The 115,343-nt window shown below is 47.9% G+C and carries 90 protein-coding genes and 1 pseudogene (2 of these 91 only partly in view); 56 read left to right on the top strand and 35 right to left on the bottom strand.

The genetic code is table 11. The annotated features are described in order from the left end of the window. Both ACMXI2_RS05820 and folK read right to left on the bottom strand, forming a co-directional pair. Positions 1-393, bottom strand: partial view of a deoxynucleoside kinase gene (locus tag ACMXI2_RS05820; protein ID WP_483780756.1) — the 5' portion only. The gene continues 237 nt to the left of window position 1, outside the view; only the first 393 of its 630 coding nucleotides appear in the window; it begins with the start codon at positions 391-393; the stop codon falls past the left edge of the window. Positions 394-409: 16 nt separating this feature from the next. Next, positions 410-895: a 2-amino-4-hydroxy-6-hydroxymethyldihydropteridine diphosphokinase gene (folK, locus tag ACMXI2_RS05825; RefSeq protein WP_483780757.1), complete on the bottom strand. Its 486-nt coding sequence runs from the start codon at positions 893-895 to the stop codon at positions 410-412. Positions 896-981: 86 nt separating this feature from the next. Between folK and sppA the strand changes: the two genes are divergently transcribed. The 5 genes from sppA (at position 982) to ACMXI2_RS05850 (ending at position 5,822) form a co-directional block, all read left to right on the top strand. Next, positions 982-2,733, top strand: coding sequence for a signal peptide peptidase SppA (gene sppA / locus ACMXI2_RS05830; RefSeq protein WP_483780758.1), 1,752 nt, complete (start codon positions 982-984; stop codon positions 2,731-2,733). A gap of 270 nt (positions 2,734-3,003) precedes the next feature. Then, positions 3,004-4,110 (top strand): ABC transporter permease, encoded by a 1,107-nt coding sequence (locus ACMXI2_RS05835; protein WP_111580041.1) that lies wholly within the window; start codon positions 3,004-3,006, stop codon positions 4,108-4,110. A gap of 39 nt (positions 4,111-4,149) precedes the next feature. Continuing rightward, on the top strand, positions 4,150-4,680 hold the full coding sequence (locus tag ACMXI2_RS05840) for an SRPBCC family protein (protein ID WP_483780759.1): 531 nt from the start codon (positions 4,150-4,152) through the stop codon (positions 4,678-4,680). Between the two features lie 12 nt (positions 4,681-4,692). Beyond that, positions 4,693-5,223, top strand: a complete 531-nt coding sequence (locus tag ACMXI2_RS05845) for an SRPBCC family protein (RefSeq protein WP_483780760.1) — start codon at positions 4,693-4,695, stop codon at positions 5,221-5,223. Positions 5,224-5,327: 104 nt separating this feature from the next. Beyond that, positions 5,328-5,822, top strand: coding sequence for a DUF2911 domain-containing protein (locus tag ACMXI2_RS05850; RefSeq protein WP_483780761.1), 495 nt, complete (start codon positions 5,328-5,330; stop codon positions 5,820-5,822). 54 nt (positions 5,823-5,876) lie between these two features. Here the strand turns inward: ACMXI2_RS05850 and bioA are convergent, their stop codons facing one another. From bioA to ACMXI2_RS05880, 6 genes are all read right to left on the bottom strand, one after another. Then, on the bottom strand, positions 5,877-7,157 hold the full coding sequence (gene bioA / locus ACMXI2_RS05855) for an adenosylmethionine--8-amino-7-oxononanoate transaminase (protein WP_483780762.1): 1,281 nt from the start codon (positions 7,155-7,157) through the stop codon (positions 5,877-5,879). A 45-nt stretch (positions 7,158-7,202) separates the two neighbouring features. After that, entirely contained in the window at positions 7,203-9,602 is a 2,400-nt protein-coding gene (locus ACMXI2_RS05860) for an ATP-binding protein (RefSeq protein WP_483780763.1), read from the bottom strand. Positions 9,603-9,781: 179 nt separating this feature from the next. Next, entirely contained in the window at positions 9,782-11,731 is a 1,950-nt protein-coding gene (locus ACMXI2_RS05865) for an LTA synthase family protein (RefSeq protein WP_483780764.1), read from the bottom strand. A 57-nt stretch (positions 11,732-11,788) separates the two neighbouring features. Next, positions 11,789-13,783 (bottom strand): TonB-dependent receptor plug domain-containing protein, encoded by a 1,995-nt coding sequence (locus tag ACMXI2_RS05870; RefSeq protein WP_483780765.1) that lies wholly within the window; start codon positions 13,781-13,783, stop codon positions 11,789-11,791. Between the two features lie 57 nt (positions 13,784-13,840). After that, positions 13,841-15,103 carry a sensor histidine kinase gene (locus ACMXI2_RS05875; protein WP_483780766.1) on the bottom strand — a complete coding sequence of 421 codons (1,263 nt, stop codon included), beginning with the start codon at positions 15,101-15,103 and terminating at the stop codon, positions 13,841-13,843. Positions 15,104-15,126: 23 nt separating this feature from the next. Continuing rightward, complete coding sequence (locus ACMXI2_RS05880; protein WP_483780767.1) at positions 15,127-15,798, bottom strand: response regulator transcription factor; 672 nt, start codon at positions 15,796-15,798, stop codon at positions 15,127-15,129. Positions 15,799-16,055: 257 nt separating this feature from the next. On the opposite strand from ACMXI2_RS05880, the gene ACMXI2_RS05885 reads away from it, so the two are divergent. Further along, positions 16,056-16,445 (top strand): hypothetical protein, encoded by a 390-nt coding sequence (locus ACMXI2_RS05885; RefSeq protein ID WP_483780768.1) that lies wholly within the window; start codon positions 16,056-16,058, stop codon positions 16,443-16,445. Between the two features lie 80 nt (positions 16,446-16,525). On the opposite strand, the gene ACMXI2_RS05890 is transcribed toward ACMXI2_RS05885, so the two are convergent. Next, positions 16,526-17,791 (bottom strand): glycoside hydrolase family 99 protein, encoded by a 1,266-nt coding sequence (locus ACMXI2_RS05890; RefSeq protein ID WP_483780769.1) that lies wholly within the window; start codon positions 17,789-17,791, stop codon positions 16,526-16,528. 293 nt (positions 17,792-18,084) lie between these two features. Between ACMXI2_RS05890 and ACMXI2_RS05895 the strand changes: the two genes are divergently transcribed. Both ACMXI2_RS05895 and ACMXI2_RS05900 read left to right on the top strand, forming a co-directional pair. Beyond that, positions 18,085-19,932 carry a glycosyl hydrolase family 18 protein gene (locus ACMXI2_RS05895; RefSeq protein ID WP_483780770.1) on the top strand — a complete coding sequence of 616 codons (1,848 nt, stop codon included), beginning with the start codon at positions 18,085-18,087 and terminating at the stop codon, positions 19,930-19,932. A 7-nt stretch (positions 19,933-19,939) separates the two neighbouring features. Continuing rightward, a complete protein-coding gene (locus tag ACMXI2_RS05900; protein WP_483780771.1) occupies positions 19,940-21,208 on the top strand; it encodes a redoxin domain-containing protein in 1,269 nt (422 codons plus the stop codon). Here the strand turns inward: ACMXI2_RS05900 and ACMXI2_RS05905 are convergent. From ACMXI2_RS05905 to ACMXI2_RS05935, 7 genes are all read right to left on the bottom strand, one after another. Further along, positions 21,167-22,303: a serine hydrolase domain-containing protein gene (locus ACMXI2_RS05905; protein ID WP_483780772.1), complete on the bottom strand. Its 1,137-nt coding sequence runs from the start codon at positions 22,301-22,303 to the stop codon at positions 21,167-21,169. The two genes, ACMXI2_RS05900 and ACMXI2_RS05905, sit on opposite strands and share 42 nt — an antisense overlap. Positions 22,304-22,307: 4 nt before the next feature. Continuing rightward, the gene (locus tag ACMXI2_RS05910; protein WP_483780773.1) at positions 22,308-23,105 is read right to left on the bottom strand and encodes a PhzF family phenazine biosynthesis protein; all 798 of its coding nucleotides are present in this window, start codon (positions 23,103-23,105) and stop codon (positions 22,308-22,310) included. Positions 23,106-23,110: 5 nt separating this feature from the next. Continuing rightward, complete coding sequence (locus ACMXI2_RS05915) at positions 23,111-23,500, bottom strand: MFS transporter (protein ID WP_483780774.1); 390 nt, start codon at positions 23,498-23,500, stop codon at positions 23,111-23,113. Positions 23,501-23,734: 234 nt separating this feature from the next. Beyond that, on the bottom strand, positions 23,735-24,319 hold the full coding sequence (locus tag ACMXI2_RS05920) for a TetR/AcrR family transcriptional regulator (RefSeq protein ID WP_483780775.1): 585 nt from the start codon (positions 24,317-24,319) through the stop codon (positions 23,735-23,737). A 113-nt stretch (positions 24,320-24,432) separates the two neighbouring features. Next, positions 24,433-24,645, bottom strand: a complete 213-nt coding sequence (locus ACMXI2_RS05925; protein WP_079468513.1) for a hypothetical protein — start codon at positions 24,643-24,645, stop codon at positions 24,433-24,435. A gap of 45 nt (positions 24,646-24,690) precedes the next feature. Beyond that, positions 24,691-26,454, bottom strand: a complete 1,764-nt coding sequence (locus ACMXI2_RS05930) for an ABC transporter ATP-binding protein (RefSeq protein WP_483780776.1) — start codon at positions 26,452-26,454, stop codon at positions 24,691-24,693. After that, positions 26,438-28,180, bottom strand: coding sequence for an ABC transporter ATP-binding protein (locus ACMXI2_RS05935; protein ID WP_483780777.1), 1,743 nt, complete (start codon positions 28,178-28,180; stop codon positions 26,438-26,440). Before ACMXI2_RS05935 ends, ACMXI2_RS05930 begins: the two co-directional genes overlap by 17 nt. A 265-nt stretch (positions 28,181-28,445) precedes the next feature. On the opposite strand from ACMXI2_RS05935, the gene ACMXI2_RS05940 reads away from it, so the two are divergent. The 9 genes from ACMXI2_RS05940 to ACMXI2_RS05980 all read left to right on the top strand — a co-directional run bounded on the left by ACMXI2_RS05940 (position 28,446) and on the right by ACMXI2_RS05980 (position 41,827). Continuing rightward, a complete protein-coding gene (locus ACMXI2_RS05940; protein ID WP_483780778.1) occupies positions 28,446-29,075 on the top strand; it encodes a helix-turn-helix transcriptional regulator in 630 nt (209 codons plus the stop codon). Between the two features lie 16 nt (positions 29,076-29,091). Continuing rightward, complete coding sequence (locus ACMXI2_RS05945) at positions 29,092-29,538, top strand: AAA family ATPase (protein WP_483780779.1); 447 nt, start codon at positions 29,092-29,094, stop codon at positions 29,536-29,538. Beyond that, a complete protein-coding gene (locus tag ACMXI2_RS05950; RefSeq protein WP_483780780.1) occupies positions 29,528-30,289 on the top strand; it encodes a tRNA(His) guanylyltransferase Thg1 family protein in 762 nt (253 codons plus the stop codon). The genes ACMXI2_RS05945 and ACMXI2_RS05950 overlap by 11 nt, the downstream gene beginning before the upstream one ends. A gap of 94 nt (positions 30,290-30,383) precedes the next feature. Then, positions 30,384-31,019, top strand: coding sequence for an RNA polymerase sigma factor (locus ACMXI2_RS05955; protein ID WP_483780781.1), 636 nt, complete (start codon positions 30,384-30,386; stop codon positions 31,017-31,019). Between the two features lie 80 nt (positions 31,020-31,099). Beyond that, entirely contained in the window at positions 31,100-32,287 is a 1,188-nt protein-coding gene (locus ACMXI2_RS05960; RefSeq protein WP_483780782.1) for a FecR family protein, read from the top strand. Between the two features lie 258 nt (positions 32,288-32,545). Further along, entirely contained in the window at positions 32,546-35,758 is a 3,213-nt protein-coding gene (locus tag ACMXI2_RS05965) for a TonB-dependent receptor (RefSeq protein WP_483780783.1), read from the top strand. 39 nt (positions 35,759-35,797) lie between these two features. Then, positions 35,798-37,201, top strand: a complete 1,404-nt coding sequence (locus ACMXI2_RS05970) for a RagB/SusD family nutrient uptake outer membrane protein (protein ID WP_483780784.1) — start codon at positions 35,798-35,800, stop codon at positions 37,199-37,201. 11 nt (positions 37,202-37,212) lie between these two features. Beyond that, positions 37,213-39,009, top strand: a complete 1,797-nt coding sequence (locus ACMXI2_RS05975; protein WP_483780785.1) for a TlpA family protein disulfide reductase — start codon at positions 37,213-37,215, stop codon at positions 39,007-39,009. 403 nt (positions 39,010-39,412) lie between these two features. Further along, positions 39,413-41,827 carry an ABC transporter permease gene (locus ACMXI2_RS05980; protein ID WP_483780786.1) on the top strand — a complete coding sequence of 805 codons (2,415 nt, stop codon included), beginning with the start codon at positions 39,413-39,415 and terminating at the stop codon, positions 41,825-41,827. Here the strand turns inward: ACMXI2_RS05980 and ACMXI2_RS05985 are convergent, their stop codons facing one another. After that, positions 41,828-43,138, bottom strand: coding sequence for a sensor histidine kinase (locus ACMXI2_RS05985; RefSeq protein ID WP_483780787.1), 1,311 nt, complete (start codon positions 43,136-43,138; stop codon positions 41,828-41,830). It abuts the gene before it with no gap. Between the two features lie 457 nt (positions 43,139-43,595). Here ACMXI2_RS05985 and ACMXI2_RS05990 point away from each other — a divergent pair, with 457 nt between their 5' ends. From ACMXI2_RS05990 to ACMXI2_RS06020, 7 genes are all read left to right on the top strand, one after another. Further along, positions 43,596-44,186, top strand: a complete 591-nt coding sequence (locus tag ACMXI2_RS05990) for an RNA polymerase sigma factor (protein ID WP_483780788.1) — start codon at positions 43,596-43,598, stop codon at positions 44,184-44,186. A 317-nt stretch (positions 44,187-44,503) separates the two neighbouring features. Beyond that, positions 44,504-45,439, top strand: coding sequence for a FecR family protein (locus ACMXI2_RS05995; protein ID WP_483780789.1), 936 nt, complete (start codon positions 44,504-44,506; stop codon positions 45,437-45,439). A 134-nt stretch (positions 45,440-45,573) separates the two neighbouring features. Continuing rightward, a complete protein-coding gene (locus tag ACMXI2_RS06000; protein WP_483780790.1) occupies positions 45,574-48,906 on the top strand; it encodes a SusC/RagA family TonB-linked outer membrane protein in 3,333 nt (1,110 codons plus the stop codon). A gap of 18 nt (positions 48,907-48,924) precedes the next feature. Continuing rightward, on the top strand, positions 48,925-50,721 hold the full coding sequence (locus ACMXI2_RS06005) for a RagB/SusD family nutrient uptake outer membrane protein (protein ID WP_483780791.1): 1,797 nt from the start codon (positions 48,925-48,927) through the stop codon (positions 50,719-50,721). A gap of 66 nt (positions 50,722-50,787) precedes the next feature. Further along, on the top strand, positions 50,788-51,903 hold the full coding sequence (locus ACMXI2_RS06010) for a glycoside hydrolase family 76 protein (RefSeq protein ID WP_483780792.1): 1,116 nt from the start codon (positions 50,788-50,790) through the stop codon (positions 51,901-51,903). Positions 51,904-51,963: 60 nt separating this feature from the next. Further along, complete coding sequence (locus ACMXI2_RS06015; protein WP_483780793.1) at positions 51,964-52,239, top strand: hypothetical protein; 276 nt, start codon at positions 51,964-51,966, stop codon at positions 52,237-52,239. A gap of 59 nt (positions 52,240-52,298) precedes the next feature. Next, positions 52,299-52,472, top strand: a complete 174-nt coding sequence (locus ACMXI2_RS06020; protein ID WP_483780794.1) for a hypothetical protein — start codon at positions 52,299-52,301, stop codon at positions 52,470-52,472. Positions 52,473-52,491: 19 nt separating this feature from the next. Here the strand turns inward: ACMXI2_RS06020 and ACMXI2_RS06025 are convergent, their stop codons facing one another. Further along, complete coding sequence (locus tag ACMXI2_RS06025; RefSeq protein ID WP_483780795.1) at positions 52,492-53,238, bottom strand: DeoR/GlpR family DNA-binding transcription regulator; 747 nt, start codon at positions 53,236-53,238, stop codon at positions 52,492-52,494. 57 nt (positions 53,239-53,295) lie between these two features. Here ACMXI2_RS06025 and nudK point away from each other — a divergent pair, with 57 nt between their 5' ends. Next, positions 53,296-53,874 carry a GDP-mannose pyrophosphatase NudK gene (gene nudK / locus ACMXI2_RS06030; protein WP_483780796.1) on the top strand — a complete coding sequence of 193 codons (579 nt, stop codon included), beginning with the start codon at positions 53,296-53,298 and terminating at the stop codon, positions 53,872-53,874. 176 nt (positions 53,875-54,050) lie between these two features. Next, positions 54,051-54,824 carry a helix-turn-helix domain-containing protein gene (locus ACMXI2_RS06035; protein WP_483780797.1) on the top strand — a complete coding sequence of 258 codons (774 nt, stop codon included), beginning with the start codon at positions 54,051-54,053 and terminating at the stop codon, positions 54,822-54,824. A gap of 2 nt (positions 54,825-54,826) precedes the next feature. Here the strand turns inward: ACMXI2_RS06035 and ACMXI2_RS06040 are convergent. Further along, positions 54,827-55,081, bottom strand: a pseudogene (locus ACMXI2_RS06040) (winged helix-turn-helix transcriptional regulator); the annotation flags it as partial. Positions 55,082-55,214: 133 nt separating this feature from the next. Here ACMXI2_RS06040 and ACMXI2_RS06045 point away from each other — a divergent pair. From ACMXI2_RS06045 to ACMXI2_RS06060, 4 genes are all read left to right on the top strand, one after another. Then, entirely contained in the window at positions 55,215-55,805 is a 591-nt protein-coding gene (locus ACMXI2_RS06045) for a TetR/AcrR family transcriptional regulator (RefSeq protein WP_483780798.1), read from the top strand. A gap of 54 nt (positions 55,806-55,859) precedes the next feature. Then, a complete protein-coding gene (locus tag ACMXI2_RS06050) occupies positions 55,860-56,078 on the top strand; it encodes a hypothetical protein (RefSeq protein WP_483780799.1) in 219 nt (72 codons plus the stop codon). A 28-nt stretch (positions 56,079-56,106) separates the two neighbouring features. Beyond that, positions 56,107-57,375: an MFS transporter gene (locus tag ACMXI2_RS06055; RefSeq protein WP_483780800.1), complete on the top strand. Its 1,269-nt coding sequence runs from the start codon at positions 56,107-56,109 to the stop codon at positions 57,373-57,375. 77 nt (positions 57,376-57,452) lie between these two features. Then, entirely contained in the window at positions 57,453-58,439 is a 987-nt protein-coding gene (locus ACMXI2_RS06060) for a GlxA family transcriptional regulator (protein ID WP_483780801.1), read from the top strand. Positions 58,440-58,444: 5 nt separating this feature from the next. Here the strand turns inward: ACMXI2_RS06060 and ACMXI2_RS06065 are convergent, their stop codons facing one another. Then, the gene (locus ACMXI2_RS06065) at positions 58,445-58,876 is read right to left on the bottom strand and encodes a response regulator (protein WP_483780802.1); all 432 of its coding nucleotides are present in this window, start codon (positions 58,874-58,876) and stop codon (positions 58,445-58,447) included. A gap of 281 nt (positions 58,877-59,157) precedes the next feature. On the opposite strand from ACMXI2_RS06065, the gene ACMXI2_RS06070 reads away from it, so the two are divergent. Then, complete coding sequence (locus ACMXI2_RS06070) at positions 59,158-59,580, top strand: secondary thiamine-phosphate synthase enzyme YjbQ (RefSeq protein WP_483780803.1); 423 nt, start codon at positions 59,158-59,160, stop codon at positions 59,578-59,580. Positions 59,581-59,583: 3 nt separating this feature from the next. Here the strand turns inward: ACMXI2_RS06070 and ACMXI2_RS06075 are convergent, their stop codons facing one another. Then, positions 59,584-60,297: a 2OG-Fe(II) oxygenase gene (locus ACMXI2_RS06075; protein ID WP_483780804.1), complete on the bottom strand. Its 714-nt coding sequence runs from the start codon at positions 60,295-60,297 to the stop codon at positions 59,584-59,586. Positions 60,298-60,549: 252 nt separating this feature from the next. Further along, positions 60,550-62,304 carry an ATP-binding response regulator gene (locus ACMXI2_RS06080; RefSeq protein ID WP_483780805.1) on the bottom strand — a complete coding sequence of 585 codons (1,755 nt, stop codon included), beginning with the start codon at positions 62,302-62,304 and terminating at the stop codon, positions 60,550-60,552. 209 nt (positions 62,305-62,513) lie between these two features. On the opposite strand from ACMXI2_RS06080, the gene ACMXI2_RS06085 reads away from it, so the two are divergent. From ACMXI2_RS06085 to ACMXI2_RS06115, 7 genes are all read left to right on the top strand, one after another. Beyond that, positions 62,514-63,881, top strand: coding sequence for a TlpA family protein disulfide reductase (locus ACMXI2_RS06085; RefSeq protein ID WP_483780806.1), 1,368 nt, complete (start codon positions 62,514-62,516; stop codon positions 63,879-63,881). A gap of 236 nt (positions 63,882-64,117) precedes the next feature. Continuing rightward, the gene (locus ACMXI2_RS06090; protein ID WP_483780807.1) at positions 64,118-65,347 is read left to right on the top strand and encodes a PepSY-associated TM helix domain-containing protein; all 1,230 of its coding nucleotides are present in this window, start codon (positions 64,118-64,120) and stop codon (positions 65,345-65,347) included. A gap of 122 nt (positions 65,348-65,469) precedes the next feature. Then, the gene (locus ACMXI2_RS06095; protein WP_483780808.1) at positions 65,470-66,495 is read left to right on the top strand and encodes a sensor histidine kinase; all 1,026 of its coding nucleotides are present in this window, start codon (positions 65,470-65,472) and stop codon (positions 66,493-66,495) included. Next, positions 66,492-67,184 carry a LytR/AlgR family response regulator transcription factor gene (locus tag ACMXI2_RS06100; protein ID WP_483780809.1) on the top strand — a complete coding sequence of 231 codons (693 nt, stop codon included), beginning with the start codon at positions 66,492-66,494 and terminating at the stop codon, positions 67,182-67,184. Before ACMXI2_RS06095 ends, ACMXI2_RS06100 begins: the two co-directional genes overlap by 4 nt. A 144-nt stretch (positions 67,185-67,328) precedes the next feature. Further along, positions 67,329-69,632 carry a TonB-dependent receptor gene (locus tag ACMXI2_RS06105; protein WP_483780810.1) on the top strand — a complete coding sequence of 768 codons (2,304 nt, stop codon included), beginning with the start codon at positions 67,329-67,331 and terminating at the stop codon, positions 69,630-69,632. An 11-nt stretch (positions 69,633-69,643) separates the two neighbouring features. Then, positions 69,644-70,435, top strand: a complete 792-nt coding sequence (locus ACMXI2_RS06110) for a DUF4249 domain-containing protein (protein WP_483780811.1) — start codon at positions 69,644-69,646, stop codon at positions 70,433-70,435. Positions 70,436-70,834: 399 nt separating this feature from the next. Next, positions 70,835-71,707, top strand: coding sequence for an EamA family transporter (locus ACMXI2_RS06115; RefSeq protein ID WP_483780812.1), 873 nt, complete (start codon positions 70,835-70,837; stop codon positions 71,705-71,707). A 157-nt stretch (positions 71,708-71,864) separates the two neighbouring features. Here the strand turns inward: ACMXI2_RS06115 and ppsA are convergent, their stop codons facing one another. Further along, positions 71,865-74,279, bottom strand: a complete 2,415-nt coding sequence (gene ppsA, locus ACMXI2_RS06120; RefSeq protein ID WP_483780813.1) for a phosphoenolpyruvate synthase — start codon at positions 74,277-74,279, stop codon at positions 71,865-71,867. A 211-nt stretch (positions 74,280-74,490) separates the two neighbouring features. Here ppsA and ACMXI2_RS06125 point away from each other — a divergent pair, with 211 nt between their 5' ends. Both ACMXI2_RS06125 and ACMXI2_RS06130 read left to right on the top strand, forming a co-directional pair. After that, positions 74,491-74,994 carry an Lrp/AsnC family transcriptional regulator gene (locus ACMXI2_RS06125; RefSeq protein ID WP_483780814.1) on the top strand — a complete coding sequence of 168 codons (504 nt, stop codon included), beginning with the start codon at positions 74,491-74,493 and terminating at the stop codon, positions 74,992-74,994. A 64-nt stretch (positions 74,995-75,058) separates the two neighbouring features. Beyond that, a complete protein-coding gene (locus ACMXI2_RS06130) occupies positions 75,059-75,865 on the top strand; it encodes a hypothetical protein (RefSeq protein ID WP_483780815.1) in 807 nt (268 codons plus the stop codon). Here the strand turns inward: ACMXI2_RS06130 and ACMXI2_RS06135 are convergent. From ACMXI2_RS06135 to ACMXI2_RS06160, 6 genes are all read right to left on the bottom strand, one after another. Then, positions 75,822-77,846 (bottom strand): beta-L-arabinofuranosidase domain-containing protein, encoded by a 2,025-nt coding sequence (locus tag ACMXI2_RS06135; protein WP_483780816.1) that lies wholly within the window; start codon positions 77,844-77,846, stop codon positions 75,822-75,824. The two genes, ACMXI2_RS06130 and ACMXI2_RS06135, sit on opposite strands and share 44 nt — an antisense overlap. 155 nt (positions 77,847-78,001) lie before the next feature. Then, positions 78,002-79,294 carry a purple acid phosphatase family protein gene (locus ACMXI2_RS06140; RefSeq protein ID WP_483780817.1) on the bottom strand — a complete coding sequence of 431 codons (1,293 nt, stop codon included), beginning with the start codon at positions 79,292-79,294 and terminating at the stop codon, positions 78,002-78,004. Between the two features lie 28 nt (positions 79,295-79,322). Beyond that, positions 79,323-80,801 (bottom strand): SusD/RagB family nutrient-binding outer membrane lipoprotein, encoded by a 1,479-nt coding sequence (locus ACMXI2_RS06145; RefSeq protein WP_483780818.1) that lies wholly within the window; start codon positions 80,799-80,801, stop codon positions 79,323-79,325. A gap of 11 nt (positions 80,802-80,812) precedes the next feature. Beyond that, positions 80,813-84,262, bottom strand: a complete 3,450-nt coding sequence (locus ACMXI2_RS06150) for a SusC/RagA family TonB-linked outer membrane protein (RefSeq protein ID WP_483780819.1) — start codon at positions 84,260-84,262, stop codon at positions 80,813-80,815. 113 nt (positions 84,263-84,375) lie between these two features. Further along, positions 84,376-85,329, bottom strand: a complete 954-nt coding sequence (locus ACMXI2_RS06155; protein WP_483780820.1) for a FecR family protein — start codon at positions 85,327-85,329, stop codon at positions 84,376-84,378. A gap of 65 nt (positions 85,330-85,394) precedes the next feature. Beyond that, on the bottom strand, positions 85,395-85,985 hold the full coding sequence (locus ACMXI2_RS06160) for a sigma-70 family RNA polymerase sigma factor (RefSeq protein WP_483780821.1): 591 nt from the start codon (positions 85,983-85,985) through the stop codon (positions 85,395-85,397). A 148-nt stretch (positions 85,986-86,133) separates the two neighbouring features. On the opposite strand from ACMXI2_RS06160, the gene ACMXI2_RS06165 reads away from it, so the two are divergent. Next, positions 86,134-86,979 (top strand): protease complex subunit PrcB family protein, encoded by an 846-nt coding sequence (locus ACMXI2_RS06165; RefSeq protein ID WP_483780822.1) that lies wholly within the window; start codon positions 86,134-86,136, stop codon positions 86,977-86,979. 69 nt (positions 86,980-87,048) lie between these two features. Here ACMXI2_RS06165 and ACMXI2_RS06170 read toward each other — a convergent pair whose 3' ends face one another. Next, on the bottom strand, positions 87,049-87,897 hold the full coding sequence (locus ACMXI2_RS06170; RefSeq protein ID WP_483780823.1) for an NAD(P)-dependent oxidoreductase: 849 nt from the start codon (positions 87,895-87,897) through the stop codon (positions 87,049-87,051). Positions 87,898-87,926: 29 nt separating this feature from the next. Further along, positions 87,927-88,280, bottom strand: coding sequence for a winged helix-turn-helix transcriptional regulator (locus ACMXI2_RS06175; RefSeq protein WP_483780824.1), 354 nt, complete (start codon positions 88,278-88,280; stop codon positions 87,927-87,929). Positions 88,281-88,405: 125 nt separating this feature from the next. Here ACMXI2_RS06175 and ACMXI2_RS06180 point away from each other — a divergent pair, with 125 nt between their 5' ends. Next, positions 88,406-89,200: an SDR family oxidoreductase gene (locus ACMXI2_RS06180; RefSeq protein WP_483780825.1), complete on the top strand. Its 795-nt coding sequence runs from the start codon at positions 88,406-88,408 to the stop codon at positions 89,198-89,200. 148 nt (positions 89,201-89,348) lie between these two features. Here the strand turns inward: ACMXI2_RS06180 and ACMXI2_RS06185 are convergent, their stop codons facing one another. Then, the gene (locus ACMXI2_RS06185; RefSeq protein WP_483780826.1) at positions 89,349-90,674 is read right to left on the bottom strand and encodes a GntP family permease; all 1,326 of its coding nucleotides are present in this window, start codon (positions 90,672-90,674) and stop codon (positions 89,349-89,351) included. Positions 90,675-90,835: 161 nt separating this feature from the next. Here ACMXI2_RS06185 and ACMXI2_RS06190 point away from each other — a divergent pair, with 161 nt between their 5' ends. The 3 genes from ACMXI2_RS06190 (at position 90,836) to ACMXI2_RS06200 (ending at position 93,311) form a co-directional block, all read left to right on the top strand. Next, entirely contained in the window at positions 90,836-91,366 is a 531-nt protein-coding gene (locus tag ACMXI2_RS06190) for an OmpA family protein (RefSeq protein ID WP_483780827.1), read from the top strand. A gap of 115 nt (positions 91,367-91,481) precedes the next feature. Next, entirely contained in the window at positions 91,482-92,591 is a 1,110-nt protein-coding gene (locus tag ACMXI2_RS06195; RefSeq protein WP_483780828.1) for a Gfo/Idh/MocA family protein, read from the top strand. A 126-nt stretch (positions 92,592-92,717) separates the two neighbouring features. Further along, a complete protein-coding gene (locus tag ACMXI2_RS06200) occupies positions 92,718-93,311 on the top strand; it encodes a porin family protein (protein ID WP_483780829.1) in 594 nt (197 codons plus the stop codon). Between the two features lie 6 nt (positions 93,312-93,317). Here ACMXI2_RS06200 and ACMXI2_RS06205 read toward each other — a convergent pair whose 3' ends face one another. Both ACMXI2_RS06205 and folD read right to left on the bottom strand, forming a co-directional pair. Continuing rightward, positions 93,318-93,821, bottom strand: a complete 504-nt coding sequence (locus tag ACMXI2_RS06205; RefSeq protein WP_483780830.1) for a DinB family protein — start codon at positions 93,819-93,821, stop codon at positions 93,318-93,320. A gap of 147 nt (positions 93,822-93,968) precedes the next feature. After that, positions 93,969-94,832 (bottom strand): bifunctional methylenetetrahydrofolate dehydrogenase/methenyltetrahydrofolate cyclohydrolase FolD, encoded by an 864-nt coding sequence (gene folD / locus ACMXI2_RS06210; RefSeq protein WP_483780831.1) that lies wholly within the window; start codon positions 94,830-94,832, stop codon positions 93,969-93,971. A 164-nt stretch (positions 94,833-94,996) separates the two neighbouring features. Between folD and ACMXI2_RS06215 the strand changes: the two genes are divergently transcribed. The 11 genes from ACMXI2_RS06215 to ACMXI2_RS06265 all read left to right on the top strand — a co-directional run bounded on the left by ACMXI2_RS06215 (position 94,997) and on the right by ACMXI2_RS06265 (position 114,934). Next, complete coding sequence (locus tag ACMXI2_RS06215; protein WP_483780832.1) at positions 94,997-96,985, top strand: FAD-dependent oxidoreductase; 1,989 nt, start codon at positions 94,997-94,999, stop codon at positions 96,983-96,985. 111 nt (positions 96,986-97,096) lie between these two features. Beyond that, positions 97,097-97,663, top strand: coding sequence for an RNA polymerase sigma factor (locus ACMXI2_RS06220; RefSeq protein ID WP_483780833.1), 567 nt, complete (start codon positions 97,097-97,099; stop codon positions 97,661-97,663). 134 nt (positions 97,664-97,797) lie between these two features. Then, positions 97,798-99,060 carry a FecR family protein gene (locus ACMXI2_RS06225; RefSeq protein WP_483780834.1) on the top strand — a complete coding sequence of 421 codons (1,263 nt, stop codon included), beginning with the start codon at positions 97,798-97,800 and terminating at the stop codon, positions 99,058-99,060. Positions 99,061-99,111: 51 nt separating this feature from the next. Continuing rightward, positions 99,112-102,438: a TonB-dependent receptor gene (locus ACMXI2_RS06230; RefSeq protein WP_483780835.1), complete on the top strand. Its 3,327-nt coding sequence runs from the start codon at positions 99,112-99,114 to the stop codon at positions 102,436-102,438. Positions 102,439-102,449: 11 nt separating this feature from the next. Continuing rightward, positions 102,450-104,150 (top strand): RagB/SusD family nutrient uptake outer membrane protein, encoded by a 1,701-nt coding sequence (locus ACMXI2_RS06235; protein ID WP_483780836.1) that lies wholly within the window; start codon positions 102,450-102,452, stop codon positions 104,148-104,150. 274 nt (positions 104,151-104,424) lie between these two features. Next, positions 104,425-104,979 carry an RNA polymerase sigma-70 factor gene (locus tag ACMXI2_RS06240; RefSeq protein WP_483780837.1) on the top strand — a complete coding sequence of 185 codons (555 nt, stop codon included), beginning with the start codon at positions 104,425-104,427 and terminating at the stop codon, positions 104,977-104,979. Positions 104,980-105,075: 96 nt separating this feature from the next. Beyond that, positions 105,076-106,017 carry a FecR family protein gene (locus ACMXI2_RS06245; RefSeq protein WP_483780838.1) on the top strand — a complete coding sequence of 314 codons (942 nt, stop codon included), beginning with the start codon at positions 105,076-105,078 and terminating at the stop codon, positions 106,015-106,017. Between the two features lie 33 nt (positions 106,018-106,050). After that, a complete protein-coding gene (locus ACMXI2_RS06250; protein ID WP_483780839.1) occupies positions 106,051-109,359 on the top strand; it encodes a TonB-dependent receptor in 3,309 nt (1,102 codons plus the stop codon). A gap of 18 nt (positions 109,360-109,377) precedes the next feature. Continuing rightward, positions 109,378-111,003 carry a RagB/SusD family nutrient uptake outer membrane protein gene (locus ACMXI2_RS06255; RefSeq protein WP_483780840.1) on the top strand — a complete coding sequence of 542 codons (1,626 nt, stop codon included), beginning with the start codon at positions 109,378-109,380 and terminating at the stop codon, positions 111,001-111,003. Positions 111,004-111,274: 271 nt separating this feature from the next. Next, positions 111,275-113,845, top strand: coding sequence for a GH116 family glycosyl hydrolase (locus tag ACMXI2_RS06260; RefSeq protein WP_483780841.1), 2,571 nt, complete (start codon positions 111,275-111,277; stop codon positions 113,843-113,845). 9 nt (positions 113,846-113,854) lie between these two features. Continuing rightward, the gene (locus tag ACMXI2_RS06265) at positions 113,855-114,934 is read left to right on the top strand and encodes a hypothetical protein (RefSeq protein WP_483780842.1); all 1,080 of its coding nucleotides are present in this window, start codon (positions 113,855-113,857) and stop codon (positions 114,932-114,934) included. Positions 114,935-115,059: 125 nt separating this feature from the next. On the opposite strand, the gene ACMXI2_RS06270 is transcribed toward ACMXI2_RS06265, so the two are convergent. Next, a protein-coding gene (locus ACMXI2_RS06270; protein WP_483780843.1) for a fumarylacetoacetate hydrolase family protein crosses the window boundary here: on the bottom strand, positions 115,060-115,343 show its 3' portion. It continues 577 nt past the right edge of the window; the window shows 284 of its 861 coding nt (coding positions 578-861); the start codon falls outside the window, past its right edge; it ends in the stop codon at positions 115,060-115,062.

Below are 115,343 nucleotides of genomic sequence, written 5' to 3' on the forward strand. Positions count from 1 at the left end.
AACCGGCGCATTCAGGAAGATCAGCAGCTCTGGCTGCACCAGCTGGGGATTGATGATGTCGAAAAGTTTCTGGTAAAGGGAATATTCTTCTTCCGGTAAATTGATCTTTGCAAACAGCAGGCTTTTAATGAAGAGGTAATCGGAAATGATCACATCGCTGAAAAGGTCCTGCGACTGCAGCATTTCCTTGAGTTGTTTATACCGTTCCGCCATAAAGAACAGTTCCAGCGGGAAAGCGTATTGCTGCGGGCGTTCATAAAAAAGAGGGAGAAATGGATTATCTGCAAATTCTTCCAATATCAGTTTTGCAGAGAAATGGGTAGCGAGCATGTTGGCCAGCGTAGTTTTGCCGGCGCCAATATTTCCTTCTACCGTAATAAATTTATAGTGCATGAAAATGGGTTTAAAATTAATCCTGGTAACGGTTTGCAGGTAATGTATCCGGGCAGCTGGCTGCCAGCTCCCTCACGGTTTTATGCAACACGGGGTGCATATAATCCGGGATAATTTCCATTAAAGGCACCAGTACAAACTGCCGCAGATGCATCCGCGGATGCGGTACTTTCAGATCCGGCAGGGAATGAATGTTGTCGTTGAAAAAGATCAGGTCGATATCAATTACCCTCGATCCCCATTTCTCCTGGCGGATACGGCCGATCTTTCTTTCTATCTCCAAAAGTGTATGCAATAACGTTAGTGCATCCAATGGTGTGCGGATCTCCACTCCCTGGTTCAGGTAGTCCGGTTGATCCACGGCTCCCCAGGGAGCGGTCTGGTATAAGGCCGAGGTTTGTACCACCTCTCCGGCTGTTTCAGCAATCAATTGTACCGCCTTTTGCAGGTTCCCGGTACGATCACCTAAATTGCCACCTATAAGTAATATTGCTGTATTCATGTATATTTCAGGACTCAAAAGTAGCCATATTCCTTATTTTTGAAAAAATGTATCTTTCCATCTCAGTTTCATCTTAACAAAAAAGTATGCGTTTCTTTAAAGTTTTCCTGGCCGCATTCCTTGCATTCGTAGCATTTACGGCAATATGCTTCTTTATATTGCTGATAATGATAGGAAGGGCCATTACCCCTGAAAAGGTAACAATTTCCCCAAATAGTGTACTGGTGCTCGAAACAGGGCAGTCGTACAACGAACAGAATGTAGTTAACCCACTTGGCAAACTGATGGGCGACGAATCGGCAGAGACTCCCGGTTTGTACCAGATGGTAAGACTGATAGAGAACGCTGCCGGTGACGACAACATCAAAGGTATTTATCTGAAAGTAAACGGTAACCCTAAGGGCTTTGCCAGCACAGAGGAATTGCGCAATGCGCTCCTCCGTTTCCGGAAGTCCAGAAAATTTGTGTACGCATACGGGGAAGTGATGGACCAGAACGCCTATTACCTGGCCAGCGCGGCAGACAAAGTTTACCTGAACCCCAAAGGCGGGGTCGAGTTTACCGGTTTCGCCAGCCAGATAGCGTTCCTGAAAGGAACCCTGGATAAACTGGAAATCAAACCGGAAATTTTTTACTGCGGAAAATTCAAAAGCGCTACAGAGCCGCTGCGCGAAACCCAGATGACAGCCGCCAACCGCATACAAACCACTCAGTTCCTGGGAGAACTGTATGGCACCTTCCTGAAAGGAATAGGCACTGCACGTAACATTGATACAGCTACCTTGCATGGCTATGCCAATGAAAACCTCATCCAGGAACCGGCCGATGCACTGAAATATAAACTGGTAGACGGTTTAAAGTATGATGATGAGTTGATAGCAGAACTGAAAAGCAAAACGGGCATTAAACAGGATGAGAAGGTAAACCTGGTAACCCTCGGAAAATATAACAGTGGTACTGACCTTTCTTCCGGCAGCGGCGAAGGACGGATAGCACTGATCTATGCCCAGGGCGATATCATAGGCGGAGAATCAGACCGGGATAAAACCATTGCGAGCGAGGACTACATCCGTGAGATCCGCAAAGCCCGTGAAGATAAAAATATAAAGGCAATTGTGTTCCGGGTGAACTCCGGCGGCGGCAGCGCACTGGCATCTGAAGTAATCTGGCGTGAATTGTCGCTGGCTAAGAAAGTGAAACCGATAGTGGTGTCTATGGGCGACTATGCAGCATCCGGCGGTTATTATATCTCCTGTATGGCCGACAGCATTTTTGCGGAACCCAATACCTTAACGGGTTCTATCGGCGTATTCGGTGTGATGTTCAATATGCAGGATTTCTTCAAAAATAAAGTGGGTGTTACCTTCGACGGCGTTAAAACCGCTCCTTATGCAGATCTTGGTTCTGTGGGCCGTCCGCTTACCGAAGCAGAGAAACGCTTTATCCAGAATGGTGTTGACAGCACCTATGCTTCTTTCAAATCACGGGTGGTAGCCGGCAGGAAACTGCCCCCCGCTATCGTGGACAGCATTGCCCAGGGGCACGTATGGAGTGGTTTGCGGGCAAAGGAACTCGGATTGGTAGATCGTATCGGTGGTATTAAGGAAGCGCTGGCCTGTGCCGCAAAGCTGGCTAAACTATCGGAATACCGCTTACGCGAATATCCCGAAGTGAAGGATCCTCTCAGCAAACTGATAAAAACCTTTGGCGGCGATGTACGCGCGCAGATGGTGAAGCAGGAACTGGGCGCCAACTACGAAATTTACCAGCAGGTAAAGGACGTACAGGCGTTACACGGCGATATCCAGGCGAGGATGCCATTTAAATACAGCTTCTAAGCGTATTTTGTCTTTCTCAGGATTAAGCTGATTATACTGATTTCATTGATTTTACTTTTGAGATTTTATAAATGATTTAAAATGATTTTGGGAGATATAAGCGGATATTTTCGCTTATATCTCCCAAAATCATTTTAAATCCAAAGTGATCAAATCCCTAAATCAGTATAATCAGCTTAATCCTGAAAAAGACAACCTCCGTTGCATTTTTTACTAAAAGCTGGAAAAACGTTGTAGTTTTACTGCCGGTTTTTAAAATAGCAGAATCAGATGAATGGAGCTAAGTACAGTCAGTTGAGGGCCATGCTGGCCATTACGAAAGGAAGTTTAAGAGGTATTTTCCGTAGTCCTTCCGCAGTGGTGTTTAGTTTGGGTTTTCCGCTGGTATTTATCCTGGTGTTTGGGTTTATTGGTAAAAGTACTGTTTCCGTTAAAGTGGGGGTGGACCGGCGGACTGATATCACCAGCAGGTATTACCAGGAGCTGTCGCATGCCGGAACGCTGAAGCTGGTCACCGATCAGCCCGAAGCGGAAATGGAAGATGATCTGAAGAAAGGCCGTTTGGTGGCCATTCTGAACATTGTGCCAAAAGAGGGGGCTGATCATGTAACTGCTTATGATATTAATATCCGGACCTCTACGGCCTCCGATGCGGCAAAAAAAGTAACCCTGTTATCGGTGCTGAAAAGCATCGCCGGCAAACTGGATGATGAAACCTATAAACGCCCTACGGTAGCCACTTTTACACAAACAGAGGTACCGGGGCGCGAATTTAAGACCATCGACTTTATTTTACCGGGTCAGCTGGGCTTTGCCCTGATGAGCGCTGCTGTTTTTGGTACGGCTTTCCTGTTTTATAATATGCGCCAAACGCTGGTACTCAAGCGTTTTTTCGCCACGCCCATCAAACGCACCTATATTGTACTGGCCGAGGCACTGAGCCGGATGATCTTCCAGCTCATCAGCTCCGTGGTGATCATTGCGCTGGGGCATTTTGCCTTTGGCTTTACGTTGGTACATGGCTTTGCCACCTTCCTGGAAATGCTGGTATTGTCGGTATTCGGGCTGCTGGTATTCATGGGTTTTGGCTTTGTGGTGAGCAGCCTGGCCAAAAATGAGAGCACTATTCCGCCGCTGGCCAATATCGTTACCCTGCCGCAGTTCCTGCTGGCGGGCACCTTTTTCCCGATAGATTCCTTCCCGGGCTGGCTGCAGCCGATCTGTAAGATCATGCCGCTCACCTACCTGATAGACGCCCTGAGAAAAGTGGCCTTTGAAGGGCTGCATCTCTGGCACGTAGGCTGGGATATTGCCATCCTTACTTTATGGGGTGTTGTCGTATATGCGGTAGCCGTGAAAGTATTCAAGTGGGAATAAGGCGATTTCGTTAGCTTTGTGATACCTAAATCCAGTCACATGCAAGCCTTTTTCATTATCCTGGGTGCGTTCATTGTCCTTGTGCTGGGGCTTTTCATTTTCAGTTTATTCCTGTCTTCTGCCATCAAGGTAGAGCGTTCGCTGGTAATAACGGCTGCGCCGGGAGATATTTTCCCGCTGGTGAACGTAGCCCGTAACTGGGAGCTATGGTCGCCCTGGAAAGAACAGGACCCCAATGTTAAAATTACTTACGGGGAGAAGGAAAGTGGCGTGGGCGCCGGTTACAGCTGGGAAAGCCGCAACCGGAACGTGGGAAAGGGGCATATGACCATCACGGAATCCAAACCCGATCAGCAGGTGGCCACCCACATCGATTTTATGGGCATGGGCCTTACCAAAGGCTATTTCCGGCTGGATCCTGTAAATGGAGGCACCCTGGTTACCTGGGGAATGGTGTGCGATATGGGGCAACACCCCATCCGGAAAGTGATGGGGCTGATGATGGACAAATGGGTAGGAAAGGATTTTGAGAAAGGACTGGCAAACATAAAACGGCTCCTTAAAGGATAATATATTTTTTCTATGCGGTTTATTAAGTTGTTACTGATCAGTGTGATCATTTTAGGCGTGGTGATTTTCGGGTTGTCGCTGGCATTTCCTTCTACCGCAGTGGTAGAGCGTACAGGTGTTATCCGGGCGCCTATTGACACGGTATACGCACATATCAGTAACCTCAAAGCCTGGGATGCCTGGAACCCCTGGACCCGCCCCGATACCACCGCCACCCTGGTATATTCCGATCCGCCCTCCGGAGCCGGCGCCTGGTACAGCTGGGATGGACAACTCAACAGCGGTAAGGTAACGGTACTGGACAGTGATCCTGCCAAAGGGATTCATTACCTGCTCGACATTAAAAGCGTGCGTCCTGTAAAAGGGGGCATAGAACTGAAGCCAACGCCGGATGGCAAAGCCACTGCCATTTTCTGGCATATGGAAATTAAACTGGGCATGTTGCCGTGGTGGAAATTAAGGGGATTTGTAGCCGACAGGGTATACGGCCCCGCCATGAACGACGGATTGACAAAGCTGAGCCGGATCTGCGAAGGGAAATAATATGGAGTTATTTTACCATTGATCCAATAGTTTTGTTTACGATGGTTTTTATGATTTAAATTGTTGTCGTATCTCAACAACTTCTTACAGAAAAAACTAAAAAAATGAAACATTTCTTTTTGGCAACCTTATTTCTGGCCTTTACCAGCCTCGTTTTTGCTCAGGAGAAGGCACGTAAAAGCCCCCACGTTACAGTAGAAGCCAACGGTATCAAAGTAGTGTACGGCCAGCCTTCCAAGAAAGGCCGCGAAATCTTTGGCAAACTGGAACCATTTGGAAAAGTATGGCGTACCGGCGCTGATGAGGCCACCCAGATCACCTTCAGCAAAGACGTGGTATTTGGTGGCAAACCTGTAAAAGCAGGTACTTACACTTTCTTCTCCATTCCTGATCCTAAAACCTGGACCGTTATCCTGAATGGTAAACTGGGTCAATGGGGCGCTTATGATTACGACAAGAACAAAGGCGAAGACGTAGTATCCGTGAAAGTACCACGCGAAGCACTGTCTACACCGGTAGAAAAACTCACCTTCACTTTACCTGGTAACGCCGTGGTATTTGAGTGGGATGACACTAAAGTATCTGTACCGGTTAAATAACCACAACCGGGAAAAATATCAGGGGCACAGACACGGCGTCTGCGCCCTTTTTTATTATGACAAGGTAGCCACCAGTTCCCGGATACTGTTGTACACTTCCTCCAGCTGCCCGTTGGTGATGCAGTAGGGCGGCAATATATAAAGGGTATTCCCCAGCGGGCGCAGCATTACTCTTTTAGCCCGGAAGAAGCGATGCAGTTCATCTGCCAATGCATTCGTGTAACCGTCGGCGTTAGCCGTTACTATTTCAAACGCCAGGATGGTACCCAGCAGTCTTGGGTTTTTTATAATAGTGTAAGTAAACAATTCTTTTAAAAAGGCCGCATGCTTTTCGTGTATGCGTTCCCGGTTGGCCACGCAGGCGGGATCCGTAAACAGATCCAGGCTGGCCAGTGCGGCTGTGCAGGCCAGCGGGTTGGCGGTGAAAGAATGCCCGTGAAATAATGTTTTCAGCTTATCATTGGAAAGAAAGGCTTCATACACAGCCGCGGTACTGGTAGTTACGCCCAGCGCCATTGTGCCGCCGGTGAGTCCTTTGGAAAGACAAACAATATCCGGCGGCGTTTGCAGGTATTCCATCGCAAAATTTTTCCCGGTTCTGCCAAAGCCGGTCATCACTTCATCTGCAATCAGCAGTATATTTTTAGTGGCGCAAAACTGCAGCAGCTGTTCAAAGGCGGCTGCATCATACATCACCATACCACCGGAGCCCTGGAGCAGCGGTTCAAAAACAAAAGCGGCAATATCTTCCGGTTGCAGTGCAATGATGTTGTTTATTATTTGGGAGATGTTTTCCGCAGTGGGTACTTCAATGAACTGAACATCAAACAGGCGGTCATCAAAAACGCGGGTGAACACACTTCTGCCACTCACGCTCATGGCGCCGAAAGTATCGCCGTGATAGGCATTGTGAAAAGCCAGGATCTTATGTTTGGGTACGCCCTTGTTATCCCAGTACTGGATAGCCATTTTCAGGGCCACTTCTATAGCTGTAGAGCCATTGTCTGAATAAAAAACGCGGCGTTGGTTGGCAGGAAGAAGCGGTAGTAATCTCTCTGCAAGATGAACAGCCGGGGGATGAGTGTACCCGGCAAAAATGCAGTGTTCCAGTTGGAGCGCCTGTGCGGCCAGCTGCTGCGCAATATGCGGATGCGCGTGACCGTGAATATTCACCCACCAGCTGGAGGTGGCATCTATATAGCTGTTATTGTTTTCATCGAAAAGTAAAGCCCCCTCCCCGCGTACAATGCCTATGGGTGCAGGTGCGGTTTGCATTTGAGTGTAGGGGTGCCAGATCACGTCCAGATCACGGGCCGACAAAGAAGATGTTTGCATAATTGCTGGCTGTTGGTGCAGGCGCGAAGGTACTATAAATGCGGGTTATGTTTTCCGGTGCCGCTCCAGCATCTCCAGAAGATCCTCTGCTGCGTATGGTTTGGGCAGCATATCTTTTACATGCAAACGGGCCAGCCGTTCAGTTACCTCCGGCATAATGTCTGCCGTTAATACAATGATAAAAGCATCCGGCTGCAGGTGTTGAATGTGTGGAATCGTTTCATAACCATTCATCTCCGGCATATGCAGATCAAGGATAATGCCGTCAAAAGATTGCTGCTGTATTTTTTGTAGTGCCAGTTTGCCATTGCTGGCCGTTTCAATCTGCGCACCTGAATTTTTCAGCTGCAATTCAAGGATGCGGATATTGATGGAATTATCTTCTACTACCAGTAGCTTCATATTTTTCAGATAGCCTTCCCGGTGTTTATTTTTCTGGTGCATAGGACTGCGCGCTGTTTCAGGTATTGTAAAGCTGATATCAAAACGGAAGGTAGTGCCTTCATTTTTTTTACTTTCCAGGATGATGTTGCTGTTGTGGAGCGCCACCAGTTTTTTGGTGATAGCGAGTCCAAGCCCTGTGCCGCCATGATGGCGTGTAGTAGCAGAATCTTCCTGTACAAACGTATCAAATATTTTAGCCTGCATTTCGGGAACAATGCCCACGCCGGTATCCTTTACGGTAAAGGAAAGGGTACAGGCGCCGGCGGCAGTATTTTTCCGGCGTACATCCAGTGTGACGGATCCCGTGCTGGTAAATTTGACGGCATTGTTCAACAGGTTATTGAGCACCTGCGATAATCTTACCGGGTCGCCCTTTAGTGTGGCGGGCAAATGATCAAGCCGGGAAATCAGTTCAATGCCCTTGCCGGCCGCCATTGGTTGGTAGTTACGCATAATGCCTGTGAGCAGGGCTTCCGGATCAAACGGGATATTTTCCAGTTCAATTTTCCCCGCTTCCATTTTGCTAAAGTCGAGGATATCATTGATCAGGCCAAGCAGGTGATGGGCAGAGAATTCCAGGTTGCGCACCACTTCCGCCTGTTCTGCCGCCGGGTTTTCCCCCAGGATACCGGCGATGCCGATAATCGCATTGAGGGGCGTACGGATTTCGTGGCTCATTACGGATAAGAAATCACTTCTCGATTGCGCGGCTTTCTGTGCGGTGTCGCGGGCAGTAGTGAGCGCCAGTTCAGTATCTTTCTTATCAGTAATATCCATGATAATGCCCCTGAAGTGCGTGAGTTGACCATGATTATCAAATACAGCCCTTCCAATGGTACGCATCCAGGTGAGTTTGCCTTTGGCGGAAAGGTGCCGTAGTTCCAGGTCGAACGGTGTTTTATGATGGATCAGCGCTTCCCTGGCGGCAATGAAAACGGGACGGTCGTCCGGATGATAAAACTCAACGGACGAATGAAAGGTGAGGGGGTGGTCGTGCGGCACTTCTCCCAGTTCATACACTTCGCGGGTCCAGTAAGTTTCGCCGGTGGCTACATTGAATTCCCATCCGCCCATTTTACCCATCTGCTGGCAGATACCCAGAAGCTGGTTACTCCGGTGGAGTTCAGATTGTGCCTGCAGGTAGCTGTTGTTCTTTTTTTCTATTTCCGAGATATTCCGGATCATCAGCAGGATGCGCCGTGGGGCAGGCGGCTTATCCTTGATCAGCCGTAATTTCAGCTGGTACCAGTTTTGTTGCCCCTGCCTGATATCCGGATACACAAATTCCTGGTTTTCTCCTGTTTCCAGTAGTTTATCTGTCAGCCGGTCAAAAGTGCCGGCATGCTCGCCCAGTGCTTCCTTAATGGTTTTGCCGATCACTTCTTCCCGGGGCCGGAACAACAGGTTGTCGTTGCTGCACCATATCCCGGTAAAGATCTTCTGGTCATTCATCTCAAATAAAATATCATCCAGGGTAAGCATCAGCAAATCCCATTCTGATTTTAGCCGGGTAAAAGCGGTTTGCAGCTGCCTGGTTTCCCTTTCCCGGAGGGCGTGAAAATGAAGATGTCCTAATATTTGCAGCAGCGGTTGCAGGAAAGTAACCGTATCTGCCGGGTAGCCGCCGGTGCTGCCTGCCAGTCCTATTATGGCCAGCACCTGCTGCTGGCAGGCAACCGGTAACCCGATGAATGGGGGCGTGCTATCTCCTGCCGGCACTATCAGCGGTTGCCCGGAGGAAGCTACCTCCTGCAGGGCAGGCGTGAAGTTCCAGCTGTGTTCTGGTGCATGATTAATGATGGTAATGGTATGCAGTTGTGAAGGCGTATCGCTTTTCTTCAATTCTCCCACAAAACCGTAGGTGCTGCCTGTTAGTTCCATCAGTTGTTCTAACAGTTGCTGAACGGCATTAACGGGATGTTCCTGCATGGTATAATCTGCAGGAATGCTACCAATGATGTCCAGTAACTTTTGTTGACGCAGCGCTGCAGTAGCCAGCATGAGCGATGTTGGTTTAATATTCGGTGTTAAAAAAGAGGCCAGGTTATGAATACCGGTGTAGTTACATAGTTAAGATAGTACCGGGAAAATAAATTTAGGGAATTAACCGGAGAAACGAAAGGAATTATTGTCATTAGCGGAGGGAACGGGAAAAAGACGTTCCCTCCGCCGGGGTATCATTATTTTGCCATGCCACCGTTCTTAAACAGCGCATAGGCAGTTTGATAGGTGGCAATACTATTTTTCAGGAGGGAGCTGTCCATCGCTGTGGCGTGTTGTTCATTGCGTTCTTTGTTCCAGCTGAAGCATTGCGCCTTTTGCTGCGGACTCAGGATGAGCAGTTTACCGGGCTCCAGGTAGCCCAGCTTTTGATAGGTACTTACCATTGCGCGGGGCTGGTATCCGGGCTCCAGCACGTTTTCGCCATAAAACTTACTGTTGTAAGTCCAGTGCAGCATACCGAGCAGGGTAGGATAAATATCTATCTGGGAGCACATGGTGCTGATTTCCTGCGGCGCTGTACCCGGAACATTGTACAGGATACAGGGGATGTGGTATTTGCTGATTTCTATTTCATTTTTACCGGCGCTGCTGGCGCAGTGGTCGGCTACAAAAATGATCACGGTGTTTTTAAACCAGGGTTTGGTGCGGATCTTTTTCAGGAACTGCCCGATGGCGTAGTCGGTATACTTTACAGCGCCTTCGCGGCTGCTGCCGGAGGGGATGTCTATTTTGCCGGAAGGATAGGTGAAAGGCCGGTGGTTGGAGGTGGTCATCACAAAATCGTAGAACGGTTTCCCGGCGGCATATTTCTGATCGGCGCTTTTAATAGCTGCGGCATAAATATCCTCATCGCATACGCCCCACGCATTTTCGAATTGTACTGCACTGTCCGGGATGTTGGTGCGGGTGGTGGTGATATGATCATCCACCAGTTTATGACGGAGCCGGTCGGTGATATCATAGCCGTTATTCCCAAAATATTTATTCATGTTATCGAAGTAGCCATCACCGCCATAAAAGAAAGTGCTTTCGTAGCCTTGCCGTTCAAATAACTGGCCTACGGAAAAAAGATTTTCATTCATTTTCCGGCGAACAATGCTTTGTCCGGGTGTGGGTGGTACCGCCAGTGTCAGCGCTTCCATACCTCTTACAGTACGGGTGCCGGTGGCGTACATATTGGTAAACAGGATACTTTCCCTGGCAATACTGTCCAGCACCGGGGTGATATGCCCGGTGTTGCCAAAGCGATCCATGAAATCGGCGCTGAAACTTTCTATAGTGACCATGATCACGTTGGGTGTAACACGTGTAGCCGTATCCGTTATACTTCTGTAAATAGTGTTACCGGCAGCCAGGTAATGGCTGTCGGGCGATTGCAACAAGGTGCGCAGGCGGCTGAAGACGCTGTTATCATCTTCCAGTAAATAATATTTATCATAAGCCAGCTCATTATTCAGGTAGGCAGATATAAACGAATACACACCAGCTTTGGATAACTCCTGCGCATACCGGTTTTTGCTTTTTTCTGCCCAGGTATTATTGATGAAGAAAATATGGAGGAACATCAGGCCGGTCAGGCCGGCAAAGATGAGCAGCCGTTTCAGGAACGGCGTGTTCGACTGGAAACTGTTGCGGAAAACACCCCTGCGTGCCGAAGCCCAGGTAATAAGCGCGGTGAATAATAGTACGCCGCCAATTAATAATGGCAATGGGTACGACTGGTTAATATTACTGATTACTTCATACGTGTAAATGAGATAGTCTACCGCAATAAAATCAAAGCGCCCGGAATATTCTCCCCAGAAGGTAAACTCTGCAAAAAAGGAAAACACGAGGATTATCATTGCCAGGAAAAAACCGGTGTAGGTGAATATCCGGTTAAACAGTGTGTTGTTGAGCCGTTGTGGCAGCAGCAACAAGTAAAGCGCGTAACCGATGGTAAAGAATAAAGCTACCCCGGTATCGTAAATAAGACCTTTGCCATAAATAGCAGGTAAGTGTGACAGGCGCAGACCGGATTGAGGGAAAGCCCATACCAGTAAGGCAGTTCTAACAAGGAACGACAGGATCAGAAGTACGGCGCCAAAGCCCAGGAGCACCGCATACCTGTTTTTTACAAATTTCATGGTGTATAGAATAGAAAATTAAAGACCGCGAAGGTACATTGTTCCTGATAAATTTAACTATAAATTAACTTTCAATGACATGTTGATGATTCTTCCATCAACCGGCCCCCATAGTTGTGCAAATTCCGGGTGTGTAATGGTACCGGTATAAAGTGGTGCATGCTTGCCCTGTCTTGCATCAAAAAGGTTCTCCCCGTTGAGTACCAGGGTAACATGCTCTCCAAACTGCCGGGAAATCATGGCTGCCCAGAACCAGTAGTTGGGCGTTTGCTGATTGTTATCGTCGTACTGATGGCCTATCCGGCTGTTTTCAATGCCGAAACGCCACTTGCCTTCAATATTGTATGCCAGCGTACCGGCAAACTTGTCCTGTGGCGCAAATGCTATGTTGGTATGAACGGGATTGTTGTAACGGGACATAGTATGGTTATATCCCAGGTACAGTTCCAGGTGATCCAGTTCAAAGCGGAGATAGGTATCTGTACCCAGGCTGTTTACTGCATAGGGCATATTCTGTAGCAGGTACATCCCCAGGCTACCGGGTTGCCGCACTGGCAGGATGGGATCTTTGATATGGGTGTAGTAGAACGCCTGGTTAAGGGTCATGTCTACCTTACCTAAAATGGTATGGTAGTTTCCGTCAAAGTTAATCCCCTGGCTTCTTTCTGATCTGAGGCCTGCGCTGAGCGGCAGCAGGTACCGGTAGCCGATGGTTTGGGTTTGGGTGGTGAAAACAGCGGGCGATTTATAACCGGTACCCGCGCTCAGGCGGATGGACAGGGCCTCCGCTGGTTTATATACAAACGCTACGCGTGGTAAAATGTACCAGCCGAATTCATTGTGATGATCTGTGCGCAGCCCGGCTTCTGCCATCAACTGATCCGTGATCCGAAAGCCATCCTGTATAAAAGCGCCTATCGTGTTGTACTGATAGTTGCCCAGCAACGTGCTGTCGCCTTTGGAACGATGATAAATTTCTCCGGTATGGTTGATGCCGGCTACCCAGTCGTGGCGGCCGGCAGTTTTATGATAGGAAGCCTCCGCATAGGTACTGGTTTGATTTCCCAGCAGCGCAAAAGCTTCCACGTTGTTTTGCAGGTGAAAGAAGCTACCGGCTCCTTTTACAGACAATGTTCCGCCTGCCAGGCTTTTCCGGGTGAACTGCAGCTCTGCGCTGTGTCTTTCGCTGTTATTGATTTCTGTATACTGATGGCCGCCGGCGGCGGCATGATCCAATACCTGCATATCGCCGCCTTCGCGCTTTTCGATGGTGCCGGTATAACCTGCCACGAAAGTGGTTTGCGGGTTGATATACCAGAAGAAGCGGGGATGGAGCAGGTATTGACGCAGGCGTGGCACATCGCTGAAGCCATCTTTATTTACGTCGGTGGCGTTTTGGGTGGTAACGCCGGCAAAAAGAGTCATGCCGTTTTTGCCGTATTTTTCTGCGTAGTAAGCGTTCACATTGGTTTCTTTCAGCGTACTACGATTAACCAGCACCGTTAGTTCGGGTTTGCTGCCGGGCGTTTTGGCGATGAAGTTGATGATACCGGCAATAGCGCCGCCACCATAGAGGGTGGAAACGGATCCTTTTATAATTTCCACCTGTTTAAGATCCAGCGGTGGAATGGACAGTACGCCGAAATTGCCGCTCAATCCTTCGTATACGGGTACGCCGTCACGAAGCAGCTGGGTGTATTTACCATCCAGCCCCTGCATGCGGATGGCGTTGTTACCGCTCACCGCGGAGGTGTTTTGAATATGGATCACCGACAGGTCGCCGAGGATACTGGCCACGTTACCGGGTTTTATGCCGCTTTCTTCCATCATATCTTCTTTCCCCAGCACTTCTACTTTCATGGGCAGGTCTTCAATACGGCGGTTATTCCGGGTGGAGGAAATCACCACTTCTTCCAGGTCGGATACTTTGCTGATGGTGGTATCTTTGGGAGGTTGTTGTGTGGTGTCTTTAACGGGAACAGGCACACGATTTTGTGCGGTTATTATTCCCGTCGTGCTCAATAAAATGGCAGCCAGTATCAGGTGTTTCATATGCTCATTTATATCGCAAAGAAAAGCGTTGAATCTGGAGCAAATCTGAACGGTGGGCTATAGGGTTACACGGAAGGTGTGCTGGTTGTTTGTATAATAATAGGTAAGATGGAAATGATAGGAGTCTGCCATTTTTTTAACGATGGCCAGTCCCAGCCCATTGGAATTGGTGTAGCTGTTGTTGTGTTTTTTAAAGCGCTGAAACAGTATATTGGCGGGTATTTCAGGCAGGTGGCTGGTGTTGGAAATGGTAAAAGTGTCGGGTGTTAACCGGATGGAGATATTACCCTGTGGATAATTGTATTTAATAGCATTCCCGAGCAGGTTGCTGACCAGTATATCGGCGAGTGCCGGATGCAGCGGCCACGGCGCGGTGGCGGTCATTTCTTTATGGATATGCAGTTCTTTTTCTTTGATAAGTTCTTCAAAAAGCAGCAGGTATTTTTCAACAGCGGTGCAAAGATCCGGCTGTTCCGTTATGGGGTACTGCTGATTCTCTATTTTGGCCAGCAGCAACAGGTTGTGATTGAGGCGCGACAGGCGTTGCAGCTCATCATAACTGGCGAGGATGCTGTTCAGTTGTACTTCAGAGAGCGTGTCGTCCTGCAGCAATAATTCCAGTTTGCTCTGGGCAATGGCGAGGGGTGTTTGCATTTCATGGGCTGCATCTTCCGTTAATTCTTTCATACTGGTATAATCCCCGTGAATGCGGGTGGTCATGGCGCTGAGGGTGGTATTCAGCCGGTTAAATTCATGGGTAGCCGTACGTTCAAAAACGATGGTCTCCAGTTTGTTCAGTTGCAGCTTTTGTATTTTGTCGAGCGACCGGTAAAATGGTTTCCATACATTTTTGCTGATCAGCCAGTTGGAAAGCAATACAAACAGGAGCAGACCGCCAAAGGCCGCCAGCATTACATGGATGATGTTATTTACCAGGTCATCTTTTTCTATCAGTGATTTACGGAGTACCAGTTCATAATTTTTATTATTCACACGGATCACCTGCGTTAGTTGCCGGAAGGGGGCATAGGTATTTTCCGGTTCCTGGTAAATGCTTACGCCTTTCAGGTTATGCTTTGGTTGCGCCGCATCCGTAGTGGAATGCAGGTTAAATTCCGGCGTTTTGATACTAAAAACGGGATTGTTCACACTGGCTGTGTCGAGATACCGCATCCACTGGAGCTTGTCATTCACCAGTTCCTCATCGGTTTCATATTTTATTTCCGTATTGAATTTTGTATACAGGTAAAAAGCGCCTGCTGTAAAAACAGGTAGCATGATCAATAAAAAGTATAGGGTTGTTTTTGTCAGCAGTTTCATGTGCGCGCTGTTTTTAGTAGGTGTTATCCGAAGCGGTAACCGGTTCCGTATACTGTTTTGATATAATCTTCGCCACCGGCTTCGAGCATTTTTTTACGGAGATTTTTAATGTGGGTATAAATAAAATCATAGGAGCCGGCCTGGTCGTATTCATCGCCCCAGAGGTGTCCTGCCAGTGCGGATTTGGTGACTACCCGGTGTTGGTTGGCAATGAAATACAGCAGCAACTGGTATTCTTTCCCGGTGAGGGTGATCGGTTTATTATGTACCAGCACCGTTTTGGAGGCAGGTTTTATTGTGATTTCGTGAAAGTTGACGGTGGTATTGCCATCAAAGTTTTTCCGGCGTAAAATGGCATTTACCCGTGCATTGAGTTCTGAAAGATGAAATGGTTTGGTAAGATAGTCATCTGCACCGAGTTCAAGGCCGCTGAGTTTGTCTTCCAGGGAGTCTTTGGCAGAAATGATAATGATACCGGCCCTGGATTCCAGCAATTTCAGCTCTTTTACAACATCAAGGCCGTTGCCTTTTGGCAGGCCGATGTCTGCCACTATGCAGTCGTAGTCAAATTCGTTGACCTTGTCAATGGCCTGTGGAAAATCTGCGGCCAGTTCACAGATGTAGCCCTGGTGTTCCAGGTATTCCCGTATGCTTTCCCTGAGAGCTGGTTCATCTTCTATAATCAGCACTTTCATGGGCTAAAAGTAGGGATAATTCCTAAAGGAATTCTGTAGTAGCGGTTTGAGGTGGTATGCTTAGCAGAAACGTTGCAGTGGAGGGTTTTACTTGCTTTTATGGTTAGGTGTCCATATTATGAAAACCGGGAATATCATGGGCCGGGGAGAAAAATCCCCGCCCTTGTTTTTCATCATTTTGGGCCGGAATGAAAACTATGTACTCTTGTATCTCGTAGATACAATACCGATATCAAACCATTCATTCAGGCATTCTTATGAGTACTTATTTTAAAATGATGGCAGATAGGCTATTACTGAAAAAGTTACCTGAAGCAGCCATCACACAGCGAAAGGCATCAGATGATGATATGAGGGAATTGTGCGCATTGATGGACAATATTCCTAATGCCAAATCAGTTGCGGCCATGTATCAACAGCTGATAAGAACGGGCCGGCTCACAGAACGTTATACCGGTGGTGATCCTGGCAGAAGGTGGCTCGAAGTGGAGCAGATAGTACTGGACCGGAATGATAGAAAGAGAGGAAACAAGCGCAGAGTAATATGGATGGTGGTGGTTTTCATCACCGTGGGAATTGCTTCCTATTTCGGAGGCGTTTATCTGATAACCAAAGGAAAACACCTGGCCATGCAGGTAATAAAATAAGTGTACTTTGTACGTCTTTAAAATAATACGTCCAGGCAACAATTCATTGCCTGGACGTATTATTTTAACCATTTCTGATGTTATTTTCTTTCAGGCATCTTTACTGTCAATGGTTTTTCATTACGCAGCATTCTGGCGGCTTCCCCGGTTAGCCAGAGATAATGATCTGAAGGCTTCCCATCTAAATTAATAAAGGGTGTAGTGGCGCTCACAGGTGGCTGGTCGCTTCCTTTGAAAATGGCGGTAGCTTCATTTACTTCATCAAACATTGCTACATACAGCATACTGGCGCCGGCGGTGAGCGCGGTGGAAATCTGCTGCCAGTAAAACCGTCCGCCCTGGCGGGGAATGGAGCCGACCGGTTTTATATCGTCCGGGAATTCATAACGACTAAGGTTATGCCAGCTGAAGCCGGGATATATGCAGGGTACATATTCCAGGTGGTTGGCACGGCACCAGGCCAGGTCGTCGATGAGATTATCGCGGTAGCGGTCCATATCGTTGTGCAGCAGCGGGGAATACCGTTGTACGGTCCAGGGCAGCACGAGGTCCGCCTGCCTGATGATGGTGTGCAGGTAAGGATCCGGCAGGCAGTCGGCGTTCAACGTGCGCCAGGCGGTGGGTACGCCCAGCATCACGGCGCAGCCGCCATAAACGGGATCATTTTTGAGAAAATCGATGAGCCTTTCGAGGCCAATATTCCGGAGGTTATAGGGGCGATCAGGAAAACCGATCCCCCAGATGGCTACCACGGGTTTGCCATTTTGCTGCAGGTAAGTTTTGGCGCCGGGCTGGTTGGTTACTTTCAGCTGATCTACCAGGTATTTCCAGTCTTCAATAATAGCGGAGCAATCTTCCCCCGATGCGCTTAACCCGGAAAGGTCGTACATCACGGCGATGGCCCTTTTATATTTTGATGCCGCCGCAAACGCATTTTTCAGCACAACAGAAGAGGCGCTGTCGTGGCGTTTGGCATTATTAAAAAAACGTTGCATAAAAACGCCGTCCACCCCATACTGCTGCATCCATTTGAAGTGAATGTCTACAGTGCTTTTGTCGTACGAGCTGAAGAAACGTGCGGGCTGTCCGTTGGCGAGCTTAAAAGGAGTGGCGTATGTTTTTTCATATTCGCTCACGTCGGGCCACATGTCTACTCCACTGCGGGTTTCATCGCCATAGGAAAAACGCCGGGCGCCGGAGCCATCTCCTTCGGCCCGGAACCATCCCTGGTAGCCGGCCATTACCAATCCATGATAAGTAGGGTACTGCGATTCCCTGCTGTGTTTCAATTGTGCCTGGGCGGATACGCCCAGCAGGAGAAGAAAAGCTGTTAAAATACGCTTCATATGTATACTGTTTGTTATTAACGTGGAACTTGCTTTTAAAAAGAGGAGAACCCGGCTTGCCCGGATTCTCCAAAAGGTTTTGCATTCACCTTAGTTGTGTATCCCGGTTGTAGCCCGGAATAAGATGCAAGTAAAGCCGGGAGACCTAACAAAAGCGTTAACAAAGCATTAATTGACCGAATTAATGGCATAATAACGCAAATAATTTCCAGGAATGGGATATGCTGTTACACTTAATGCAGTAACAGCACGGCAGAATAATATTATCTTCCCGTACACAACCAAGATGTTTTATGCCCGAAAAAAGGAACAGGTTACTATCCATTTTAATGCTGCTACTCCCGGTTTTCCTGAACGCCACGCCGCAGATATCCCGGCAACATACCGCCGCACAGGCAAAGCCGGTGATCATTGGCTATGTGGGGGGATTCAGGGGATTGGTGAATACAGACAGGATTGCACCGCGGAAGCTCACGCACATCAACTACGCTTTTGTAAATGTGCAGCATAACCGCGCAGTGCTGACCAATGAAAAAACAGATACGGTAAACCTGCGCCGCATCAATGAACTGAAAGTCATCAACCCGGAGCTGAAGATCCTGATCTCTATTGGCGGCTGGGCATGGAGCGAAAATTTCTCTGACGCCGTGTTAACGGATACTTCGCGCAAAGCCTTTGCGGTAAGCGCTGTGGATATTATCCGTAAATACAAACTGGATGGCGTGGATATCGACTGGGAATATCCCGGCCGTTCGGGGGAAGAAGGCAATGTATACCGCCCGGAAGACAAACAAAATTTCACCCTTATGTTTGCAGCACTGCGGAAAGAGCTGGATAAGTTGCAGAAAGAAACACATCAGAAAAAGCTGCTCACTACAGCAGTAGGTGGCTTTGCCGCTTTCCTGGAAACATCGGAAATGGGTAAGGCCGCCAGATACCTGGATTATGTAAACCTGATGACCTATGATTTTTATTCAGATAAAAATGCCGGGCATCATACCAACCTCTTCACACCGGCAGATAACCCCGGCGCCCTGTCGGCCGACAAAGCGGTGAAAGCCTATGTGGCTGCCGGCGTACCGGTGAAGAAGCTGGTAATGGGCATTGCTTTTTATGGCCGTCGCTTCCAACTGGCAGACAGCACCGGCGCCGGGCTGGGAGGGAAGATCGTATCACAGTCTTTCGGTAAAGGCTATACGTTTACAAAAGATAGCCTTGTTAATAAAAACGGCTTCCATGCCTACCGCGACGAAAGTGCCAAAGCGCCCTACCTGTTCAACCCCGCCATGCATGAATTCATTACCTACGACGATGAATGGTCCGTACAGAATAAATGCAGCTATGTGACCGCGAATAAAATGGGCGGCGTCATGTTCTGGGAATATTCTTCCGACGAAAAAGAATACCTGCTGGATGAGATCAATGCCACCTTATATCCCAACCGCAGCAAACCCTCCTTTACCGCGCTGGTGCTGTATGAGGGCGGCGGCCACCATGTAGCTTTTTCAAAAGCGGCTAAAGCATGGCTGGATAGCCTCGCTGCGAAGAAACACTTTGCGGTTACCTATATCAACAATACGGATCTGGTTAACGATGACTATTTAAAGCGATACCAGCTTTTTATCCAGCTCGACTATCCGCCTTATGGCTGGAAACCTGCAGCAGCGGCGGCGATTGAGCGATACATCAGTGAAGGTCGCGGTGGCTGGATCGGGTTTCATCATGCCACCCTGCTTGGTGAATTCGACGGCTTTCCCATGTGGAACTGGTTTTCCACCTTTATGGGCGGCATTCGTTTTACCAACTATATCCCTGATTTTGCCGATGGAAAGGTAACGGTGGAAGATAAAAACCACCCGGTGATGAAGGGCATTACATCTCCCTTTACTATTAATAAAGAAGAATGGTATACCTACGATAAAAGCCCACGCCCGCAAGTGCATGTGCTGGCCAGTGTAGATGAAAGCTCCTATGTGCCCGCTTCCGACAGGAAGATGGGGGATCACCCCGTGGTATGGACCAACGAACATTATAAAGCGAGGAACATCTATATTTTCATGGGACATGGCCCGGCACTGCTGGATAACCCGGCATACACGCAACTGTTTCAGAACGCTGTTTTCTGGGCAGCGGGTAAATGAATTGCTTATGCAAGGATGTGGAAGTTTTAGTAACTTTAAATACCGCCAAACACCCGCCCGGAAAAAGAACCTGTTGACCTACGGCAATATCCCGGTAGCATGGACCAATAAAAGATACTATATACTGTACGGAAGCAAGAAAAATAAACCATATAAAATGGAAAAGAAATTTCTTATCAGCAGTACGCTGTATTGTTTCCTCCTGCTGCCGCTGCTTTCAAAGGCACAGCAATTGCCCATTGGTGCGGCTGCACCGGACTTTACCCTGCCGGCTACCGACGGGAAAAATTATTCCTTATCCTCTTTTTCCGAGGCGAAGGTACTGGCGGTGGTTTTTACCTGTAATCATTGTCCCACTGCACAGGCGTACGAAGACAGGATAAAGCAGCTTACTTCCGATTATGCCGGTAAAGGGGTAAAGCTGGTGGCGATTATGCCCAACAACGCGGAGGGGTTGCGTTATGATGAGCTGGGATATACCGACCTGGGCGATTCTTTTGACGACATGAAACAGCGCGCGAAAGATAAACAGTTCAACTTTCCTTATCTGTACGACGGCGATAGTGAATTAGTTTCGCGGGCATATGGTCCTGTTGCCACACCGCACATTTTTATTTTTGATAAAGACAGGAAGCTGCGTTACCAGGGAAGGATTGATGACATGGAGAATCCTGCAAAGAAGCCCGGATCAAAGGATGCGCAGAATGCCATTGAAGCATTGCTGCAGCAGCAGGAAGTGCCCGTAGCCACTACGAAAGTATTTGGTTGTTCGGTGAAGTGGAAAGATAAAAGCGGCAGCGTGGAAAAAGCAACGCAGGCATGGGCAAAGGAGCCGGTAACCCTGGACACCGTGTCGGTGGGCGGCATTAAGGAGTTGTTGAAAAATACTTCCGCCAATCTGCGGCTTATAAACATCTGGGCTACGTGGTGTGGCCCTTGTGTGGCGGAATTTTCGGAGTTTATTATCCTGGCTAAAACATTCAGTGAGCGTGATTTTGAGTTTGTAAGTGTTAGTGCAGATGAACCGGAGAAGAAAGATAAAGTATTACAGTTTTTACAAAAGAAGCATTCGTCCGGGAAGAATTATCTCTTCAGGGGAAAAGACAAATACGAGCTGATTGAAGCCGTAGATCCTAAATGGCAGGGCGCATTGCCATATACTATTTTAGTGGAACCGGGTGGAAAGATCGTATACGCACAACAAGGAGAAATAGACCCGGTGGCGCTCCGGAAATTAATTTTTCATAACCGTATGATCGGTCCTATGTATAAATAAATCGGCGTCCGGCCACTTTGTGGTAGGATCGTTTACAGCTTTCCACAGCAACCCATCCAGGTCGTTGAAGAAGCTGCTGTCGGTGCGGGTGTTACACAGCATTACCCAGTTGAATCCTTTGTGGGCGCGTATTATTTCGCTGGCCGTACCGGGCAGGGAACCGGAGTGCCACCAGTTGTGGTAGGGATTCACCGCCCATCCCAGGGCATAGCCGGGATTAGCTTCCGAGCCGGTAGTCATAGCCGTGATGGATTTTGCGTTCAGTATATCCGGTGGTAACGGAAACCCATCTACGTAAACCAGCAGGCGGGCGAGGTCGGTGGCGCTGGCTATCCATCCTCCATGTGCATCCATGCGGGTAATATTATAGATGTAAGGTTGTTCGCCATGCTGGCCGTAGTACACTACTTCTCCTGGTTTTCTTTGGGCCGGGGTATTGCCGCCTATCTGCATATTTGTGATGCCACAGGGGAGCAGCACTGCTTTTTTTACATAATTTTCATATGACATGCCGGATACTTTTTCAATCACGCGTCCGAGGATACAGTATCCAAAATTAGAATAGGCGTATACTGTTCCGGGAATATTATCCAATGGCTGATGATCGATTGTCCATGAAATCAGTTGATCTGCGCTCATCTGCGGATGGCTGAACATAGGATCGGCGCCGTTGTTGGTCCAGCCGCCGGAGGTATGTTCAAGCAGCTGCCGGATGGTGATCTTTTTAAGATCTTCCCGGTAGGGTGGCGTGCCATAAAGGGTACCCAATATAGCGTTGGGGCCAAATACCTGGTCGTTCAGCGATAACTTTTTTGCCTCCACCAGTTTTAATATAGCCGTTGCCGTTATACACTTGGATACGCTGGCAATGCGGAACAGGTGTCGGGCGTTTACGGGAATATGTTGGGTGGTATCTGCGTAACCATAGCTGCCGGCATATACAAGTTTTCCTTTGTACGTTACTGCGATGGCCATTCCAGGTACGTGGTAGCGATCCATGAAAGCATGTACGGTGCTGTCTATCTGTGGCAGGGATTGTGCGGTAATGGCGTTAACTGTCAGCAGGTATAAGAGCAGTAAACTGGTATATCTCATAAAATTAAGGTACAAAAATATTTCCTTCCAGGTAGGTCTTACAGGTACCGCCTATCAGTACGCGGTCGCCGGCATCCACGCAGTAGAGCTTCCCGGTTCTGGGAGATACCTGCAGGGCGATCATTTCTTTCTTATCCAGTTGCTGGCTCCAGAAAGGGATGAGTGAGCAATGTGCAGAGCCGGTAACGGGATCTTCGAAGATGCTGGCCTGCGGAGTGAAGAAGCGTGATACAAAGTCCACCTGTTTTCCTTTTGCCGTAACAATAATGCCGCCGGGGTCCAGGTTGATCTGGTCAAGGATGGCTTTATCCGGTTGCAGGTTGCGTACAATTTCTTCATCGTGATACACGAGGATATAATCCCTTGCTTTCAGTACTTCCATTGGGTATACGCCTACTCCTTTGAGTATTTCTGTTGGAAGGGAGGCGGGTACCGCTGGTCGTGATGGAAAATTAAGCGTGAGCAGGTCATTATTTTTGGAAACGGTAAGTGGTCCACTCTGTGTGTGAAAAGTGATCTGGTGCATATCCCATCCGAGATGATTGAACAGCACGTGTGCGCTGGCCAGCGTGGCGTGTCCGCAGAGATCCATTTCTATTTCGGGCGTAAACCACCGGAGTTCGTAGTGTCCCTGCTGACCGGAGGGAATAAAGAAGGCAGTTTCGGGCAGAAAATTTTCCGCGGCAATTTTCTGAAGGATCTCTGTTGGCATCCATGCTTCCAGGAGGCATACTGCTGCGGGGTTTCCACCGAACAGTTCATGTGTGAAAGCATCTACGTGGTAAATGGGTATATGTGGCATGAGGATTAGTTTTGGTGCTGTACCGTAAAGATATTGCTTTTTTGAGCGTGTACCTTCCGGGGAAGGGTGCATGCCCAGAAAAGCAACCCTGCGGCGCTGATGGCGGCGCCGAGCATGCTTACGGCGGTCCATCCGGCGAGGGCATATATAGTAGTGGCGGCAATGCTTCCCAGTCCGCTTCCGGTGGAATAGAAAAGCATGTACCCGGCCACCATGCGGTTGCGTGATTCGGGTCTGATGGTATACAGCATGCTCTGGTTGGTAACATGCACCGCCTGGATGGCAAGGTCCAGCAGGATGATACCGGCAATAAGCGCTACCAGTGAATGTGTGGCAAAGCTTGCGGCGGTTGAACAGATCGCCCAGCGGCAGCAATAACAGGAGTCCGAGTGCATATCCTGTTTGCGTAATGGTAACAATAATCCCCAATGAGCGGGATGGAATATGAAGGTCGCTTCCCATTGTATTCAGCAATGGCTGCGCGTAATAAACATTGGCTACTGCAAGGCCGCACGCAACTGCAAAGAGCAATGCGGTGGACCGGGTGAATTTTTCCATGAGTGAAGCACTTGTTTTGTACTATACGGTACAAAATAGGTGGTAAAAAAAAGGAACTACGATGTTCCTGGTTAACCGAGAATTTTTAATTGTATTTCTATCAGTTCGGAGAGCGCTTCATTATCCGGGTAAATCCGCCTGGTAATACCAAGTCCGTTCCAGTTATTGAGCAGCAGGCGTGCCAGCAGTGCAGGTTCCAGTTTGGAATGCAGCGTGCCTTTTTGTTTGCCCCGCAATAACGCATCCAGGAATAAACCTTCCAGCCCCTGCAGGTGAGTGGCGGCCCTTTTCATCATAGGGTTTTCAATATTTGAAAGCTCTGCTACTGCGTTGCCAAAGATGCAGCCTTTCTGGTGCCTGGTTTTGGTGCTATGCGCTATTCTGCGGAAAAATTCCCGGATGTATTCCACGGGATCTTCTGCAGCATCCAGTTCTTTTCTGAACTGTGCAATCGCCTGATCGCTGTGTTGCCCCAGCGCTTTTTCATACAACTCTTTTTTACCGCCTTTAAAAGCCAGGTAAAAGCTGCCTTTACCTATACCCATCGCAGCGAGGAGGTCTTCCGTGGAAGTGGCCTCATATCCCTGTCGCCAGAAAACTTCAGCCGCTTTGCTGAGCACTTCCCCGTCGTCAAATATTTTCGGTCTGCCTGACATAGCTCTCTTTTACCACGCAAAGATAGATTCTTTACCAAATAGTACAAAATTTTTCCGGCACAAAAAAACCTGCGGTATACGCAGGTTAATCTTTTGTGTGGAAAATATGCTGACTAGTGATGCGGGGTTTGCGGGTGAAGCAGTTGAAACAATTCTCTTTGCAGATCATCATTATGAAGATTGTTTAACTGCTCCGTTGAAATTTCGTAAAAGGCAGTTTTTTTACCTAATACGCCTATCACAAACGTGTGTCCGGCCTGCACCGGTTCAGCGGTTTGGGGGTGTTTTTTTGATAGTGTTACCACTACATCTTTGAATTTTGACATGTAGTGAATATAACAAAAATTCCCGATTTTGGGTAAAATCACGGATCAGCTCATTCTCACCCCATGCAGTAATTTCTCCATCGCATTTTGTAAAGACCCTGCCCGTGTGACTTCCCCCGAATTCACAAAAAATATCTCATCGGCATTTGCAATCGTATTCAACCGGTGCGCGATGATCACCCGGGTAGTATCTTCCGGCAACTTTTCCAGGATTTCCCCCAGCAATTGTTCAGTAACCGTGTCAATATTAGCAGTAGCCTCATCCAGGATCAGCAGGTCGGGTTTGCGCAGTACTGCCCGCATAAAAGCGATCAGTTGTTTTTGCCCGAGGCTCACCCCATCTCCGCCGGAAAGCACTTTTGTTTCCAGCCCGTTTTCAAAAATAGCCAGCAACTTTTCCAGGTTAGCTTCTTTGATCACAGCTGTCAGCTGTTCGTTGGAAAAATCTTTATATGCCGGATTACCGTACAGGATATTTTCTTTTACGGTTCCGGTAAACAGGAAAGGTTCCTGCAGAATGAAACCTATCTTCCGGGAACGTTCATCCGCATCGTAACTACGGATATCCCTTCCATTCAGTAATACAATGCCCTGCGTGGGATCATACAAACGTGCCATCAGCGAAGCCGTGGTGGTTTTACCGCCACCGGTAGGGCCCACCAGTGCATAGGTTTTTCCTTTTTCCAGCGACAGGTTGATGTTATGCAGTATTTCCCTTCCTTCCGGATAACCAAAATGCACATTCCGGAATTCCAGCAACGCCGGGGAATGACCGTAAGCTGTGGTGGCATTCAGTGTAATGAGATCTGTTTCCAATCCGAGTATTTCAGAGATCCGGTCCCAGCCGGCCATTGCCACCTGGAAGTTGGCCCACAAAGTAGCAAGTTGTCTTAATGGATTATAGAAATAAGTAGCATACGCGAGATAACTAACGAGCAAGCCTATACTAAATTCGCCTTGTGTGATCAGGTAGATGCCACCGGTTAGTACCAGCAACTGTGCGATACTGGCGCACATAGCATAAAAAGGCAGGAACACGTTGTTGGCAAGCCCCGAACCAATGGCGCTTTCGTAGTTTTTTTCATTGGCATCCTGGAAGCGCTGCCGGAAATAATCGCGGCGGTTGAAGGCCACAATCACTTTGAAGTTGCTCAGGCTTTCCTGTATTTCCGCGCTCATGTTACCCACCGTTTTCAGGTTGGCTGCATTTTTTCTTTTTACCCAGGGAGATAAAATCCTTGTAAAGATGAGTATCAGCAAAGCGGGCGCCAGTGCGGCAATCCCGATTTTGTAATTAATGATCAACAGGAAAACACCGGCGCCGATCATGGTGGAAATGTTACCGACAAACTGCATCAGCGATTGTGAAAAAAACTGGTTGAGTTTATCCGTATCATTATTTACGCGGGAAATAAGGTCTCCTGCTTTATTCTGATTAAAGAAGGCCACCGGCAGCTGTTGTATCTTACTGAAAATAGCATTCCGGAGGGTAAATAACGTACGCTGACCAACACCACCCATCAGTTTTGTCTGGAAGTAACTGGTGAACAATGCTGTGAGGTAAATCCCCAGCAGGATACCGGAAAATATCAGTACGCCGTGGTATTCCTTATGCTGCACATAATGATCGATGGTATAACCTATTAAAAAGGGGCCCAGCAGGTTGAGTATAGAATTCAGCAGGATGGCCGTTAAAGCCACTGCCAGGTTTCTTCTTTCGTGGGAAATCAGCTTCAGCAAATTCCTGAATGCGGAGTAGTTGGATATTTTCTGTTCCTTCTCCGTAAACTTATTAAGATTGTAATTCATAGTTGCTGGTGCTTTGTTGGGAATTAAAGATCTGAACGTACTCGGGACAGGTATGCAGGAGTTCTTCGTGTCCGCCGGAGGCAATAATCTCGCCCTGCATGAGCAGGATGATCTGATCGTAATGCGCCACCGAAGCAATTTTCTGCGTTACAGACAGGAGCGTGATCCCCGGGTATTCCACCTGTACATTTGCCAGGATTTTCTTTTCCGTATTGGCATCTACACGGGCTGTGAAATCGTCCAGCAGCAGGATCTTCGGGTTAATGGCCAGCGCACGCGCCAGCATGATCCGTTGTTTTTGTCCGCCGGAAAGACTGGCTCCTCTTTCAGAAACAATGGTATCCAGTTTTTCGGGAAGCGCGTCGGTAAATTCCTTCAGCTCCGCGGTGTGCAACGCTTTTTCCATCGCCGCTTCGGTAACAGTTTCGTTGAACGCAATATTTTCGCGGACACTCATATTAAAAATGATGCTGTCCTGGAATACAAAGCCCACCTGGCTGTGAAAGGATTCACTGTTATAATCCGCTACCGGGCGCCCGTCTACCAGCACTACGCCCGAAGTGGGTTTGATTAAACCGGTGAGCAGGTAAAGCAACTGCGTTTTACCGGCAGCAGTGGGTCCGATAATAGCTACTTTTGATCCGGCTTTTATGGAGAAGGAAATATCTTTCAACACTGGTTTCTGACCGTAGTTTACGTTCACCTGCTGAAATTCAATATCTCCCTTAACAGGAGTCGTAAGGGAACCTGCAGGCATAATGTCGGGCATATTGATCACGGCGCTGATCCTTTGATAGGAAGCAGTGGCCTGCGCAATAATATTGCTCATAAAACCGATCACCAGTATGGGGAAGATCAGTAACGCCAGGTAACTGCTGAACGCGGCAAAATCGCCCAGGCTCATACTGCCGGTGATCACGAAATGACCGCCCAGCGCCAGGATGATGAGATTGGCAATGCCGGCAGTAAACGTAATAACAGGGATCAGTCCCGCAAAAAGTTTCACAATGGATAACCCGAAATCCATCGCTTTGCCATTGGCGTCCAGAAATTTCTGATACTCCAGTTGCTGCGAATTGACCACGCGGATCAGCGCCGCACCCAGTATACTTTCGTTAATTACTTTATTCAGCCAGTCCATTACTTCCCGGCTTTTGATGAACAGCGATCTTACTTTGCGTAATACCAGGAAAAAGGTGATCCCGATCACGGGCAACGTAGCAATCACTGCCAGTGCGAGTTTCCAGTTAATGGTCAGCAACAGGATGCTGGCGCCTATAATAATAAACAGGGAAGATACCAGCGAAACGATGGCCTGGGAAACAAACAGTTTGATGGAATCCACGTCGGCAATCAGGTTGGTGAGCAACCGGGAGGGATTGGCCTGTTCCACCCAGGCATAGCTCTGACCGGATATTTTATCCGATATTTTGGTGCGCAGGTTGCGTGCTACTTTTTCAGACACATATGTTTGTATGATGTTCTGCAGATAGGTAAACACCAGGATGATAATCACTGCCACCGTGAATTTTATCACCAGCGCATTCAGCTGGAAGGCGCCGTGCTCATAGCTGTCGATACCGTTTCCGATAATTTTGGGCAACCACAGGTTGAGGCCATTGCTCAGCAGTGTGAACAGGATCAGCAGGCTAACCATACCCGTATATGGTTGCAGGAGACTGAATATGCCGGCTTCTTTCTTTTTACTACCCTCTTCTTGTTTCATTTTTAACTGGTATGTTTAGCAGGACGTAGCTTTTAAAGGTTTCCACATGAAGACGGATCCACGCTGCAAATATTGTATAATACAAGATATTGATTTTTTAGCGGTTCAGGGAATGGATTCGAGTGAAATACCGGCAGTGGAAGGAAGGCACCCGATGAAAGGCCGGTGGAAAGAAGACCCGGCGCAGGTCCCTGCCCGAGTCGTTTTCTTTATTAAGCAAAGATAATATCTTTGCTTAATAAACCAAATAAACACTTTGTTTATAATGAATAATAACTTTGCCAATAACGAACGGGCTGTATGGATACTGAAAACACAGGGGCCGCAACCCTTGTGTAAGTTGGCAGAGGAGCTGAAAGTAACGATGGAAGGTGCGCGGTTTCAGTTGCTCAAACTGGCAAATGAAGGATTGGTACAGGCCACCACGGAAGCCAAAGGCAGGGGCAGACCCAAACAGATCTGGGCGCTCACGGAAGCGGGCAACGCACATTTCCCCGACCGGCACCAGGACCTGGCATTGCGTCTCCTGTGCAACATGAATAAAACACTTCCCACAAACATGATGCACGAAGTGCTGGACGCCACCGCCCAAAGCACGCTCGAAAAATACCAGGAAGAGCTGAAAGGCATCACCAGGCTGGAAAGCCGCGTGAGCATATTAGCGGATATCCGTAACCGTGAAGGATACATGGCGGAGTATATCAACGAAGGAAAGAGTTATCTTCTTATAGAAAATCATTGCCCCATACAGGCGGCTGCCAGCTGCTGCAGCCGCTTCTGCCGGTCGGAGCAGGAGATGTTTTCCACCATACTGGGAAAGCACGCGAAAGTGGAACGGGTGGAACATATACTGGACGGACAACGGAGATGCGTATACAGGATCACGGGGAAATGATAATTATTTTATATCTATGGAAGCAGTTATTTTTTGTGGCATTCAGGCCACCGGAAAAACATCTTTTTATAAAGAGAAATTTTTTGAGACACATATGCGGATCTCTATGGATCAGCTGCATACCCGTAATAAGGAGAGTCTTTTTTTAGAAACTTGTTTCTCTATACAACAGCCTTTTGTGGTCGATAATACTAATGCCTCAAAAGCCGAAAGGGGAAAATACATCCATCTTGCTAAACAATATAAGTATAAGGTGACCGGTTACTACTTTCAATCGGTGTTAGCGGCTGCTGTCCAACGCAACAGTGGCCGCATAGGTAAAGCTAATATCCCGGAAGCCGGGATCAGGGGGACCTATAAAAGATTGGAATTGCCATCTGTAGAAGAAGGATTTGATGAGCTATATTTTGTCGGGATACATGAAGGAAAATTTATAATTAAAGCCTGGAATAATGAAGTTTGATGATCTGGATTTAAAAATGCGGGCATTTGAGACGGCCCAGGACAGGCAGATATTGCCTGAAATGTATATGATAGCCAGGATTGATGGTCGTGGGTTTACCCGGTTAACCAAAGAAACGCATCCATTTGAAGCCCCTTTTGATGAACGTTTCAGGGATTATATGATTGCCACTACGGAACATCTGATGAGTTGCGGATTTAAAGTAACCTACGGCTATACTCAAAGTGATGAAATTTCGCTGCTTTTCGATTTTAATGAAAACGCCTTTTCACGGAAATACCGGAAGTATATTTCTATTCTCGCAGGCGAAGCCAGTGCCAGATTTTCAACCTTACTAGGCGATGTTGCAGCATTTGATTGTCGTATCTGCGAACTACCAAATGAGGGATTGGTGGTTGATTATTTCCGCTGGCGGAATGAAGACGCACATAGAAATGCCCTGAATGCACACTGTTACTGGCGTTTACGACGGGAAGGATTAACTAAACAGGAGGCGACCAAGCGCATTGAAAAACTAAGTACAGCTGAAAAAAATGAACTGCTTTTTTCATTTGGTATAAACTTCAATGATTTACCACTTTGGCAGAAGAGAGGTACTGGCATTTACTGGTCAGAAACAGAGAAAGAAGGATTTGATGTAAAACATCAAACAACTGTAACTGTAAGAAGGAAACAACTGCAAAGAAATATGGAATTACCAATGAAAGACGACTATAGCCAGTTCATCAGAAGTATTATAGGGGACTTTTAACCATGTTTAGCCATGTATTTCCCCCCACCTATAAATAAATCAGCTTTTATCGGTATTTTTATACCGATAAATCATCGTTTATATTGTCAGGAGGGTGTTTCCAGGGATGATAGAAGAGTATTCAAACAAGGAGCTTATTTTACTGCAAAAGTTCGCTGGTGGGGAACAATCCGCTTTCCAATTCATATTTAACCAGCATTACAAAGCATTATGTTATTTTGCCTTTACCATTGTCGATGACGCACAGGAGGCGGAAGACCTCGTGCAGGAAACCTTTTCAAAGCTCTGGGATAAACGGGGCGACTTTAAATCTGCCGCCAACATAAAAGCCTTTCTTTTTATTGCTACCAAAAATGCCTGCCTCAATTTTTTGAAAAGCAGGGAACGGCTCTATATCAAAGAAAAAGAATTCTCTTATTTACAGGAAGAACAGGGAACTACAGAAATAGCAGGCTTCGATCCGGTGCTTACGGAAACAGAAATTATTCAGCAGCTGTACCAGGAAATAGAGCATCTGCCCACCCAATGCCGGCGGATCTTTAAAATGAGCTATCTCGAAGGAAGAAAAAATGAAGAGATAGCCACCTCCCTGCAGATCTCCTACAACACCGTCAGGGCGCAGAAACTACGGGCGCTTAAACTTATCAGGAGCAGCCTCATTAAAAAGAATATCCTGCCATTACTGGGTATCTATATTACCCTTCTCAAATATTATCATAATTATTACTGATCCCGTTAGCGGGTAAATTTTTTTTCAGATTTATTTAATCGAAAGCAGTTTTTTATTGTTTCTATAGTAAAAGAGGTGAATTGGAAGCAGATCAAAACAGTGAAACAAATCCGTTATTGCAGCGAATTGCCTGGCTGGTAAGCCGTTATCAGCGGGATGTATTAACAGTAGCAGAAGAGGAAGAGCTGCGGGCCTGGCGTGACGCCTCCCCGGAGAACCGTCTTTTTTTTGAACAGATGACGGATCCGGATATACTCCGCGATAAACTGTCGCAATACGAAAAATTTGATGTTACTGCCGGCTGGAATACTTTCAGTTCAAAGCATTTTCCGGCAAAAGATAACGCGCCGGTACGCCCGATGTACCGCTGGTGGAGTGCTGCTGCGGCTGTATTGCTGTTATTGGGTGCAGGCATATATTTTCTTCGCCCTTCCGCCCCGCCTGCCCCGGTAGCGGCCCTCTCCACCACGCCTATACTGCCCGGAACCAGCAAAGCCACTTTAACGCTGGCAGATGGTTCGGTAATACCGCTGGATAGCAACGGTAACCGCGTGATCATGCAGCAGGGCGCCCTTATTCATTTGAATAACGGCCAGCTGCAATACAACACGCAGGATTATACGGCACAAACTACCCTGAACACACTGGCTACTCCGAGAGGCGGGCAGTTCCGCCTCACCCTGCCGGATGGTACCAGGGTATGGCTGAATGCAGCTTCCGCTATTACTTTCCCCACCGCATTCCGGCAAGGGAAAAGAGAAGTGGAGATAAAAGGAGAAGTTTATTTTGAAGTGGCGGCAATGGCAAAAATGCCTTTCCAGGTAAAGGTCAGCCACCAAACCAACATAGAAGTATTAGGCACCGGTTTTAATATCAACGCCTATACAGATGAACCAGGCATCAAAACGACCCTTATACAAGGCGCCGTGAAAGTAAATGCAGGCAACAGCTCCAGGGTATTATTACCCGGTCAGCAGGCATTGGTAAAAAGTCCTGGAAATATCGATATCGTAACGCACGCAGATACTGCGGCAATACTGGCCTGGAAGAAGGAGGAATTTAATTTCCGCGACGCAGACATCCCCACCGTGATGCGTCAGCTGGCCAGATGGTATGATGTAACAATTGTTTATGCAGGTAACATCCCTGCCCGGCGGTTCCAGGGAGAGATTCAACGTAACCTGCCACTGTCGGATGTTCTGGAAGGACTGAAAAGTACCGGTATCCATTTCCGCCTGCAGGGACGCAGCATTATCGTGGAACCATAACGGGTTTATTTTTTAGCTATTGTCAACTGAACATTTATGCACGACCAACTTCAGAGATTGTAATGCCGCTATACGGATAAAAAAACCGGAGGTGATTGGACCCACCCCCGGCGAATATGTCCGGATGATAGTAGCACTAAGCTTGTACATACTTGAATACTGATTATCCATCCTAACAAATGCAAATCTATGCAATTGAATTATTATGGTAAAGTCCTTTCTATGCCCGGACTTTCCCCAACCAAAATTGCACTTACTATGAGATTAACGATTGTTCTCATGATTGTGGCGACATTGAAAGTATCTGCGGGTGCCTTCGGTCAAACAGTGTCTGTATCGGTGAAAAATGCACCGATGGAAGAGGTGTTTACCTCCGTAAAACAGCAAACCGGCTACCTGTTCTTTTACGACCGGGATTTGCTGCGCACCGTTAAACCGGTAACCATTAAAGCGGAAAACACCAGGCTCGCGGATTTTCTCGCGGAAATCTTTAAAGGACAGCCACTGGACTACACGATCAAAGACAAAACCATTTTCATTAAAAAGAAAGCGCTGCCCGCAGGCAGTAACAACATCAGCACCGCACCGGAAGCCCCCCAGCAACCGGTGACCGGTGTGGTGAAAGACGCCGCAGGCGCCCTGCTCATCGGGGTAACCGTTAAAGTGAAAGGCACTAATATTGGTACCATCACAGATGAAAACGGACATTTCTCCCTCGCAGCGGGCCCCGGCGATGAACTGGTGGTAACCTACGTGGGCTACGAACCCTATACCGTCCGCATCGGGAACTACGGACCGTTGCAGCTGTTTCTCCGCCAACGCGCCAGCAGCCTCGATGAAACCGTGGTGATCGGCTACGGCACCACCAGCAAACGTAATAACACCGGCTCGGTATCCAGCATCAAGGCGGAAGACATTGCCTCACAACCGGTAATGGACCCGCTGTCTGCCATGCAGGGCAGAATGGCCGGCCTGTTTATTACTTCTTCCAACGGCCTGCCCGGTTCCAGCTTTAAAGTAGTGATAAGAGGACAAAGTTCTATCGATCATACAAACGATCCCCTGTACATCATTGATGGCGTACCTTTTTATTCCGATCCGCTCAACCAGTTTACTTCTGCCAACGGCAAACAAAGTCCGCTGGCAACCATCAATCCTTCTGATATTGAACGTATTGATGTATTGAAAGATGCCGACGCTACGGCCATCTACGGTTCCAGGGGCGGCAATGGCGTGGTGCTCATCACTACCAAAAGAGGTAAATCAGGTAAAACACAGGCTAACTTCAACGTATACACGGGCGCAAGTAAAGTAGTCAATACGGTGAAAATGCTCAATACGCCTGAATATATTGCCATGCGTAAAGAAGCCTACAAAAATGATAATAAACCATACGACGAAGAGAGTGCGCCGGACCTCACCCTCTGGGATCAGCAACAAACCACCGACTGGCAAAAGTTCATGATCGGTGGTACCGGTCATACTACGGAAGCACAGGGTTCTGTATCCGGCGGCAATGAACAAACGCAGTTTATATTAAGCGGTACTTATCACAAGGAATCGACGGTAATGCCCGGAAGCCTCGGCTACCAGCGCGGTGCAGGCCATTTTAATTTAAACCATAACAGCGCCGATGGTAAGTTTAATATCAGCACTTCCGTGAATTATACAGCCAATAAAGATAATTCGCTGGCGAGTGATCTTACTACTTTCTTCAACATGCCGCCGAATTACCCATTGTATGACTCTACCGGTAAATACTACTGGTTTTCAACTGCACAAAATCCACAGGCTTACCTGCTGCGCCGGTCTGAAATAAATACCAATACCCTCGTGGCTAACAGTACTATCAGGTATACTATCCTGCCTGGATTGAACCTGAAAACCAGCCTGGGATATAATAAGTCCAATATGAAGCAGCTACAGGTATACCCGAATGCCACCTTTAACCCGCTTACATCTACCGGAAGTATGTCTTATTTCGGTACTGCCGATGTTGGATCTTACATCATTGAGCCGCAGATAGATTATAATAAAACCATTGCAAAAGGGGATCTGCAGGTAATGGTAGGCGGTACCTGGCAGCAAACCATCAGTCAGGGCCAATCGGTAAAAGCAACGGGCTTCTCCAGCGATGCGCTGCTGGAAGATCAGCAGGCGGCTGGCCTCATCACCCCCAATCCATCGCAGTACGCCTTTTACCGTTACACCTCGGTATTCGGCAGGGTTAACTATAACTGGGATGGAAAATATCTGGTGAATGCCACTTATCGCCGCGACGGCTCCACCCGCTTCGGCCCCGGTAACCGCTTCGGTAACTTTGGCGCCATAGGAGCTGCCTGGATATTTACTAAAGAAGGTTTTATGAAAGAGGTGAGCTTCCTCAGCTTTGGTAAACTCCGTGCAAGCATCGGCCTTACAGGTAACGATAACATAGGCGATTACAAGTACCTCGACAGCTGGACCTCGAATCCTTATCCTTATGATGGCGTACCCGGACTAACACCTTCCCGCTTAGCCAATCCATTGTATAAATGGGAGGAAAACCGTAAAAAGGAAATCGGACTGGAACTGGGATTCCTGAAAGACAGGATACTGTTTAATACCAACTATTATCATAACATTTCCAGCAATCAACTGGTGCAGTATCAACTATCACCACAGGTAGGCTTCCCGTCTATCACCGCCAACTTACCGGCAGAAGTGCTTAACAGCGGATGGGAGTTTGAAGTGAATACCATCAATATCCAGCAAGCTAACTTTAGCTGGAAATCATCCTTAAACCTGACGGTGAGTAAAAATGAACTGAAATCGTATCCGGGGATTGAAGGCTCTGCTTACAAAGACATGTATGTGGTTGGACAGTCATTGACCATTGTAAGAGGATACAAGTTTATGGGCATCGATCCTGAAACCGGGCTGGCGCAGTTCTACAGCAACAGCGGTACCACCACCGATCCGGCGGAATACGACGACTATGTAACGCTCGGCAAAACCATGCCGGCGTATTATGGCGGGTTACAAAACAGCTTTACTTATAAAGGTTTCAGCCTTGATTTCCTGTTGCAGTTTGTAAAACAGGAAGGCCCGCAAATCGGCTACGGATACAGCAGCCCGGCTATCGGCACATTCGCCAACCAGGATCTGCGCGCGCTGGACCGCTGGAAAAACAAGGGCGACAACACCACTGTGCCCGGCGCTACTACCTCCGCAGGAACGGCTAACTACAGGAGCTACAGCCTGTCTACCGCCAACTGGGGTGACGCTTCTTACATCCGCCTGAAAAATGTATCTGTGAGATATGATTTGTCGAAATACACCAAGCGCTGGAAAGTCAATAATATCAGCGTTTATGCGTTAGCGCAAAACCTGCTCACCTTTACCAACTATAAAGGTCTTGATCCTGAAACCCAGGGTATGGTAATGCCGCCGTTAAAAGCATATACCATCGGTTTACAGTTTGCTTTATAAAGAAATATTCCTGTTTTGCAGATAATAAAAAGATTTACCATGAAACGAATTCATATATTTTTAATCGGCGTTCTCCTCTTCAGCAGCAGCTCCTGCAGCAAGTATGTGGATACGCCGTTACCAAAGAATGAGCTGGTATCCGGACTGGTGTTTACCGATGATAAAACGGCTACTGCCGCAGTCACCGGTTTGTATGGCAGTATGTACTCATTCAACTACCAGTTTGCGAATGTGCTTATCAACTACCTCACCGCAATGCAGGCGGATGATATGGCCTATTACTCTTCTTTCGCCAACTATGATGTTTTTAAAGAGAACCGGTTATTGCCCAGCAGCCAGTATGTACAAAGTATGTTTGCGGATCTTTACAGTTATATCTACCAGACAAATGCCTGCGTAGAAGGGCTTTCCACAGCCACCGCATTAACGCCTGCTGTAAAGAACCAGTTAATGGGAGAGTCCCTGTTTATGCGTGCTTTCTGTTATTTTTACCTGGTAAATATGTATGGAGATGTGCCCCTGATTACCGGCACCGACTATAAAGTAAACGGTGTAAAACCACGCGCGCCACGTGCGGAAGTATATAACGCCATCATCACAGATCTTAAAGCAGCCGTAGAGTTAATGGGAGATGATTATCCTACGGGGCAGCATATACGCCCCGATAAATCCGTGGCTAACGCTTTACTGGCAAGGGTTTATCTCTATAATCAAAACTGGGCACTGGCAGAAACCACTGCATCGCTGGTGATCGATAATGGCCGGTATTCACTGGTAACGGATCTTAATAAAGTGTTCCTGGCTAACAGCAGTGAAGCTATCTGGCAGCTGCAGCCACTCAATGTAGTGGGTGGCCGCAACACCTGGGAAGGATTTACTTCTACCCCGGCTATTAACCCCACCACCGGCTCCTTTGGTACGGCAGTATTCCGGTTGGATACCATCAACCTGATCAGGAAATACGAACCGAATGATCAGCGGTTTACCAAATGGATAGCTTTCTACAAAACCACTGCCGGCGTTAGTGTTTACTTCCCTTATAAATACAAAATAAGAACGACTACCAGCGGCGTTACGGAGTACTCAATGGTAATGCGTCTCGCAGAACAATATCTTATCCGCGCGGAAGCCCGTATTCAGCAGGGAAAGCTCAACGATGGGCGCGCCGACCTCGACGCGATCCGCCAGCGTGCGGGCTTACCAGGGTTGTCCGCTTTACTTACACAACCGGCCTTACTGCTGGCGGTGGAACAGGAACGAAAAGTGGAGCTGTTCGCAGAGTGGGGCCACCGCTGGTTTGACCTGAAACGCACCAAAAGATCAGACGCCGTATTGGGCCCCATTAAAGGCGCCAACTGGCAGTCTACGGACACCCTGTACCCGATTCCTTCTGATGCCATCAGAACCAATGCTAACCTTACCCAGAACGAAGGGTACAAATAACTATCGCTGATATGAAGAAGTTAACCATCATATTTTTACTGGCTGCCCTGGCAGCCGGTAAAATATATGCACAACAACGGGTAGTGATCAGCCCGCAATACCCGGAACGTGGTCAAACAGTTACCGTTACCTACGACCCCACCGCACCGGGAGCAGGGATTCCGGCTACCGCAGCCCCGGTAACACTCGTGTTTTCCTATTCCAATTTTTATAACCTCGCGTGGCGTATGAACATGCAGCGCACCGGGAACAAATGGACCACCTCCTTTGTGCTGGCCGATTACACCACCTTCGCCACCTTTTACCTGGAGAGCGGTGATGCCATAGATAAACCGGCAAAAGACCGGCACTACGAAGTCGCCGTGTATAAAAATAAAATACCGGTAAAAGATATGGCCTTATACAAAGCCTACAGCCTCAGCGCGCAAATGGGCAAATCTCCCCTGTTGGCAGATAAACAGGCCGCCCTTTATAAAGAAGAACTGAAACGCTACCCGGATAACTACGAAGCAAAACTGCGCCTGCTGACCTACGAAATGAACAAGGCAACCATCACTAAAGAAAAAGAAAAGTTCAGAGCGGAAGCACACCAGGTGATTGCAGATAAATTTAACAGCGCGCCCACCACTCCGGGCAACATGAACAAGGTAACAATGGGCTACCTGATCATTGGCGAAAATACCCGGCTGGATTCCATCCGGCGCGTAGTCATGGAGCGCTACCCGGAATCCGCACTGGGCCGGGATATCATGACAGGCATAGTAGCCAAAGGGAAAGACACGGCCCGGCAAATCACCTTTTTTGAGAACGAACTGAAAAAGGAAACCGCGGGAAACAGGGAATCGTTCATGGAAATGCACGAGGTACTGTTCCGGTATTATGCCGTAAAAAAAGATAGCAGCAAGGCATTGTATCATGCCCGTTTTATGACCACTGAAAAGGAAAATCCTTACAAGGTGGTTACCTGGCAACAGATTGCGCAAACATTGCTGGATAATACCCTCGCACTGGATACTGCACGCCGTTATGCACAACGCGCTTTAGACAGCGTACGCAGTTACCCCGTAGGCGTGATCCGTCATTTCCCGGAAACAGGATATATCTATCCATATGCAGACGACAGCACACGCAACGCCGTGTATAATAAGGCCAGCCGGCGCCTGGCATCTGTACTTGGCCTCATAGATCTGAAACAGGGACTCCTGGCCGCGGCAGATAAACACATGGAGCAAGCCGTGGATTACTATGCCGACAAAGAAACACTCGACAATGCGGAAGCATATTACCAGCAAACCAATAATACCGCGAAGCTGGGCCAGCTACAGGAGTTCCGGAAAAAAATACTGATTGAAAAAGTAAAGAAACAACGGATCAACCGCCCCGCGCCGTTACTGAATACCTTTGTGGATATGAAAGGTCGGCCGGTGTCCGCAGCTTCATTGAAAGGTAAAATTATACTGATCGATTTCTGGGCCACCTGGTGCGTACCCTGCATGCAGGAGATGCCGTACCTGCAAAAACTATACGACCAGTATAAACAACACCCCGATGTTGTTTTTATGATTGCCAACAGCGGCGCCAGGAACACCCTGGCCGATGCGCAGGGCTGGAGCGGTAATAAGAAATATACCTTCCCGGTGTATTATAATACAGACCCTGCTATAGGAGATAAATTCAAATTCAATATCATTCCGGCCTCCTATCTCATCAACAAAGAAGGAAACATCATTTTCAGTAACATTGGCTTTGAAGGGCCGGAGGTGGAAGAAAAACTGAAACAACAGCTGGAACTCCTGTTGCACGACTGAATACTTAAATAGTCACCATTAAATCCATCACCAGCCGGAAACATTCCTGGAAATTTGTCTTATCAAAAAAAAACAAAATGGCAACAAAATAGCCCTGGTTACCGGTGGCAGTCGCGGATTAGGTAAGAACATGTCTTTACAACCCGCTAAAAGCAGACACGATATCATCCTTACTTGTAATGGACGCAAGCGAATTATGCAGCACGGCAAACCTCCTGCCGTGCTTTTTTATGACAGGTGTTTAAAATAGCCCTATTTTTGTCTGTTAGCCCTTAAATAAACCATGACCGTAATCGGACACTCCCTGTATTAAAACCGGGCATCCGGTAATCGTTTATGGATACTAAAGCGCTGATTATCATGCCTCCTGATTTCCGGCATCGAATTAGAACGCCCACATATTATGTTTAAGAATTACTTCAGCATCGCACTCAGGAACCTTTGGAGAAATAAAGGTTTTTCAGCTATCACTATATTCGGGCTTGCCATTGGCATGACCACCTGTTTACTCATCACCTTGTTCGTAACAGATGAACTGAGCTACGACCGGTTCAATAAAAAAGCAGACAGGATCTATCGCATCAACGCCGACTTTTTTGTAAACGGCAACGCCTTTAAGGAAAGATATACCCCCAGCCAGCTTGGTCCCGTATTACAACAGGAATACCCCAACGTGGAAAACTATGTACGGTTTATCCGCCAGGGAAATATCCTGGTGAAAAAGGGAACCACTACCCTGGTAGAAAAAAATGCCTGCTTTGCAGATTCCACCCTGTTCGATGTATTCAGCTTACAGATGATCAGCGGCGACCCTAAAACCGCGCTCACCCAGCCTCATACAATGGTCATCTCCGAACGGATGGCCCTCAAATATTTCAACAGCACCGATGTAGTAGGTAAAACACTGCAAACAGATAATGTAGCCACTTACCAGGTCAGCGGTGTGATCAAAGATGTACCGGATCAGTCGCACCTGCACTTTGATTTTGTGCGCGCCCTCTCCGAATTGCCCGAAAGCCGGGAGAACGGTGGCTGGATGTCAGACAACTATGCTACCTACGTATTAATGAGGGAAGGCGCCTCCGGCGCACAACTGCAAAGCTATGTGAACGCTGTTACCAAAAAATATATGGAAGCCCCGCTGCAGAAGATGACAGGCAGTAACTTTGCAGACCTTGAAAAATCAGGCGGGCATTTCGGGTATCATATCCTGCCGCTGACAAAGATCCATTTGTATTCCCCACTGGCCGACGAAGCAGAACCTTCGGGCAACATCCAGTATGTGTACATCTTTATTGCGGTGGCTATCATCATCCTGCTGATCGCCTGCGTGAACTTCATGAACCTCTCTACTGCCCGCTCTGCTGGTCGCGCCAAAGAAGTAGGGGTACGGAAGGTACTGGGCTCCCAGCGTTCTTCCCTGATCTTCCAGTTCCTCACGGAATCTACGCTGACCAGCTTCTTTGCCCTGTTACTGGCAGTGGCCCTGGCCGTTTTACTGCTACCATATCTCAACCAGTTATCAGGTAAACACATTACACTGGAGGCCGGGTATTTCCTGTGGCTCTTGCCTTTCCTGCTGGTAACGGCCGGTGTGATAGGGTTGCTGGCAGGCAGCTATCCCGCCTTTTTCCTGTCGGGTTTTGAGCCCATCAAAGTGTTGAAAGGAAGGCTGAACAGCGGTTTCAAAAATGGCTGGCTGCGCAACAGCCTCGTGGTTTTCCAGTTTGCTTCTGCTATCCTGTTGATTGTCGGTACCCTGGTGATCAACAGCCAGCTGAATTATATCCGGAATAAAAAGCTGGGGTATAACCGGGAACAGGTGCTCATCCTGGGTAATACGCAATCGTTATGGATCCATGCGCGTAACTTTAAAAACGAGGTGTTGAATATACCAGGGGTGGAGTCGGGCACCATGACCGCCTCTTTGCCTACAGATATGAACCTGAACACCAACATCTATTCAAAAGATGCGGCCCGCAGCGCCGGGCAGGTAACCGGGGTGCCGGAATGGTATGTGGATGCCGATTATATTCACACAATGGGCATGCAAATGGTCAGTGGCCGGAACTTTTCGCCCACCATGCCTTCGGATACTTTCTCCGTACTGCTCAATGAAACCGCTGCCCGGCTATTTGGCTTTAACGACCTGAATGAAAAATATCTTTATGGGGATGGAACCAGGCAGCTGAAAGTAATAGGGGTGGTAAAGGATTTTAACGCAGGCAGTTTAAGGAATAAAATACCGCCATTGGTATTCCGGCTAACGGAGAATCCCCGTGTAATGGCATTCCGTATTCAGACCAGTAACATCCAGGGGCTGATTGCAAAGATCAAAAGCGCCTATGAAGCGCAGCCTGGTATGAGCGGGCAACCATTCGTGTATTCTTTTCTTGATGACGATTTTAACCGCCTGTATATTGCGGAACAGCGCACGGGTAAGATCTTTATTTCCTTTGCCATACTGGCTGTATTGATTGCGTCGCTGGGCGTATTCGGGTTAATCACGTATGCAGCGGAACAACGTACCCGGGAAATAGGTATCCGCAAGGTGCTGGGCGCTTCGGTAACCGGTATTGTGGCCATGCTGTCGAAAGACTTTCTGAAACTGGTGCTGGTAGCTATTGTTATTGCCAGCCCTCTCGCCTGGTATATAATGAGCCGGTGGCTGCAGAATTTTGCCTACCAGGTAAAAATGAGCTGGACGATCTTCGTATTGGCGGCGTTTATTGCAATCGCCATCACCATTTTAACCGTTAGCTACCGGGCTATCAGGGCGGCCACGGCCAACCCGGTGAACAGCCTCAAAGCGGAGTAATCAGTTGGCCAGCGGGAGTTCCAGGTAGAAGGAGCTTCCGCCTTCGCGGTTGTTCTCAAACCAGATCTGTCCCTGCTGCGCAGTAGTATATTCCTTACAGAGGAATAGCCCGAGGCCAATGCCCTTTTCATTATCCGTTCCAAAAGTGGAACGTACTTTCAGGGAGAAAATATCGGGTTGCCTGGACAGGTCAATACCTACCCCGCTGTCTCTTACTTCAATTAAACATTTATTGCCAGCCCTGCTGGTTTTGATGAAGATAGTTCCCCCGGAAGGTGTGAACTTGGCGGCATTGCCCAGCAGGTTGCGCACAATCAGCTGCAGCATATTGATGTCGGCCATCACTTTTATAGAAGCATCTATATTGGTATCCAGGCTGATCCTTTTTTTGGATACCGTCATTTTGTTGATCTTCAGAATGGGATGTATAGCGGATGCAACATCCACGGGGATGAGATTTACGTTTAGCCCGTCCATTTGTGTTTTAGACCATACCAATATATTATACAGCATCTCCTGGGTGCTGTTTACCACATACAGCAGTTCTGTTTCTATCTGGGTTTTGTTTTCCGGGTCCAGTTCTATTTCCCGCATCAGCTGCAGGTACGACTGTATTGCTGCCAAAGGATTACGCAGGTCATGGGAGATGAGTGAAAAGAGTTTACTCTTTTCTGTATTCATGATTTCGAGGGAGCGCGTCTTTTCTTCCCCTCTCTGCTTCTCCTTGTTATATGCATTTTTCAGGTAAGCGGTTCCCACGAAAATTACGCCCACACTGATAATATAGGTAGGAGTCATGTCCGCGAAAATGTCTTTCCTCGTTTTATAAACAGTATCCACCGACGCCGGGTAATAATACTCCCATATGATCAATCCAAGTACAGTGAACAGGTTCAGCGCCAGCCACCAGTAATACTGCTTCCGCGGGGAAATCAGCATACCCAGGAAAAACGCCAGGGTAAAAGACAACAGGGAGGCGCCCTGTATCCCCCCGCTGTAGAAATAGTTAATAGCGAAACTCACGTTAATCATGATCACGGCAATGGCTATACTGACATTTACCTTCTTCCGGTATCTTGAAAGAAAATAAATAAGGGAAAATGCAGGCACCAGTAAGGCAAAGATGAGAGAGGTAACAGTAAGGCCGGTAAAATAATTATATGGGACATTAATGGCAATAATAAAGAGGGAGATAGCGCATATGGCATTGAATATACGGTTTTCCAGAGAGAACTGTTGGGGATCTCCGATCAGGAAGTGAGAGAACTGTTTCAGTCGTTGGGATATCGTTATGGTTCCGGTTGTTGACATGTTACTAATTTAAGCAAAAACAACTGCTGTCAGCAGTGAAAATGTCGGGCTCAGGGTAATCATATAATTGTAATGTTATAATTTTTTTTCGCTTTTCTACCTACAATCTCATTAATTTTTAAAAAAGAAAGCAGCTCAGCCAAAAGAAACGCGGACCGCCACGAGAAGCAATATCCGCGCCATTATCTGTAAGAGGGATAATATTTCCCAACGCGAAGGGGTATACGTAAAAGGTTATGAAGGGGAAATAGCCTCCCGCAGGGGAGGCAGCCGGGAGGTGGAGTGAATAATTTGTTAACCTGTTACAGGAACGCAGCAGCAACGATCGTTTGCTATCCCTTTCGGCGGCATTTTGCCAAATGCATTTTACAAAAGCGGGAAAGCTAAAGTAATTATTATTAATTTTCGGCCGCGGAAAAGGTTACGAGGTATTCAACCACTTTAATATGCGCGAAAAATGATGAGTGATGGAGACTTATTACAGCTTATAAAAAGAGATGATACAGCTGCTTTTGAATCTATCTATGATAAATATTGGCAGGCCCTTTATTTAAAGGCTTGTCAGCGTGTGGATAAAGATGAAGCGAAAGATATGGTGCAGGAAGTGATGATTACGTTATGGAGAAGAAGAAACGATATACGCGTAGCGCAGGAGGGAGACCTGGGCCGGTACCTGTTCACGGCCATCAGGTACCGCGTGATCAGCCACTATGCCTTTAGCGCCGCAGAAATTAAAAAGGCGGATTTTTTTGACACTTTCGACGATTATATTACGACAGATACATTAGAAACCAAAGAACTAAAAGCCAGCATCGAAACCGAAATCGGCAGGTTGCCTGCCCGTATGCAGCAGATCTTCCGCCTGAGCAGGGAGGATGACTATACCATAGCCGATATTGCAAAAACACTTAATATCTCAGAGCAAACCGTGAAGAATCAGCTGACAGATGCCTTGAAACGCCTCCGTACTTCATTGAAAGCCTCTTCCACCGGCGACTGGACACTGGTAGTAATATACCTCTTCTCCCAGTTGCATCAACATCAGTAGTCCGCCGGACATGGCGCTTCTCCCCGGGGTATTAGTAACATGGTGCTCCCGGAGAACCAATCCTTTTCCCTTTTGTTACCGGTAAGCTCCCGGCAGGAGGAGGTGCGGCGTTATGTTATCCATTACCGTATACGCCCGGTGCAAGGCTATTTCCCGGCAGGAAGTAACCATCTCCGGGAAGCCATATCATCCGCGGAAAACGTTCATCCCCCGGAGACCATGCTCCGGCAGGCGCCTTTCTCCCGGAGGGAAAATATTTTTTTACCCGGACTAGTACCGGATATTATTTTTTGAGATAAGTAATAAAATCGCGCGCTTTGGAAGTCAGTAAAATCAGACAGCTTTTTAAAAAGTATATGCTGGGGCATAGCTCCGGACCCGAAAACCAGTTCATAGAACAATGGTACCAGTCGTTCGATGCAGAAGCTTTACCCGACATGGATGAAGCAGAGCGGCAGCATATAAAACGCGAAATGTGGCTAAATATCCAGCCGCAAATTGAAGTCGCTAAAACGTTTTATCTTACCCGTGGCTGGAAAAGGGCCGCAGCAGCGGTATTGCTGCTGGCGGGCGCCGGAGCGGCCTGGTACCTGCTCCATCCCCACCCGCCCGCTACCTGGACTACCTACGCCACCCGTACCGGTGAAAGAAAAACCATTCACCTCAACGATGGATCTGTAGTGATGTTAAATGCCGGCTCCACTATCCGGATACCCGACAACCTCTCTAAAGAAAGAAAACTCGACCTGGTAGACGGGGAAGCCTTCTTCGACGTGAAAACCAATCCCGATGTACCATTCATCGTAGAAAGCGGGCCGCTTCAAACCACCGTACTGGGAACCTCCTTCAACATCGCCGCCTATAAAGACGTGCACACCCTCAGCATAGGAGTGGTATCCGGCAAGGTGAGCATCTCCGGAAAAGCAGCACCCGCACACATCCTGGAACAAAACCAGGAGCTGGTGTACAACAGGAACAACGGGCAAATAAAAGTAGCGCCGGTAGATGAACAACTGCCCGGATGGAAGGAAGGCAAACTGGTATTTAATGATGTCACCTTCCACGACATGGTAGTGCTCATGGAAAAAAACTTCGGTATTACCATCACCACCACACAGGAACATGTAAGAACAACCAGGTATACCACGGAATTGCCAACAGATATGGAGCCCGAAAAAGCAGCGCAGGTGCTGGCGGCCATCCATCATCTGAAAGTACGCACGATCAATCAGCACACCGTTATTTACGAATAATAAACAATGTATCACCAAAGCTAATCGCTTAAAACAACTACGTACTAATGCCACGTAAATGGAACCTTTTGTTAATGCTAATAATTAATGCCTAACCACGTATGAAGAAAATTGTAAAAAATTTCAGAAAACGAATGCTTGCAGTCGTTTTGGTCCTGACGTGTGTCCCAGCCATACTGCCGGTATACGCCGGCCAGGGACAAATCCTGCAGGAAACCAGCGTCACCATTGCATTGAAAGGAGGAAGCCTGGAATCTGCTATCAGGGACCTGCACCGCCACACAAAAATTAATTTCGCCTACGACAGGCAACTGCTCAGCGGCTACAAAGTAGAGAGCTATACGTTTTCCAACGAACGACTGGATTACGTCCTGGAAAAACTACTGCAACACAAATCCCTCGGGTATGCAGAGGTGAATAATATTGTAGTGATCAGTAAACTCACCTCCCCAAAAGCGGCGATGACCCGACAGGAAGTAGTGGTGTCCGGTGTGATCAAAGATGAAAACGGCAAACCCCTTCCCGGCGTAAGCGTTGCCGTGAGAGGTGTAAGCACCATGACCACCACCGATGCCAACGGCCGGTACAAAATCATCGTAAACGCCGCTACCGATGTACTGGCATTCAGCTTTATCGGTTATGAAACCGCGGAAATAGTAGCCGGCAGTCAAACTACCATCAACGTACAACTGAAAGTAGCCAGCAAATCACTCGGCGAAGTAGCTGTAGTAGGTTTCGGTACCCAGCGTAAAGTGAGCCTGGTAGGCGCCCAGTCTACCATCCGCCCCGCAGAATTCAAGCAACCGGCATCAGATATATCTTCTATGCTGGCGGGCCGCATCGCCGGCGTAATAGGCGTACAGCGTACCGGCGAACCCGGTAAAGGCAGCGCCGATATCTGGATCCGCGGGATCTCCACCTTTGGCGGCGGTAATAAAGCCACCCCGCTTATCCTCGTGGATGGCGTGGAAAGATCTATCAACAACATCTCTCCGGAAGATATTGAATCCTTCACCATCCTGAAAGATGCCGCCGGTACTGCGGTATACGGCGTACGTGGCGCCAACGGCGTAATTCTCCTGAAAACAAAAACAGGGAAAGTAGGTAAACCACAGATCTACTTCGATTATAACGAAGGTGTGAACTCCTTTACAAAAAGGCCGGAAATGCTGGATGGCGTTACCTATATGAACCTCGCCAACGAAGCCTCTACCACCCGCAACCACAACCCGGTGTTTTCGGATGAAACCATCGAAAAAACAAAAAATAATGCCGACCCGCTGTTATACCCGAACGTAAACTGGATGGATGCCGTGTTCAATAAATACGGTCATACCCGCAGCGCTAACCTCAACGCCAGCGGCGGTGTGGAAAATGCTCAGTACTACGTTTCACTGGGCTATTACAACGAAAGCGGCTTCCTGAAAACAGACGACCTGGAGAAGTACAATTCTTCCTTAAAATATAACCGCTATAACTTTACGTCCAACCTGAACCTGAAAGTAACAAAGTCCACTAAGCTGGATGTTGGTCTGCAGGGATACTTCTCCAACGGTAACTACCCCGGCATTAATACCCACGATATTTTCCAGAGCGCTATGGACGCCTCCCCGGTAGTATATCCTGTGATGTATCCCGGTGGCTTTGTGCCGGGCCGCTCTGCCAACGGCGGCTTCAGAAATCCTTATGCCGACCTTACCCGCAGAGGCTACCGCAATGAATTCAGAAACCAGCTGTATTCCAATATCCGGGCTACGCAGGATCTGAAATCCATTACGGAAGGTTTGTCTGCTACTGCCATGTTTGCATTCGACGTATTTAACCAGAACTATATTACCCGCTCCAAACGCGAGGATACCTGGTTCCCGGATATGAATAATCCATACAAACCAGATGGTACCCTCAATCTCTTAAAAACATTTACCGGTAATCAATACCTCGGCTTCGATAAAAATGACGGCGACCGCCAAACTACCCGGCAGTTTTATACAGAAGCCGCCATCAACTACGACCGCGGCTTCGGCAAACACCGCGTAACAGGTTTGGGGCTGTTTTATACCAGCGATAAAACCAATACCCTCGCGGGCGACTTTATTAACTCCATTCCCGAAAGATACCTCGGCCTGGCAGGTAAAGCAGCCTACTCCTACGACGACCGCTACTTTATGGAATTCAATTTCGGGTACAACGGCTCCGAATTATTTGCACCGGAAAACCGCTACGGATTTTTCCCCGCCATCGGTCTTGCCTGGGTACCTTCCAATGAACGCTTTTTTGAACCGTTTAAAAATGCTGTTTCATTCCTGAAGTTCCGCTACTCAAATGGTAACACCGGCCTCGGTAGCGCAGAAGAACGCTTCCTGTATATCACGAAACTGAATGATAACGATCATGGCTATACGTTCGGGAAAGGGTTTAATGGCGGCAGCGGCATCAGCATCACCCGTTACGCATCAGATGTACGCTGGTCTGTTTCCAACAAACAGGACCTGGGTATAGAGCTGCGCACGCTGAACGACCGCCTCCTCGTAAATGTGGATGTATTTAAGGAACACCGTACCGGTATCTTCCTGCAACGCGCCTCCAACGTGGATTTCATGGGACTGGATAATCAACAGTATGGTAACCTCGGCGCCGTGGAAAACAAAGGACTGGACGCTAACCTGGAATACAATGCCCGCATCGGAAATGTAGAAGTATCTGTACGTGGTAATATTACCTGGAACCAGGATAAAGTATTGGAAGATGACCGCCCGCCGCAGCTGTACCCGTGGATGGAACACCGCGGCAATAACATCCTGGCGCGGTATGGCTATATCGCAGAAGGACTTTTTGTAGATCAGGCAGAGATAGACAAAAGCGCCGTTCCGGGCTCCCGCTCACAGGTAAAACCAGGCGATATTAAGTACAAAGACCTCAACGGCGACGGCAAGATCAATTCTTCCGATGAAACAAAGATCGGTCGCGGCGATGTACCCGCAATGGTATACGGCTTTGGCTTAAACCTCGCCTACAAAGGATTTAATATCGGCTTCCTGTTCCAGGGCATCTCCGATGTCGACCGTATGCTGCAGGGCAGCGCCATCATTCCGTTCAATGGCGGCGGTGGTGAAAGTAATGCCTACAGCATTGCCACCGACAGATGGACCCCTGAAAACCCACGCCAGGATGCCTTTTATCCACGCCTCGCCTATGGGGAAGCAGAAAACGTAAACAACACACAGCCAAGCAGCTGGTGGGTAAAAGATGTGAGCTTCATCCGCCTGAAATCTGCACAGATCGCCTACAACCTGCCCGCCAGTTTGCTGCAGCGTATAGGCGTCCGGAATTCATCTGTTTACTTACAGGGTATCAACCTCCTTACTTTCAGCAAATTCAAATTGTGGGATCCTGAATTGAATACCGACAACGGTTCAACTTATCCAAATGTGAGAACCATTTCGCTGGGAGTAAACCTGAAATTTTAATCACGTAAGCAACTGATCATGAAAAAGCTATTATATATTTTACTGGGCATTGTGTTATTGACGTCCTGCAAGAAATACCTGGACCAGGTGCCGGACGACCGGTTAACCATTGAAGAAACCTTTCGTACCTGGGCTACCGCGCAGAAATTTCTGAACAACGTATACGTCCGCATACCCGATGAATTCGGGCAACGGAACGCCGGTGATTATAACAACCGCGGCTTATGGACCGGTGGCTGCGATGAAGCAGATTATGTGTGGGGATTTGTACAATCCAACAACGTGAACATCGGCAGCTGGGACGCCAAATCCGGTTTTGTGGGCGACTACTGGACCAATTTTTATCGCGGTATCCGTGCAGCCAGCGTATTTATCGATAACGCTGATAAAATAACAGATCTCTCCCCGGATCTTATTACACAATACAAAGCAGAAGCCCGCGCACTGCGCGCCATGTATTATTTTTACCTGATGCGTATATACGGTCCCGTTGTACTCATGGGCGAAAAGCCGGTGGAAGTGGATGCCAGTCTCCAGATGCCCCGCAACTCCTTTGATGAATGCGTGGCCTATGTTATTTCCGAACTGGAAACCGCTGCCGCCAACTTGCCGGTGATACCCAACAACGACCAGGACTACGGCCGTATCAGTAAAGGAATCGCACTGGCCTTCCGCGCCAATGCCCTGATGTATAGCGCCAGCCCGTTGTTCAATGGCAACACCGATATGGCTGCCCTGAAAAATGCAGACGGCAAACAGCTCATCAGCCAGTCGTACGACGCCAATAAATGGAAACTGGCCGCAGACGCCTATAAATCTTTCCTCGACCAGTTTGTACCTTCTACCTATAGTTTATTTAAGAAGAATAATGCAAAGGGAGAATTTGATCCTTATCTTTCCTGCAGGGACGTATTCCTGACCGACTGGAACCCGGAAGTGATCTTTGCCCGTCCTGAAAATTCGCTGAATTCCCGTCAGTATGAAATGACGCCGTTCCACAGCGGCGCGTCTTCCAGCGATGTGCGGGGAAGCGGCGGCTTAGGCGCTACCCAGGATATGGTAGACGCATTTTTTATGAAGAATGGCAGAAGCATCGATGATCCTTTGTCGCAGTATGTAAAAACAGGCTACTCAGATTTCACCGGTCCTAACGAAACGGCGCCCAGCAATATCTATAACCAATGGGTAAACCGCGAGCCCCGTTTTTATGTAAACATCACCTATGATGGAAGTACCTGGCTGAATAAATCTTTCGGAAATATCGTTACCCGGATCTATAATCATGGTAACTCCGGTAAGGCCACAGGTAACAACGATTACAGTCCTACCGGTTATATTGTGCGCAAAGCGCAGGGCCTCGGCAAATGGGATATAGGCGGCCGTACGCTGATGCTCATCCGCCTCGCAGAGATCTATCTCAGCTATGCAGAATGCGTGAATGAAGCCAATCCGGCCAGCCCCGAGGCACTGAAATATGTGAACCTCATCAGGGAAAGAGCTGGTATCCCGCAATACGGATCCGCAGAACTGCCTGCTCCCGCAGGACAGGCGGCTATCCGCGAGGCTATCCGCAAAGAACGCCGTGTGGAACTGGCTTTTGAAAATAATCGTTTCTTTGATGTACGCCGCTGGAAAATAGCAGAACAAACAGAAAACGGTCCTATCTATGGTTTGAACATCGGATCAGATATGCCCGACTTCCTGCAGGTAGTACCTTTTGAAACCCGTGTATTTGAAAGAAAACATTACCTGTTCCCGCTGCCCGCAGATGATGTGGACAACGATAAACAGCTGGTGCAAAACCCGGGCTGGTAAAGATATTCAACATAAACTACCGGAAGCCGGACTATAGTAGCCTGCTTCCGGTTTTAACCCGATCATATGTACAAGATAATCTGTTTACTTTTTGCGGCATTATTGCTGCACAGCAACTGTTCCAAAAGCAATGCGAAAGAAGATCCGGTAATACCCGGGCCAACACCCACAGTATCTTTCACCACCAAAGATGCAGCTACTGCTTACGCCAGCTTTAACCAGTATTTCTACAGCACAGCCGATAAGCTCTATTACAGCAATACCGAAAAGAACGGCATCGGCGCCATCTGGGTCCAGGCCATTTACTGGGACATGGCCATGAACGTATATAAAAGCACAAAGGATCCGGCCGATCTCCAACGTATCACCGACATCTTCCAGGGCGGGTATAACCGCTACGATAAATACAACTGGAACAATACCAAAGAATGGTTTATTTATGATGATATCATGTGGTGGGTTATCTCCCTGGCCCGCGCCAGCCAGGTTACCGGCAACAAAGCATACCTGGATCTCTCCGTCTCAGGGTTCAAAAGGGTATGGGACGGGTCTTACGACCCGGTTAAAGGAGGCATGTTCTGGGACTTTAACCATAGTGGTAAAAACGCCTGCATTAACTTCCCCACAGTGATCGCCGCCATGACCTTATATAAGATCACGGGCGACGCTGCTTATCTGCAAAAAGCAAAAGACGTGTATAACTGGGGAGTAAATAATCTCTACGATCCGGCCATCGGCAGGGTAGCAGATAATGATGTAAACGGCAACAAAGGCTGGTCTGATTATACCTACAACCAGGGCACCTTTATTGGCGCTGCGGTAATGTTGTACAAAGAAACAGGTACCGCTGCTTATCTTGATCAGGCAAAGCTGGCGGCTGCCTACACGCAGAAAACCATGAGCGATGTAAATGGTATTATGCCCGCAGAAGGCGACTGGAATGAGCAAGGCATCTTAAAGGCCATCTTCGGACAATACGTAATGACGCTGATCAACGACGCCGGCCAAACGCAATTCCTGCCCTGGATCCAGAAAAATATCAACGCCGCCTGGGGCAACCGCGACGTTACCCGCGGGTTAACCTACCGTAACTATAAAGTGCCTTGTGTAACCGGCGTGCTGCAATCCTATGAGGCCAGCAGCGCGGTATACATGATGCAGATATGCCCTCCGGCAAATTGATAACATGGCATCGTTTTCATGAGGTAAAACGCTATTTTTGCGCTTCAATTAATATACCTCATGAAAACGATGTTGTTATTTGCATACGACCGCCGCGTGGATACGCTGATCGACAATGAAAAACACCCGCAGTATATTGTGAAACTGAAAGCCGTACAAGCCCGTAAAATCCTTGCTGCCACCTCATTCCGGATAATGGATGATGAATCCGCCGGCTTTTCCTATGCGAAGGTAATGGCCGGTCCCGGTCTTACCAACGTGCAAAATATTGTATCGGTTGGCTTGGGTGGAGCAGCCTGTGGGGTTTCCAGGGTATGCCCGATACCATTATCCTGAAAATGCATGAGGAGGAAGAAACAGAAAGGAAGTGCCTTCTTTTATTTTATCCCCCGGCAGTGATATCCGAAGCAACTCATTCTGCAGGCCCCATATTCAGTATGAAAGATATGGGCAGGTATTATTATCCCATCCTGCCTTCCTTTCTATTGAAGTATACCTTTCCTGCTTATAACAACATACAACGTACTACCGTCCCCGTTACCATCTTTCAGAATACCAGGAGCGGTTGAAGGAGGTATTGGAATAGGCTCATACACCCATCACCGTCACTCCCTTTTTCTTACAATACTTCAGTTCCGCCGGATCTCCATCCGTAATAATCGCATCCACCAATTCCAGTCCTGCAAAATTCAAATAGGAAGTTTTCCCGATTTTCCCCGCATCGCATAAGAGGTAGGTATAACCGCTTTGCGTAGCCAGCGCGGTGGCAATAGCGGCTTCCTTTTCACTGTGTGCAAATAATCCCTGCGCCGAGAGGCCATCTACACCAATAAATGCTTTACCTGCTTTATATCGTTGAATATGCTCTGTGGCCATAGTGCCGTGTATGGCCTGCCGGGCGGCGTCGTATTCACCGCCGATAATATTGAGTGATACCGCGGAGTGTTGCAGTTCAAATATCACCGGGAGAGAGTTGGTGATCACTTTAATCTTTTTGTTTTTTATAAACTGGCATAGGCGGAAAACAGTGCTGCCACAGTCCATGAAAATAATATCGCCGTCGTTGATCTGCGTGGCCGCTTTTCTGCAGATCTTATCTTTCGCTGCCTGGTTGGCGGCTGCTTTGTTCACAAATTCGAAAGGCGAATCCGGCTCACTTACCGGGATGGCCCCGCCGTGGGTGCGGTACAGTAGTCCATCGTCCGATAATTGGTTCAGATCCCGCCGGATGGTGATTTCTGAAATACCCAATGCCCGCGCCAGTTCAGCGGTTTCTACTTCTCCTTTCTCCGTTAACAGCGACAGTATTTTTTGTTTTCTTAGCTGGAAATTCATTTTAAATAATTAACTTGATCAAAAATAATCAAAAACGATCATAAACGATCAATTAATATGAAAACAGTCAATATTCTGGAAACGGCCATTCTGTCGGACAACTGGTACACACTGAAGAAAATTACGTATGAAATGAAGGGCAGCGATGGAGTAGTGGTAAAGCAGGAGCGCGAGGCATACGATCGTGGCAACGGAGCTACTATTTTGCTGTATAATAAAGAATATGGCACCGTAGTGTTAACCCGGCAGTTCCGCATGCCTACCTATATTAATGGCAATGAAACCGGTTTGCTGATAGAATGCTGCGCCGGTTTACTGGATGAAGATAATGCGGAAGAATGTATCCGCCGGGAAACGATGGAAGAAACCGGCTACGAGGTAACCGATGTGGAAAAAGTGTTTGAAGCGTATATGTCGCCCGGCTCTGTTACCGAAATCCTGTATTTCTTTGTGGCAGCATACTCCAGAGAGCTGAAAGTACATGATGGCGGCGGACTGGAAGCCGAACAGGAAAATATAGAAGTACTGGAACTCCCGTTTGTACAGGCAATGGATATGATCCGCACCGGGGAAATCAAAGACGGAAAAACAATTATGCTGCTGCAATATGCGGCGCTTCATCACCTGTGCGGCTAAACGAAACTGCACGGGCTTATCCGGCTAACACGGCATTGCGCTCATCGCCGGTTATGGAGAAGAACAGGTGGGAGTATTGATAAAGGCCATGCGGTAAATAAGCGCGTTAGCGTTTAGTCCGCTGCGGACTAAACACTAATTATGCGTATCTTTATAAACACTTAATTTGTTACCACATGAACATGGAAAGTTATCTCCCGTCAGCGATCCTTTCTCCTTACGTCAGCGCTTATCTGATCATCGAAAGCAAAGACGGTATGGAGAACCGCGTAATGCCGGATACTGCTGTGGTGATGTCTTTCAGGTTTGGCGGCAAAGTGATGGCCGGAGACGCGGGTGAAGCAACCGAGCTGCCGGCAACAGCGCTGGCAGGTTTGCGCAGAACTTCCCGCCTGTTACATTATGCGCCCGGCGCCGGCAATGTATTGGTGAAATTCAGGGAAGGTGGTGCTGCGGCCTTTTTCAAAACACCCCTGCATGAACTTTTTGATACGCATGAATCGCTTGATCAACTGGTACAGCACCATAAAGTAAGGGAAGTGGAAGAACAGTTGTGCGAGGCAAAAAACAACCTGCAACGGATTGCTGTGGTGGAACAGTTTCTTATCGCCGCACTCAGCAGCCGGCAACCGGATTTACTCATCCGTAACGCCGTACAGCAAATTAAAACCGCCGCCGGCGATGTAAAGATCAAATCACTGGCCGCAGACCTGTATATCAGTCAGGATGCCTTCGAAAAACGTTTCAGGCGCAGCGTGGGAACTACTCCCAAACAGTTCTCCGCCATCGTAAGATTACGGCACCTGCTCGATCATTTCCCGGAAGCTGATAGTCTTACGGAAGCAGCTTATGACGCCGGCTATTACGACCAGGCACATTTTATAAAGGATTTCCGTGCCTTCACCGGGCAAACACCACAGGCATTTTTTCAGCAGGCCACCTGGTGGTAGCATCATACCGCCACCGGTTCTTCCTTCTTTTTCATCAATGCCTCAAATCCGCCCTGGTAGGCTTCTCCCCATTTATCCATCGCATCCACTACGGGCAATAACGACGCGCCAAAATCAGTAAGATAGTATTCTGCTGTCGGTGGCAGCTCATGATAAATAACACGTTTGATGATCCCGTGAAATTCCAGTTCCCTTAGCTGCAAATCCAGCACGCGCCGGCTGGCAGCAGGCATGGCCTTTTGCAGTTCACCGGGCCTTCTTACCCCGCCCGATCTTTCACACTAATTTCAAAGGGCTGGCTATAAAATCAATAGCCGGCCCTTCCTGAAATCCCCCTGTCTCAAAAAAAATATTTTAAAATGAGCAATTGCTCACTTATCTTTGTACTGCATGAGATACAGAGACGAAAATAAAATACAGGCCATCCGCGAGTGCGCCATTGAAATGGTGGCTAACGATGGACTCGAAAATTTTGGTATCAACCGGCTGGCAAAGGCAGCGGGTGTATCTCCGGCTACTATTTATATTTATTATAAAGATAAAGAAGACCTGCTGACCAGCATTAGCATTGAAGAAGGAATAAAAATGACGCAGGCCACCCTGAAAGACTTTGACCCGAAAATGAGTTTTAAGGAAGGGCTATGGGTACAGTGGAAAAACAGGGCCGCTTTTGCACTGGATAACCACCTATCCGCCAACTTCTTTGAACAGCTGCGTAACTCTACCTATAAAGACAAAATGCTGGAAACCATCACGCATGAATTCCGCAGGGCAATGGGTGACTACGTGCATAATGCGGTAACACGGGGAGAGATCAACGAAATGCCCCTGGAAGTATACTGGTCCGTTGCCTTTGCGCCATTGTACTCGCTGATAAAATTTCATAACGAAGGACAAAGCCTCGGCGGCCGTAAGTTTAAGTTCTCAGAGAAGATCATGAAAGAAACATTCGACTGTGTGGTAAAAGGATTGATGAAATAGCTCTTTTTTTTGTCAAATTAATAAATGAACGCTCGCTCACAAAACAATATAGTTATGCAACACGTTCTTATTTTCAAAACAAACATTGCTACTGCGCAAGCCCGCTCCCAGGTAGCCCCGTTACTGGATCAGCAGCCCTTTATTGAAAAGTGGACAGTAGACATGGAAGACATAGATTGCGTACTGAGAGTGGTAGCCGCAGAACCGGTACCGGATCGCATCATCGCATTGATCAACGCCAGCGAGTACGAATGTGCAGAGCTGGAAGATTAACAAATACATAAGCTGAAAATCTCCCTGAATGAAACAAACATCACCCGCATTTTCCGGTAACCAGAAAATGATAGTAGCCCTGTTGGCACTCACACAATTCACGGTCATCCTCGATTTTATGGTGATGTCGCCGCTCGGCGATATGCTCATGAAATCGATGAGCATAAAACCAAACCAGTTCGGACTCATCGTATCGGCCTACGCTTTCAGCGCCGGTATCTCCGGGCTGCTCACCGCCGGCTTTGCCGATCGCTTCGACCGTAAAAAACTCCTGGTATTTTTTTACGCCGGCTTTATCCTCGGCACACTTTGCTGCGGACTGGCCAACACCTATTACACGATGGTCGCCGCCCGCATTATCACCGGTTTATTCGGCGGTGTAATCGGATCTATTTCGCTGGCCATCGTTACCGATCTTTTTGATATTTCACAACGCGGCCGCGTAATGGGATTTGTACAAATGGCATTCGGCGCCAGCCAGGTACTCGGTATTCCTATCGGGCTATACCTCGCCAATGCCTGGGGATGGGAAGCCCCCTTCTTCCTCGTGGCCGGCGTAGCCGCTATTGTAATGCTGCTGATCATCCTTCAGCTGCAACCGGTTATTGCACACCTGGCCGTACAACGCGATAAAAGCGCGTTCACACACCTGTGGCACACCGTAAGGAACCGCGACTACCGCATCGGTTTCAGCGCAACCGCACTGATGTCTGTAGGCGGATTTATGATGATGCCTTTCGGTAGTGCATTCGCCGTAAATAACCTGCACGTTACACACGAGCAATTGCCTTTATTGTTCATGGTTACCGGCGTAGGCTCCCTGTTCATTATGCCGGTGCTGGGAAAGTTAAGTGATAAAAGAGACAGGTTCACCCTCTTCTCCATTGCTTCCATCTATGCGTTGGTGATCATCATTATTTATACGCACTTAACACCGCAACCACTCTGGATCATTATGTGCCTGAACGTATTGATGATGGCAGGTATTATGGGCCGCATGATCCCCTTCACCGCTTTAACCACCGGTATCCCCGACCTGTCGGACCGTGGCGCATTTATGAGCGTGAACTCCTCCCTGCAACAAATTGCCGGCGGAATAGCAGCGGTGATTGCAGGCATGATCGTAGCACAGAAAGATAAATTCAGCCCGCTGGAACATTACGATACACTCGGATGGGTAATTGTAGGGTTAACGCTTCCCTGTATTTACCTGGTACACCGCGTAAGCCTGATCGTAAAAAGAAAACTTGCCAAAGGCGCCGTGGTGAATACTACGGAAGTAGTAGCGGAGGCGTAAAAAATTTAGTAAGATAAAGGTACTTTCATCACCCGTTTAGGGTTGATTCCGAGAAACTTTTATCTTAGATTTGAACTATGAAACAGATCTCCATTCTCGTCCCCAAAGGCGCTGTTGCGCTCAGCTGTATTGAAGGCCCGTTTGTACTGTTTACCAAAGCCAACGATTTCCTGGAAAGCGTTGGTAAGGACCCGCTGTTTAACGTAAAGCTGGTAGGGCTCTCCAAAGACGCACATGAATACGACCGGTTCTTTAAAGTAACCCCGGACGTAATGATCACAGAAAAACACAAAGCAGACCTGATCATCATTCCCGCAGTAAACGGGGAGCGTGAAATGGTAATAGAACAGAATAAAGATTTCTATCCGTGGATTGTACAGCAGCACCAGGGAGGGTCAGAAGTGGCAAGCCTTTGTGTAGGGGCCTTTTTACTGGCGTCCACGGGCCTGCTCAAAGGAAAACGTTGCTCCACGCACTGGCTGGCAGCCAATGAATTCAGGAACATGTTCCCCGATGTGGAACTGGTATCTGAAAAGATCATTACAGATGAAAAAGGTATTTATTCCAGCGGTGGCGCCAACTCCTTCTGGAACCTGCTCATTTACCTGATAGAGAAATACACCGACCGCGATATGGCCATCCTGGCATCCAAGTATTTTGAAATTGAAATAGACCGCACCAACCAGGCAACTTTCACCATCTTCAAAGGTCAGCGTGAACATCAGGATGAATCAGTAAAACAGGCGCAGGAATTTATTGAACAGAACTGGCAGGAAAAGATCACGGTAGAACAGCTGTCATCCATGTTTGCCGTAGGGCGCAGAAGCCTGGAAAGAAGATTTAAAAAAGCAACCAGCAATACTGTTTCGGAATATATTCAACGGGTTAAAGTAGAAGTAGCCAAAAAAAGCTTTGAAAGCAGCCGTAAAAATATCAATGAAATTATGTGGGAAGTTGGGTATTCGGATACAAAGGCATTCAGAACCATCTTTAAGAAAACCACCGGCTTGTCACCGCTGGAATATAGGAACAAATACAATAAAGGAGCAACCGCTGTTAAATAAATCCTTTATTTTTCTGTACTTGTGGAATTGGAAAAGATCTTATGCCATCGCCCTTCCAATACCCCTTTCAGCATGGTGCACAGTTCCTGGAAAGTATTGGGCTTGGTAAGGAATAATTTTGCACCCAGCCGCATAGCATCTTCCATGTCTTCTTTCATATCAGAAGTGCTCAGGATCACAATATTTGTTAACTGATGCTGCAGGATCTTCTTCAGCTCTATCAGGCATTCCCGCCCATTCATCAGCGGCATGTTGAAATCAAGGAAAATGTAATCGGGGGCAGGAATTTTATTTTCCTGGAACATAGCTATCGCCTGTATTCCGCTATCACATACATGCGTTTCTATAACCGGGGAAATATTATTGATGGCTTCCTGGAAAAAAATTCTGTCATCCGCATCGTCATCAATAATCATTATTTGTTGTGGTCTTGTCATGGCTAAAATTTTAAGCATTTAGGTCTTCACATTCGTTTGTGATCTTCGGCGGGAAATATGAAGATAAACAAAAATGCGTCTGCATTCAAATTAAAGATTTTATAATACATATGGCCGAGCTCCTTTAATTGTTACACCGGTGGGCGCAAATATTGTAAAGAGGATAGTATCACCCTGAAACACATCCCCATGAAAAATAGTTGTTGTCACTCGTATTGTGGTCCTCCATTTTGCACCACGGCAGAGGTAAAAGGCCAGCCGAAATGTTTAACTTGCATGGCATGAAAATATTCCAGCAGGCATTACAGCTACCGCAAAGAAGAAGAGGGTTTCATATTATCACCACAGAAATCATACAGGCATTTCCGCAACTCTCCGAAATAAAAACGGGGATGCTGCAGGTATTTATCCAGCATACTTCCGCATCACTTACGCTGAATGAAAACGCAGATCCCACCGTGCGGAAAGATTTTGAAATGTATTTTAATAAAACAGTTCCCGAAAATGATCCGGAATACCTGCACAATGATGAAGGGTCCGACGATATGCCCGCCCACCTGAAAGCGGCGCTGTTAGGCAGTTCCGTTATGATCCCCATCCGCAACGGACGCTTCGCATTAGGTATCTGGCAGGGCGTGTACCTCTGCGAACACCGCAACTATGGCGGTCCGCGGAACCTGCTGATTACCGCATGGGGCGAATAACAGTCAGCTCAACGCATCATGAAAAATAACACCCAGCGTATGCCGGCTGCCGTTATGCACCGGGCTTACGCCATGCTTCATGTTCACACGATAATACCCCTTGCTGCCTTTTACGGGCCGGAAATTGGTGGTAAATATCAGCATATCGCCCCGCTGTGGCCGCAGCACATTGGCCTTGGACTGTGCCCGGGGAATCTGTTCTGTTAATACAAACTCGCCCCCTGTATAATCTTCTTCCGGCTCATTCAGGAATACCACCAGCTGCATCGGGAAATAAATATCGCCGTACAGGTCCTGGTGCAACGTGTTAAAACCATCCTGGCCGTATTTGAGGATCAGGATGGTAGGTTTTGTTTGTCCGTTGGCGTGGCAATGTTCTTTTAACGCTGCATGTGTAGCAGGGTACCGCTGCGCAATATTTAGCACTTCCATCCATTTGTTGGCTACCGGCGCAATAAACGGGTACACCGTTTCGCGGATAGTGGTGATCAGCTCCGGCAGTGGATACTGAAAGTATTTATATTCTCCTTTCCCAAAGCGGTAACGCTCCATCACAATCGTTTTACGATAGGTGTCATCTGCCTGGTAGGCATTGACCAGCGAATTACATTCTTCTTTGTCCAGCACGCCTTTCAGCAAGGTATAGCCATGATCGTTCAACTGTGTGGCGGCATGTTGCCAGTCGTGCGCCAGTAACCGCTTTTTAATATCTTTCATCTGGTATTTTTATATGGAGATACAAAAGTAGCTGCACGGGCCACCACAGAAAACCCGGTTCTTGCGATTGGTATTATTCAACGGAATAATAGTATTTCTCAGGATTTATTCATGCGGATATTATGATCACCGGCCATCCGCAAAGTATCTTACCCGGTGGAGGAAACAATATCGGGCATCCGGAACAGTCCCATCCCGGATTTTTATGCCCATTTTTTTGCGGGGAGCGATAAAGAGTAGTAGGTATCAGGGCTACCTGGCAATTGAAACCGGCGGAGTAGCGTCCGCCATTTTTACCAGGTCTTTCAATATCGTATATAGTTGTTCAATATTTACCGGCTTGCTTAGAAATCCATCTGCGCCGGAAGCAATAACTTCTTCCTTTACTTCACTATAAGCATTGCCGGATACCAGTATAAAGGGGATCTGCCGTAACTGGCGGTCGGCCCTGAACAGCGCCAACATTTCCACACCGCTGGTATAGGGCATGATCATGTCCATTAATATCGCATCCGGTTGATGCAGCCGCGCTTTGGTGAGTCCCTGCGGACCGGAGTCGGCCAGGATCACTTCTATGCCCATGCGTTTCAGCGCCAGTGAAAATGCGAGGTGGTTCAGGTGGTCGTCGTCTACTACCAGTACTTTCAATCCGTTTAATATGGAATAGTTGATAATATGATTTGTAGCAGAAGGGGGAGTCGTAATTTCCACCGGCATCCGCAGGGTGAAGATGCTGCCGCCGCCATCCGGATTATCTGCTACAGAGAGATCGCCTCCCATCATGCGGGCCATATGCAGGGCAATGGGCAGTCCAAGCCCGCTGGATTCTGTGTGTTGCCCCGGTTCACTCACATAGGGATCAAAGATGTGTTCCTTCCGGTCGGTGGAAATGCCCGCCCCCTGATCGGTTACGGAAACCACCAGCTGGTTGTTTTTCATGCCGGCCCTCACGGTAATAATCGACCGGAACGTGGTAAACTTAATGGCGTTGCTGAGGAGGTTTACGATAATGGTGCGAAGCTTGGATTTGTCTGCCAGGATATATTCAGGCAGGTTGTCGTTCAGCGAAATATGAATATGTACAGATCTTCTTTTGGCGAGATATTCATAGGTGTCGCATAAATGCTGCACCCAGTCGCTGAAGTGGAACGGCGAATGGCAGATTTCATCTTTCCCCGCCTCAATTTTCGACCACCCCAATGCGTTGCTCATCACCAGCTGCATATCCTGGCAGGCAAAATGTACTGCTTCCAGGTGGGCAATACCTACCTGTACCGTCTTTTTTCCCTGGTCGGCTGTTTCAATATAATTTTGCAGGATGCTGTTCACCACATTTAATGGCGATCTTATTTCGTGCGTGGTTTCACGCACATAGATGCGCATGGCCTGGTTGGCTTTGTCCAGCTGGGTTACCAGTGATTTCAGTTGCTTATTCTGAAACCTGCTTTCCTTTGCAAAATAATACAGGGCCGTTCCGTTCAGGAAAGTAGCTGCAATGATCACCAGCCAGTGTAAGTATAATTCGGTTTCCTTACTAAGGGGAAGTGGAGCAATCACCGGGTACCTGAAATTAAGGATAACCAGTATCATTACCACCGCGGAGGTAACAAGCGCCAGCACATGCGACAGCGGCTTTTCAAATACCAGGAATACACAAAAAGCAAGGAAGGGGGCAAACAGGTAGATCTGGGAAGCAGGTCCCAGCAACATGCCAAAAAACCAGATAGAAATACTGTGTAATAAGAACATTAGCTGTTTCCCATAAACCGGTTTACTGTACCGCGTAATCAGCAGCGTGGAAAGAAAGAGGGCGCTTTCCAGCATGGCCGGGTAAAAAATAATTCCGTAGCCGGTCATATAATATAGCAGGCATCCAAGCGTAAATGCCAGCAGGCTGGCGCTTATAGCCAGGGAATTGACAATCTTTATAATCCGTTCCTTTGTTTCGTTTGCCTCCGTATTACTATTACTGCTGTTCATCCTGGTAAGGGTACTGTTGTTTTTCATAAAATCCAGGTTTTCATGTTAAGGGGTTGCAGGTTTTTCTTTCCTGACGCATTCAAGGTAGAAGAATGTAGATTATCAAGTGTAAATTCTTTGTAAACAACATTCTTGTTTTAGCAGAGGTTTAAAGTTACCCGGTGAAGATTTGAACAATTAACGCACATTTTTTTGTCAGTTATAAACACTACTTTCATATTTAAATTATCATGTACATGAATGTCCGTTTGTTTTACCTGGTCATCTGGCTGTTTATCATACCCGTGGCGGGGAAAGGCGCCATCGTTATTGAAGGGCAGCTAAAGGCAAATCCGCACAGCCTTGTCACCCTGTACGGCTATGCCGATTATATCAGTAAAGCACCGGTGGAAATACTAAAGGTACATACAAATGGCGCCGGCAGTTTCCGGGTAACCGTAGCGGATTCCTGCGGACCATTGATAAAACTGCTCGTGGAAAACAGGTCGCTGTCTTTTTTTGTACTGCCGGGCGGCGCCTATACCATCCAGGATACTACCGGACAGCTCGCGGTAACCGATGCTGCCGGCGTTCCCGTGAACCGGCTCCTGCATAACCTGGAACAGGATCTCGGGAAAAACTGGTATCCCTTATTCGTGGATACTACCGGCAGTTTCCGGCTCACCATGCCGGCAGATACTATTTTTCAGCACTTCCGTGAAATAGTATTAAAATATACCGGAGATACCACATCAGCAGCTTACCCGCTGCTACGCTATGATGCGGCGATCTATTACCTGGCATTTGTGCAACAGCTGCCGGATACCATTGGCTTGATGGATCATTTTGAGAATGATTATTTCAATAACGCACCCATCGCGGAAAGAAATCCATTCTATATGGAGCTGCTGGGAAATGACAGGATGGTAAGAATACTTTATCTGGCCCACCAGCGGTACAAAGATCCCCCCAATCACCTCATTGATAAGGTGACCCACGAAGCTGCTTACTTTAAATCGCCGCAGCTGGAACAGCTGGCACTGGTAGCAGGCTGCAACCAGGCATACCGGATCAGCCGAGAGCCGGAGCTGAAAGATGAACTGTCCCGCCGTATCCGCGCCACCATCCCGGATAGCCTCCCCGACTTCCGCATCCGGAACATGCTCTCCCGTGTTATCTCGGAAAATACCCGCGCCCGCGTCGGGAATAAATTTCCGTTGCTGACACTGAAAAATGAAAAGAATGAAACCGTGAATTTTGCAGATATCAAATCCGATCTTATCCTGGTCGACTTCTGGGCCACCTGGTGCTGGGGCTGCGTGGAAGGAATGAAAAACTTTCCCGGCTGGATCAGTCAATGCAACGGCAAACTAACCATTGTTGCTGTTTCTGTTGACGACAACCTTCAGAAAATGAAAGCATTCCTGGATAAACGCGAAAAGGTTCCCGGGGTATTGTCGCTGTACAATGGCCGCACCGGAGGCTATCCCGATAAATTGCAGCTTGCCGGCTACCCCACCTATATCCTTCTTAATAAAAACCGCGAAATAATTGCCATGCCCGGCTATACCTCTTCTGTGGCGGAGCAGCTGAAAGCCGCATTGAATACACCTTCCCACAAATAAAACTCCCGGTAAAAATCAACATAAAATAAAACCCCAGAAAAATAAAATCAGTTAAATCAGCATAATCAGTTTAATCCTGAGAAAGACAACCTCCGCTCGCAATCCGGAAAAATAAATCCCCCGAAAAATTCCCGATATCGAAAATGCTTTGAGAGATATGCGCCTACCTTTGGGCTCACGGTGGATGGCGGAAAGATTAAAGTAGATTATTGATATCGCTTTTTATGCAGAAAAATATGAATGCAAATTCAAGGAAAACGGCCGGGAAAAAAACAAACTCCCGGTCGCTGTTTTACCGCATCTCCGCCTGGCTGCATTTGTGGCTGGGCATTGCTTCCGGTATCATAGTAGTGATCGTGTGTGTAACGGGGTGCATCTACGTATTCAATGAGGAAATAACCGGCTGGATGGAACCGGAAACAAATGTTCCGGTACAGTCGCAGCCACTCATCACTCCCTCAAAGATCCTGGAAGTAGCAGCGAAAGAATATCCCGGCAAATCTGTAGGATATGTACTTTATAAAGAAGGCAAAGCAGTGGAAGCCAACATCGGCGCGAGGAGAGGAGGTTCCACGTTGAAGCTGAACCCCTACACCGGCGCAGTAATCAATAAAGTGGACCGTAAAGAAGGAGAACTGAATTTCTTCAGATGGGTGCTCAACGGGCACCGCTTCCTCTGGCTGCCGTTTAAGATCGGCCGCCCTATTGTGAACTACAGCACCCTGATCTGCGTAATCACCCTCATCAGCGGCCTGGTATTATGGTGGCCGAAAAGATGGAATAAAAGTACCCGCAACCAAAGCTTTAAAATAAAGTGGGGCGCCAGCTTCAAACGGGTCAACTACGATCTGCACAACGTACTTGGATTTTACGCGCTGCTGGTGCTTTTTGCTATAGGCGTTACCGGTATAGTATACGGCCTCGAATGGTGGAGTAAAAGCCTCTACTGGGCTACTTCCGGTGGAAAAACACTCCCGGAATTCAGGGAGCTGAAATCCGACTCCCTGCAGGCCGGCAAGAAACATTATGATAACCTCGGTCAGAAAATGGACATCGCCTGGAAAACAGCAGTGGGTAAACATCCGGGGGCATCCGGTTTTTACATGGCCTTCCCGGATACTTCCAGAGCCACAGCTTCCATTACCGTTATTGTATATCCTGAAAAAGGACAGTACTATAACAACCAGCGGTACACATTTGATCAGCATACTTTGGAACCGCTTACCGGTAATAAATTATATGAACAGCGCTTCGAAGAAGCTGAATTCGGAGCTAAACTCAGACGCATGAACTACGATATTCACGTAGGCAGCATCCTGGGTTTGCCCGGCAAGTTCATGGCATTCTTCGCCAGCCTGATCGGCGCTACATTGCCCGTTACCGGGTTTATCATCTGGTGGGGTAAAGGCCGGAAAAAGAAAGCGCCGGCGCCGGTGAAAAAGAAGGCGCAAACAACGGCGGCATAAAACAAATGGATCAGTGCTTTGTTCATACTTCTACAAACTATCTTCCTTTTTCTCATTTTTTTTGAACCGGGGAAAAGAAACATACCTTTGTTTTTTCGGCATTTACAAAGTAATGATGAAATATGAAAGTTAAGCCATTTACCATTGCCATGCACGCCCTGGTTTGGGTATTATTGCTGGTTATTCCTTACGTTTCAACCGACCAGGTTTTTAATTCGTTAGACCCCGCCTCTGATATAAAATATCTCCTTCTCTGTTTGGTTTTAAGTACCGTATTAATAGTAACTTTTTACTTCAACTACTTTTTCCTGATCCCCAGGTACCTGCTTTTTAAAAAATACTGGCTTTATTTCTTCTTCCTGTTGCTCGCAATAGCAACGGTATTGGTCCTTTGCGGCGTCATATTTTTCTTTTCTGATTTCAACCCTGAAACATTATCCAAAACAAATCCGACTATTGAAAAAATTATTCCCGTTATCATCATCAATGCTATTTCATTATGGCTCTTATCCATTGCATCCTCCATTCTATTGGCTGTTTATAACAGGTTAAAGCAAACCGAAAAGGAAAAACTTTCTGCACAAATTGCTTCTCTCAAATCGCAGATCAACCCTCATTTCCTGTTTAATACGTTGAATAATATCTATGCTATCGCCATTGATACTTCACCCAAAGCAGCGGATATGGTTGATAAACTTTCGGAGATGATGCGGTATACCATGAAAGATACCCAACAGGATTTTGTTTTGCTGGAAGATGAAATAAATTACATCAGCAATTTTATTGAATTACAGAAATTGCGTTTAGACAGAAGCGTGAAACTGGAATATAATATCCTGGACTATATCCCTGCTTTGCAAATTGCCCCGATGCTGCTGATCCCTTTTGTAGAGAACGCTTTTAAGCATGGTGTGAACTCCGAACAAAAGAGCTATATCAAAATTGAAACGGCCATGAACAAAACAGAATTTCAATTAAGAGTAACAAATAATAAAGTGAGCGTTCAAAAGGAGATTTCTGAAAGAAGCGGATTGGGAATTGAAAATACAAAGCATCGCCTGAATTTAATCTACCCTTCAAAACATTTGCTGGTTATTAACAATACCGAAAAAGAATTTTCTGTTTCTTTACATATCAATTTACTATGATAAAGGCTATTGCCATAGACGATGAACCGTTAGCGCTTACCGTGCTTCAATCACTATGCAATAAAAGTGAAAGCATTCACCTGCAAAAAACTTTCACTCAACCTACCGAAGCATTAAAGTATTTACGGAAATTTCCTGCCAACTTAATCTTTTGCGACATACAAATGCCTTCCATGACAGGACTTAACCTGGTAAGGTCATTGCAGCAAAACACAATGGTGATTTTTACCACCGCCTTCAGCGAATACGCAGCAGTTAGTTACGAGCTAAACGCCATTGATTACTTACTGAAACCCATCAATCAGAAACGCTTTACACAAGCCATTAATAAAGCACTGGAGTATTTTGACTATATCAACAAAAAAGACCAGGGCGCAGATAAGCATATTTTTATTCGCGCTGATTTTAGTTTGGCCAAAATCCCCTTGGCAGATATCCTATACATTGAAGGATTAGCCGATTACCTCAAAATTTATATCAAAGATCGCAAAACCATTGTTGCACGGATGCCAATGAAAGATATGATGGGAAAACTGCCTGCTGCCGATTTCATTCGCGTGCATCGCAGTTTCATATTACCATTCAGCAAAATTGAAGCAGTAAGAGGCGCCACCATTTTTATTGGCGACAAAGAGTTTCCTGTTGGCCGGACTTACGCTGAAGAGTTTTTTAACCGTTATTCTTCTTAAAAGCTCCCTTCTTCGCATAAATCTTTCACTTCTTCTCAAAAATTTCTGCGAGGATACTTTTGATTTCATATTTGTATCGTAATCATAAAAATGATTCCCACACGCAAAGTGAAACACACAAACAAGGTATCCTAATTCATTATTATGTATAAGAAAATAATAGTCGTAAACCTCCTTCTGCTATTTAGCACAACGTTGTTGCTGGCGCAGTCAAAGTATACCGTAAGCGGAACGGTGAAGCAGGAATCTTCCGGCGAAACACTCATAGGAGTAACGGTAATGGTGGTGGAAAAACCCACCATTGGAGTAACTACCAATGAGTACGGTTTTTATTCTGTGTCGCTTCCTAAAGGCAACTATACATTGCGCTTTTCTTATGTTGGATATAAGCAGCAATTAGTTCCCATAACATTGAATTCAAATACTACGGTAAGTATCAGCATGTCTGATGGGAGCAGTTTACAGGAAGTGGTAATCAGCTCAAAAAAAGATAACGATATCCTTACGAAAGCCACAATGGGTACCGAGGTACTGAATATGAAAGAAATCTCGAAAGTGCCGGTGGTATTTGGTGAAAAAGACCTGGTGAAAACCATCCAGTTATTGCCAGGTGTAAAATCCAATGGTGAAGGAAGCAATGGTTTTTCTGTCAGAGGCGGCGCCACCGACCAAAACCTGATATTACTGGATGAAGCGCCGGTGTATAACGCATCGCACCTGTTGGGCTTTTTCAGCTCTTTCAACAGTGATGCCATTAAGGATGTCACTATTATCAAAGGCAACAGCCCTGCACAGTATGGCGGCCGCCTCTCATCTGTACTCGATGTAAAAATGAAGGAAGGTAATAACAAGGATTACCAGGTAAGCGGCGGGCTTGGCCTGATCAGCAGCAGGCTGACGATAGAAGGCCCTATTCAGAAAGAGAAATCATCATTCATTATTTCCGGCAGGCGGACGTATGCCGACCTGTTTGCAAGACTTTCCCCCGATATGAAAGATGTTAAACTATATTTCTATGATCTGAACGCAAAAGCCAACTGGGCCATCAATGATAAGAACAAAATATACTTCTCCGGATATTTTGGAAAAGATGTACTTGCCGTATCTAAACTGTTTGGAAGCGACTGGGGCAACGCAACCGCTACATTGAGATGGAACAGCATATTGAACAGTAAATTATTTTCCAACACTTCTTTCATTTACAGTAATTATGATTTCAACGTAGGTTTCAAAACAGATGCCAGTGAAATCAATTTTAATTCCCATATCAGGGACCTGAACCTGAAACAGGACTTTACCTGGTATGCCAACACCAACAATACCGTACGCTTTGGCTTTAATATCATACACCATACCATTACGCCTACAAAAACGGAAGGAACGGATATTGTAAATAATAAGGAAAGCCGTAAAGGATTGGAGAATGCTGTGTATGCGGGCAATTCCTGGAAGATTTCCGATAAAATTAATATTGATTATGGACTACGGTTTTCGTTTTACAATGTGCTGGGCGGCGGCAGCTATAATATTTACAAGGATAATCAACTTATAGACTCCATAAAATTAGCCGATGGAAAAGTTGGCAAAACCTATTACAACCTGGAGCCACGAATTTCTGCAAGCTACAGGCTGAATAATACTGCAACCATGAAAATTGGTTATGCCCGCAATACCCAAAACCTGCACCTGATGAGCAATTCAACCGGTGGAAGTCCCACCGATGCATGGATTGGAAACAGTTACAATATTAAACCGGAGATAGCCGATCAGTTCAGCATAGGACTTACCAAAAATCTTAAAGATAATGCGTTTGAACTTAGTACGGAAGCCTATTACAAAACAATGCAAAACCAGATAGATTACAGGGACGGCGCGGATATAAACACCGTTCCGGATATTGAAAGTGAATTGCTTTTTGGTAAAGGCAGGGCTTATGGGCTGGAAGTTTTATTGAAAAAGAAACAGGGGAAATTAACAGGATGGGTTGGTTATACGCTTTCTAAAACAGAAAGACAAATAAATGGCATCAACAACGGGCAATGGTATAATGCAAAGCAGGATCGTACGCATGACCTGTCAATTGTAGGTATTTATACCTTCTCACCACGATGGACGTTTTCCGGCACTTTCGTTTACACTACCGGTAACGCAGTAACATTTCCTACAGGCAAATATATCTTGAACGATATGGTGATTTATCAGTATGGCAGCCGTAATGCAGACAGGATGCCGGCTACACACCGACTGGATATCAGCGCTACTTACGAAAGACCTGCCAGGAAAAGATGGCAGAGCTCATGGAGTTTCGGGCTATACAATGTATATGGCCGCCGCAACCCGTTCAGCATCACTTTTAAAGAAAACAAAAACAACCCGCAAAAAATAGATGCAGTACAAACCTCACTCTTTCAATGGGTGCCGGGTATAACCTATAATTTCAAATTTTAAGCCTGAATAAAATGAAAAATATTATCAGCATATTATTCATCGCATTACTTGCTACAAGTTGCGAGAAAATAGTGGATCTAAAATACAAGGGCAATAAGTCCCGGATTATCATAGAAGGCAATATCACTAATGAAGCCGGACCATATTATGTAAGAATTACAAAGTCGCTCAGCCTGACAGATACCGGACGTTATCCTACCATTGATGATGCCATCGTTACGGTCAGCGATGATGCGGGGAAAAGCGAATCCCTTACCCCACTGGGAAATGGAACCTACCGTACCAACACGTTGATAGGGGCGGAGGGCAGAACATATACACTCACAGTACAGGTGGAGAATCAAACATATACTGCACAAAGCACCATGCCACAGCGGGCGCCGTTTGATTCCATTAAAGTAGAAACCGATATTATTACCGGCGAAACAGAATACAGCTTAATACCGGTTTATAAAGATCCGCCAGCAAAGGGTAACAATTACCGGTTTGTGTTATGGATAAACAGTAAACTGATCAACCAGCACCTGGTACAAAATGACGAAGTGAGAAATGGCGTAGTTAACTCCGTAAGGCTGGAAATAAATGATGACGATATTGAGTTTAAGCCGGGAGATTCGATAGCCATGCAAATGCAATGCGTTGACAAGAAGGCGGCATTGTATTACACCACGCTGGCCCTGATGGGAGATAGCGGCCCGGGGGGCGGAACTACGCCAAACAATCCACCGGGCAATATTTCAAATGGAGCATTGGGATTATTTTCAGCTCACACAGTGGAGACAAAGAGTGCCGTACTGCCATAAAAAAATGACCCTCAATCCAGGTAACGCGCATATTGATACAAGAAATGTATAGGGAAATAGAGATATTATAGCTCAGCAGGTAAAATTATCGTACGGGTTTAATTGTTAGTAACGATTTCATTATAACAGCAGCGCCGGCGCTGCTGTTTTTTTTAGAGAGATGTAAAGAAATATTTCTATCTTGCGGTACATAATCAAGCACAAATGCATCGTATTTATTCAAGCACACCTCCGCCGGCTGTTGTTGTTTTGTTCGCGAAATAACCAGCGCTACTACGGCTCTTAGCTATTCCTGTTGCAGGAATCAGTTCGTCATTTATATGCACTAAGTCTGTTTATTGACCTGGTTATTTTTGTGTACCCCGTATTCTCTCTTATTTTTTTACACAACCGAAAATAATGACCAGGTATATAATAATGGTTTTCGCCGGCGCATGCAGCTTCGGCATCCTCTCTACTTTTGTAAAATTAGCCTACCGCGAAGGCTATACTGCCGCGGAAATATCCGTTACACAAGCCTTTGCAGGCATGATTGTTTTATGGCTCCTGTATCTCATCACCCGGCGGCAACGCCACTCCATGAAGCCCGGGGATTGGGCCTGGATGCTGATCACAGGCGGGTGTATTGGTCTTACCAGTTTCGTGTATTATGTGTCAGTTGCCTACATACCGGCATCAGTAGCCATCGTGATCCTGATGCAGTTCACCTGGATTGGCCTGCTGCTGGAAGCATTGCTGTTTAAAAAGAAGCCTTCCGCATTACAACTCGTCACCACCATCCTCATTTTGGTGGGAACCTGGATGGGCAGTGGATTAGCTGGTGGCGGCCTTTCCGGGCTGTCAGTGAAAGGTATGCTGTACGCCGGCGCCTCTGCTTTTTTATATGCAGTGTATGTGATTGCCAACAGCCGCGCAGGCAAATCGCTGGACGCCGGTAAGAAAAGCGCGGTCACCATCACCGGGTCCACGCTGTGCATCTTCCTCGTGAATGCGCCGCAACTGGTAGCCAGCACGCACTTCGATACGGGGCTGCTAAAGTGGGCGCTGTTCCTGTCGCTTTTCGGTACCATTATTCCGCCATTGCTGTTTGCAAAAGGAATCCCCAAAGTAGGTGCGGGTATCAGCGCTGTGATCATGACCGCTGAACTGCCGGTAGCCATTGTATGCTCGCATTTCATCCTGCATGAACGGGTGAACGGCCTGCAGTGGGCGGGAGTAACACTAATGCTGCTGTCGATGCTGCTGTTCAATGCACATTATTTCCGCAAATAGAAGAAGGGACCGGGCATTTTTGCCCGGTCCCTTCTTCTATCTGGTACGAATTTCACGCAATAGAACAGCAACGGATCTTCACCTGCGACCATCATGTACCCATTGGAGACGCTTATCTGAAACCCTGACTACTCAGGTCCCGGGGGCCGCTCCGTTTCTAATCCTCCGCTTCATGAATCGCCATCACCGTTTTTATGATTGCATCCGGTGTAACTGAAATACTATCTATGCCCAGCTGAACAAGGAATTTGGTGAAGTCCGGAAAGTCCGATGGGCCCTGCCCGCAGATCCCTACCTTTACATGCTGTTGCTTCGCTACCTTGATCAGGTGTGCGATCAGCCGTTGCACCGCTGGATTACGCTCGTTATAAAGATTGGCCACCAGGGAAGAATCCCTGTCGAGACCAAGTGTGAGCTGTGTCAGATCATTGGATCCTATCGAGAATCCGTCTATGTATGCAGAAAATTCTTCGGCCATCATGATGTTGGATGGCAGTTCGGCCATCAGGTATACTTCCAGTCCATGCTGTCCGCGGCGCAGCCCGAATTCCTCCATCGTAGCCAGCACCAGCTGAAGCTCTTCCACGGTGCGGCAGAAAGGAATCATCACCACTACATTTTTTAACCCCATCGTTTCCCTTACTTTAAGGATGGCTTTACATTCCAGCTCAAAAGCAGGTTTGTATTGGGGGGAATAGTAGCGGGAAGCGCCTCTCCAGCCTATCATGGGGTTTTCTTCCGTGGGCTCAAAATATTTACCGCCTAATAAATTGAAGTATTCATTACTCTTAAAATCGGAGAAGCGAACAATTACTTTTTCCGGGTAAAAGGCGGCAGCAATTTTTCCGACGCCATACGCGAGTTTATCAATAAAGTAATCTGTTTCACTGGCATGCCCCTGGATGAGTTGTGCAATCTTTGCAGATAGTTCGGGATCATTCAGTTCTTTGTGTTTCAGCAACGCCATTGGGTGCACCTTGATGTAGTTGTTGATGATAAACTCTTCGCGGGCAAGTCCCACGCCTTTGTTCGGCAGGTGTGTAAACTGGAACGCCATCGCCGGAGAACCTACATTCAGCATCAGTGGTGTGCGGATGGCAGGCAGGGTGCTCAGGTCCAGTTTATCTTCCCGGAATGGCAGGATGCCTTCATATACAATGCCATCGCTGCCTTCGGCGCAACTCACGGTGATGTCCTGGCCGGCGTTTAATTTTTCGGTAGCGTCGCCACAGCCAACAATGGCGGGGATCCCCATTTCACGGGCTACTATGGCAGCATGACAGGTACGTCCTCCCTTATTGGTTACAATAGCGGAAGCCATTTTCATGATGGGCTCCCAGTCGGGATCGGTCATGTCTGTAACGAGTATGTCGCCCGGTTTGAATTCGCTGCCGGTAATCAGGCGGTTATCGAGGGAGAAGAGGATGTTCACTTTGCCGGCTGCAATCTTATCGCCAACAGCGATGCCTTTCAGCAGTTGCCGGGGAGAAGCGCCGTTATGATTGATGGCATAGGTGGTGATCAGGTTATGATCTTTACGCGAATGAATGGTTTCCGGCCGTGCCTGTACAATGAACAGTTCATTGGTAAGCCCGTCTACCGCCCATTCTACGTCCATCGGGCACCAACGGCCTTTTTTCTCAGAGTAGTAGGTTTCAATGCAGCGTACCCAGGTAGCCAGCTGCATGATCTGTGTATCGTTTAAACAAAAATGTTGCTGCTGCTTTTTTTCTACGGGGATAATCTTTGTTCTTTCATCACTGCTTTCTCCGTACACCATTTTCTTATCCTTCACGCCGAGTTTCTTTTCAATGATAGGGGTGTAGCCGGGCTGCATACAGGGCTTGAATACAATAAATTCATCCGGCGATACAGCGCCCTGCACTACCATTTCTCCTAAGCCAAAAGACCCGTTGATCACCACTACTTCCTTAAATCCTGATTCGGTATCAAGGGAAAAGGCTACGCCGGAGGCGCCAAGATCCGCACGCACCATTTTTTGTACACATACGGATAAGCCTATACTAAAATGATCATACCCGAAGTTCTGGCGATAGCTGATGGCGCGGTCGGTAAATAAAGAGGCAAAGCAGTTTCTTACGGCATCAATTAAAGCTGCGGGTCCTCTTACGTTGAGGAAGGTTTCCTGCTGACCGGCAAAGGAGGCATCAGGAAGGTCTTCCGCGGTAGCAGACGACCGTACGGCCACATCGGTTTGTTCCTGTCCGTATTGATGCGATAAAGCATAATAGGCGGCAATGATTTCCTCGCTCAGCTCATGCGGAAAACGGGTGCTGCTGATGGCCTGCCGTATTTTCTGACCCGCCCTGCGCAAGGTGATAATGTCGCTGTAATCTACGGTAGCCACCTGCTCTGCAATAAATTGTTCGAGCCCGCTTTGCTTCATAAAATCATAGTATGCTTTGGTGGTGATGGCAAACCCGGAAGGAACCGCTACGCCTGCTTCCGATAGGTTGGCAATCATCTCACCCAGCGAGGCCGATTTACCGCCAACTAAGGCAATAGCATCCATGCCCACCGCGTGGAGCGGCAGTACAATACTTTCTCTCATGTAAAAATGAGTTTAGTGAATAATAATATGGAAGGACGGTTTTTTGTCTTCCAAACGTGGTTAGATTTCTATGACACCAAATTAGATCATGCGGAAATGGAATAACGGTAACCCGGATAAAAGCGAAAACAAATCTAAAAAAATAGGATGCCGCCGATTTTTTTTCAGCAAATCAGTAGCAGTATCCCTATTTTTGATAAAAAATCGGCTCATGAATTTTATACCTGACCAGATTGATATGTGTATAATGGACATATTGCAGGAGGACGCCAGGACCACGAATAAAGAGATTGCCGCCAGGTTAGGTAAGTCAGTTACTTCTATATTTGAAAGGGTGAAACGCCTGGAAGCAGAGGGGTATATTTTACGCTATATCGCTGTACTTAATAAAAATAAACTGGGCAAAAATCTCGTAGCCTGGACCAGCATCACCCTCAAGGAGCATGGCCAGGACAAGTTTCCCGAGTTTGAACAAAAGATCAATACCTTCCCCGAAGTAATGGAGTGTTATAAAATGAACGGGCAGTTCGACTACCTCCTGAAAGTACTCATTGCCGATATGGAAGCCTATGAAGTGTTTAATTTCACCAAATTATCCAAGCTGGATAATATCTATAAGATCCGCAGCCTGTTTGTTTTAGCAGAAACAAAACAGGAAGTGGAACTAAACCTCAAAACAAGGCTGCAAACAAAACTGCAACAGAAAAATAAATAATTTTAAAAAGTAGGGAGATGGTTCTTTTTCGGGATTATCGTAATTTCAGGAAAAGTTAACCCATATGGCAAAACAAACCGGGATACTCCAGTTCACCGGTAGGCTCGGTAACATTATCGGCTACAGGCGAAACGGATCCTACTTCATTCGTACCATGCCGGAAACGGTCCGGCAAACTTACGCTACCCGCAAGGCAGCACAACATTTTGGCATCGCCAGCAGGAAAGGTAAACTGATCCGGCACGCCATTACCCCTCACCTGGATATCAGGCCCGATGGAGCATTGGTGAATCGCCTGAACAAAATACTTATTCCGGCAGGGAGAGAACATCTGAAAGCCGTGAAAGGATTCCGGTTTAACCGGCATTGCGGCGTGGAATATTTCTTTCCGGAACAACCGGTTGTTCTGCACAACACCCTGAAAATACCCGCACAAATAATACCGCCACAGGGAGCAGCCACGCACCTGGTTGTAAAAGTCATGGCGGTCCGGCTCTGTTTCAGGGAACGTTGTATTGAAAATGTGCATACTGCCACGGCTACCATTGATCTGAACCAACCCTTCAACGGCATGGAACTGGAAACAACTGTTCCCGGAAAAGGATCATTACTGGTAATATTACAGGTGCAGCCCTATAATGATACCTATGCCATACAGAACAAACGCTGCATGGTAGCGGATATCATAGCAGTAGCCGCACCCGTACCCACGAAGCGAAAGACCATCACAATAGCAGGTGATCACCGCATCAAGTCCACCTTTTCTGCACGCATTTGGCGTGTCCTAAGCGACCCCTCGCCCAATCCTCCGCCATTGTTTAGTACTGTCAATGGCCATTCACCACCGGAAATTGTGAAATCCGCAACTTAGTACACCCGAAAGGCACCAATGTAATCTCTTCTTCTTCGCCTGTTTCCATACCATAGGTAATGCTATAAGGAATGGGGCCGGCCATCTCATTGTATAACTGCCAGGAAGGAATCCTTTTTGCCCTTGTTTTAAGGGAGATGGGTACCTGCCCGGGATTCCACGGCCAGCCGGTTTTATTACCATGTTGCACTACCTGGTAACGTGCCGCCAGCTGATCATCCGGAGTGGCTATCAGCGCATAGTTCCACGGGGTGGCGGGGCGCACTTCCAGGTAGCCGGCGCCATATTCCACCGGGTCCTTATCATTTTTTACGGCAGTTACTTCTTCGCCTATCTTCAGCGCATAGGTAACCGGACCGCGTTCTACCGATATCGAATTTTCAAACCAGTGCTGCTGGTAGATATGCATCGGCAACGCCAGTTCCACTACGTCACCCGGCTGCCAGGTTCTTTCTACTTTCACTACCTGGTTACCTGCGGCCTCCTGCCATACTTTACCATTGATCTTTATAATCCCTTTTTTACACCACGCAGGTATCCGCAGGTGAAAAGGAAAGCTTACTTTTTTGGGCGTGTTAACAGTAAACGTAACCGCTTCTTCAAACGGGTAATTGGTTACTTCCTTCACCGTAACAGGCGTTTGCCCGGTTACATATATTTTCACTTCGCTGGGGGCGTACACCAAAGCCGCCACGCCACTGTCGGCGGTGGCATACCAGAGGTTTTGTGCAAACTTCGGCCAGCCCTGGTGCATATTGGAGGTGCAGCATGGATAACCGGATAACAACCCGTAACAAAGATCCGTACCGCTGTGGTTCACATCAAAGTTGCGGATATGCCGTGTAGCCATCACCTGGTTGGCCTGCTGGAAATACTGCCGGCTCATAAAGTCTTCCGTGATCTGCGAAGGCAGTACATTAAAGGCAATCTTCTCCAGCTGATCGGCATACCTCACGTCGCCGCTTATCTCCAGGATACTTTCCAGTGAAAACATCATCTCTACGGCCGTGCACAACTCCGATCCCTGCGTGGGGTTGTTGCCATGCAGGGCTTCATCCCCGCCGTAAAGACCATTTGCCATCCCATTGAATGTACGGAGGTCGTCAAACCCTTTGGCAGTGGCCTGCGGGTATAACGTATCGGGGTGCTGCTGGAAATAGATCATGGGCTCTTTGATGCCCTGTGCAAGGTTTACGCCATGAATGCTCCCTGCGGTAGATAGCAGGTTAGTATGCATAAACGCATCGGTATAGTCGAAGGTCTGCTTGTGGAGCAGGGCTGCAAGGTCCAGCAGGAACGCATCTCCCGTAATATTATATAACCAGTATACTACCATCAGGTTATCTCCGGCGCGGTACTTTGCCCAGAAAGTCCAGTGATCCAGCGGCTTTTGCGGCAGCTCTTTCAGCTGGTACCGGAAGTAGCTGGTCATGAGTGTAATGATCCGCGGATCGGCAGTAGCGTCGTAGTATTGCTTCAGCACTTTCAGCATCACCATCTTGGGCCACCAGTCGCGGCTATTATCCCTTTGAATGCCCGCTTCATAAGGATAGTCTTTCGCCGGCCCAAAATAACCATCGGGTTGCTGGCTTTTGATAGACCATTCCACCCAGGGTTTTACTTTGGCAATCAGCGCTTCATCTTTCAGCAGATAAGCCAGCGGCAGCAGTCCATCGATCCAGTAAGGACCGCGTTCCCATTGGTCGCCATCGCCGCCCAGCCATCCGTTCCGCTGGTTCATTACCAGCGGGTACAATTTATCCAGCTGGCCGGTAGCGCCGTTCTTTTGCTGTACCAGTACTGTACGTAGCCATCCCTGTGGCGTAATGGCGCCTAAAGGAAGCATGGAGTATGGTTTGGGATGGAGGGGAGCCCGGTTGCCATAATAACGCGGCACAGGCGCTGTATTCTTTTTTCCTTGTGCCGCTGCCTGTAAAATAAGACCCAGCAATATCGTGGAAGCTATAGCAAAATGTTTCATAAATGATTTGTAACGTGGCATAATGAACCGCCAATATATCTTTATTTCAGACGGGTAGTTATCCCGGTCGACTCATTCTTTCTATAAAATGTATCAAAAAAAAGCTGCTCCCGGTAAAGGGAACAGCTTTCAGATACGGGGAGATAAAAGATATTTTATGCCTTTTTGTGTTCAACGAGTTTGTTATTACCGGAAGGCTGCTTTACCAGGGCAAAGCTGTCAAATACTTCTCCGGTGGCCAAACAGGAACGAAAGGAAAGTGTGTCATGGTCAATGGTCACCAGGCTGTAAAGCTGGATATCACCGGTTACTACGTCTGTCCATTCAATGGCGCTGTCATAGTTATACATTTTGGCACCGCTCACGGTAACCAGGTACATGGTATTGCCGGGAGCTATCTTTTTCATACCCCTGCCATAGGCATGGTCATGTCCCTGCAATACAATATCAACTTTGTATTTGTCAAACAGCGGCTTGAAGTATGTTTTCACCTGCTTGTTATCACGCCCTTTCTTGGTGGAAAATACCGGGTGATGCATGGTAATACAGGTCCACCTGCAGGGATTGTGCTGCAACAGGTTTTCCAGCCATGCTGTTTGTTTGCTGATCAGCGCATCGGAAGTAGCTTCTTCGATCATCATGGTGTTCAGTGAGATAAAGCGTACGCCTTGTATATCTGTATAGTACACACTGCCTTCCAGCGCCGGATCGCTGGTATTGTTGGCAGGCAGGCCGAATTGTTCTTTCCAGTAAACAGACAGGTGAGGCTGGTCGTCTTCATGTGTATATTCATGATTGCCCGGTGTAACGATCGCCGGGAGAGAGCCGTGAATAAACCCGCCTGCTTCAAACCATTGCCCCCATTCTTCATCATTGTTTGCCCGGTTCACGAGGTCGCCCGCATGAATGATCAGCTGTGCATCCGGGAGCTGCGCCCAGGCTTTCCGGATCACGCGGCTCCAGAAAGGACGGATGCCTACCTGTGCATCTCCGAGGTAAATGAAGGAGAGCCTGTTGCCTGCTGCTTCGGCGGTGCGGAACTGCATCCATTCGCTCCAGCCGCTATCGTTACCCACACGATAAGTGTAGATCGTTCCAGGCTGCAGCCCGCTGAGCGTTACGCGGTGATGTGCGGCGCTCACCGTTTCAAAACGGAAAGGACGTGCATCGGCGGCTACACGTATCGCTTTGGCAGCAAAGGCGGGATGTGCATCTGCTACTGCATATTCTGCAAAGTGCTGTCCTTCAGCAGTAGCGGTGCGCCAGTTTAGTGTAACTGACGTATCCGGTTTATCCGTTACCGTTAGTATGATCCGGTCGGGCAGGGGCGAAGCCGGGTATGCCGGCGCCACATCCGCAACGGGAGCCGGCAGCAATACGGAGCCTCCTGCAAGCGGAAGTAAAGTGCCCGCCTTCAGGAAGTTACCCAGGAATTTTCTTCTTTCCATATACTTAATTGGATTTTTCGTTTAGTCGTTAACGTATCTTCAGGTACCACATCTTTGTATTGATATCATCCGGCCCGAATACGGTAATGGCGGCCTTGTAGTTATCCAGGTTTACATCCTGCTCAGAGGTGGGCCAGCCATATCTTACAGGAAAGGTAGGCTGGAAGGCCATCGGACCAGCCACAAAAGCAGGGAAGCCGGTACGGCGGAAATCAAACCAGCCCTCTGCACCGCGAAAGGTCATTGCCAGCCACTTTTGCGTGATCAGCTGCTTCAACGTACCATCATATTTTACCACCGGTTGCGCATAATAGTTACGGCTTGCCGCGGTAGTTGTCAACCCGTAATATGCCATAGACGCTTCAATGCCGTTGTAATACAGTGTGGCAGCATCGGCGCCCGGTACAGTTACTTTACCACGCTGCACTGCTTCTGCCAGCAGGAAACATACTTCGGAATATACCATCATACTGGCTTTAAGACCGGCAGATTTATTTTGCCGGAAGAAGGAACTGAAAACTGACTGGTGCGATTCGCCTCCGTTATAATCCGCAGGATTGGTTATTGCATGTGGCAATCCCACATACTGGTGCGGGTCTGTAGTTGCGCCTGTACTGCTGCTCACCGGCGCGATCCAAAGCTCCAGGCGGGGATCATTCCTTTCGAGTAAGGCATCTACCAATTCTTTACTGGCTTTGGTTTTGAGAAAATCATTGTCAATCATATTCAGCGGCCCGCCCGGCCAGCTATCATCTTTTTTCACACCGGGATAAATGACCTCTGCATTGTCTGCATTGCCGGTCATCAAAGGATATTGCTCTTTATTGCTGATCATTTCCTGCATCTCTTTGTAGGCATCGGCATATACTGCTGCGCAACGGGTGAGCAAACGTATCCGCAGTGAGTTGGCAAACTTCCGCCACTTCAGTGCATCGCCGGCAAACAGGGCGTCAGCGCCGGCATTCATACCGGCGCCGGATACTTTCAACTGTTCATTGGCATCTTTCAGCAATGCCAGTAAACTCATATAAATATCCTCCTGTTTATCATAAGTGGGTTTTATATTTCCGTTCTCCAGCGATTGCAGGGCTTTGGAATAAGGCACATCTCCGTAAAGATCCGTGAGATAAGAAATGTTGAAAGCCATCAGGACACTACCTGCTGCCGCATAAGCGGGAATGCCGGAGGCATTGGCTTCCTGCTGCATGGTTTTAATCACCATAGCACGCTGGTAAATATCATTCCAGTCTACGGATGTCCACCGGAACAATTCGTAGTCGTTGTTCCTGATCAGCGTAATGTACCTGCCCAATGCTGCCGGACGGCGTGCAAATGCATTTTCCTCATAGGCATAAGCAGTTTGCGTAATGGCCTCGGTGAAATGATATTCCGGCCGTGTGGTAACCGGGCTGTTCGGATTGGTGTTTATTTCTTCGAAATCCTTTGTGCAGGCGCTGAGTACCAGCACAAATGCTAAGGAGGTATATAAGCGGATATTTTTCTTCATGATCAGAGTTATTAAAAGTTACAGCTAAGTTTTGCGCCATAGGAACGGGTACCTGGTAAAGTCCAGTGACCAACACCCTGGTAGCGCTGATTGGAAAGGCTCATCGTGATTTCCGGATCATAGCCATTGTTGGCGGAGGTCCAGGTAAAAAGATTGCTGCCTATCAGGGAAATCGATAAGCTGCTGAGGAAAGGCAGCTTGCGCATCAGCTGCGGGCCACATGTATAGGTGAGCGATACTTCTTTCAGCTTTACATACGTAGCGCTATAAGTTTCATTCTCATAATATTTCCAGTATTTATTATCATAATAGGTGGAAGCGGCAATGATCACATCATTTTTCCGGTAAGTTCCATCGGCATTGGCAATCACACCTTCCATGATCATACCGTCGTCGCGTTTGGCGCCATTGGCATCGGTCCAGGTTAATCCACCATGTGCTGCATCCCTTCCATAAAGTGTATTTTCCGTGCGCCCGTCCTGTATCAGGCTTTTCGCTACATAGGAATAATATTGGCCGCCTTGTCTCCAGTCTATCAGCATATTCAGGGTAATATTGCGGTAGTGGAAGTTATTGTTAAAGCCCACCATATAATCGGGGTTATAGTTGCCGATTTTTGTGAACTCAGGATCCTGTTGTTGCAGACCATTGTTGTTAAGCAACGCCTGTCCGGCAAATTCGCCATCCTTTACTTTTAACCAGCTGCGGGTATAAAAGTCTCCCATCTGTGTACCTTCTTTGATCAGGTATTCAATATTACTACCGTCTGTAGCGCCCAGCATATAACTGCTTACGCTGCTGGTCAGCGCAATTACTTTATTCCGGTTACGGGTAAAGTTGATATCAGATTTCCAGGTAAAGCGGCCTTTTACCGGTACAAGGTTCAGGGCTGCTTCCCAGCCTTCATTCTGGATATTCCCGGCATTGATCAGCATACTGCTGGCGCCGGAAGCGATGGTGGTCGGCGCCAGGATGATCTGGTTCCTGTTATTGGTTTTATACCAGGTAACGTTAAAGCCTAAACGATCTTTAAAGAAGCTGGCTTCCATACCGCTTTCCCAGGAGGTGGCAATCTCCGGTTTCAGGCGGTTGTTCTTCTGATTGAAAGTAACAGTAGCCCGTTTCACATTTCCCCAGTCGGTATCAAAAGGCACGGTGTTCAGCAACTGGTAAGGGTCTGTATCAGCGCCTACCTGCGACCAGTTGGCACGTAGTTTCAGGTAAGTGAGCGGCTCCCATTTCAGATGCAGCATGTCGGAAACAATAGCGCTAAGAGATACAGAAGGATAGAAATAGGAATTGTTTTCGGGCGGAAGCGTGCTGCTCCAGTCGTTACGAGCCGTCATACTCAGGTACAGGTATTGGCGGTAGCTCAGTTCTCCAAGCGCATATACACTATTGATCCGCTTGTGTGATTTACCCTGGCTATAGGTCATGGCGCCGGCGGCGGCGTTAGACAGGTTGTAAATGCCGGGCAATGTTAAGCTGCCGGTAGATTCCTGGTTGGTGCTGCTTTGCTGGTCCATACGGTTGCCACCGGCGGCAACCGACAAACTGAAGTCGCCTTTCAGTTTAGGCTTCCACGTTAGGAGGAAATCGCTGTTCTGTTCCTGGAAATGATCATTCTGTAATACAAATGCACCCTTAGGATTTCTTTTTGCGCTGAAAGGACGCTTCTGGTCCTGGTTCAGTGAGTAATAGTCCAGGCCGGTACGCAGCATCAGTGTGAGGTCCGGGCGGATATCAAAAAACAGCTGCACATTGCCGGTTAAACGATTGCGGTTGTAACTGTTGGTTTCTTCATAGGCAATGAGATAAGGATTATCATCGGTAGAGTAAGGGTTGTACTGCTGCAATCCTTCTTTTCCTTTCACCCAGTAATTGCGGAGGGCATGGATATCCACATTCGGCGTTAACTTATATACCTGCATCGTCACACTCTCAGTATAGGCAGAAGGTCTGTTGTCGCTCTGGTTATTGGTATACGCAATATTACTGCTGAGACGGATGGAAGGACGGATGTTATACGTACCCGAAAAGGTAAGGTTATTTCTTTTCATACCGGTGTTGGGAACAATCCCTTTGTTCTGCATATTCCCGTAGGAAATACGGAAGTTACCTGCATCGCTGCTTTTAGATACGGCAATATTATTCGTATAGGTATGACCGGTATTAAAGAAATCTTTTACCCGGTTTGGATAAGCTTTCCATTCCAGTGGAATAGGATCGCCATTTTCATCCAGGGGGCTGTTCCATTGTACCAGTTTGGCGCCGGTATTCAATTTGGGCCCCCAGGCGCCGGTGCTGATGGTATTGGTGGAACCTGACCAGTCGCCGGAACCAAATTCGTTTTGAAAGTGTGGGAACATCCACGCTTTGTCGAACATGGCAGTGGAATTAAACGATATGCCAAGTCCTTTTTTCTGTGCACCGGAACGGGTGGTGATAAGGATCACACCGGAACCCGCCCTGCTGCCGTATAATGCGGCCGCACTGGCGCCTTTCAGCACGGTGATGCTGGCAATATCATCAGCAGGAATATCACTGATAGGACTGCCATAGTCAATGGTTTGTTTACCATCTACCGCCTGTGCAGGATTTTGTATGGCCGGGGCTACCGGCACGCCATCCACAATGTATAGTGGCTGGTTATCTTTACTGAGAGACGACTGTCCGCGGATGGTGACCATTACACTGGACCCCGGATCGGCGCCGGTGCTGCGAACGCTTACACCGGGAACTTTTGCGGTGAGGTTGTTGAGTACATTGGGCTGCGGCACATCGCTTACTTCTTTTTCCGATAGCTGGGAGATGGAATAACCGAGGGAGCGCTCACTTTTCTTAATACCCAGGGCCGTTACCACTACTTCATTCAGCGCATTTTTGGCAGGAAGGAGCGTTACATTGATCAATGCAGGCTGTTCGGCCGTAACGGTAACATCCGGTATCGTTTGTTTTTTGAAAGAGATGTAGCTGACTTCCAGCGTATATGTTCCCGGAGCGGCTGGCAAATGATAACTGCCATCGGAGGTGGTAACGGTGGTTTGTTGCGTTACGGCGATGCGTACGGTGGCGCCGGCAAGTGGTTCTCCCTGGTCAGAGAAAATTTTACCGCTGATACCGGTCGCGGTTTTGCCGGCTGGCGCCACGCTCAGGATAATATAATCATTAACAATGCGGTAACGGATACCAGCGTCGGTCAACAGCCAGTCCAGCGCATCTTTCAACGCTACAGGGCTCTTACGGACCTGGATGGATTGCTTCATCCGTGCATTTACATCCTCATCAAAAGTAAATCTTAGCAGCTGTTGCGTTTTTACCTGCTGGATAAACTGCTGAACACTGATCCTGCTTCCCTGGAGCGTTATCAGCTTGCCGGGTTCCTGTTGCGCCATACAGTACTGTCCTGCACATAACAGAAAGATCAACATCAGGAAGCGATGTGTTAAAATTGTTTTCATTATTTTACAGTTGAATAACCGGCAGGTGGTTAAGATCTGCCGAAAGTAAATTGACTGACAAACCGGTCAGTTGCTGAAATAAGCGCCCTGCTACAACAGGGCGTTTTTTATTTTTAATAGATATCTATTTGTTGCTGATTCTGGCGCCAGGAGAAACCAGCCGTTTGTGACAGGATGTCCAGTACCATTTTCAAAGACTGGCGATGGAAGCTGGCAGTAATCCTTTTTTTGAGCAACGACGAACGGTGTACGGTAATCTTCACACCATACCATGTTTCCAGCTCCCGGCAGGTTTCCGCAAAAGAGGCTTGTTCGTAATTTAATTCTCCGTTTATCCATGCAGTGGCGCCTGCAACAACAGGACTGATATCAAACCGCCCGTCGCCGGTATGCACCAACAATTGTTCTCCCGGATGAAGATCACCCAGCTGCTGATGATTGTGCAGCAACCGTACCTTACCGGTTTGTAAGGTTACTGTTAACCGCTCCGCTTTGTTTTCTTCACGTATTTCAAATGAGGTGCCCAGTACCTCAGTAGTGTATAGTCCCGTTTTTACAAAGAAAGGCTTGCCGGCCACCGGGGCTACTTCAAAAAACGCCCGGCCCTCCAGCAGGATCGCGCGTTCTTTACCATTATATTCATTGCTATACAGGATGGCCGCTCCGGGAAAGAGGGTAATATTGCTTCCATCCGGTAACTGTACCTTCTTTACCAGCATGGGGGCGCCGGTAACCCTGGCCCAGCTTACGGCAGCAGGACGGGTACGTGTAAAGAAAAAAGTAAGGCCAACTCCCAGCAGTATTATAATACTGGCAGCTACAGAAATGCGCAGGAAACGTCTGCGCATCTGCAGCGGTAACCGGGAACGGAATGTTCGCCATGCCTGTTGATCCGGCAGGTAGTGGATACCCGGCAATACCGTCTGGCGCCAGGCGGCTTCCATACATTCCTGAATAAACACAGGATCATCGCCACCGGCGATATAATCTTCTATGGCGGCTTTATCCTGCTCCGGCAGGGTTCCTGCGAAATAACTGGTCAATACTGTTTTTGCTGGTCTTTTCACGGTAATTGTTTACATCTTTATAAGACGCAGGTAATTAACCAGTCAAACTATCCCGGGGAGGGGAATTAATATACCGTTAACATTGGAAGTAAAGAGAGGATCACCAGCGGAAGAAAATCCGCGTACTCCTGTAGTTCTGCACGGAGGTATTTTAGTGAAGATGCAATATGGTTTTGCACGGTAAACACAGAAATATTCAATTGAGCCGCCACCTCTGCATAACTCAATCCCTTTTCCCTGTTTAGTACAAATGCCTCTCTTCTGCGCGGAGGCAACTTATCCAGGCATTGCCGGTAACGATGGATCAGCTCCCGGTACTGGAGTTTATCGGAATGGTCGGTTTGAAGAAGATCTCCATCTGCCGTTAGCTCCTGTGTCATCAATTTTTTTCTGCGCATTATGCTTACCACTTCGTTGCGCATCATAGCAAACAGGTAACTGTTGAAATCAGCAATGTTTCCGATCCGTTCCTTCTGCTGCCATACCTTGAACAATACATTCATCACCAGTTCCTCACTGAGCGCATGATCCTGGATAAACCGGCCGGCATATCGTAACAATCTGGGAAAGCAATAATGGAAAACAGGTTTGAACTGCAGGTCGCCGCCATTCAGCCAATCCCGCACGTGCGCTTCAATAGCAGAAAAATCTTCCATCGGGTATCCGGGCTTTAAATCATGACAGCCGCAAATATAACCCGCATATGTTACATCATTGTTAACACATCTTCCGGCGATTTTACACACCCGCTCATGACATCTTGTTACAAATGCCTACTTTCGTAATACGTTAAACACCTGTTTTATGAATCTATACACGGCAGTAGCATTACCGTTATTCCTTTTGACCCTGCATCCACAGGATGTGAACAGCAAAGACAAAGCTGATACGGAATTCCCGGCTCCAAAACCCCAGTCAAGGATCTCTATCGGCAACGGTATCGATCTCATTGTAAAAGGACTCGGTCTGAACATCGACAATGTCCGTTTTATCAAAGCGCCCAAAGCCACCGATTATTTTAAAAAGGCCAACGATAAAGCATCGTATGCGTCTTCACTCATCATTGCGGCAGTAAATGGTGTGGAGTCGCTGCGCAACGTAAACCCGGAATCACCGGCTACCCGCGAACAATTCGCCCTGGCGCTGTACGACGCAATTCAGTCAACCGGTCAGTATCCCGTGAATATGATGTTTATCAACATCAAAGATGAAAAGTCTTTTGTAAGCGGAGGTATGAATGCGGTGCAAACACTGATCAAGTTTAAGGTAGTGGCGCTGGAAAATGGCAACTACCGTCCAAAGGCGTATATCACCAAAGCAGAAGCGTCAAAAATGGTGAAGAATGCTGCTGCATTTATCCAGTCGCATAAAAGCGCTGCCGCTGAACACAGCGAAAAGGAAAACGCCAGCTTTACTTCTACACCGGTGAATGATAAAGTGAACAGTGTGGTGATCACCGCGGAAAACCAGCCTACATCCGGCTATTCGGTTAAAGTAACCAGTATTGTTTTTACAGAAGCAGGCGAAGCAGAGATCCATTATAAGATCATTGCACCGGCTTCCGGCAGTATTAACCTGCAGGTGATTACGTCGCCAACAGCAGAAACATTTGTTCCTGCCAGCTATAAGGTAGTATTAAAACAAGACTGATAACATATCACAATAAAAAGCGGGCATTTCACATAGGAAATGCCCGCTTTTTTATTTTCAGTTTTTTATTCAGATGCTGTCTTTTCCTATCACGGTCCAATCGTCATTACCGTGTCCCTTCTCAATCCACCGGTCCATTTCTGCTGCAATGGCTGGTAATACCGCCAGCTTTACATCGCTTTTCTTTGCGGCGTCTATAAACAGCTGCGTATCTTTGCGCGCCATGCTTAGCTCCCAGGAAGCACTGCTATAGCTGCCGGAAGTCATACGCTGTAAACGCGCCGGCAATGCAGTTCCCGGGTTCCAGGAGTTAAACAGGGTACTCACATCGCTCAGCGGGATCTCCAGCGCTTTGGCAAGCGACAGGGTATCTGCAAGTCCGGCGGTGAGCCCCACGAGGAAGCTGTTCCCGATGAGTTTCATGCCTGCGGCTTTACCGGTTGTATCCCCGAAATTGATCACCTTACCGGTCATTTTGGAGAGAGCAGGCTCCCATGCACCAATCACCGCCTGATCGCCCGAAACCAGCATAAAGCCGGTGCTGTCAAGCGCATTTGCCGGCCCCATAAATACCGGTGCATGCAGGTAGGTGAATCCACGTTCCTTCCATTCTTTTGTTCTGGCCACTGCGCCTTCGGCGGAAGTGGTGGTATGATCAATGATCACCGCGCCTGGTTGAAGTTCTGCCGCTGCTGCTGCCAATACTTCATTTACAGTATGATCATCTTTTAAGGTAAGATGAATGCGGTTTGCACCGCGTACGGCAGCGGTTACATCCCGAAATGCTTTGGCGCCGTATGCTTCCAGCGCAGTAGCTTTTGAAGCGGTACGGTTCCACACCTGCACCTGTTCACCCTTGCCGATCAATGCCCTCACGAAATTTGACCCCAGGAGGCCCATGCCTAAGAATGCTATCATAACCTTTTTTTTCCGAAGGTAGGAAAAAGTTAATCCTCCTGCAGGATCACTTCTTTCAATGCTTCTTCATGCTCATCTGCCCATTCTCCCAATATTTTTATTACTGGAATGAGGGATGCGCCCAGCGCTGTAAGACTATACTCCACCTTTGGCGGCGCCTGTGCAAACACTACTTTCGACACCAGGCCGTGCTTTTCCATTTCATTGAGCTGGATGTTCAATACCCGGCGCGTAGCATCCGGAATCTGCCGCTGTAGCTCACTCGGGCGCTTATGCCCTTCATGGATGAAATACAGCAGGCGCACTTTCCATTTACCGTAGAGCACTTCCCCTACGAGGTCGAGACCGCAATTCAGCGTAATGGGTAGTTTTTTTACATACATGATTCAAAAGTACTTTATTGTTCTTAAACAGGCTATAGGGATAAATTCTACTCTATGCGAATCGTTTTTCCGTTATTGTCCGGCATGGTTGATTGCCGGAATTTTGCTGAAAATAATAATAACAGATGGAACCAAGATTAAGTTTTGATAACGAGCTATCCGGTAAAACGGCCCTGGTAACAGGCGGTACAAAAGGAGCAGGGAAAGCCATTGCAACACGACTGGCCAACGCCGGCGCAAAAGTGATCATCACCGCCAGAACAAAGCCCGCAGAAACTGGCCTGGGATTTCATTTTATAGGCGCCGATCTGAGCACACCGGCCGGCACTGCTACCGTGGCAAACGAAATAAAGGAAAACTATGGCGGGGTAGACATCCTCGTTAATAACATGGGCGGCTCCGAAACGCCCGGTGGCGGCTTTGAAGTACTAACAGATCATCACTGGGATACCACCCTTCAAACCAACCTGCTGGCGCCGGTGCGGCTGGACAGAGCCCTGCTGCCCCATATGCTGGCAGAGGGCGCCGGTGTGATTATTCATATTGCCTCCATACAAGGCGCCATGCCACTCTATGATTCCACGCTGCCCTACGCTGCCGCAAAGGCAGCATTGATCAACTACAGCAAGGGGCTGTCGAATGAAGTGGCGCCTAAAGGAGTGAGGGTACTCACCGTATCGCCGGGCTTTATACAAACCACCGCAGCCGATAAAATGATCCGGGAAATGGCCGCCCGCGCCGGCAGCAGCTTCAACGACGCCTTACAGCAACTAATGCAGTTCCTGGGCGGCATCCCGATGGGGCGTCCCGCCAAACCGGAAGAGGTAGCCGAATTTGTGGGCTTCCTCGTATCCCCGCGTGCGGCGTATTTAAGCGGCACAGAATACATCATCGATGGCGGTACTATTCCCACCATTTAACTAAGAAAAGATTGGGAAGATGAAAATGCTATAGTCATTTCCATCTTCCCAATCTTTTGCTGCATTTCTATTTTCTTCCCCCCGGAAGATGGTTATTAAATATTTTAACAATAAATAAAAAGCTATCCCGTCAGGAGCTTTTTATCTATCATACCGCCAGCACCAGCGACAACAAATACACCAACCCCACAGACACCAGCCCCATTACTACCGTTCCGGTACTATACACCCGCAGCATATCTTTTATTTCCAGTCCGGAGAATTTAGAGATCACCCAGAAGTAAGCGTCATTAGTGTGTGAAATCATCATAGACCCTGCGCCCATCGCCAGCACACAAAGGATACGGCCATTGGCGGAATCAAGTCCCATTACCGGCAGCAGGGGCTGTACAATGGCTGCTGCGGCAATCACTGCTACAGTAGAGGAGCCCTGCGCGGTTTTCAGCAGCGCAGTGATGAAGAAAGGAAGAAATAATCCCAGTGCAGCGACAGACTGGTTTTGCGCAATATGGCTGCCGATGTCCGCTTTTGCCAGGATGGCGCCAAAAGCGCCGCCACCGCCAATGATCACCAGTATGCCTGCTGCTTTCTCGGCGCCTTCCAGCAGGATGGCGCCCATATTACTTTTCAGCTGGGATAGCGCCAGCAGGATACCCACGCTGATCGCTACCTCGGGGATGCCTGATATAGAAATAACCTGCAGTACAGGAGACGGATGTGTTAATTCCAGTCCGCTCATTGAACGGATGGCAATGAGCAATACAGGAACGGCGACAGGAAGTACCGACATCAGTACGGAAGGACCACGGCGCGCTTCTTCAGCAACGTCTTCTGTGTTGCTAACGTCAACGGCTGTTCGTTGCCCGGCGAACATGGACCACCTGTAGCCTGCCGCCGATGCCGGGATGGCAATGAGCAATCCATACAGCATCACCCTGCCTGTTTCTGCGTGTATGGCGCCGGTGGCGGCAGTAATGCCGGGGTGTGGCGGCATCAGGCAATGAACGGCGTACAGGCCGGTGGCCAGTGAAGAGGCCATTACAATCATGGAAATACCGGAACGTTTGGCCAGCGCTTTATTTAGTCCGCTTAATACAATAAATCCCGAGTCGCAGAAAATGGGCATGCCTACCAGGTAGCCGATGATATTCATGGCCAGCGCAGAGCGGCCGGTACCGGTACGGCGCAGTACATAGTTAGCCAGCACCATAGTGCTGCCGGTATGTTCCAGGATGAGCCCCAGCGTAGTGCCAAGTATGATGAGCAATCCTAATGAGCCTACAATATTACCCATACCGCTTTTAATACTGCTGAGGATATCTGTTACGGGCAACTGTAAAATGATACCGGTGAGCACACTGGCCAGCAACAATGCAAAGAAAGCATGCACCCGGAAGCGCGCAGTGAGCAACACAATGAGCGCAATGCCCGCCAGCAATCCCAGCATGCTTTGTATCAAAGGAATGGTATGCATATCTCTCCAAGATAAAAAGAATTACGCAATACCCCGTATAGCTGTTACCGTAACAGCGTTATAACATTAACGCATATATGTTTTTGTAAATATTAGAGATTATTTATGCAACAGCTTGATAATGGCTATTTTACATACCTTTGTGCCTTAATACAGCGGATATGAAAAGAATGTTATTGACCTCACGTTATTGCCTGATGGCAATAGTGACCATTGTTGTAATGGCCTCCTGCGCATCTTCCCGGAAAAGCAGCAGTCAGCATGCTTATATGAACAAGCAGTATGAAGAGCTGAAAAACACGTTGAATGATGCGGAAGTAAGTATCATCAAAGACAGCCTGAAAGTGATCTTCCCCAACAACGTACTGTTTTCATCGTCTTCCGACCAGGTGAACGAAAGTGTAAAGCCCACTTTCAAACACTTTGCAGATGTGCTCAACAAATACAATAAAACAAAGATCCTGATCACCGGTCATACCGATAATACCGGCACGGCAGAATACAACCGTGAATTATCAGAACGCCGCGCAACAGGCGCTAAACAACTGCTCAGCAGCTTTGAGGTGAACAACGACCGTATGTTTACCTGGGGACTGTCGGACCGTGATCCTATTGCTACCAACAATACAGAGGCGGGAAAGGCAAGGAACAGGAGAGTGGAGTTTGTCATTTTGTATGATGTAAAGAACTGATTTTTTTATAAAGATGGCAGCCGCTCCGTAAACCCGGAGCGGCTTTTTTTTTGATATAATTTCCTGGATAAATTTTGTATTATTAAGGAATCAATGAAACCCAAACCTCCCCGTCATGAATACTCGTCGTGATTTTTTACAGAAAATTGCCGCCTCCGCTATGGTACTCCCCCTCATGCCGCTTGCCGGCTGGGCAAAAGACCTCCAACATTATGATGGCCCGGTATTACGTGTAGCCATTATGGGGTTAGGCAGCTATGGCAGCCGCGTGGCAGACGCCATGCAAGCCTGCGTAAAGGCAAAACTCGCAGGCGTGGTCAGCGGCACCCCGTCTAAAATAAAAGACTGGCAGAGCCGGTTCTCCATCCCCGACAAAAACTGTTATAACTACGAAAACTTTGATCGCATAAAGGATAATAAAGATATTGATGCAGTATACATTACCACACCCAATGCCCTGCACCACGACGAAGCGATCCGCATAGCTGCAGCAGGTAAACACGTGATCTGCGAAAAGCCAATGGCACTGAATGCCAAACAGGGCCAGGAAATGATTGCCGCCTGTAAAAAAGCAAATGTAAAATTACTGGTCGGGTACCGCATGCATTTTGAAGCCAAAACACTGGAAGTTATCCGCATGCGCAAAAACGGCGACTTTGGAAAAATCATGTTCTTCCAGGGATTATGTGGTTTCCGCATTGGCGACCCCACACAGTGGCGCCTCAATAAAGAACTGGCGGGCGGCGGTTCCCTGATGGATATTGGGATCTACGCTATTAACGGCTCCCGCTATATGACAGGCGAAGACCCTATCTGGGTAACGGCCCAGGAAACCAAAACAGACCCGGTGAAATTCAAAGAAGGCGTGGATGAAACCATTCAGTTCCAGCTGGGCTTCCCCAGCGGCGCCGTGGCTTCGTGCCTCTCTACTTACAACATGAACTACCTCGACCGCTTTTACCTCAACGGGGAAAAAGGATTTGCAGAGATGCAACCTTCCACGGGCTACGGTCCCATCCGCGGACGCACCAATAAAGGAGAACTCACCCAGCCACACGTTACCCATCAAACCGTGCAGATGGAAGAAATGGCCGGGATCATCCTGGAAGGGAAGCAACCGGTAGTAGCTGTAGACGGGGAAGAAGCGCTAAAAGATCTGAAAATTATTGACGCCATTTACCACGCCGTTAAAACGGGGCAGAAAGTTGACCTTAAACTATCATGATCGGGAACGATCTGCCGAGGAAATATCCCGCGTGATAGTGAAAAACAGCAGGATCATCTATTAGTGGTCCGGACGCAGCAATTCGCATCTGATCAATTCGTTTCTTTATGGTTAAAATCATCAGCTATGAAAAAACGATCACTGTCAGTATTGTTGCTGGTTTGCCTTGCTGCCGCGGCCAGCGCGCAGGGACTGCATTACGGTATCAAGGCAGACCTGAACATGTTTAAACTGGATGGGGCAGGCATTAAATCAAATTACACACTGGGCGGAAGATTAGGCGTGTACGCCGAATATGATTTTTCAAAAAGATGGGGGCTGCAACCCGAGCTCCTCTTCTCACAGGTGGCCCCCAAACGTGGCGATGATTTCAGTGCAAAATATATCTCTACCGGCAACGACAACGCCAATAAAAGCATTAAGCTCAGCTATATTACCCTGCCGTTGTTATTGCGTTACAATGTGAATAAGTTAATTACTATCAATGCAGGACCGCAATACAGTTACCTGTTTTATGCCAACGAAAACCTCCTTACCTACAACCGTAACGCTTTTAAACGCAGCGACGTGGGAGTGGCCGCCGGCGCTACACTGAACTTCGATATACTGCACGTATATGCACGCTATGTACTCGGACTTACAAATGTGAACGACATTGATGATCGTTATGAATGGAAAACCCGGCAGGCGCAGATCGGCATTGGCGTGAATATAAAATAAGAGGCGCTATGCCCTTACTACGGTATCGTATATACGTTGTAACTGCTGTATATGTCTTTGCGTGTGAATGTTGATAAACTGTATCCACTCCAAACGTGTAAAAGGCCCGAAGCCCGGCACTTCAAAGCTGGTACATTCTTCGGTAAGGTTTACCGTATTGGCGGCAGTTGTTAATTTCTGCCAGGTGGCGGCGGCGTCCTGCAATACGGCGTCTTTTGGCAGGTACCCTTCTTCCGGCAGGATCATTTCCGGGGCCTTCATTTTAATATCGAAGTTCAGGAACAAGGATTTTACCGCAGGTATTTTTTCATCCGGTTGCCGGTCGGCAGGTACAGCTCCGCCATACAACACGCCGCAGTCGCCGGCTTTGCAAATATGCGATGCTACCTGTGCGGCCGTCCAGCTGCCCTCAAAAGGCACTTTGTTCAGTTGTTCTTCATCAAAGGAGGTAAGCAATTGTTGCAGGGTATCACCGGTGGTGGTTATTTCCAGAAGCAGTTCTTGTCTCATGATTTTCTTTTCCACAAACTTAACCGGATATATCGATACTGAAAGGGGGAGAATACGACAATCAGGCGGGCAAAAAAGGACAAAAACAGCTGCGGGTATTTAGTTACCTGCAGCTGTTCCTTATTAAGACATCATTTTTTTCAAATATCATTTTCTTGAAGATCCCAGTTTCCTTTCAGCCGATTCCACCGTTTGCGCAATCAGCTTTGCGATGGTCATGGGGCCAACCCCACCCGGTACCGGCGTGTAGGCGGCTACACGGTCTGCCAACGGCGCCAGTTCTATATCGCCGATGCCGCCTTTGTGATAACCGGCATCTATTACAATGGCATCATCTTTTATCCAATCAGCTTTTATAAATTCAGGCTTGCCCACGGCGCCTACTATGATATCTGCCTGTTTGATGAGTTCCGGTAAATTATTGGTCCGCGAATGACAAATAGTAACCGTGGCATTTTCATTCAGCAGCATCATGGCTACCGGTTTGCCCAGGATAGGACTCCGGCCTACTACTACGGCATGTTTGCCGGTAATGGGTATTTTGTAATATTTCAGCAGCTCCATAATACCCGCAGGGGTGGCACTGCCATAAGCGGGTTCATTCATCGACATCCGGCCAAAACCCAGGCAGGTAACCCCATCCACATCTTTATCGATATGTATTTTATCAAAACAAGCCCTTTCATCAATCTGGTGCGGAACCGGGTGTTGCAGCAGGATGCCGCAGATCTGGTCGTCGTTATTCAGCTTTTTAATGGTATCCAGCAATTCTTTTGTAGTGGTTTCTTTGGGCAGATGTACTTTTACAGAGGTCATACCCACCCGCTCACACGCATTACCTTTCATTTTCACATATACTTCAGAGGAAGGATCATCGCCCACCAGGATGGTAGCCAGTACAGGCACCACGCCCGTTTTTTCAATGATGCGCTGTACCCTGATCTTTAATTCCGCTTCCATTCGTTTGGATAAAGCTTTTCCGTCGAGCAGTATTGTTGTTGCTGTTGTCATATTCAGGTGTTTATTTGCGTGTGTTGAGGTAGTTGTACCGTAGAAGACAGCAAAGATACTAACCGCCTGCCACATATTTTTTTTTGGATAGACACATTCCTGTTACCTTTTTTTTCGTCTTTATAAACATAACGGTCTTCTAAAGGGCGGTTATTGTTTCACGTATGAAAATCAAACTCTTTTCTATCTTTCTTGTATGTACAGGATATCTCCTTCCGCTTAACAGTTACGGGTTTACGGCTCCTCCCAGGGAGGTGGATATTTGCGTGTACGGCGGCACCTCCGCAGGGGTAATTGCTGCCTATACCGCAAAGCAGTTGCACAAAACAGTGCTGCTGGTATCCCCGGAAAAACACCTGGGCGGCCTTACCTCCGGCGGTTTGGGATATACCGACATCGGTAATAAGTACGCTATCACCGGGTTGTCGCGTAACTTCTACCGCCGGATCGGCAACCACTACGGAAAACTGGAACAGTGGATCTTTGAACCCCATGTGGCAGAAGCTACTTTCCAGCAGTATATCGATGCCGCCAAAGTGGATGTGCTTTACGGATACACCATCACCAACGCTGTAAAGCAAAACGGGTATGTTACGGAAATAACGGTAAACGGTCCCGCTGCGCAGGTGGTAAAAGCCAAAATGTTCATCGACTGCTCCTACGAAGGCGATCTGATGGCCAAAGCGGGCATTTCCTACACCGTTGGCCGGGAGCCTAACGCACAATACCATGAAACCTATAACGGTGTGCAGCTGCTCGATAAACACCAGTTCCCCGATGGCATTGATCCGTACAAGATACCCGGCAAACCCGAAAGCGGCCTGCTGTGGGGCATCAGCACCGATTCCCTGGCGGCGCATGGGGAGGGAGATAAAAAGGTACAGGCGTATAATTTCAGGATCTGCCTGAGCAACCGCCCGGAAAACAGTATTCCGATCACCAAACCGGACGATTATGATCCGTCGCGCTATGAACTGCTGGTACGCCTCCTGAACGCTACCCAACCTAAGATCCTGAAGCCCAATCTCAAAATAGACCTCATGCCCAACGGGAAAACGGACATCAATAATTACGGCGCCTTTTCCACGGATATGATCGGTATGAACTACAACTATCCGGAAGCCGATCCCGCTACCCGGAAAAAGATCATCCACGATCATGAGCTGTATACCAAAGGGCTGCTATATTTTATAGGACACGACGAGCGGATACCCGCCCATCTCCGGGAACAAATGTTACAATGGGGATACCCGAAAGATGAATACACCGATAACGGGAACTGGTCAACCCAGCTGTATATACGTGAAGCAAGACGCATGATCGGCGGATATGTGATGACACAGGCCAATTGTGAAGGCCGCGAGAAAGTAACGGACGCCATTGGTATGGCCGCTTATAATATGGATTCCCATAACTGCCAGCGTATCGTGGTAAATGGTATGGTAAAAAATGAGGGAGATGTGCAGATTGGCGGTCTTGGCCCTTACCCGGTTTCTTACAGGTCCATTACACCTAAACCGGAGGATGCGAAAAATGTACTGGTGCCGGTTTGTTTATCGGCGTCGCACATTGCTTACGGCTCTATCCGCATGGAACCTGTATTTATGGTACTGGGGCAATCTGCTGCCACGGCGGCGGCTGTAGCCATCGATCAGCGCAGTTCCATCCAGGAGGCAGATGTACAGAAAATACAAACCATGCTGCGTACCAATCCGCTGGTGGATAACAGCCCCGCTGAAATACTGGTGGATGACAACGACGAACAACACGTAACGATCACCGGCGAATGGAAAAAAGAGATCCACGGCTGTTATGGGCCCTCGATGCTTACAGACGACAGTAAGGGAGCTGTGCGTAAATCAATACGTTTTTCCCCTGCTATCGGGAAAGCGGGTAAATATGAGGTATTTACCTACGTGCCACGTCTTCCCGGTTTGGATGGAAATGCACAGGTAAAGGTATTCGATGGCCGTAGCGTGAAGGAAGTGGAAATTGCGGCGGCCAATATAAAAGTAGAGGGACAAACCAGCGGCGAATGGGTGAGCCTGGGCAGCTACCAGCTGAAAGCCGGAACCGGCGCCTACGTGGAAATAGATAATCACAAAACGGATGGAATAATAGCCGCAGATGCGGTGTTATTTGTTCCGAGATAATTATTTTAGAAAAAAAAGAACAGGAAGGATTCGGTTTACATTTTTTATCGTCTTTATAAGTACAGGTAGTTCCGCGAAATGATTATTTTGTAATAAATTCCATGACCTTCCTTGCCGATAGATAGTCCACATAATGAAAAAGAGCTGTTGCTGCGTGTGGCAGCGGGGGATCAGCCCGCCTTCCAGCGGTTGTTTAACCGGTACTGGGGGAAGATGTATGCCAACGCCCTGCAATTTGTTAAGTCGCCTGCCCTGGCAGAAGACCTGACACAGGAAATTTTTATAAAGATCTGGATGAACCGGGAACGCCTGCTGGCGGTAAACCGTTTCGATGCCTTCCTGTATACTACGGCGAAAAACCTGATCCTGGATGAATTCCGGAAAAGGGTATTGCCCACGGTGCAGGAAGAAGGGCACCACGTATACATGGCATCAGACCTTCCCTCTGCACAGGACAAACTGGAGCTAAAGGATTTCGAAGGCCAGCTGCATGCCGCCATCAATCGGCTGCCTGCGCAGATGCAACTGGCCTTCCGGCTGAGCCGCTTCCAGGGATTATCGCACGATGAAATAGCCCGGCAGATGAATATTTCCAGGGTCACCTCCAAAAATTATATCGCAAGGTCCATTGCCGCCATCCGGAAGTATATGGGTGGGAGAGCAGAGCATGTTACATAAGTATGGAAACAGGTGATAACGTTGCCGGTTAAACGAAGAACAATATTTTCCGGTAACAGAAGGATTCCCGTTCGTTCTTTTTTCGTCTTTATTATACAACCCTTCATGAGAGTGTTGTGCTTGCATCCGGTTTTATGTTACACGATGAGTTAAAAGATTTATTGGAGAAATACCTGGATAACCGGATCACACCGGAAGAAACCAGGCGGCTGCAGGCATTGATGCAGACAGATCGTAACGGGCCGGCACTGGAAGAAATGATTGCAGGCATACTGGCGGAAGACAGGTATACTGATGCTGCTCACCCCGATCTGCAACCCGCTTTTAACAAAGTAATGGAAACCGCAGCGCTGCGGCAGGCACTCACCCGGAGAGATCATGATGAGGATACAGACAACTCCGCGCAACAACCCATCCAGGAGGCAGATAACCGTTATCACATCTCCCGGAAAAATATCCGCACCTTTTATAAAACAATGGCCGCGGCCGCAGCAGTAGCATTTATACTGGCAGCGGGTTACACCTGGCGCTATTATTACGTAGGCCCGGCGCCGTTGGTAGCAAAAAAAGCGGCTCCACCGGCGCCCGGAGGTAATAAAGCAGAACTGATCCTGGCAGATGGCAGCACCATAGTGCTGGATAATGCAGGAACAGGCACCGTAGGCAAACAGGGAAACACCCGTATCATTAAACTGGACAGCGGCCGGTTGGCATATCGCGCCGTAAGCGGTAACAACGGCGGCGCTCCCGAATACAACACTATCCGTATACCCAAAGGAAGCCAGTACCAGGTAGTATTGCCCGATGGGAGCCAGGTATGGCTGAACGCCGCATCTTCGCTGAAATTCCCTGTCATGTTTACGGGCAGCAACAGAACAGTACTCCTCACCGGGGAAGCATATTTTGAAATTGCCCAAAATGCCGCGAAACCTTTTATCGTGCAAACATCCGGTATACAGGTGAAAGTACTGGGCACGCACTTCAACGTAATGGCGTATACCGATGAAGCCCGCGTAAAAACAACCCTGCTGGAAGGCGCTGTGAGCGTAACACAGGGCGCGGCTACCACCATGATGAAACCTGGTCAGCAGGCAAGCATCGCTGAAAAAGAAAACCAGTTTTTAATTACACGACCGGAAATAGAAGAAGTAATGGCCTGGAAAGAAGGACAGTTCAGGTTCCGCAAAACAGATATCACCGTTATCATGCGACAGATAGCCCGGTGGTATGATGTGGACATCGAATACAAAGGCGATCTTTCCGGCATTCAGCTGTATGGCAGCATGACCCGCAAAGAAAATGTAACACAGCTGCTGGAACTGCTGGAACAAACCGGAAGGGTGCATTTCACCATCAACGGAAACCGTATTACCGTAATGCCCGCCACTGTAAAGTAAATCAGGGTATTACTCCACGCATGAATTGTTTAAACTCAACCAAAAGATAGTATGGAACTGTTTACTATTGCCTACTCCCACGGGAGCAGGAGCCGTATGCCGGCTAAACAACGAACATGGCGGGTGATCAAACTTACCACCTGGCTGCTGCTGGCAGCAGCACTTACGGCCGGCGCTCAAACCGTAAAACTCTCCGTGAGTAAAATGCCGCTGGATAAAGTATTTGATCTTATCAGCAAGCAAACCGGTTACCAGTTTATCTGCGATGAAAAACTGCTGGAAGATGCGCCACCGCTCAGTGTAAATATCGCCAACAAATCACTGGAAGAAGCCCTGAAGATCTGCCTGAAAGATCTTCCGCTTACCTACACAATTAAATACGGCACGGTCGTTATTAAAAAAAGTACGGCGCCCGGCGGAAAGCTTTCGCCACAGGAAGGCGGATCACCGGCGAAAACCATTACGGGCATCGTTACGGATAGCGTTGGTGTAGGCTTACCCGGCGTAACAGTAGGTATAAAAGGCACTACAAAGGGAGTGCTCACGGATGAAAACGGAAAGTTTTCACTGCCCAATGTATCAGACCAGGATGTGCTTAGCATTTCCAGCATCGGGTATCTCACCAAACAACAACCTGTTAAGGGGGAAAGTTTTTTTCGTATACCATTGTCCGTTACCCCCGCAGCATTGACGGAAGTGGTGGTGGTAGGATATAGTACCCAGAAAAAAGTAAACCTTACCGGCGCTGTAGCCACGGTATCCGGTGAGGTGCTGGCAGCGCGGCCGGTAGGACAAACCGCTGCCGGATTACAGGGCACCATGCCCGGCGTTACCATCACGCAGGGCAACGGTAAGCCGGGCGGCGATGGCGGTACGGTACGTGTGCGCGGATGGGGTACCCTGAAAAACCCTGACCCGCTGGTACTCATCGATGGCGTGGAAGGCTCCATCAACAACATCGATCCCAATGTGATCGCCTCCGTTAGCGTGTTGAAAGACGCGGCGTCGGCGGCTATCTATGGTTCGCGTGCGGCCAACGGCGTAATACTCGTAACTACTAAAAGAGGCAAAAGCAACAAGCTGTCCATTAACTACAACAACTACGTTGGCTGGCAGAAACCTACCAATCTGCCTGCACTCACCAACGCGCTGGACTACATGCTGCTCGCTAACGAAGCCTATAAAAATTCCGGTCGCTCTCCACTGTATTCCGATGCGCTGCTGGAGAAATACCGGCAACAGGGAAACGGCAGTTCTGATTCACTGCCCAATACCGACTGGCAGAAGGCCGTATTAACGGGCTCCGGTTTTCAACAGAGCCATTTTCTGACAGTGAACGGTGGTACAGATAAAGTGAAGATGCTGGTATCACTGGGGTATTTTGATCAGAAAGGGCTGATGGACAACAACGAATTTAAACGCCTGACTATCCGTAGTAATACCGATATTATTTTTTCAAAGAAGTTAAACATGCAGTTCGACCTGCAGTATATCAGCCCGGTAACCACCGAGCCGGCAACAGGCGCCGATGTGATTTTTGCTTACATGAATAACATTTCCCCCAACCAGCTGGCCGTAAATTCCAACGGCACCCGTGGGGAAGGATGGGTAGGCATCAACCCGGCTGCCGCCGCCCGCGAGGGTGGCCTGAACCGTGTAAGCGCTCCCTGGGGGAGTCTTAATACCTCCATCAACTACCAGCCGGTAGAATGGCTTACTGCTTCTTTTAACATCGCCCCCAAATACGTGCAAACTTATGGGAACAAGTTTAATAAAGTGCTGCAAACCTATCGTCCCGATGGCACCCCCAGTTATAAATTTCCACCGGTAAGCACCCTGGATGTTTCCAGTCAGCGCCAGTTTTATAACAACATGCGCGGTACCCTCACTTTCCAGAAAAAGTACGGTGCGCACGACCTGAAAGTATTGGCCGGCGCAGAACAAAACAGCTACCGCCAGGATAGATTCACCGCGTACCGCGACAACTACGTTTTGCCCGACTATCCCATACTGAACGCGGGATCGGCTACCAATATGAATAACGGCGGCGCCGGTGAAGAATGGTCGTTGCGCTCTTTTTTCGGCAGGATCAATTATAACTACAAAGAAAGATACCTGCTGGAAGTCAATACCCGTTATGATGGATCTTCCCGTTTTGCAGAAGGCCGCAAATGGGGCGTATTTCCTTCCGCATCTGCCGGATGGCGTATTTCAGAAGAAGCATTTATGGCGTCCCTGAAACCGGTGGTGAATGAATTAAAGCTCCGTGCATCATGGGGTCGCCTGGGTAACCAGAACATAGGCACCTATCCGTCGGCCACCGTAGTAAACCTGGGCTCTTATGCACTTGGCGGGCAAATAGTAGGCGCCGCCACACTGGATTCTCTGGCGAACAGAAATATTACCTGGGAAAGTACTGAGATGAGTGATATAGGATTTGATGTGACCCTGTTTTCCCATCTCTCGGTAACAGGAGATTATTATATCAGCAAAACAAAAGATATCCTGCTGCTGCTGAACATCCCGCTGATCACGGGACTGGCAGCGCCTTACCAGAACGCAGGAAAAGTAAGTAACAAAGGATGGGAGCTTGGCGTTAACTACGATGGTAAAATCCGCGACTTTAAATACAACATCGGTGTGAACGTGTCCGATGTAAGGAATAAAGTAGTGGATATGCATGGTATTAATCAATCGGCTGTAACGGTGAGCAGGGAAGGATATCCGGTGAACTCTATTTTTGGATTACAGGCCGAAGGATTTTTCCAGGATGCCGATGAGGTGGCGAAACACGCTACACAATTCGGCACCGTTGCACCGGGCGATATCAAATACAAAGATCAGAACGGCGATGGCATCATTAATGAAAGCGATAAGGTAATTCTTGGCAACACCATTCCCCGCTATACTTATGGCGTTAGTTTAAACGCATCGTGGAGAGGTTTCGACCTGAGCGCATTTCTGCAGGGCGTAGGCAAAGTAGACGGCCTGATTTACGGCGCCGGCATCATGCCTTTTTATGTAAGCTCTGTGGGCGGTACGGCGCAGGAACGCTTCAAAGACTACTGGACGCCTGAACATAAAGATGCTGCATTCCCGCGGCTGGTGTTCGGCGGTACCAACAACCAGCAGATCTCCAGTTTCTGGATGAAGAGTGCGGCATACCTGCGCCTGAAAAATCTGCAGCTGGGATATACCCTGCCTGCCCACCTGGTGAAAACCATGCGGCTCAACAGCCTGCGGGTATTTGTAAATGGTTCCAACCTGTTTACGTCCAGTAAATTCTGGCCGGGCTACGATGTGGAAACCGCTGTGGGAGTGGCCGATAACTATGCCATTGTAAAGGTCTACAGTTTTGGGGTTAACGTAAATTTCTAAAAACCGAAATCATGAGGAAGCGTTTCACTTATTGGATGATAGTGGCTGTTACCCTGCTGGGAATACAGGCCTGTAATAAAGACTACCTTGATAAAGATCCTTTAACCGGCCCTTCCGATGCCGATTATTTCAAAAACCAGGACGAATTGCTGCTGGCAGTGAACGGGCTGTATAAGGGGCTGAATAAGCCGATGGACAAAGCCACGGACCCGGCCCAGCTGGACGGGTTTCCATCGGTGCTCCTGTTTGATGCCGCCAGTGATATTGGCTACGAACGGAATAACAGTGACCTGCAAAAAATAGGCATGGGAAACCATGACGCCAACAATACCTTCACACAAGGGATCTGGACGGATTATTATAAAGTAATAGGACGGTGCAATTATATACTGGACAACGCGGAGAAAGTGCGGTCGGTAACTGATCCATTGCTGTACCAGCGTAGTATGGGAGAAACCCGTTTTGTGCGGGCATTTATGTATCAGCAGTTGTTGTCGATGTTTGGCGGCGTACCACTGGTAACGCATGTGCTTACACTGGAAAATTCGCAGGTGCCCCGCAGTGAGAAAGCAGCCGTACTTAAATTTGTTTTCGACGAGCTGGACAGCGCGGCTGCCTGGCTGCCGGTTAGCTATGGCGCTACCGATTATGGTCGCGCTACCAAAGGCGCCGCGCTGACCATAAAAGCAAGGGCGGCGCTGTATAACGAACAATGGAAAATTGCCGCCGATGCTGCCAAAGCAGTAATGGATCTTAACGTGTACAAGCTGGATGACAGCTACCCGCGCTTATTTAGCTATGATGGAAAGAGTTCGCCTGAAGTGATCCTGTCCCTGCAATATCAGCTGCCTGTCATTAACTGGGTAGGGCCATACCCGCTCCTGTGCAGGAATGCCGGCGGGGCTTCCAACAAAATTCCTTCACAGTCGCTGGTCGACAGCTATGAATGTACCGATGGCTTAACCATTGATCAATCACCGTTGTTCAACCCGCAAAAACCTTTTGAACGCCGTGATCCGCGGCTGGGCTATACCATTGCACTTCCGGGATCCATATTCTTTAATTACCAGTTTGAAACACATAAGGACAGTCTCACGTGCTGGAACTACAATACCAACCCGGCTACCCGGATCGTAAACCAGGATGCCGTTAACGCTTACGCATCTTTCAGTGGTTATTGCTGGCGCAAATATGTGGACCTGAAAGATAAAGACAACACGCGCCAATCGACCATTAGCGTGATCCTGGCGCGGTATGCTGAAGTACTGCTCATTTACGCAGAGGCAAAAACAGAAGCCAACGAGCTGGATGGCACCGTATACCAGGCGATTAACACGGTAAGGAAACGGCCGGGGGTAAATATGCCGGAGATTCCTGCCGGCAGTACACAGGAAGCGCTTCGTTCTGCGGTAAGGAAAGAGCGGATGTATGAACTGGCGCAGGAAGGATTCCGTTTATTTGATATCCGCCGCTGGAAGATTGCCGATAAAGTAATGAAGGGACCATTTTATGGCCGCGTGCCGAGAGGCTGGCTCGCTGCTGCCCCGAAGATAGATGCCAATGGGATCGCCGATTACAGCGCCGTCCCCAACAAAGGCGAAATGAGAGTGATAGAAGTGCGCACATTTAGTGCTGCACGGGATTACCTGTGGCCGATCCCTTATATAGAAACACAAACAGATCCGTTGATAGTACAGAATCCCGGGTATTGATTTCCATTTTACCCCGTTACCCGGAAGATATTCTTCCGGGTAACGTATTTAGTGTAAAAACGACAATTAATATAAAATTACAATTGAGCAATGGTTTGTTCCCCGCAAGCCCCTATCCATCCCGTCTCCCGTAATAATTTTAAAAAACCCTGAAAAAAATATCTTGTCAATTACTATTAATTGTATATTAGACAATTAATAATTCTTGCGTTCCGGGAAGGAACAGAAGGCCGTAGGTAAAGACAGGTTTCACGTTTATGTTAATTTTCCACTTATGAATGGTGTGCATCTTCAACAATATGCAGACGATATTCTTTTAAATTTGCTGAAAGAGGATAGCAAGGAAGCTTTTGACGTGATCTATATGCGTTATTGGGAGCGGCTGTATTGCTACCTGGTAAAGGCAATTAGGGATACCACAGAAGCGGAGGATATCCTGCAGGAAATATTTGTGTCCCTGTGGAAACGTCGCAACAACCTGCACAACGTAGATTCCCTGTATACTTATCTTTACTCCTGCGTACGGTATGGCGGCTTCCGGTACATCCGCCAGGAAATCAAAAGAAACCATTTCCGCAAATCCTGGAGCATACTCTTCGCGGAGGCAGACGACCTCTTTGAACGGCAACTGGCCGCCAATGAGCTTTCTCTGCTGGTAAACCGTGAAATAGATAAGCTGCCGCTGAAAATGCGGGAGGTATTTCTCCTTAGCAGAGCGGAAGAACTCTCACATAAAGAAATTGCACATAAACTGAATATCTCCGATAAAACAGTGAAGAAACAGATCAGCAACGCGTTGAAGTACCTGCATCTGAAACTGAATGTATAATTTCTCAAAAAAATATTTAAGTTATCTACTACCATCCCTTCTTTTTATACACTTCTATATTAACCACGTGTTCCTATACAAAGAAAAACAGCCGTTATGAATGAAACAGACTTTAACACGCTGCTGGAACTTTACCTGGAAGGGAAATGTACGCCGGAACAAAAAGAGTGGATGGAGCAGTGGTTCGACCGCCTTTCCGAAGAAGGAAGCGGGGAGGAGTTGCCGGCAGACAGGGAACTGGTGATGCAGCGGTTGAAAAACCGCATCGATGGGCAAATCAAAAGACAAAATTTTTTTAATCTTCCGGTACTGCTGCGTGTAGCCGCCTCCGTTATTATTATTTTATCATTGGGTACATGGGCATATCTGCGTTATCAAAACACCGCTACCGTTGCGATCCGGTATGTTACCCGGTCGGCGCCCAGGGGGCAGCAACTGAAAGTAACGCTCCCGGATGGATCAATGATAACACTGAATGCAGGTTCAGGTATCCGGTACCCGGAAAATTTTAAGGAGAACAGAACCGTAACATTGCTGGAAGGCGAAGCGTGTTTTGACGTAACTACCGATCAGGCGCATCCCTTTATAGTAAACAGCAACGGTATACAAACGGCAGTACTGGGTACCGTATTCAATGTACAGGCATACAAAGCACTGGACGAAATAACTGTAACGGTTATACGCGGAAAGGTGGCGGTGGAAACATCTTCACAACAAAAACCACTGCTGGTGCTGCCGGATGAACAGGCGGTAATCCGCTCCGTTACCGGATCACAGCAGAAGAGAAAAGTAAACGCCGCAGCTGTCGCCGGCTGGGTAACAGGAAAGTTAGCCTTCAGAAATGAAACACTGCAGCACGTGGCCGTTCTGCTGGAAAATATTTATGATGTTAAAATAGTTTTTAAAGATGAAGCTACGAAGGGAATACGTTTTACAGCAAATTTCAGCTCCACCGATTCATTGGAAAAAATTCTTTTCGCCATCGCTAAAGCCAACAAACTTAACTGGTCTATCAGGAACAAGGTAGTACAATTCTAATCGCATTTTACTTTAACCAAAACTTTCAAATGTATGAAGCAATTCATTTGGTGTCATCTCTATGCCATCCGGAAAACGATGCGCACCGGCTGCAGCATATTCCTACTCATTTCACTTGGAACACAATTGCTGTTTGCAGGCGCCTTAACAGGGCAGGCAGCCAGGGAAGTAAAAATAGATGTGCAGCTGGAAAACCACTCCCTGCAGGATGTTTTAACAGAGATAGAAAAGAAAAGCGGACTGTCATTTGTATACAATGATAAACTGGTAGCGGAATACACGCGCTTGTCCGTATCCGCAAACAGGCAACCGCTGTCCGTTGTACTGGACAAGGTACTGAAAAATACAAAGCTCAGTTATCTGCAGAAAGATAACCTGATCATTATTGTGGAAAAAGAAACCCCACGCACTGAAATCACCAGCAATGAAATACCCATACAGCAGGTAACCATACAGGGAAAGGTAACCGATGATAAGAACGAACCACTGCCCGGTGTAAGTGTGAAGGTTAAAAACGGGCAAACAGGAACTTCTACGGATGTGGAAGGAAAATACCGCATCACCGTCGATCCCGGCGCTGTACTTATATTTTCCTATGTTGGCTTCCAGGATGAAGAAGCATTGGTGGGCAACAAAACAGTGGTGGACGTAGTGATGCAGGGCTCCATATCGAGCCTCCGCGAAGCGGTGGTAATTGGTTATGGTACGCAACGCAGGGGCGATGTAACCAGCGCCGTAGCCACCGTGAAGGCCGCTAACTTTGTGAAAGGACCCGTACTGGACGCAGGACAACTGCTGCAGGGAAAAGTTGCAGGTTTAACCATCGCCACACCCAGCGGCAACCCCACCGATGGATCGCAGATATTGCTGCGTGGTAACACCACCTTATTCGGCGCCAATGCCAACCCACTCGTTATCATCGATGGTATCCCCGGCGATCTGAAAACAGTAGCGCCCGAAGATATTGAATCGGTGGATGTATTGAAAGACGGCTCCTCTGCCGCCATCTACGGCGTAAGAGGCTCCAACGGCGTTATCATCATCACTACAAAAAGAGCCAAAGGTACCTTCGCTAACGCCGTGGACTACAGCGGCTATGCTACCACGCAAATGATCTCCAGAAAACTGGGCATGCTCACGGCACAGGATTACCGTGATCAGATCAAAGCCGGTACCAGGCTCGCTTCCTGGGATGCAGGAGGCTCCACAGATTGGCTGAAGGAGGCCACCCGTACGCCGTTTACCCAGGTACATAACCTCACCATCCGAGGCGGCAATGCTACCACCAACTACCTCGCTTCTGCCAACTACCGCGCGTTACAGGGGATCTTTAAAAAGAGCGATAACAATACTTTCTCCGGCAGGATCGATGTGAACCACAGCATGCTGGATGATAAACTGAAACTGAATATCGGTATCCTGAACCAAACCAATAACTACACCCGCAATAATAACGGTGATAACAGTTTTAACGGATGGATCTACCGTCAAACGGTGATCAGGAATCCCACAGAACCGGTGCGTAATGAAAATGGCGATTTCTATGAACAAACCGGCAACTTTGATTACGAGAATCCAATGGCATTGTTATATGAAAGCGACGGAGAAGCCAAGAACGTGAATTCCCGCATGAATGCTACGCTTACCTACAGACCCATTAACAATTTAAAGCTGTCGGCTTTATTCTCCTATGCACGCTTCAATTCCAACAAAGGCTATGCAGAAACGAAGAAGCATATCTCCAATATCAAAAGCGGTGTGAATGGCTTTGCGTCGGTGGCTTCGGATCTGTCTATCGATCGCCTTACGGAATGGACGGCGGAATATAGCCGGTCGTTCAACGCGCATCACTTCACGTTGTTAGGTGGATATGGCTACCAGGAGAATGAATCTTCCGGTAACTATTCCGACAACCAGGATTTTCCGACAGATCTTTTTGGCTATAACAATATTGGTTTAGGAGAAGGCATCAAGAACCAGCTGGCGAATATCAGCAGTTATAAAACAGAATCAAACCTGATCAGTTTTTTTGGACGACTGAACTATAGCTATGAAGACCGCTACCTGCTGATGGCCAGCCTGAGACGGGAAGGAGCCAGCCAGTTGTTTGGCGCGAAGAACCCCTGGGGTAACTTCTGGGCGGCGTCCGGCGGCTGGAGAATTTCAAACGAAAGCTTCATGAAACAGCAACGGCTGTTTGATGATCTGAAACTGCGCGTTGGATATGGTATCACCGGAAATCCGCCAAAGGATGGGTTCTTAAGTCAGCCATTAATCGGCTATGGCGACTATGTATACACCAACGGTAAATGGTCCCGCATCCTGGTACCCTCTACCAATGCCAACCCGTTTATCCGCTGGGAAGAGAAAGCTGAAGCCAATATAGGGCTGGACTTTAGCATGCTGAAAGGCCGCATCAGCGGTAATATAGATGTATACAACCGCCGGATCAAAGGGCTGCTATATAATTATGAAGTGCCCAGTCCGCCAAACCTGTATCGCACCACTACCGCGAACGTAGGTAAAATGGAGAATAAAGGCATTGAGATAATGCTGAACTTCATCCCGGTAAAAGCAAAGGATTTCACCTGGAACACCAGTGTTAATTTTTCCACCAACAGCAATAAATTAATCAGCCTCTCCAACGAATTGTACCAAACTACTACTCCCTACTTCACTGACGGTGCAGCAGGGGTTCCCATCCAAACCTTTACCCACATCGTAACTGTAGGCAAAGGCATTGGCGATTTTTACGGATATAAAGTGATCGATATAAATGATAACGGGAAATGGATATACGAAGGAAGGGATGGCAAGCCGGTGAGCTACGATAATTTTGCGCATGCTTTTGAAGACAAGAAAGTAATCGGTAACGGTTTGCCGAAATACTATGCGGGCTGGAATAATAATTTCTCTTACAAACACTTTGATCTCAGTATCACTATGCGCGGCGCTTTCGGCTACCAGATCATTAATTCGCAGAGGATGTATATGGAGAACCCATCTATCCAGAATTATAATATCCTGAAATCAGCTTATGATCCTGTTTTTGGAAAGAAAGTACTGAATGTAAATGCACTCGAGTTCAACAGCTATTATGTAGAAAACGGCGATTTCTGGAAGATAGATAACATTACGCTGGGCTACACTTTGCCACAGATTAAAAACAAGTATCTCAAAGGTGCGCGTTTCTATGTTTCCTCGCTGAATACTTTCGTTATCACAAAGTACAAAGGACTGGATCCCGAAGTAAACAGGATGGGGCTGAACCCTGGTATGGACGACCGCGACAAGTACCCGTCTACCCGTTCGTTTACCGTTGGTGTGAACCTGAATTTCTAATCTTCCAAAAATACGCATATGAAAATGCTTCGTAAAATAAATCTGCTGATGGTTATTGTTTTACTGTCGGCGTGCACCAAATTGAAAGATACACCATACACCACTATCATCTCCACGGAGTTCAATCCTACCAAAGATGATATAGCCGCGCTGGTGGGCGCAGGATATTCGCAATGGCGGTTTATATTGCTTGACTGGAATGGCCTCTGGCGGGCGCAGGAAGTAACAGGCGATCAGCTGGTGATTCCCAAACGTCCGTGGGGATGGTTTGATGACGGCGTATACCAGCGTTTGCACAAACATACCTGGACTACCGATGACGATGTGGTAAACCAAACCTGGTCCAGGACCTATGCAGGCATCACCAACTGCAACAGGATCATTTACCAGATTGAATCCGGCCTGATACCTATTACAGAAGAAAAAGAAGCAACACTCGCAGAGCTGAAAGTGCTTCGCGCATCGTACTATGCCATCCTGTGCGACTTTTACGGGAATGTTCCTATCGTAACACAGTTTGATTTGCCCTCAGGATTTTTACCTGAACAGAGCACGCGTAAGGAAGTGTATGAATTCATTGTAAAGGAGCTCGCCGATAATATTCCTTTTCTGAGTAAAGACAATACGGTGGCTACCTACGGTAAGTTCAACAAATGGGCGGCCTTCACCCTGCTGGCTAAAATGTACCTGAATGCAGGCGTGTATACCGGTACACCGCAATGGGAAAAATGTATCAACACCTGCGATAGTGTGATCAAATCCGGCGCAGGATATATCCTGGAACCGGCACAAAAGAATGTGTTTGTAACAGAGAATCAGAATTCAAAAGAAATAATACTGGCCATTCCGATGGATGAGGATTATACCAATAACTGGAATGCCTTTGATCTTCATATGCAAACACTGCAGCAGGAAAACCAGGCAACCTATAACCTGAAGAATACGCCCTGGGGTGGTATCTGTGCCATTCCTCAATTTATCGGCACCTTTGACCCTGCCGATGCGCGGTATCAGAACAACTGGATCAAAGGACAACAGTATACCGCCGGCGGCCAGATGCTGTATGTGGCACAGGGCGATTTCGCTGGTAAGCCACTGAACTTTGTAAATGAATTACCCGGCCTGGAAAAGGGAGAGTCGGTGCACGGTTTCCGGTTAGGAAAATTTGAAATAAAGATGGGTTCCACCAACCGGTTGAGTAACGACTACCCACTGTTCCGCTATGCAGAAGTGTTGATGATGCAGGCCGAAAGTTTGCTTCGTATAGGCAAGGCCGATGAGGCAGCGGCCATTGTTACCCAGGTAAGACAAAGGGATTTTGCCGGCAATCCTTCCAAAGCTGTGGTAACCGGCGCCCAGCTGAAAGGCGGCAGTGCCTACCAGTATGGTATGAAAGATGCCGTGAATAATCAGTTCAGCAATGAAGGCGGTGCGGATCTTGTATTCGGACGGTTTTTGGATGAACTGGGCTGGGAGTTTGACCAGGAAGGCCATCGCCGCACTGATATGATCCGGTTTGGCGCATTCACGAAAAAGTCGTGGTTGTCGCATGCCGCCACTAATAATATTAACCGTACGCTATTCCCGATACCCAGAACGGAGATACAGAAGAATAATAATCTGAAACAGAATCCGGGGTATTGAGGTTTATTTTGGTTGTAAATTGAATCACGGGGATGAATAGTCATCCCCGTTTTTTTTGTGGTAACATTCTCCCTTCAAAATAAAATTTCTTCCAACGCTAGGATACTATCATAAATTATTTTAGCTTCATTCTTGTTATAGTGCTTAAACGTATAAGCAATATCAGAATGATCCACGTAGAAATGATGAAAAACGAAGTATTTAACCAGCAGAGCCATAGTTGATTTTATTGTAGGCGGCACTTGCCGGCTATTTTAAATTTGAAACCCACATGAAAAAAAGTAACAACCGGCGTTTTTTTCTGAAGAATATTGCTGTCGCCTACCTGGGCGCTACCACTATTCCTGCTGTAGCGTTGGCGGCAAAGGAAGAAACGCCTGCGTCCGGAGAAAAGAAGGCCCCCGGCGAGCGTCGTTTTAATGAAGCCTACAACGGAAAGTATAATAACCGTATAGCCTTCCCCGTTGGAGGAATAGGCGCCGGCATGTTTTGCCTGGAGGGTACCGGCGCTATTTCGCATATGTCGGTACACCACAACCCCGAAATGTTTTACGAACCGGCTATGTTTGCCGCTATCAGCATTAAAGGTACTCCCAATGGAGCGAGGGTACTGGAAGGAAGTGTGCCCAACTGGAAGAAATTCGGGCAACGTGATGCAGGGTTAGGCGGTACCGGCGGCGCAACCTGGGGGTTACCGCGTTTTAACGAAGCCACTTTTAACGCGCGCTTCCCATTTGCGGATATCCGTCTCCGTGATAACGCATTGCCCTTGCAGGTGAGTATAAAAGGCTGGAGTCCTTTTACGCCGGGAGATGAAGACCATGCCAGTATGCCCTTTGGCGCACTGGAATACCAGTTTACCAATACCGGCACTAAACCGGGGGAATATATTTTTTCCTATCACGCCCGCAACTTTATGCGGCAGGAAGATAAAGGGAATAGTGTAAAGGCCATGCCACAGGGATTTGTTTTATCGCAGGAAGCCATACCCGATGCGCCCGAAAAGAAAGGGGAATTCGCCATCTTTACTACGGAGCCTTCCACTATTGTAGATCATTGCTGGTTCCGCGGCGCCTGGTTTGATCCCTTAACGATGGCATGGAACACCGTAAAAGCAGGCGAAACGCGTAATGCAGCACCGGTAGAGAAAGATGCACCCGGCGGCTCTTTGTATGTACCCTTCCGTTTACAACCCGGAGAAAAAAAGGTGATCCGTCTTATGATGACCTGGTATGTACCGGATTCAAAACTGCATATAGGCGATAATCTGGGTGGCGGCACTCCCGCTACCGGCAAGTATTACCGGCCCTGGTACAGCAGCCGGTTTAAAGATGTTGCAGCAGCAGCCGCTTACTGGTCAGGGCACTATGATGAACTATACCGGCAAACCTCTCTTTTTACAAATACTTTTTATAAAAGCACCCTGCCGCCGGAAGTACTGGAAGCTGTAGCCGCCAACCTCACTATCTTAAAATCCGCTACGGTGATGCGGCAATACGATGGCCGCTTCTGGTGCTGGGAAGGTTCCGGCGACAGCTGGGGAAGCTGCCACGGTACCTGTACGCATGTATGGAATTATGCACAGGCAGTGCCACATCTGTTTCCGGCACTGGAAAGGAGTTTACGCAATACAGAGTTTCATGAAAATCAAAATACGGAAGGACACCAGGGCTTCCGGGCCAATATCCCCATTTCGCCATTGGCGCATAACTTCCATTCAGCCGCCGACGGCCAGCTGGGCGGCATTATGAAAATGTACCGCGACTGGCGTATCAGCGGGGATCACGACTGGCTGAAGAAAATGTTCCCCCTGGTGAAAGTGAGTATGGATTATTGCATCCGCACCTGGGATCCGAAAAGAAAAGGCATCGTGGAAGAACCCCATCATAATACCTACGACATTGAATTCTGGGGTCCCACAGGCATGTGCACCAGTTTCTACCTCGGCGCACTTACCGCATTCACCGCAATGGGCAGCGCGCTCGGGGAAGATGTAAGTGCTTACCAAACGCTTTACGCAAAAGGAAAGCAATACCTGGAAACGGAATTGTATAATGGAGAATATTTTATACAGCAGATAAAATGGACCGACCTGCAGGCGCCCGATCCGGTAAAAGCACAATCGTTCAGCACCCAGTATTCACCGGAAGCACTGGCATTGCTGAAAAAGGAAGGCCCCAAATACCAATACGGCACAGGATGCCTCTCTGATGGCGTACTGGGCTCCTGGATTGCACGCGTATGCGGCCTGCCGGAACCTGTTGATACGGCCAAAACAAAAAGCCACTTACTGGCGGTATATAAATACAATCTTAAAAAAGACCTGCAGCAACATGAAAACCCGCAACGCTCCACCTATGCGCTGGGGCATGAAGGCGGACTGCTGTTATGCTCCTGGCCAAAAGGCGGAATGTTGTCGCTCCCGTTTGTATACAGCAATGAAGTATGGACCGGTATCGAATACCAGGTAGCCTCTCACCTCATGTTCCAGGGAGAAGTGGAAAAGGGGCTTGATATTGTACGCACCTGCCGGGAGCGATACGATGGTACTGTCAGGAATCCTTTCAATGAATATGAATGTGGTCATTGGTATGCCCGCGCCATGTCGAGCTATGGATTGTTGCAGGGACTTACCGGTGTACGGTATGACGCTGTGGATAAGGTCATTCACATTGATTCAAAGATTGGCGATTTCAGCAGCTTCCTGGCTACCGGTAAGGGCTTTGGCACGGTGAGCTGGAAGAAGGGAGTACCCTCCTTAACGGTGGCCTATGGTACTATTCCGGCTGTACATGCCATAGTAGGTGGAAAGAAGATCCCCCTGCAACAATCTGCCGTTTAAATAAAACAGATGAACATTTACCGTTGCCTGGTTTTTAGTATAATCGTTACCGTTAGCACTGCTGCTGCTCAGCAACCCGCGGAGCCGCAATGGATCAGACCCGATAATGCCGCCGCGCCGCCGCTGTGGGGGCTCCGCAATGGCATCGTAATCGGGTTGTGGCCCGCCGCGATAGAAAGCCCGCGGCCAGGAAATGATGGCGGCCCCCGGGGACTACTCCGCATTGGGTATGAATGGAAAGGCATCGTTTACCATCTTAACTACATCGCCATAGAACCGGTAGTGAATGGTAAAATTGAGTTCAGTGAAATATCGCCTTCACGGGTAGACGGAAAGTGGGGCAAGTTGATGTGGACGGGCGAAACCAACGATCCAGGCCGCTTTACGGCCACTGCCGGCGCCCGCGGCGTGCTGTCACATCCTGATGCGCAGCATCCGGAATACACTACGCTCAGCTTTTATGTTTTCATGGAAACATTTGAAAACGGCGCGCGTCCTTATCTCCGGTTGAGCATTAGCAGCCACCGGCCGGAAGAACTATGCATAGAAGTATTTGATCAGCCCGGCGGCACGCCAATGGAGCGCTGCGGTATCACTGCTACAATGGGCAACTATGCACGACTGAGGAAATTATACCTGAAGGATAAAGTCGTGTATGCGAAAACGTTATATGACGGGTATGATGGCACCGGCTTCATAGAAAAAGCAGCCTACCCGTTACAACAAATGCTGCGCAATAAAAGCGGCGATTACCTGGTAATGGCGCAACCCGATGAATCACTGAAGGAGCTGGCCGCCTGGCCGGAAGATGAACAACATGCCGCGCGCTGGGGCTGGCGGTATCGGCCTTTTTATATACTTACCCAGTATTGGCGCAAAGAAGCCCGCGGCACCGATAGCTCACTGCAGGTTAGGGTAAACGGCCGGGCGAAATACTGGAGCGGTGGAAGCACCAACCCAAACGCATACATAAATATACCCGGTGGCCCATCTTTCGAAAACTTTGAATTACGGGAAAAATATAACGCCGGTCAGAAAGTGTATTTTGGTCTTACCCGCAAAACTACTGCGGAACTGCTTGCACAGTAACAGGCGCTGCATGTCTTAATGCGGACTGGAAATCATTCAGGAGCCAATTTCAGCTGACGCGAAGTAGAAGCCGCGGGCGCTGTTTGTTTGACGACAGCAGTGGAATTCATAAAAATATTTTTTAGTTATGGGTGGTAAGTCTGTACTTCATTCACCAGTTGTCCGATATGATCTATACTGATTTCTACCCGGTCGTTGTCCTGTAACGTGAAACTATTGTCCGGCACCAGGCAGGTGCCGGTCATGAGGAAGCAACCATCGGGGAAAGCACAGCCACGGTATAAAAAATTCACCAGCTCCTGGTGACTGCGTTTCATCTGGCTGATAGGCACGCTATCGGAATACTGTACTTCACTGTTCCGGTAAATAGACATGCGGATGATGGTATCCGGAGGAATCGGTTTATCGG

Source organism: Chitinophaga sp. G7 BAM 1005 (assembly GCF_057126945.1).

What these genes read in the sequence shown, in the direction of transcription:
- ACMXI2_RS05860 (WP_483780763.1), bottom strand. Translation starts at nt 9,602, where the DNA reads ATGCTGGCTACTGCAGCGCTGCGTCAACAAAAGTTACTGGACATCATT.
- ACMXI2_RS06175 (WP_483780824.1), bottom strand. Translation starts at nt 88,280, where the DNA reads ATGTATGTAAAAAAACTACCCATTACGCTGAATTGCGGTCTCGACCTC.
- ACMXI2_RS05890 (WP_483780769.1), bottom strand. Translation starts at nt 17,791, where the DNA reads ATGAAGCGTATTTTAACAGCTTTTCTTCTCCTGCTGGGCGTATCCGCC.
- ACMXI2_RS06075 (WP_483780804.1), bottom strand. Translation starts at nt 60,297, where the DNA reads ATGAAAGATATTAAAAAGCGGTTACTGGCGCACGACTGGCAACATGCC.
- ACMXI2_RS06235 (WP_483780836.1), top strand. Translation starts at nt 102,450, where the DNA reads ATGAGGAAGCGTTTCACTTATTGGATGATAGTGGCTGTTACCCTGCTG.
- folD (WP_483780831.1), bottom strand. Translation starts at nt 94,832, where the DNA reads ATGACAACAGCAACAACAATACTGCTCGACGGAAAAGCTTTATCCAAA.
- ACMXI2_RS05915 (WP_483780774.1), bottom strand. Translation starts at nt 23,500, where the DNA reads ATGCACTCGGACTCCTGTTATTGCTGCCGCTGGGCGATCTGTTCAACC.
- ACMXI2_RS06165 (WP_483780822.1), top strand. Translation starts at nt 86,134, where the DNA reads ATGAATCTATACACGGCAGTAGCATTACCGTTATTCCTTTTGACCCTG.
- ACMXI2_RS06225 (WP_483780834.1), top strand. Translation starts at nt 97,798, where the DNA reads ATGTTACACGATGAGTTAAAAGATTTATTGGAGAAATACCTGGATAAC.
- ACMXI2_RS06140 (WP_483780817.1), bottom strand. Translation starts at nt 79,294, where the DNA reads ATGGAAAGAAGAAAATTCCTGGGTAACTTCCTGAAGGCGGGCACTTTA.
- sppA (WP_483780758.1), top strand. Translation starts at nt 982, where the DNA reads ATGCGTTTCTTTAAAGTTTTCCTGGCCGCATTCCTTGCATTCGTAGCA.
- ACMXI2_RS06170 (WP_483780823.1), bottom strand. Translation starts at nt 87,897, where the DNA reads ATGATAGCATTCTTAGGCATGGGCCTCCTGGGGTCAAATTTCGTGAGG.
- ACMXI2_RS06095 (WP_483780808.1), top strand. Translation starts at nt 65,470, where the DNA reads ATGAAAGTTAAGCCATTTACCATTGCCATGCACGCCCTGGTTTGGGTA.
- ACMXI2_RS05935 (WP_483780777.1), bottom strand. Translation starts at nt 28,180, where the DNA reads ATGAAACAAGAAGAGGGTAGTAAAAAGAAAGAAGCCGGCATATTCAGT.
- ACMXI2_RS06240 (WP_483780837.1), top strand. Translation starts at nt 104,425, where the DNA reads ATGAATGGTGTGCATCTTCAACAATATGCAGACGATATTCTTTTAAAT.
- ACMXI2_RS06105 (WP_483780810.1), top strand. Translation starts at nt 67,329, where the DNA reads ATGTATAAGAAAATAATAGTCGTAAACCTCCTTCTGCTATTTAGCACA.
- ACMXI2_RS05945 (WP_483780779.1), top strand. Translation starts at nt 29,092, where the DNA reads ATGGAAGCAGTTATTTTTTGTGGCATTCAGGCCACCGGAAAAACATCT.
- ACMXI2_RS05895 (WP_483780770.1), top strand. Translation starts at nt 18,085, where the DNA reads ATGCCCGAAAAAAGGAACAGGTTACTATCCATTTTAATGCTGCTACTC.
- ACMXI2_RS05965 (WP_483780783.1), top strand. Translation starts at nt 32,546, where the DNA reads ATGAGATTAACGATTGTTCTCATGATTGTGGCGACATTGAAAGTATCT.
- ACMXI2_RS05990 (WP_483780788.1), top strand. Translation starts at nt 43,596, where the DNA reads ATGATGAGTGATGGAGACTTATTACAGCTTATAAAAAGAGATGATACA.
- ACMXI2_RS05865 (WP_483780764.1), bottom strand. Translation starts at nt 11,731, where the DNA reads ATGAAATTTGTAAAAAACAGGTATGCGGTGCTCCTGGGCTTTGGCGCC.
- ACMXI2_RS06070 (WP_483780803.1), top strand. Translation starts at nt 59,158, where the DNA reads ATGAAAATATTCCAGCAGGCATTACAGCTACCGCAAAGAAGAAGAGGG.
- ACMXI2_RS06245 (WP_483780838.1), top strand. Translation starts at nt 105,076, where the DNA reads ATGAATGAAACAGACTTTAACACGCTGCTGGAACTTTACCTGGAAGGG.
- ACMXI2_RS05835 (WP_111580041.1), top strand. Translation starts at nt 3,004, where the DNA reads ATGAATGGAGCTAAGTACAGTCAGTTGAGGGCCATGCTGGCCATTACG.
- ACMXI2_RS06080 (WP_483780805.1), bottom strand. Translation starts at nt 62,304, where the DNA reads ATGAAAAACAACAGTACCCTTACCAGGATGAACAGCAGTAATAGTAAT.
- ACMXI2_RS05870 (WP_483780765.1), bottom strand. Translation starts at nt 13,783, where the DNA reads ATGAAACACCTGATACTGGCTGCCATTTTATTGAGCACGACGGGAATA.
- ACMXI2_RS06085 (WP_483780806.1), top strand. Translation starts at nt 62,514, where the DNA reads ATGAATGTCCGTTTGTTTTACCTGGTCATCTGGCTGTTTATCATACCC.
- ACMXI2_RS05885 (WP_483780768.1), top strand. Translation starts at nt 16,056, where the DNA reads ATGAGTACTTATTTTAAAATGATGGCAGATAGGCTATTACTGAAAAAG.
- ACMXI2_RS06005 (WP_483780791.1), top strand. Translation starts at nt 48,925, where the DNA reads ATGAAAAAGCTATTATATATTTTACTGGGCATTGTGTTATTGACGTCC.
- nudK (WP_483780796.1), top strand. Translation starts at nt 53,296, where the DNA reads ATGAAAACAGTCAATATTCTGGAAACGGCCATTCTGTCGGACAACTGG.
- ACMXI2_RS05950 (WP_483780780.1), top strand. Translation starts at nt 29,528, where the DNA reads ATGAAGTTTGATGATCTGGATTTAAAAATGCGGGCATTTGAGACGGCC.
- ACMXI2_RS06255 (WP_483780840.1), top strand. Translation starts at nt 109,378, where the DNA reads ATGAAAATGCTTCGTAAAATAAATCTGCTGATGGTTATTGTTTTACTG.
- ACMXI2_RS05980 (WP_483780786.1), top strand. Translation starts at nt 39,413, where the DNA reads ATGTTTAAGAATTACTTCAGCATCGCACTCAGGAACCTTTGGAGAAAT.
- ACMXI2_RS05880 (WP_483780767.1), bottom strand. Translation starts at nt 15,798, where the DNA reads ATGAAAGTGCTGATTATAGAAGATGAACCAGCTCTCAGGGAAAGCATA.
- ACMXI2_RS06135 (WP_483780816.1), bottom strand. Translation starts at nt 77,846, where the DNA reads ATGAAACATTTTGCTATAGCTTCCACGATATTGCTGGGTCTTATTTTA.
- ACMXI2_RS06195 (WP_483780828.1), top strand. Translation starts at nt 91,482, where the DNA reads ATGAATACTCGTCGTGATTTTTTACAGAAAATTGCCGCCTCCGCTATG.
- ACMXI2_RS06150 (WP_483780819.1), bottom strand. Translation starts at nt 84,262, where the DNA reads ATGAAAACAATTTTAACACATCGCTTCCTGATGTTGATCTTTCTGTTA.
- ACMXI2_RS06125 (WP_483780814.1), top strand. Translation starts at nt 74,491, where the DNA reads ATGAATTTTATACCTGACCAGATTGATATGTGTATAATGGACATATTG.
- ACMXI2_RS06250 (WP_483780839.1), top strand. Translation starts at nt 106,051, where the DNA reads ATGAAGCAATTCATTTGGTGTCATCTCTATGCCATCCGGAAAACGATG.
- ACMXI2_RS06110 (WP_483780811.1), top strand. Translation starts at nt 69,644, where the DNA reads ATGAAAAATATTATCAGCATATTATTCATCGCATTACTTGCTACAAGT.
- ACMXI2_RS06190 (WP_483780827.1), top strand. Translation starts at nt 90,836, where the DNA reads ATGAAAAGAATGTTATTGACCTCACGTTATTGCCTGATGGCAATAGTG.
- folK (WP_483780757.1), bottom strand. Translation starts at nt 895, where the DNA reads ATGAATACAGCAATATTACTTATAGGTGGCAATTTAGGTGATCGTACC.
- ACMXI2_RS06045 (WP_483780798.1), top strand. Translation starts at nt 55,215, where the DNA reads ATGAGATACAGAGACGAAAATAAAATACAGGCCATCCGCGAGTGCGCC.
- ACMXI2_RS06185 (WP_483780826.1), bottom strand. Translation starts at nt 90,674, where the DNA reads ATGCATACCATTCCTTTGATACAAAGCATGCTGGGATTGCTGGCGGGC.
- ACMXI2_RS06205 (WP_483780830.1), bottom strand. Translation starts at nt 93,821, where the DNA reads ATGAGACAAGAACTGCTTCTGGAAATAACCACCACCGGTGATACCCTG.
- ACMXI2_RS05840 (WP_483780759.1), top strand. Translation starts at nt 4,150, where the DNA reads ATGCAAGCCTTTTTCATTATCCTGGGTGCGTTCATTGTCCTTGTGCTG.
- ACMXI2_RS06050 (WP_483780799.1), top strand. Translation starts at nt 55,860, where the DNA reads ATGCAACACGTTCTTATTTTCAAAACAAACATTGCTACTGCGCAAGCC.
- ACMXI2_RS06090 (WP_483780807.1), top strand. Translation starts at nt 64,118, where the DNA reads ATGAATGCAAATTCAAGGAAAACGGCCGGGAAAAAAACAAACTCCCGG.
- ACMXI2_RS06145 (WP_483780818.1), bottom strand. Translation starts at nt 80,801, where the DNA reads ATGAAGAAAAATATCCGCTTATATACCTCCTTAGCATTTGTGCTGGTA.
- ACMXI2_RS06230 (WP_483780835.1), top strand. Translation starts at nt 99,112, where the DNA reads ATGGAACTGTTTACTATTGCCTACTCCCACGGGAGCAGGAGCCGTATG.
- ACMXI2_RS06200 (WP_483780829.1), top strand. Translation starts at nt 92,718, where the DNA reads ATGAAAAAACGATCACTGTCAGTATTGTTGCTGGTTTGCCTTGCTGCC.
- bioA (WP_483780762.1), bottom strand. Translation starts at nt 7,157, where the DNA reads ATGCAAACATCTTCTTTGTCGGCCCGTGATCTGGACGTGATCTGGCAC.
- ACMXI2_RS06010 (WP_483780792.1), top strand. Translation starts at nt 50,788, where the DNA reads ATGTACAAGATAATCTGTTTACTTTTTGCGGCATTATTGCTGCACAGC.
- ACMXI2_RS05970 (WP_483780784.1), top strand. Translation starts at nt 35,798, where the DNA reads ATGAAACGAATTCATATATTTTTAATCGGCGTTCTCCTCTTCAGCAGC.
- ACMXI2_RS06035 (WP_483780797.1), top strand. Translation starts at nt 54,051, where the DNA reads ATGAACATGGAAAGTTATCTCCCGTCAGCGATCCTTTCTCCTTACGTC.
- ACMXI2_RS06215 (WP_483780832.1), top strand. Translation starts at nt 94,997, where the DNA reads ATGAAAATCAAACTCTTTTCTATCTTTCTTGTATGTACAGGATATCTC.
- ACMXI2_RS05850 (WP_483780761.1), top strand. Translation starts at nt 5,328, where the DNA reads ATGAAACATTTCTTTTTGGCAACCTTATTTCTGGCCTTTACCAGCCTC.
- ACMXI2_RS05920 (WP_483780775.1), bottom strand. Translation starts at nt 24,319, where the DNA reads ATGTCAGGCAGACCGAAAATATTTGACGACGGGGAAGTGCTCAGCAAA.
- ACMXI2_RS06160 (WP_483780821.1), bottom strand. Translation starts at nt 85,985, where the DNA reads ATGGAAGATTTTTCTGCTATTGAAGCGCACGTGCGGGATTGGCTGAAT.
- ACMXI2_RS06065 (WP_483780802.1), bottom strand. Translation starts at nt 58,876, where the DNA reads ATGACAAGACCACAACAAATAATGATTATTGATGACGATGCGGATGAC.
- ACMXI2_RS06260 (WP_483780841.1), top strand. Translation starts at nt 111,275, where the DNA reads ATGAAAAAAAGTAACAACCGGCGTTTTTTTCTGAAGAATATTGCTGTC.
- ACMXI2_RS05905 (WP_483780772.1), bottom strand. Translation starts at nt 22,303, where the DNA reads ATGAGATATACCAGTTTACTGCTCTTATACCTGCTGACAGTTAACGCC.
- ACMXI2_RS06130 (WP_483780815.1), top strand. Translation starts at nt 75,059, where the DNA reads ATGGCAAAACAAACCGGGATACTCCAGTTCACCGGTAGGCTCGGTAAC.
- ACMXI2_RS06025 (WP_483780795.1), bottom strand. Translation starts at nt 53,238, where the DNA reads ATGAATTTCCAGCTAAGAAAACAAAAAATACTGTCGCTGTTAACGGAG.
- ACMXI2_RS06180 (WP_483780825.1), top strand. Translation starts at nt 88,406, where the DNA reads ATGGAACCAAGATTAAGTTTTGATAACGAGCTATCCGGTAAAACGGCC.
- ACMXI2_RS05940 (WP_483780778.1), top strand. Translation starts at nt 28,446, where the DNA reads ATGAATAATAACTTTGCCAATAACGAACGGGCTGTATGGATACTGAAA.
- ACMXI2_RS06055 (WP_483780800.1), top strand. Translation starts at nt 56,107, where the DNA reads ATGAAACAAACATCACCCGCATTTTCCGGTAACCAGAAAATGATAGTA.
- ACMXI2_RS05975 (WP_483780785.1), top strand. Translation starts at nt 37,213, where the DNA reads ATGAAGAAGTTAACCATCATATTTTTACTGGCTGCCCTGGCAGCCGGT.
- ppsA (WP_483780813.1), bottom strand. Translation starts at nt 74,279, where the DNA reads ATGAGAGAAAGTATTGTACTGCCGCTCCACGCGGTGGGCATGGATGCT.
- ACMXI2_RS05925 (WP_079468513.1), bottom strand. Translation starts at nt 24,645, where the DNA reads ATGTCAAAATTCAAAGATGTAGTGGTAACACTATCAAAAAAACACCCC.
- ACMXI2_RS06265 (WP_483780842.1), top strand. Translation starts at nt 113,855, where the DNA reads ATGAACATTTACCGTTGCCTGGTTTTTAGTATAATCGTTACCGTTAGC.
- ACMXI2_RS05845 (WP_483780760.1), top strand. Translation starts at nt 4,693, where the DNA reads ATGCGGTTTATTAAGTTGTTACTGATCAGTGTGATCATTTTAGGCGTG.
- ACMXI2_RS06015 (WP_483780793.1), top strand. Translation starts at nt 51,964, where the DNA reads ATGAAAACGATGTTGTTATTTGCATACGACCGCCGCGTGGATACGCTG.
- ACMXI2_RS06000 (WP_483780790.1), top strand. Translation starts at nt 45,574, where the DNA reads ATGCTTGCAGTCGTTTTGGTCCTGACGTGTGTCCCAGCCATACTGCCG.
- ACMXI2_RS05875 (WP_483780766.1), bottom strand. Translation starts at nt 15,103, where the DNA reads ATGAAACTGCTGACAAAAACAACCCTATACTTTTTATTGATCATGCTA.
- ACMXI2_RS06115 (WP_483780812.1), top strand. Translation starts at nt 70,835, where the DNA reads ATGACCAGGTATATAATAATGGTTTTCGCCGGCGCATGCAGCTTCGGC.
- ACMXI2_RS05900 (WP_483780771.1), top strand. Translation starts at nt 19,940, where the DNA reads ATGCAAGGATGTGGAAGTTTTAGTAACTTTAAATACCGCCAAACACCC.
- ACMXI2_RS05910 (WP_483780773.1), bottom strand. Translation starts at nt 23,105, where the DNA reads ATGCCACATATACCCATTTACCACGTAGATGCTTTCACACATGAACTG.
- ACMXI2_RS06100 (WP_483780809.1), top strand. Translation starts at nt 66,492, where the DNA reads ATGATAAAGGCTATTGCCATAGACGATGAACCGTTAGCGCTTACCGTG.
- ACMXI2_RS05930 (WP_483780776.1), bottom strand. Translation starts at nt 26,454, where the DNA reads ATGAATTACAATCTTAATAAGTTTACGGAGAAGGAACAGAAAATATCC.
- ACMXI2_RS05985 (WP_483780787.1), bottom strand. Translation starts at nt 43,138, where the DNA reads ATGTCAACAACCGGAACCATAACGATATCCCAACGACTGAAACAGTTC.
- ACMXI2_RS06060 (WP_483780801.1), top strand. Translation starts at nt 57,453, where the DNA reads ATGAAACAGATCTCCATTCTCGTCCCCAAAGGCGCTGTTGCGCTCAGC.